We start from the raw sequence: 84,616 nt of genomic DNA on the forward strand, positions 1-84,616 counted from the left end.
TTTACAATAGCGCAGTTATAAAGTTCGGGGTGAAATGACAAACCATACAATGCCGAAAAGCCGCCAAAACCACCGCCAAAAATGGCTATCTTTTTAGGATTAGCTATTTTATTGGCAATTAGCCAGTGTACGCCATCGGTAATATCATTCTGTATTTTGCCGCCTACCTGTTTAAAGCCCGCATTACGGAAAGCCTTGCCATAACCGGTTGAGCCACGGTAATTCACCAAAAAAACAGCGTAACCCCGATTGGCCAAAAATTGCACCTCGGCATTATAATCCCATGAATTGCGGCTCCAGGGGCCATTATGCGGCATTATAACTACCGGCAAATTGTTTTTCTCTTTTCCTTGCGGCACGGTTAGGTAGCCGTTTATTAAAAGGCCATCCCTGGCTTTAAATGATATAGGCTGTACATCGCACAATTCGGCGGCGCTTATTTCGGGGTTGGTATCGGCAAGTTTGGTTAGCTTATCGCCAATACATTCATATAAATAATACGACCCCGGGTTTTTATCAGTATAGGTGCTTATTATAAACTTATTCTCTGCGCTGTCGCGGTCAACAATGTCAATTTCGTTACCTTTTAATTTAGCTGTAAGGCTTTTATAAATTTGCTCAACATCAGCATTTAAAAAATGCTTTTGCGGTTTTGCTTCTTCCCAGGCGGCAAGCTCAAGGCGGCGTTTATTTCTTGAATAGGCTACATCCAAAATATCGGCTTTATTGCTGGCATAAACTACTTTTTCATCCCCGGCATTTTCAGCATTAATTTCAACTACCGCGGTTTTATCACGGTTAACGTTTGATAGCGCGTAGAAATAGTTTTTATTTCCTGTAAATGCTATGGGCTCTACCCTGTCTTTAAAGTTGTTTTTTATAATTGGCTTAAATGCTGCTTTATCATTAGGGCGGTAAAGTATGGTTTCGTTTACCCCATCGCTCATTTTAACTAAACGGATGCGCCCGTCAGGGTCAGGGTACCACTTGGTAACATTGCCGGGGTTTATCATATAGGGTTTAAGATCGCCGGTTTTAATATTTAACCGGTATATATCAAAATTACCCGGGTCGCGCTTGTTCATTGATATGGTGATCACATCTGGCTGCTGGCGGTTACGGTTTATGATACGGATCCTTACCTTTTTTAAGCTGAGCAAATTTTTTAATTTATGCGTAGCAACATCAAGCGCAAATAATTTGTAAACATCATCGGCAATAATATCCTGCGAAAAAATTAATTTGTTGTTGTAGGTCCATGAGTAATCGCGTACCGAGTAGTCTTGGAACGAGGTAGCCATTTGCTCCACACCGGTAGCTAACGACTTGATATATATATTTTGCTTATCTTTATAAGACCTTAAATAGGATATATATTTGCCATCGGGCGATATTTTAAAGAAGCTTTTCTCGGGTGTTTTAAAAAACGCACTTACAGGAATTTGTCTTACACTGTTTTGTTCACAGGCGCAAAGCAAAGCTATAAAGCATATTAAGAGAAATGATCTTAAACGATCTGTACTGAACATAGCATAATTTATAATCAAGGTCAAATTAGGTATTTTAATTAAGCAAGGTGCCAATGTCACTACAATTTTACCCTGTTAATACGTTATATAAATCTATTGACCGTTTGCTAAATATATAAAAAGAATGAGGTTTTTGTATACGATAATACCAGTATTTTTCGCATTTGCTGCACCGGCTTTAGCACAAAGTAATGAATTGCAATTAGCCCGGCAATACACGCAAAATGGCGAACAGCAAAAAGCGCTTGATATTTACCAAAAGCTGTATAAACAAGATAACGAAACCTACTACCAGCAATATCTGAACAGCCTTATCAGCATTAAGAAATTTGATGAGGCAGAAAGCATAACCAAAAAAATGATACGCAAGCACCCCGGTGTTAGTGAGTATATGGTAGCGCTGGGTTCGGTATATACGCAACAAGGCAATAATGCCAAAGCCGATGCATTGTATAATGACCTGATAAAAAACCTGCCTGCCGACCAAAACGAGATTGCCTCACTGGCTTCGCAGTTTTACCAGAACGCCAATGCAGATTATGCCATAAAGATATTTATGCAGGGCCGTAAAATTTTAAATAACGACGCCCTGTTTTCTTTTGAGCTGATAAACCTGTACCGCTACAAGCGCGATAAAGTTGCACTTACCGAAGAATACCTGAATTTTTTACCCGCTAACCCTGTCTTTTTAAATCAGGCAGAAAACATGCTGTCTACACTTTATGAGGGGACTGAAGATTACGATATGCTGAAAACAGCCCTGCTAAAAAGAATTCAGAAGGACCCGCAGCAGATTGTTTTTGTAGATATGCTTACCTGGCAGTTTTTGCAGCAAAAGCAGTTTGACCAGGCCCTTAACCAGGCCCTTGCATTAAGCCGCAGGCAAAATAATGATGCGGCAAATGTATTTGACCTATGCCGTACCCTTGTATCAAATGAAGCTTATGATGCGGCCATTCGCGGGTATGAATATGTTGTTAGCAAGGGGAAAGACAACCCTTATTATGTATCGGCAAAAATTGAACTGATCAATACCGAAAACTCCAAGGTAACATCGGGCAAATACACACAGGCCGATCTGCTAATTCTGGAAGGCGATTATATTGCTTTACTGGATGAATTTGGCCGTAACCAAAGTACCGTTTTTGCCATGCAGAAGCTGGCCAACCTGCAGGCCTTTAAACTGCACAAATTAAAAGAGGCGCAAACCCTGCTTGAAAGCGCTGTTGCCATCCCTAATGTAAGGCCAACCCTGTTAGCCTCCTGTAAGATTGACCTTGCTGATATAAGCCTGCTGAATAACCAGCCCTGGGATGCCACCTTATTATATAGCCAGGTAGAAAAAAGCAACCCCAACACAGCTATTGGCCAGGAGGCGCTTTTGCGAAATGCCAAACTGGCCTACTACACCGGCGATTTTAACTGGGCGCGCAGGCAGCTTGATATCCTTAAAGCCGCCACAACGCAACTGATAGCTAATGATGCGTTAAACCTGTCGTTATTAATATCTGATAACCTGGCTGTTGATAGCAGCGCGAGCGCGTTAAAAGTATACGCCCGCGCAGATCTGCTGATATTTGCCGGCCAAACAGATAAAGCCCTGCTCACCCTGGATAGTATTGATAAGAAGTTCCCCGGTAACCCTTTAGTGGCAGATATTTTAATGGCTAAGGCGAGGATCCTGATCCAGCAAAAAGATTTCCCCAACGCGGTTGTTCTGTTAAAGCAAATAGTTAAAGACCATGCTTATGACCTTTGGGCCGATGATGCCGTTTACATGTTAGGCGATATTTACGAAACCAAACTAAGCGACAGCAACACGGCTAAAACCTATTTCCAAAAAATTATTACCGATTACCCAAGCAGCCTGTGGCTTAATACCGCCCGCAAACGTTTCAGATTATTAAGGGGAGATAAGAATGAGGCGAGTTAGTTAATTGTTGTGAATTCGGCTGTTAATTTTTATCCCCGGGAATAATTGATGAAGTCTAATCTTAATGAGTGCAATCCAATGAAAATCGTACTTTTGCGCCATGATTGTATATAACGATACTGTGATATTAGATGATGCCATTGAACAGGAATGGCTGGAATGGATGAAAACCGTTCACATCCCGGCTATTATGGCAACCGGCTGCTTTAGCTCATACCGGATACTTAATATTATTGACTCACCTAATGATGGCGTTACCTATTGTGTACAGTACAATGCTGATACCCAGGAAAGCTTTAACAATTTCTTTACCCATCATTTGTTTCACTTTCAAAACCTGCACCAGGAGCGTTTTGCAGAACGTTTTGTATTGTTTAACACTTTAATGAAAACTGTAGAATAATGAAGGTTATTGAAACGCTTATTCCCGGTGTAATGATCATTGAACCTAAGGTATTTACTGATGACCGGGGATATTTTTACGAAAGCTACAGTAAAGCGAAACTGCTTGAAGCCGGTATCGATGCCGATTTTGTGCAGGACAATCAATCGCTGTCACAAAAAGGCACCGTAAGGGGTTTACATGCCCAAGCCCATCCGTTTGCGCAGGGCAAATTGGTACGCGTGCTGCAGGGCAGCGTTATGGATGTTGCTGTTGACGCGCGTGTTGGTTCGTCAACTTACGGCAGGCACGTTTCTGTTGAATTAACCGGCACCAATAATTTACAATTGTGGATACCCCCCGGATGTTTGCATGGCTTTGTTACTTTAGAGGATAATACTATTTTCATTTATAAAGTGACCAACTATTACGATAAAGCATCAGAAACAGGTGCTTTGTGGAATGACCCCGAATTGGCCATTGGCTGGGGCATTGATGAAAGGGACGCGCTGCTCTCAGCCAAAGACCAGGAACTACCTGATTTTAAATCATTTAAAAGCCCGTTCACTTACTAAAAATAGCTTAAAAAATTTAAAGCGGTTTAACCAGGGTTAAGCCGCTTTTTTATTTGGTTGCAATTAGGTAAATAGTGGTTAATCAGTACAATATTTCGTAGCTGGATAATTTTCTACTCCAATTAGTTTTAAGAGAAATTCATGTTAATTATTTGTTAAAAACACGGTAACTTTCCTATTACAGCTTCCGTATACAAATAAGGCTGGCCAGCTAAAATTCATTTTATGTAACAAAATTAAACTAACATTCACATTCTCATGAAAAAAAATTTATTATTAAAAACCGGCTTCGCAGCCGTGTTACTGGCCTCAGTATTGTTTGCATGTACCAAAAACAACCAAACTGCTGATGTAAAACCAGAGGTAAAAAACGAAGTATCAGCCCAGGTCTTAAAAAATATTGCAGACCTTGGTTTTAGCACTGCTGATGTAAGAAAAGTTGCTGATGGTTACCTGGTAGAGGGGGACATTGTTTTAACAGATGAAAACTTAACTGACGCAAGCACCAGCCCTAACCTGCGCATTGCCGAAACAGAACAATACCGAACCACTAACCTGGTGAAAAGCTTACCAAGAACGGTTACTGTTTCTGTATCAAACCTGCCTACAGTATATGCTACCGCTACTGCAAATGCAGTTGCCCGTTACAATGCGCTTAACTTAACCCTTAAGTTTCAGATTGTAAGCGCCAGGGGAGATATCCAGGTAGTAGGATTTAACCAGGGCCCAAGCGGTGGTTATATAACCCTGGGTTCTTCGGGCTTCCCAACAAAATCAGGCAACCCATACAAACAAATACAGATGAATACCAATGAAGCTGCATACGGTACCAACCCGAATGTTGGCTACTTAACATCAGTTTTACAACATGAAATGGGCCATTGTATTGGTTTCCGCCATACCGATTATTTTAACCGTGCTTTCAGCTGTGGTGGCGCTGCAACAAATGAAGGTGCATCAAATATAGGTGCCATACTTATTCCCGGCACGCCGTCAACTGCTGATTCAGGATCATTCATGTTAGCGTGCTCAAACGGCACCGACCGCACTTTCAACACAAACGACCAGGTTGCGTTAAACTATTTATACTAATTTAACAGCATTGCTTTTAAGTATATAAGTAATTATTTTTACAATAAGGGGGAGTATAGCGCTCCCCCTTATTTTTGTGTCGTTTCTATTTATGATTAAACATCTCACCTGCTTTGCGCTGTTCTTATTATGCTTCCACCATACCCGGGCGCAAAAAGCTAATGATGATAAATTAATTGCTAAAACATACGCTAACCTTCCGGCACCGCTTAACAAACAGCAGGATACTTTACATTACTACCTGGTAAAATTTAACCATCCTCCTAACCAAAATTTACGCGTTTTAAAAAGGGTATCATACAACTACTACATCATAGCATCGCATGATAGTGTTATTGCCGGAAAGAATATCCTCAGCGTTGCGCCCTCAAACAGTTTATGGAAAGCCGATGATGGCCTGGTGCAACTGGGCCAAAAGCATCCCAATGCTGCAAAGCTTATTAGCATTGTTGTTAAACAGCAAAGCCCTGCTTTGCTTAACCAGATAAAGAACAGCGGCAGTATTACCGGTACAGCAGGCAATGTAATTACTGTTAAGGTTACCTTGAAACAACTCCCCGCTTTATTGGCGCATCCGGATATTGTTTTTGCAAGCACAGTACGCCAGGCACATGAAGAGCTGGTGATTAACGATATTGACCTCGGCTCAAATAATATCTCGGCTATTGCCGATAATTATCCCGGCATTAATGGCGCGGGTATAAACGTAAGTGTTAAAGAAGAAAAGTATGATCAGGATGATCTTGACCTGCTTGCCCGCTCATTTGTTTCTGTATCGCCGCCTGCCCAGCTATCCGGGCACGCTACTATTATGGCAACCCTTATTGGCGGCAATGGCAATTCATTTATCAGGGGACTTGGATCTGCCCCGGCAGTTAAATTTACCCCGTCGGATTTTGCAAGGCTGCTGCCTGATACCATTACCGCTTTTAAAACCTACCAGATAAGTGTTCAAAATCATTCGTACGGAACCGGGATAGAAAACTTTTACGGTATCGAAGCCGAGGCTTACGACAAGCAGGTGTATGAAATGGATTCGTTAATACACGTGTTTTCATCAGGTAATATTGGTACTACAACACCCACAACAGGATTGTATACTGGCATTGCAAACAGTGCCAACTTATCGGGCACGTTTAAGCAGGCTAAAAATGTACTGGTTGTTGGCGGTACGGGCCGCACCAATATCCCCGAGGCGCTTAGCTCGGCAGGGCCGGCTTATGATGGCCGCATTAAACCAGAAATTGTTGCCGATGGCGAAGACGGAACATCAGGCGCAGCCGCGCTTGCAACAGGCACGGTGGCACTATTGCAACAGGCCTATAAAAAACAGTTTAACAAATTACCATCCGCAGCACTAATAAAAAGTATTCTCATAAATTCCGCGGATGATATCGGCACCCTTGCCGTTGACCACAAAACAGGCTACGGTAAATTGAACGCCCTTGAAGCACTAAGAACAATTAATGATGCCCGCTTTAAAACCGGCACCCTCGCCAATAAACAACAAACTACTTATACTATCACCGTTCCGCAAAACTGCCGGGAACTAAAAGTTTCATTAGCCTGGAATGATGTACCAGCCGCGCTTAATGCCCCTTTAGCGCTTATTAATGACCTTGACCTGTACATTACCACTCCATCAGGCCAAATGTTGCTGCCGTGGGCGCTAAGCAGTTACCCATCTGCTGACTCTTTATTAAAACCAGCTGTAAGGCACCGCGATTCGCTAAATAATACGGAGCAGGTAACCCTGCAAGATCCACCGGCGGGTATTTATACCGTCCACATATCAGCTAATAAAGTAACAGCCGCTTCGCAGCCTTTTTATGTGGCCTACCAAGCCCGGCTTGCCGATCAGTTTGAATGGACATCCCCATTGGGCAATAACAAAATTTTTGCTGCCGGGGATAATTACCTGCACTGGCAAAATACTTACAATGCTACCACCGGCAATTTAAGCATCAGTTATGATCATGGTATTACCTGGGCAAAAATCGCTGATGTAAACCTGCATGATAATTTTTATGCATGGACAGCTCCGGGCGCTTTTACACCTGCAATGCTAAAGATGGTCATTAACGGTACAGACCATATCAGCAAGGAATTTATTATTTCAAAGCCGCTTAACCTAAACGTTGGCTATAACTGTACTGATGGCACACTGTTACACTGGAACCCGCAACCGGGAGCTACAGGATATACTATCTATACCATAAAGGATAATATTTTGCAACGGCTTACCACATCGGCAGATACCTCTGTTATTATACCCGCGCAAATGCAATCATCAAAATATTTTGCGGTAAGTGCACAGGGCAACGGCTTTGAAGGGGTAAAAAGTTTTACTATCGATGTTACCCTCCAGGGTGTTGGCTGTTATGTACAAACGCTGCTGGCCAGCGTTGCTGATAATAATAACATAGCACTTAACCTCACATTAGGAAGCGTGCTAAACCTCAGATCCATCACCTGGGAAAAACTAACCGGCACCAATTCATATACCACCTTAGGAAGCGCAAACATCAGCGCAAATATGCTGGCTTACAGCTTTACAGATGCTGATCCTAAAAAGGGGATAAATTATTACAGGGCTAAACTTACTACAGCAGACAATAAAATAATATACTCTGACCTCGCAAGCGCCACTCTTTTACAAGGCAACGAGTTTACCTTATTCCCCAACCCGGTTACTACACAGCTAACCATACTAACCGGGGAGCAAAAAGATTTTGAGATTAAGTTTTATAATTCTGCCGGCAAATTAAGTTCGAGCCAAACATTTAATGGGCTGCAAAACAATATCCCTATAAACCTAATACCGGGCGCCTATGTGTGCGCGATAACACTTCACGGTAAGGTAATTTTTACAAAAAAAATCATAAAGGTGTTGTAACAACAAAGCCCTTTTAACACTCTTATGACAGATTTTAACATAAATTAACATAATCACCAGTTGATTACTAAGAATTTAGTTATAAATTGCAGCACCATAAATCCTTATATGAAATTCACTTTTACCTTACTGGCTTTTTTCTGCCTGTTATCTTTTACAACATTTGCCCAAACTTCTAACCCTGGTAAAGGACCTAATTTAGTTAAGGGTTTTATTATTGATAGTGCATCAAATGTTAAGCTGTCAAATGCTTCTGTCAGCGTATTAAGAGCAAAAGACTCAACGTTGGTTAAATTTACCCGTGCAACAACTACCGGAGGCTTTACTGTAAATAATATTGGTACAGGTAAATTTATTTTGCTGGTTACCTACCCCGCGTATGCCGACTATGTGGAAGATTTCACTTTAGATTCGGCTAAAACGCAACGCAGCTTTGGCAATATCGATCTGCAATTAAAATCAAGGTTATTAAATACCGTATTGGTTACCGGTCGTGTGGCTGCTATCAAAATAAAAGGCGATACAACTGAATATAATGCAAAAGCTTTTACCATAGAGCCTAACTCAAAGGTAGAAGACCTGTTAAAACAGTTGCCCGGCATACAGGTTGATAAGGATGGTAAAATTACTGCCCAGGGCCAAACAGTAAGTAAAGTATTGGTTGATGGCGAAGAGTTTTTTGGTGATGACCCAACGCTGGTTACCAAAAACATTCGTGGCGATATGGTAGATAAGGTACAACTTTATGATAAAAAAAGCGATCAGGCTACCTTTACCGGTATTGATGACGGGCAAAAGACCAAAACCATTAACATTAAACTAAAAGAAGATAAAAAGAACGGCTACTTTGGTAAAGTTGACGCCGGTGTTGGTACCGATGGTTTTTATCAGGGGCAGGGATTATTCAATAAGTTCAAGGGCAAGAAGAAAATGTCGGCCTATGGTACTATAGGTAATACAGGTAAAACAGGCCTGGGCTGGAATGATAACAGCAAATTGGGCACAAGCGATGCTGGCCAGTTTAGTGACGACGGTGGTTTTTATTTTAGTAACGGCGGCGATAATGGCCTCGACTCTTTTAGCGGCCAATATAACGGTGAGGGGCTCCCTATTGCGCGTACGGGCGGTTTGCATTATGATGATAAATGGAAGAACGATAAATATACCTTAAACACCAATTACAAAATAGGCTCGTTAGAGGTTGACGGAACGCGTAATACCATACAGCAGCAAAACCTGCCTAACAATTTAATTAACAGCGTTACCGACCAAACTTTTAACAATTACATGTTCAGGCAAAAGCTTGATGTGACGTATACCATTAAGCTGGATACTACATCAACCTTAAAAATATCTGCAGATGGTACTTTAAAAAACAGCACTACCAATAGCACTAACCTGGCTACCAGCAGAAGAGAAGATGGCAGCTTGATAAATGTTAACAATCGTAATTTAACTAATGATGTAGATCAGCAATTGTTTAATGCATCTGCTTTCTACACCAAAAAATTAAAGAAAACCGGTCGTACTTTCTCATGGAATGTAACTACCGGTATTACTGATAGTAAGGCACATGGCTTTTTAAAATCAAAGCTTGATCTGTATGACGAACAAGGCCAGCTTGATAGCAGCCAGGTAGTTGATCAGTTAAAAACCGATAATACTAAAACTACAAAGTTTAACAGTACCTTAACTTATACCGAGCCTATTACTAAAGCGTTTGCAATGGTTTTAAGCTACGGCATCAGCCTAAACAATAGTAATGCCGATAGAAGATCATACGATCAATCGGCCCCGGGTGTGTATAATATCCTTAATGATTCGTTAAGTAACCACTACCTTTTCAACCAAACATCAAACCAGGGAGGGCTTAACTTTAATTACAAAAAAGGTAAAAGCTTATTACGTTTTGGTACAAAGGTAGCTAACGTAAACTTTAAACAGATTGATGAGATCTCGGGGATGTCGGCCAAACGTGATTTTACCAACTGGAACCCGCAGGTTAATTACCAATACAAAATTTCAACCTACGGTTCATTAAACGTTGGTTATAACGGTAACCAAACCCAACCCACTATTGATCAGTTACAACCTATAAGGGTAAATACCGATCCGTTAAACATTGTGGTAGGTAACCCCAACCTTAAACCCTCTTTCAGAAACTCATTTAATTTATGGTATAACATGTACAAGGTTATCAGCGACCAGTCTATGTATATATCCGGTAACTATAGCTATACTACAAACCCAATAGTTAATAACACCGTTACAGATCCTATTTTGGCTAAAAGCGTTACACAAGCACTCAACCTGCCTAATGAAAAACCAGCTAATTACAACGTATACATTAACATGAACCGCAAGTTAGGCAGGACCGGCTTAAATGTCGGGACAAATTTAAGCACTAATGGTAATATTTATTACAGCATGATAAACAGTGCGCTTAACAGAACAAAATCATACACTTATTCGGGTCAGTTATCTTTATCAAAATATAAAGAGAAAAAATATCAGATCTATATTAATGCCGGTCCAACTTACACCGTAGGGCAATCATCATTACAACCAACTATCAACAACAACGGCCGCGGCTTTAATGGCGATTATTATATAAATGTTTTCCTGCCCGGCAAATTCCAGATCACCAGTGATGGCCAGTACGAGTATAAAGCCGCTACACAATCTTTTGATACAGATTTCCGTCAAACAATTATTAATGCCAGTATAACTAAATCCTTTTTCAAGGCCGATGCTGTTAAGCTAACTTTAAGAGGGAATGATTTATTGAACCAAAATTCGGGCTTTAGCCGCAGCGCATCAAGCAACCTGATAACACAAAGTAGATACACAACCATAAGAAGGTACTTTATGTTATCAGTAGTATGGGATTTTAGCGGAATGGGCGGCGGGGCACCGGCAAAAAAATAAGTTTATATTTAAACATCAAAAGAAATTACACTAATGAAAAAGTATATAATAATAGTAATAAGCCTGTTTAGCAGCAGCCTTTTATTTGCACAGAACGCGCATTTTACCACATCGGGTACTATTGAGTATGAGAAAAAGGTGAATATGTATGGCGTTATAAAAAAAGCCATAAACAAGGATAACGAAACCTGGTACGCTCCGGCTTTTGAAAATTATAAAAAGAACCAGCCTCAGTTTAAAATACTTAAAAGCACGTTAACCTTTGGTAATAACAAAACGCTGTACAGCCCAATTATAGACGATGCACCGGCATCAAACAGCTGGTTTAGCGATATGCCATTGGCGCAGCAAATAAATACCGTTTATACCGATTTAAGCAACAGTTTTAGCATTACCAATAAAAAGGTATTTGATGAAACGTTTTTGGTGAAGGACACCGCCCGCAAAATAAACTGGAAAATAACCAACGAAACCCGCGAAATTGCAGGTTACATGTGCCGCCGTGCAAATGCCATAGTAATGGACTCCATTTATGTGGTAGCTTTTTATACCGATGAAATACCATTGCCCGGTGGCCCCGAATCATTTACCGGCTTACCGGGGATGATACTGGGTGTAGCGCTTCCGCATGATAATGTTACCTGGTTTGCAACCAAAGTTACCGATGCTGTAGTGCCCGAAACTGCTTTAAAAGTACCGGTAAAAGGTAAGGTGGTAACTTACGCCAGCTTAAAAACAACTCTAACCAATGTGATGAAAGACTGGGGCGAATACGGCAAAAAGTTCTTTAGTATTTTTCTTTTATAAGTAAAAATTCAAAACATTTGTAACAGGTTGACATTTGCCGGGGTCATGCTGAGCTTGTCGAAGGACGTGCGCAAAGGCCTACCCCGCAATGTGGTTCGACAAGCTCACCATGACCCATATACATATAACTAAATATGTCATGGCGAGTTTTAAAATCCGCGGCCTCTGAAGGGAAAGTAACATTTGTCGGGGTCATCCTGAGCTTGTCGAAGGACGTGCGTAAAGGCCCTACCCCGCAATGTGGTTCGACAAGCTCACCATGCCCCAATAACTAAATATGTCATTGCGAGGCTTACGCGGAGGTCGTGTAGTGGAAAGCCGTGGCAATCTCGTAGCGGGACAAGCGAATATGCATTGGCTACGAGATTATTAATGAGTTTGATTTTTCCTTTATGGAATTAATGAGCTCCCTACGGTCGGTTGTCCACGTCGCTACGCTCCTCGCAATGACACGGTTATATACATAGAGGTTAAATTAAATGTCATGTGTAGCGATAGCACGGCATCTTTGCAGGTTAAGCGGAGATACAAGGTTACGCTGCACCTCTCATCCCCCGGCAATGAGCATAGTTGTTTTTAACTATGCTTGTTTTCTATACATCTTCGTTACCACGAAATCGTTAAAAAATGTGCCCTCCTCAATAACCTGATAGCCATAATTATTAAATTGCTTTGCTACATCAGGTAAACGCCATGATTCTACACCGCATAATACCTTAAAAAATAACAGCATGCTTTTTAGCAGTATGTATTGCCACCACTTACCGGATAGCTGAAAATCGGTATTCAGCCACAGTCCGCCGGGTTTTAGCATAGCGTGGATATGGGCAAATAGGGGGTGCATATTTCCTTCGGTGAAATTATCAAACAGGAATGAGGTGATGATAACATCCTGCTGGTTTAGCTCAACCTGCTGAACAGGCTTATTGATGAAGTTTACCTGATTATCGCCAACGTTTCTTTTCCGGGATAATGCCGTCATCTTTGCAGAGATCTCTACATAGGTGATGTTTAAGCCCGAAGGGTGCAGTTTAGTTATCTCCTCTAATATCCAACCCGTGCCGCCGCCTATAATTAGCACATTCGAATTTGGGGGTATCTGCGGTAGCAAATAAACCTGTGCTTGTATTAACGCCCGGCCAAAAACCAACCGCGACAGGCTGTCATAAAATGATGCGGAGTTATCATAGTTGCCGCCCATTATTTAAACAAAAACCCTACAACAACCAAAACAACGTACTGTAATATAAGTACCCCATCTAAGTAAAAAAAGTAGTAATATTCGTTCTTTTCCCACTTAGACCGAAATATTAACCACCCTGTAAGGATTGCTGTAAGTGTAAGCGCAAAAAAATCGGTATTAAAGCCATTGTTCTTGAACAGAAACAGTAAAACCACGAAGCCTGCAAGTAAGAACTGGCAAAATAAGTAGGCATTTTTTTCGCCCCAGGCTACCGGAATGGTTTTTAAGCCGGATTGCTTATCCTGAAAAAGATCGCGGATATCAAATGGAACGGTAAGGGCGCCTATCAGTAAAAAACGTTTGGCAATCATTATCGTAATATTACGGGTAGAAATATCAGACAAATGCTGGTCCTGTGCTTCTAATACCGGCAGCAGTACGCAGCTTAAAGTCCACACTAAAGTAATGAGGAAAGGTTTTAACCCGGGAATATTACGTAAGCCAAATTTATGATCGCCAATGGAAAATAAAGGCAAGCCATAACCAAAGGACAGGATGGATAGGAATATCAGCAGGATCCTTGACTCCATTGACAGCAAAAAGAATAGTGGAATAAGGGATAGCAGGGATACAATAGTAAAGGTTACCATGAGCCTGTAATGCGAAAAAAACCAACGGACACGTTTGTAAGAAGACCTCTCGGGGTGTTTAGGCTTACTTAGTAATATGCTGAAATTATATATGCCTAATGTGGAAGTAAATAGCAGCCCTGTTACTGCAGGTATGGGTTTAACATCAATTAAATGAAATGTTACCAGTGCTTGTGCAACCGCGCATAAAGCCATGAATATGTTACTGAAAAGCAAAAAATCAAATGCAGACCGGAATGCTTTCTTCATGAGTTGGTATACGGGTAACATATAACTATACTATATTAATTCAAAAACATCAGCCGGTAGTACTTATAATTGATTGTTATTTACCCGCAGGTAAATGGCTGTTCACATTAGGCTTTTAACGATGGATCTGATGCGGCTTTAAGTGTAAATATCGTAATCTCCGGCAATATTCCAACCCTGCCGGCAAAACCTGCAAAGCCATAACCTACGTTCACATAAATTTGCTGATTGCCCTCGCGGTATAAACCGGCCCATTCAGAGTACACATATTCTATAGGGCTCCATTGAAATTCTTTTGTTCGTACGCCAAACTGCATACCATGTGTGTGGCCGGCGAATACCGCATCTATCTGCGGATATTTGGGTAACACTTCTGCACGCCAATGAGAGGGGTCATGCGATAGCAGTAGCTTTACAGGCAGGTCATCGGTGTTTTTAACCGCCTTATCCATGCGGCCATATTTGGGGAAACGGCTCATTTCGCCCCAGTTACCTATACCTAACAGGCCAATTTCTTCTCCATCCACCTTTAAACGGCGGTGTTCATCTACCAGCAGGTCCCAGCCCATATTTTTATGGCATTTAATTAAACCTTCGTGGTTCTGTACCTTAATGGCGGGGCTTGGCCATTTACCATAATCGCCATAATCATGATTGCCTAAAATAGAAAAAACACCTAAGGGAGCTTTTACGTTGCTGAAAATGTCCTGATACCCTCTCATTTCCCATGCGGAGTCATTCACAAGGTCGCCGGTAAAAAATACCAGATCGGGTTTTTCTTTAAGCAGCATTTCCACGCCACCTTTTACAGCGGTTTTGTTGTAAAAACTACCGGAATGGATATCTGAGATCTGCCCAACCCTCATGCCATCAAAAGCTTTTGGCAAATTAGGCAAGTAAAGGTCAACATATTTTACATGATAATCATACAGCCCTTTAGCCATGCTCAGCTTTATAGCAGCCAGTGGAACAACACCCGCAAGCAGGCCGGCCTTCATCAAAAATTCAGAACGTGGTATAGCATCGGGCTTAGTTTGCGCCTGAGCAGGCAGGGGGGTAACAGGTTGTTTATTTTTCCTTGTAAGATATATTATGCCCCGCCTTATATCGTCTATGAAAATAACAAACAGAAAACTCAGCTTAAATAGGAACGTAAGAGCAAACCCAAATAGGAATCCGGCACGTGTACCTGCTCCCAATTTAGAATATATCCCTAATAACAGGGCAGTAATAAAAAATGCAGCACTAAGCCAATAGACAATTAAAAACCATCTTGTATGGGTAAAAACTCTTTTTTTTAAACCGGCCTGTATTCCTTTTAAGATATAAAAATCGGCGGCTAAAAGTATTACTATAATCAGGAAGATATTAAGGAGGTGGCCCTGCATGTAGTATAATTAAGAGCTGTAAATATACGTTTAGTAGCGTTCGTCATCAAGGTCAACATCATCATCGTCTGGTTCCAGGTTAAACAAACTGTTGAACATATCTGAAAATGCAAAGCCGTTATCCAGGAAACCTTTGTTTAATTGAGAGAACTCGGCCAGGCCATGCAGTATAAATTCCATCAGCAATAATTGCTGGTTTTCGCTTAAACGCGGATGGAATTTTTTAACCAGGTCCTTTAAGCCGGGTACGGCGTTCAATAGTTTTTTATACTCCTGTATGGGCAGGTCATCTACCAATGCTAAGCTGTTGCCATCACTAAACCAGTTAATGATCTCGGCATATGGGTTTGGTGCTTTTCCTTTTTTAGATTTCTCCGGATCAGGGAAAAATTGCAGTAACAAGGTTTTGATGGCTTTACCTATCAGGATGTTGGCCACTTTGCCTGGTCCTTCCAGTTCACCTTCATAAACCAGTTCAATTTTACCGGTAATAGCGGGGATAACGCCTAAAAAGTCTGATATACGCACAAACGTTGATGCCTCGCCATTGATGATCATGCGCCTCTCTGCATTACTGATGAGGTTTTCAAATGCTGATATAGTTAAACGTGCCGATACGCCCGACTTTTTGTCGATATACTCGGAGTTACGTGCTTCAAAAGCTATTTGTTCCACCAGGTCTTTCACCAAACCATCAGCTTCAACAGTGGTGCGCTGTTCTGGTGTAAGCATAGCTTCCTGCTGGGTTATTTTACGTGATATTTCAACCGTACGAGGGTAGTGTGTTAAGATCTGGCTTTCTATACGGTCTTTAAGAGGTGTTACTATTGATCCACGGTTGGTATAATCTTCTGGGTTGGCTGTAAATACAAATTGCAGATCTAATGGTAAACGCAATTTAAACCCACGGATCTGGATATCTCTTTCCTGCAAAATATTAAATAACGAAACCTGGATGCGTGCCTGCAGATCGGGCAGCTCATTAATAACAAAGATCCCTCTGTGCGCACGTGGTATAAGGCCAAAGTGGATAACCCGTTCATCAGAATAGGTCAGTTTCATGGTGGCAGCTTTTATGGGGTCAACATCGCCTATTAAATCGGCAACGGTAACATCAGGGGTGGCCAGTTTTTCGGTATAGCGTTCACTGCGGTGTACCCAGGCAATAGGGGTATCATCGCCCTTGGTTTCAATTTCGCTGTGGCCAAACCACGAGATAGGGTTCAACGGATCATCAAAAAGTTCTGATCCTGCAATATATGGTATATACTCATCAAGCAAATTTACCAGCAAGCGGGCAATACGTGTTTTTGCCTGGCCGCGTAAGCCCAGCAGCAATATATTATGGCGAGACAGGATAGCGGTTTGCAGATCGGGGATAACGGTATCCTCAAAACCAACAATGCCTTCAAACCCGCCTTCTTTATTTTTTAGCTGTGTTATCAGGTTGGCCCTTAACTCATCCTTAACCGACCGGCTTATATAGCCCGTTTCTTTTAGCTGGCCAAGTGTTTTTATATCTAATACTTTAGTCATTGTGTTATTAGTCATTAAGTCATTGTTTTTACGGGGCTTTTAATCTGCATATCTGCACATATTCACATCCGCATATTTATCTTACCGTCTTCCTTCTGTTTTTAGCGTAGTCCTCAAAAATATATTCCCCTAAATTATTTAGCGAGCTGTAAAAAGCTTTGCCGCCGTTGGTTTCGGTAAATTTACGCACAAACTGCTGCAAGTAAGGGTCTTTCGCTATCATAAATGTGGTGATAGGGATTTTAAGCCTTTTGCATTGTGCGGCCATATTAAGCGTTTTGTTCACAACCTTACGGTCAAGACCAATACTGTTCTTATAATACTTGGTGCCTTCTTTTAAGCAGGTAGGCTTACCATCGGTTATCATAAATATTTGCTTGTTATGTGTTTTTCGCCTGCGCAGTATATCAGCTGCCAGTTCCAAACCCGCATAGGTATTGGTATGGTAGGGGCCAACTTGCAGGTAAGGCAGGTCTTGCAGGGTTATTGGCCATGCATCGTTACCAAAAACAACAATATCCAAAGTATCTTTAGGGTATTTGGTGCGGATCAGTTCGGCCAGCGCCATCGCTACTTTTTTAGCGGGGGTTATCCTGTCCTCGCCATATAAGATCATGGAGTGTGATACATCTATCATCAGCACAGTAGAGGTGAGGGTTTTATAATCCATTTCCTCTACTTCCAGGTCGCGCTCGGTCATCATAAAATCGCCAATGCCGTGGTTAACCTGCGCATTGTGGATAGATTGTGTCATGTCTATCTGATCAAGGCTGTCGCCAAACTCAAACTCACGGCGTTCGGCATTTTTTTCATCGCCCTGCCCGCTTTGCGGAGAACGGTGATTGCCTTTTCCTGATTTTTTGAGCTTACCAAAGATCTCCTCTAATGCCGACTGGCGGATGCTTTGCTCTGTTTTAGCGGTGATGGTTATTTCGCCGCTTTGCTTATTCTCATCCAGGTAGCCTTTTTGCTTTAGCTCATCAATAAAATCGCCCATGCCATATTCGTCATTGGTGATGTTGTATTGTTTATCTAACTCATTAAGCCACGCTAAAGCCTCCCCGGCGTCGCCGGCGGTATAGTTCAATAATTCCAGGAATAATTTTAGTAATTCTTCAAATCCGCCTTTGGGAATTTGATTGGGTTTAAACTGTGAAAATCCAAAACCGCGCATGTTGTACCCTTTCTTAGTATAAAGTAACGGATTATTTAAATGAATAGTTTGAAAACGTGCTATTTAAAAGCAATTGTTAACTAAGCATGACAATAGCCATAACCAAACCAGAATTTGTTAAGGAGTATACAGTTTAACCTACGCTGATGCTTTTTTTGATGTTATTGATCTCGTCGCGATTGTAAACCGGGTTGGCCCCGCGCTTAGTAGTAACAAAAGCACCAATGGCACAGGCATCATTTAACAACCTTTGCATAGGCTTATTAGCTACAATGCCTGCAATAAAACTTGCAAGGAAGGCATCGCCGGCACCAACAGTATCTTCAACATTAACGCAAAAACCGGGATGCTCAAAAAATTCATAATCATGCCAGATAATAGCACCGTTTTCGCCGCGGGTTACACAAATAGTTTTGGTATGGTATTTTTTCCTAAACTCGGTTATCTTTTCTTTCAGATCGCTGCTACCGCCGCCAATAAGCAGGTTTGCTTCCTCTTCGTTCATTTTCACTACACTGGCCCTTGCTGCAAGGGTTTCAATAGTTGCTAATGTATAAAATGGCGGGCGCAGGTTTACATCAAATATTTTAACGGCATCTGTTTCGTTAAGCAGATTTAGTAAAGTATCATGTGTTACCTTATCACGGCTGGCCAGGCTGCCAAAAACTATCGTGGATGCATTTTTAGCGCTCTCAATCAGGTTGGCATCCAAAACAATATTATCCCATGAAATATGTTCAGGGAAAATATAGCTTGCTTGTCCCGCTGCATCTAACTTAACTTTTACTTCGCAGGTAGCCAGTTTCTCGTCTTGCTGAATAAGGGTGCTGTACAGGCCGTTATCCTTTAAAAATGTTTTCAACTCCTCGCCGGATGCATCATTACCAATACGGCTGGCAAATAAAACATCAACATGTTGCTGCACTAAGTGCCTTGCTACATTCATAGGGGCTCCGCCGGCTTTTTTTTCTTTGCCAATTACATCCCATAAAACTTCGCCGAAACATAAAACCTGTTTTTTCATAAAGGAACGGTAAAGATGCAAAGCTAAATAGGATTTATGGTATTAATGTGTTAAAATAAAAATAACTGTTGCTATTTTAACATGCTGATTAGGTAACAAGGGGTTAAAATTAGATACAAATGATAAAAGTTTTAGGCTTATTGGTCAAATTCTTTAAAATCCGGGTCATGCAAATCGTTATATTAGCACATGAAAAAGCTTATTCTCACTTGTTTATTGTTTCTGATATGCTGCCTTACCTACGCGCAGGACAAGCAGGCAATTATTAAATTAATGACCGACCAGCAAACCGCCTGGAGCAATGGTAATGTTGAAGGATTTATGCAAGGCTACTGGAAATCGGACTCCCTGATGTTTATTGGCAAACGCGGGCCTGCCTATGGTTGGCAAACTACATTAAACAATTACAAGAAAACATACCCTGATAAAGCCGCCATGGGCAAGCTTACTTTCAGGATTGATAAAGTTGAATTATTAGGTAAGCAGGATGCTTTTGTTATGGGCGCCTGGAGCCTTGCGCGTGAAAAGGATAGTCCCGGCGGCTATTTTACCCTTTGGTTCAGGAAGATAAACGGAGAGTGGAAGATAGTTTGCGACCATACGAGTTAAATATTGCTCATAGCGGCCGGAGGCCTTATAATAGTCATCACTCGGCTGGAGCCGAGCGATGGCGGACGAACACAAATGCCGTCTCTCGCCTCTTGGCGAGTGACGATTATTAAGCGGCGTCTCGCCGCAGTGTGCAGGTAATATATTGTTTGTATCGGCCGGAGGCCTTATAATAGTTATCACCCGGCTGGAGCCGAGCGATGGTGGAACACAAATGCCGTCGCTCGCCTCTTGGCGAGTGACGATTATTAGGCGGCGTCTCGCCGCAGTGTGCAATTAATATTGTTTTTTGAAGCGGCCGGAGGCCTTATAATAGTGCTCACCCGGCTGGAGCCGAGCGAGTGTATAAAAATTAATTAATAGGGTTTCCCGGCTGCCAGTTCTTTCTCAGCCCATTTTACGGCCAGTTTTTCGCGGTATTTGGCATAGTTTTGTTTGAAAGCCATTTTTAGCAAGCTATCAACCCCGCCTTTTATAGCCAGGTTGTATAAACTGGCTGCTTTGCGGGTAATGGAGGCATCCCAGGCACGTAAGCTTAATGAGTACGAGCCATCAATATATTTCATCCAGTGCCAGTAACCGGTTGGCATAAACAGGGTATCGCCATGCTCTAAAAATACTTCGGTGCCTTCAACACCTTCAAGGGCAGGGAATTTTTTTGTGTCGGGGTTTAATACATCATAATCTTCCAGCGCATAGGTAGCGTTAGGGATGCAGTATAAACGGCGTTTCCACTTATTCTCGAATAATATGACATGCTTGCGGCCGCCAAAATGGGTATGAAATATATGCGGCAGATCAATATCGTAATGCAAGAACGTAACAGAATTGGAGCCACCGAAGAACATGGAGGGCATACTTTCTAAAAAGCCACCCATCAGGTCTTTAGGGAAAACAATATCATCCAGTAACTGGGGGGCTTGCTTAAATATATTAAAGAAAAAAATGCGCAGTTCGGTAGGGGTTGATTTGATCAGGTCTATATATTCGTCAAAGGGCATTTCTGCAGCTGATGAATTGATAGGTTTTGACGGATCGGCTTTTGAATTATCGTACAGTGGTACTACCTTTTTGCCAACCACCTGCTTTAAGTATTCAGGTGTCCATTTATCGCGGGCCGGCCAGCTTTTGGTAAGGCCCTTTATCACCAGCGGGCGGCGGGGTTTCAGGTAATTTTCCTTAAAATCCTCGGCACTGATATTCTCAACAGTATCAATAGGGCGCAATATAAAGCTCATATCTTGACAAATCGGGTTATAAATAATTACTATTAGGACGTAAGTATTACCCGAAAGTTATCAAAATAACAAAATAAAAATGCACTACCTGTTAAAAATAAGTTAAAAATATGTGAAACTATTGCGGCTTGCCTGCTGCCAGCGCTTCATGGGCACGCTTTATGGCCAGTTTTTCTTTCCAATCCATATAGCGGTTTTTGAAGTTCTTTTTCATGATGTCATCAAATTTGCGTTGTATGGTTAAGTTATACAGGCTTTTAGCTTTAATGCCCCATGAACTGTCCCAGGCGCGTAATGATATAGAGAACGAGCCATCCAGATATTTCATCCAGTGCCAGTAACCGGTAGGCATAAACAAGGTTTCGCCATGCTCTAAAATTGCTTCCTGCCCTTCAATACCACTCAGGGCCGGGAATTTGTTAAAGTCGGGGTTTTCAAGGTCGTAATCTTCCAGCGCATAAGTTGCAAAGGGAATGCAGTATAGCCGTTCGCTCCATTTCTGTTCAAACAGTATCACATGTTTACGGCCATTAAAATGGGTATGAAAGATGTGCGCAAGATCAATATCATAATGCAGGAAAGTAACGGAACCCTGCCCGCCAAAAAACATATTGGGGTACTTATCCAGAAAACCACCCATCAGGTCGGTAGGTGAGCGGTAATCATCCAGCAGTTTTGGAGCATGCTTTATGGGGTCGAAAAGAAAAATGCGCAGGTCTGTCGGGCCTTTTTGTATCAGGTCTATATAATCGCCAAACTTCATTTCGGCAGCCGATGCATTTATCGGTTTTGATGGATCGGCTTTTGAACTATCATATAATGGTACAACCCGTTCGCCCACCGTTTCTTTAAGGTAATCAAACGTCCATTTTTGTAATGCGGGCCAGGTTTCGGTAGCCTTGTTAATAATAAGGGGTTTGCGGGGCTTTAAATAATTATTAATAAAATCAGTTTTACTGATGTTGTCAACTCTGTCAATGGGGGTTAATGACAAACTCATGTTTATATTAATTTAACACGCAAAAATAATTAATTAAGATATTTAATTATCCTTTAGGCATTATTCTGATGTTTTTTTGACAAAAACAGTTGCAGTGAGCAGTTCCCGGTTTGCAGTGAGCAGCTTGCAGTACGCAAATAAAATTGCTAACCGCTCACTGCAAACTGCCTACTGCAAACTGTAATTAAAAGAATAAAGCGGATGCGATATTATCGGCATATAGCTTACCATGGGGTGTAAGCGCTATGATATTGCCGGTTTGGGTAATGCTGCCATCATCAAAATAATGCCTGGCCGCTTTTAACAATTCATGTGATGAACCTGCTGCAATGGCATCCAGTTTATCCAGATCTATGCCCCATTTGGTGCGCAGGGCTGTCATAATATATTCGTTCAGACGGTTCTCTTCTGTTAATACTTCCGTTTCGGCAGGTATGGTATCTTCGGTTATAGCCTTTATGTATTTGGCATTATTGGCCACATTCCATTGCCGGGTATCGCCATTAAAAGAGTGTGCGGATGGGCCAATGCCCAGGTATTTTACGCCTTTCCAATAATTGGAGTTGTGGCGGGAGTAATGGCCCGGTTTGCAAAAGTTTGAGATCTCGTATTGCTCAAAGCCGTTAGTTTGCATAGCATCAAGCATTATATTGAATTGCCCGGCGCTTTGCTGATCGCTCATGGGCGGCTGTTTCTTTTTGCTGATAAAGGTAGCCAGTGCGGTTTGCGGTTCAACCGTCATGGAATAGGCAGATATATGAGGGATGCCCAGCTCAAATGCCGTATTTAGGTTATGCTTCCATTTAACATCAGTAAGCAGGGGGTAACCATAAATCAGATCAACGGTGATGTTCTCGAAACCGATATCCTGCGCGCGTTTTACCGATGCCTCGGCCTCGCTACTGCGGTGCACACGGTTCATCCACGCTAAATCCTCATCAAAAAAGGATTGGATACCAATGCTGAAACGGTTTACAGGTGTTTGGCGTAAGGCTTTCAGTTTGTGATGGTCCAGGTCATCGGGATTAGCTTCCAGTGTTATTTCGGCATCCGCGGCTACGGTGTGCAGCTCGGTAATGGTATTGATAAGCTGGTAGATCTCATCTGCCGAGAGTACCGAAGGGGTGCCGCCGCCAAAATAGATGGTCTCAATAGTTTCGTTATTTAAATACCGTTTTTGCAGATGGATCTCTTTTAAAAGGGCCTGCACCATCTCGTCCTTATACTTAGGCGATGTGCTGAAATGGAAATCGCAGTAATGGCAGGCTTGCTTGCAAAAAGGGATATGAAGATAAATTCCGGCCATGTTTTAAATATTCAGTACCTGTTTAAAGCTGTACGCCAATAATTGCAAAGGTAAACGCAATTATGAGTTTCTTCAGATATGCAGATAAAGATTATCCATTCTACCGAAATGATGCCTTTAATTCTTTTGAAGCTTAATCATTTTGTCGGCCATTCGCTTTCCCATTTCGTTTGCCGACGGGCTGTCAAAATGTGTTTGGTCGCCTTTATCAACGAGGCCTTCTGATGATGCAACTGCTGTAACTTTTACCGTGGCAGGTAGCCGGGCAAGTTCATGGTTTATATATTGATAGTCTGCACGGTATCTGCCAAGCTCACCAACTACAAAAGGAAGATCCGGTTTTTTTGTAAGTTCCCTTACCCTTTCAATAAGTGCTGTTAATTGATTGAGATGGGTTTTTGATTGCTCAGCAGTACTGTTTGCTTCACCCTGATGCCAGATCACGCCTTTAATTACGCCAAATTTCATAGCCTCTTTTATCCGGATAACTGCATCATCGTAAGGATGTGTGTTGGTAGCTTTATCATACCCTCCGGGTTCCCATGCGTCAATTGCTGTACCTCCTACCGCACAGGGGATCAATCCGATTTTACTTTTTGGATCCGTTTCGGCCATCCGGATCCCGAACATCATTCCCGGGCCTACACCAACTATTTTAGGCTTATCAAAATGAAGCGGATTTTTAGCAGTTACCCATTGGTTCTGTTTATCGAGCATATAAAGATTAGGGTTCCCCTGATTTTTAAACTCGTCGCTTATAACGCCTCTGCCAGCCATGTTAGATTGCCCTATCAGAATGTACAAATGAAAATTAGGGTCGGGCTTGTCCTGGGCAGATACAAAAAGACACACAAACATTAATGAAATGATAAGAGATAATTGGCGACGCATCTGAAATAAACGTTAATTTTTGCTTGGTAAGCAACCAAATATACCATTAAATGAATGTTTGGGCTTTGGTTATTAAAGTAAATTTAACGAAACCAGGTTTAGCACCACGGGAGTTGCAGGAAGAAAATGCTTTTTGTTCTCCCTTTGATGATTGAAAAAGCATAATTTCGTTATAACCTGCCAATTAACCTTTTATAAAGTATACCGATGAAAAGAGTTGTAAAATATTTGATTTATTTAATCACGCTCATTATACCATTTTTTGCCATTAGTCAGGTTAAGCCCGTTAAGGAAGATCTCAAAGAAAAGGCGGCTAAACGCGAAGAATTTTCTTACAGGATGAACATGACCATTAAGCGGCTCACCGGTAATTCGGTAGCTCCGGTTTTTACTGATGATTTTGTTTTGGCGGATGTTAATATCAACCTGAAAAACCCAAGACGCTTTTACAATTTTAGCGGTGATCTTTCAGGCAGGTTCATTGAGGTGATGACGCTCATTAGTGAGGATAATCCGCAGGTTAATGTTAAACAAATTGTTAACCAACTGCTTACCTATCAAAAGAAAGACGGCAGGTTTGGAAGCGACTCCCTGAAATTTACGGCCGACCAGATTGGCCCGGAACATATGGCGCTGCTTTGGGGCAACGGCAGGTTGTTAGTAGGATTGATGACCTATTACGATCATTACCAGGACCCCGCGGTGTTAAAAGCCGCCCGCAGGCTGGGCGATTTTTTCTTAAATACTTATCAGGCCTGTGCTGAGCCGGCAGTGGTGAAAAAACTGGATGGACTTGGCGCCACCGGAATTATTTGCTTTACACAGTATGTAGAAGGACTGGTGATGCTTTCAAAAGCTGCCAATGACCCCGCGTACGCTTCGGCTGCGGCAAAAATATATACCGTAATGCCCGAAAGGGGCGTACAGCATTCGCATGGTTATTTAACTACCCTGCGGGGCGTGTTGTACCTGTATGAATATAACCATGATGCCAAACACCTCAACTATGTTAAAAAAGCCTATGATGATTTAGTGCAGTCGAAAGATTACAATACCCTGGGCAGCGTTAACGAGTATTTTGGGGCGAAAAACGAAAGGGATGAAGGCTGCTCAACTGCCGATTTTGTGCGCCTGAGCCTGGAGCTTTATCGGTTATCGCATGATGAATCTTATCTGGAAAAGGGAGAATTCGCATTGCTGAACGCGCTGTATTTTAACCAGTATTATACCGGCGATTTCGGTCACCACCTGCTTAGTGAATCGGGCTCAAAGCCCGATTATTTGCACACCGCCTGGTGGTGCTGCAGCATGCATGGCTTGAGGGCGATGTATGAGGTGAGAGACCGGTTTTTACTGAGTGAAGAAAAAGGCGTACGTAAACTGAACCTGTATTTGGAGACAAATTATAGGGATGCCGATTGCGATATCTCTATAAGGAAAGGCGGGTTTATGGCGGGCATGCATTCTTACAATATCAGTATCAATAAATGGCCGGGTAATGATTCCTTAAGCCTGCGGATCCCCAATTGGGCAGAGGCTGCAACGCTAAAAGTGAACGGAGCAGCAGTTGCAATTAAACCGGGCAGCAAATACATCACCCTAAAAAATACTGTAAAACAAGGCGATATTATAACAATCGGGTTTAAGTATGCTATACAAGTTAAAACCAATACGGGGTTGACCGCATTAAATAAGATCACTACAAATGTAAAGGGCAACCTGTTATATGGCCCGTATTTGCTTGCTGTTGATGATAAAATAGACCCCACCTTTACGGCGGAGCCCAATGCTAATATCATTTATAGAAAAACCATTCAGAATGCCTCGCAGATAATTAAAGGGACAGACAGCTACTTGACAGCTTTTTATAAACATGGCGGGTATCCTTCGTATATGAGGACTATCATCCGGCCCGTATCGGCACTTACCTTTGACCGGCATGGCTATATGCTTTTCACCTTTGATTTTGCACCTGATGATACCGGTTCTCTTAAACAGGATAACTCCATGACCGAACCCTGGAAAGGAAAATAGGGATGGTGGTATTAAGTTTTATGGTATATAATTCTAATTAATTGAATAGGCATTTAATCAATTATGATTAACCTTTATGTTTCCTCATGGTTATTAAATTATTATTAAAACTCCCCTTTTGTTAAAATGGAGGAGGCGAAACTTTGAAATTCTTATTGATATAGTAACGTAAGCACATATTTAGGTTAACCGGGCGGGTATATTTTCGCTTCACACTAAATACAAAAATACTTATGTTACATTTTTTACGAAATTCAACGGTTATCCTGTTGTTTTTAATGTTTTGCCTTGGGCGAACGACAGCTTTGGCACAAACGTCACAAGCCGGTATTAAGGGTACTGTAACCGACGAAAAAAAAGAAACAATACCAGGCGCTACCGTGCAGGTGCGTAACGAGTCTACCGGTTTTACAACAACCACGGTTACCAATCCAAAAGGCGAGTATACTTTTAAGCAATTGCCATTAGGCGGGCCATATACCGTTAATGTAAGCTTTATGGGTTACGGTACACAAAAAAGAAGCGGTTACACACTTAATTTAAGTGACGTGCTTCGCCTTGATATTCAAATGAAGGCGGCAACAAATGACCTGAATGTGGTGGAAATTAATGCATCAAGCATGCAGAATAACATCCCCAATTTAGGCGCATCAACATCTGTCAATTCAAGAAATATCAGCAAACTGCCGGTAAACGGAAGAAACTTTACCTCGCTGATAGATCTTTCTCCGCTAAGCAGGGGCGGTAGTATCTCTGGTCAGCTGGCTACATCTACCAACTTTACCATTGATGGTATGACCGCTAAGAACGCTACTTTTGGCGGTACAGCAGGTACAGGTGCACCTTATTCAATTTCTATTGAAGCGGTTAGGGAATTTAAGGTAGTAACTAACCAGTATGATGTTACTTATGGCCGCAGCGGCGGTGGTACTATTAACACGGCAACCAAATCTGGTACAAATACATTATCAGGTAGTGCGTTTGCATTTGTAAGGGCCGATGAATTGTCATCTCCTTACGATACCCGTGGTAATAAGCGTAATGTTCCTTTCTCTACCTATCAGTACGGTTTCTCATTAGGTGGCCCAATTGTAAAAGATAAGGCGCACTTTTTTGTAGCATATGATCACCAGCGCGATGCAAGGCCTTTGCAAATAGCAGATATACAAACTGTGGCTGATGAGCAACGTTACGCTGTAACACAGGCTACCTTAGATACTTACTTAGGTATTGCCCGCAGTAAATACGGCGTTGCCAGCTCACCCCAAATTGGCTCGTTCGATAAAAAGGAAAATACAACAGCGCTTTATGCTCGTGTAGATTTTCAGTTGAACAGTAAGAATTTACTAACCGTAAGCAATAACTACATATATGATTTGAACAACCAAAACATTGGCGATAATACAGCCATTAATTTGTACGAAGTTTATGGCAGCAGCAGAAACAAAAGTAACAGTACTTTAGCAACACTGCGTTCTACCCTGTCGCCACATTTAACAAACGAGTTAAAGGTGCAGCAATTGTCGGCATCGGTAGAAAGTATCCAGGGTGCTCAGCTTCCTGCAAATAATGCTACTATTCCGCGTGCAATTGTAGAAAGGGTGCAATCAACTGTTGATGGTAAAAACGTGTTTACCTCAATTCAGTTAGGCGGCCAGCGTTATGCGCCGGAGTATTTCTTTAGCGATGTATCGCAATTAACAAATAACTTGTACTACAATACCGATAAGATCAACTTTACATTTGGTACCGACCTGATGTACACCCACATGAACTCGAGGTATGGCAGCGAAGTGAACGGCCGTTTCTATTTCACCGGTATGGATAACTTTAATAATCTTACCCCGTACCGTTACGCCCGTGAAATTCCATTAGTGGCGGATCCAAGTGTTAAGCAAAACTTTATTAACACAGGTTTATACGCGCAGATGCAAACCAAATTAGCGCCGGGATTGGAAATGATGGCAGGTGTAAGGGCCGATTATACCAATTATCTTGATAAGCCAAACTTTAACCAGATAGTATATGATGACCTGGGCCTTAAAACAGATCATTCATTAAATACTTTCCAAATTCAGCCAAGGGTACAATTTACCTGGGACATCGGCGAAAGACAAAAAGACATCATCCGTTTAGGTGGTGGTATGTTTGGATCAGATATCCTGAACTATACCATGATCAATAACATGGTTTTTGATGGTACAAAATTAGCCGCGGTAGATATTACCCGTGCGGCTACGGGGCCAAACCTGGTGCCAAACCCTAACTTCCCGGCTTACCGTAAAGATCCTTTAACATCTCCGGGTGCCGAATTATTTAATATACCCGGCGTTTCCCGTTTATCAACCATTAACCTGAACAGGGAAAATGTAAGGATCCCGGTAGTATACAAAGCTAACTTCTCTTACAACCGTTTTATTACCGAGCGTTTAAGATTAGGGGTGAGCGCTTACTTAAGCTTAGCCAGAAATAACTACATGTACACTGATGCTAACATGGTAGATCAGCCTTACTTTAGGTTATCAAACGAAGATAACCGTGGCGTATATGTTCCGGCTAATACGATCAGCACAACCAATGGTGCTGCCGACTGGACAAAAGGCCGTAAAACAGAACGTGTAGGCCGTGTGCTTGCCTTAAACAGCGATGGTAAGGTAAACCAATATGCTTTTGTATTTGATGGTACCTTCAGGTATTTTAAAGATGGCGAAGTATCTTTCAGCTACACCTATAACGATAGTAAGGATAATACTTCTTACAACGGTAACGTAGCTAATACGGCAACTTTAGCATTGCCTGTAAAAGATGACCCGCGCGACCTGAGCAAAATGACAGCTTCTGATAACCAGTTCAGGAACAAGATTATTGTTTACGGAACCTTGCCAACCTTTTATGGTGTTAGTGTTGGTGTAAGATACTCAGGTATTGGTGGTACCAGGTATTCATTAATAGTAGCGGGTAACGTAAACGGCGACTTTGTAGCCTCAAATGACCTTGCTTACGTGTTTGACCCTAATAATACAAGTGTGCCGCAGGCAACACGTAATGGTATCCAGGCAATATTGGATAACCCTAACGCAAGCAAAAGCCTTAAAGATTATGTGCGTAAAAGCATTGGTAAAGTGGCAGAAAGAAACGGCGGTATCAATGGTTTTTATGGCCAGTGGGATATCCGCATAGCTAAGCGCTTTATAACCTTCACCAAAAAACAATACATTGAATTTTCAGGTGATCTGTTTAACGTGGCCAACTTGCTAAACAAAAACAAAGGTGTAATTAAAACTATGGGTAACCAAAGTATCTACTCTTTAACCGGCTTTAACGCGGCTACAACCAATTACAATTACACTGTTAACGCAAATACGGGTGTGATAACGCCAACAGGCAATCCTTACCAGTTTCAGTTAGGTTTACGTTACGGTTTTTAATTTCTATAATATCAATATGATAAAATATTTCATAACGATCATGCTGTGCCTTGCCCTTACCGGGGTTAAGGCACAGTCTGTTACGGCAACTGCACCAAAGAACCTGCAATCGCCGCAGGTTGATAAAAATGGCGGGGTAACTTTTAGGTTTATGGCGCCAAATGCTAAAAAAGTAATGCTGATAATGGATGATGCCAAACCAAGGCCAATGGTAAAAGATACCGGCGGAGTTTGGAGCTATACAGAAACTTTTGCGCCGGATATTTACCGTTATACCTTTTCTGTTGATGGCACTGTATTACCAGATCCTAATAACCCTTACATTAAACCGCTTTTTAAGCGGGCGCTGGGCCAGAGTTTGGCACACGTACCCGGTTCACAAGACCTAAGCTGGGAGCTGAACGATGTGCCGCATGGTGTATTAAGTCAGCATTTTTTCAGGTCGAAGTTAATTGGCGATCAGCGTGATATGCGGGTTTACACACCACCCGGCTATGATCCCAAAAGGAAAGAGCCTTACCCGGTTTTATACCTTTTCCATGGCCTTACTGACGAAACCAGCGCATGGGTTACCGCGGGCCGCGAAAACATCATTATGGATAACCTGATAGCCCAGGGAAAAGCCAAACCCATGATAATTGTAAATACACTGGGTTATGGGGCACCAGAAATGTTTGACCCTGCTACCGGGGTAAGGAGCAAGGAGGCTTATAAAAAGAATGAGGAGCTGTTTATCGCTGCTTTACTAAAAGAGGTTATCCCGATGGTTGAGGGGCTTTATAATACAGGTAAAACTAAAAACTACAGGGCTGTTGCAGGCCTTTCAATGGGCGGCGGGCAGTCGTTAGATGCGGGTTTAAATAACCCCGATGTGTTTAATTACGTGGGCGTGTTTAGTCCGGCGGTTATTTTGCTTGATCCGGATTATACTAAGGCATTCCCCAATTTGGATGAATCTATAAACAAAAAACTAAAGCTGGTATGGATAGCTATTGGTAAAGATGATTACCTGGCGCCATCTGTTAGAAAGTATATAGACTGGCTTCACACAAAGAATATTAAATTTGATTATAAGGAAACCGAAGGCGTGCACAGTTACCAGGTATGGCGCAGGTACCTTACTGAGTTTGCACCGTTACTATTCAAAAACTAATACCAATATGAAATATATTTTAACAATGAGCTTATTCAGCCTGGCGCTTACTGCATCGGCACAGCAAAAATTAGATGTGCAGGGCCATAGGGGTGGCCGCGCGTTAATGCCCGAAAATTCGATTGAAGCCATGATCCATGCGGTTGACCTGGGTGTAAAGACCCTGGAGCTTGATTGCGTTATTTCAAAAGATAATAAGGTGGTAGTATCGCATGATACCTACATGTCTGCAGATTTTATGCTGAAGCCGAATGGCAGCCCTATTAGCAAAGCAGAAGAAAAAGGACTATTGATCTATAACATGCCTTATGACACGGTGAGGAGTTATGATGGCGGCACAAAGCCCCACCCACAATTTCCAGATCAAAAGAAGCTGAAAACCTATAAGCCCCTGCTGTCCGAACTGATTGATAGTGTAGAGCATTATGTAAAAGCGCATCACTTAAAGCCGGTTTATTACAATATGGAAATTAAAAGCGCCCCATCCGGAGATGGTATTGCTCATCCGGCGCCCGATGCTTTTGTTAAATTGGTAATGGATGTATTGAAAGCAAAAAAAGTAACCAAAAGAGTTACCATTCAGTCGTTTGATGTAAGGCCTTTACAAGAACTGCACAAAAGCTATCCTAAGCAGGTGTTATCATACCTGATTTCTAACAAAGATAGTTTTGCAGATAACATTAAAAAGCTGGGCTTTACACCGCAGGTTATTAGTCCTTATTACACCATGATAGATAACAACTTTGTTGAGCAGGCGCACCAGAGCAAAGTGCAGGTATTGCCATGGACGGTTAATGATGAAGCCGCAATGAAGAAAGTGGCCGAACTGAAAGTTGACGGTATAATTTCTGATTATCCCGATAGACTGGTTACCCTGTTTGGCAGCTATCAAAAAAACTAACAATCATAACGAAGGGATATTTATCCTATCGTAATTACCGAATATCGTTGCCATGCCTCCCAGAAAGCATGGCAGCGATATTTTTTTATATGCACTTAATATTGTGCAGGGTATAGTTACTTTTTCTTTAGGCTTATTTTTTACTAAAAGGATAGAAGCCAAGGTGTAGGGCCTAAGCTACTGCCCGATGAATACTGATTATAAGGGCAATAAGTTCCTGTTTTTCTGTAGATATTGCATAAATGATGTGGTAGGTAAACGATGGTTTTTTAAGCTTTTTATATCTGCATTATATCCAACGTAGTTGTTCCACTCCTGTGCATTTGCAAAACCAGGATGTGTGCCTCTCTTAATAGCTTCTGCTTCGCTAACACAATCCACATTGATCTTTTTTCCTGTTACCTTAGTGATTTGTTCAGCAATTTCAACAATAGTAAGTTCATCACCGGCAAGGTCTATTATGTGCCTATCAAATTTGGCCACATTATTAAACGCGGCGGCAGCAAATGTCCCGGTATCTTCTACAGCTATTAGCTGTAATTTTGACGCTGGTTTCCAGGCAACAGCTATTTGAGCATTTACAAGGTTTGGAAACATAAAAGATACTTTGGGGGCTATAAAATTATCCATGAAAAAGACGGGCCTTAATATTGTCCAATGTTTAAAACTTGCGTTTCTGATGGTTTCTTCGGCATATTGCTTATCTAACCAGTATTTTTTGTTCCATCTGTTAGTATCCCAATCAGGAAAGCTTTCATGATTGCCGGTTTGGTTAACAGACGCATGAACAACATGACGAATACCGGTTTTTAAAGCAGCGGCTACAAGCGTATCTGCATGCCTGCGTTCGGAGTTGGTCCCGTTATCCATTCCCTGAACAGAAAACAGCCCATATACACCTGCCATAGCCGCTTCAATTGACGTAATATCATCCATATCGGCAATTACCACTTCTGCCCCCGCGTTTTCCAGTTCATCTGCAGCTTTGGAATGTTTTGAAGATTGACGAACGATTACCCGTACACTATTTCCGTTCTTTAACAAAGCCGCCGCAACAGCGCCTCCCTGTGACCCGGTGGCCCCGGTTACCAGGATAATATTTTCTTTTTTAAACATTACTATCTTTTATATCTTTTTCGGTTGTTTTTGAGTTGCAGGTATCAACTGCGCGATCTGCCCAAAGGTCTGTCAACCCATATAAAAGGCGAATGATATAAAACAAGAAATCGGCTTGATCTAAATCAATCCGGTTTCTTGTTTGGGATAGAATGGAATTTATTTAATGAGCAATTGCTTACGTACCCTGCTAAATGTTTCTGGCGTAAGGCCCAGATAAGAAGCCAGCATATTTTGCGGAAAACGATGGATAAATTGTGGACTGTTTTCCATCAGGAAAAGAAGTTTCTCCTCGGCGCTATAGCTAATGGTCATCTCAATTCTTTTTTGTGAAGCGATATAACTTTTTTCATCTAAAATTTGCCCCAGTTTTGCAAACAGTTGCGATTGATTTCTTAAGCTGGTCAGCTTTTCGTTTGTAGAAACCAGCAGGTCGCAATCTTCCAAAGCCTCAATGTTATATCTTGAAGGCGTGAGGGACAAAAAACTTTCGCGGTCACTCATCCACCACTCCTCAATCCCGAAACGTACAATATGTTCTATCCCTTTTTCATCAATGGTATATTGGCGCATGGCTCCCTTCGCAATAAATGCCATGTACCTGCATATACTGCCTTCATGCAGTAAAAACTGCCTTTTTTTAACCTTTTTAATACTGAAAGCCTCTTCAAAAAAACTGAATTCCTCATCAGAGATAGTGGAAAAAGTAACCTTATTAATGTATGCTCTAAGCAGGTTGTACATTTGTTAAAATTTATCTTTTATAGGAATAGTGCCGCTGAATGTAAGCATTATCAAAAAAACATTCATTAGCCATTCTGTAAAGATAATCATTAACTAAATCATCAAACCGGCTTGATCTAGATCAAGCCGATTTCTTAATACAGATCATCTTTTCCGCTGGTCCGTTTATCTAATTTTGTGCATTAAATAAAACGATTTATGAAAAAGACATTTGGAATTATAGGGGCTGGCAATATAGCAAAAGCCATTGCAGGGCATTTATTAAAAGCGGGGCATTCGGTGATATTAAGCAGCCGCAAAGCCCCATCTTTATTGGAAGATACCATTGCCTCATTAGGTGACGGTGCAATTGCCGGTACCCCTGCCGAAGCCGCGCAAGCCGATATTGTTGTGCTGGCTATGCCGTGGTCACAATTATCAACCCTTACACCTTTAACCAACTGGACTGACCGTGTAGTTATTGATGCAACTAATCATTTTATCACTTCTGATTTCCAGTTGGCAGATTTAGGTGGCCGTGCTTCAAGCGAAGTAGTGGCCGATCATATTCCGGGAGCACGTTTGGTAAAAGCATTCAATACCCTTTATTTTAAAGTATTGGAAGCAAATCCGCAGGAAACAATAGGGAAGCGGGTAATATTTATTTCTGGCGATCATACCAATGCTAAAACAGAAGTAAGCACCACTATTGAAACCCTGGGCTTTAGCGTTGTAGATCTGGGGACACTGGCTGTTGGCGGGAAATTGCAACAAGCAAAAGGGCCGCTTGCCGCTTTAAACCTTATCAGGAAATCTTAAAAGTTTTTTCTAAAGCATCCCCGCGGGGATGCTTTAGTTTGTTGACTAAATTAATAAATGCGAATTCGTTTTTGCACCGGGCCTTTTCTTGAATTCAGTAGGGTTCATCCCCCGGTATTTTTTAAATATACGGTTCAGGTGGCTTTTGTCTGTAAAGCCAAACTCGTCGGCAATTTCGGTAATGCGCATGTTGCTTTGCATGAGCCTGTTTTCAATCAGTTTAAGTTTATAATTTAAAATATACTGCTGCAAGGTTTCATTGGCATGCTTTTTAAAATAGCTGCCCAAATAGGTTTCGGCAATGCCAAAGTGCCGGCTTATTTGCTGAGCCCTTAGCTTATCGGGATAGTAAATATTAGCCTGCACATATTGCAAAATAGCAACCGCTTTTTCTTCGCTTGTTTCATCTATTTTTTCGGGAAACGCCTGGCTAATGTTCCGGGCTATAACCACAAGCAGGGTGTTTACCAATTGGGCTATCAATTCTTTATGATACAGGTCATGATGCAAATGCTCGCCTATGAGCATTCCCATTAAGTGGGTTACTGATCTTTTGTCGGCCTCACTTTTTAAGATACAACCTGGTTCATGGCGTGCATTTTGCAATATCAATTCCAGGCGCTGTATCAGTTCATCTTCCTTTTTAGATGCTTTTACAAAAATGTTGTTAAAACGGATAAAGAAAAATTGTGTAGGGGCTTTTATCTTGAAGACATGGGTATCATTAGGCGCCACCAAAAATAAATTACCGGGCCTGTAGTCAAACTCAATCTCGTTAATACACTGCCTGCCGGTACCGGCAACAATATATATCAGCTCAAAAAAAGTATGCGTATGAAGGCCCCGTGGGCATACATCCATAAACTCTTTTAATACCAACTCAAATGGTTCGCGTAAATGATCCTTAACCATGCTGTAAAAGTACAACATAATCATGTATAAATACAACAATCAATGCTGCGTTTTTCCTGAACTTTGATCAATCAAAAACATAAAAAATGAAAGCACTTATTTTAGAAAGCACTAATACCCCATACATATTAAAAGAAATTGAAAAGCCGGTGGCGGGTAAAGGCCAGGTATTAGTTAAAATTAAAGCCAGTGGTGTAAATCCGCTCGATCTGAAGATTAAACAAGGGCAGGCCGCACATGCCCGTGTAAGTTTACCCGCCATATTGGGCATTGACATGGCCGGCGTAGTTGAAGCTGTTGGGGAAGATGTTACCACCTTTAAAACAGGTGATGAAGTATACGGGATGACCGGCGGTATTGCCGGGGTGCAGGGCTCCCTTGCGGAATATGCTGCTGTAGATGCCGACTTGTTAGCGCTAAAGCCCCATAATTTGAATATGCGGCAGGCGGCCGCTATACCCTTAGCGTTTATTTCCGCATGGGAGGGTTTGGTTGACAGGGCAAACACAGGTGAAGGCAAAACAGTATTAATACATGGTGGTGCCGGTGGAGTAGGGCATATAGCTGTACAATTGGCTAAGGCCAGGGGTGCACAGGTATTTGCCACGGTTGATCCCGGTAAAAATGAGTTAATGCATCAGTATGGTGCAACACCAATAAACTATAAAACATTATCAGTTACAGATTATACCGAAGAGCACACTGCCGGTGCAGGCTTTGATATTATTTTTGATGCCGTAGGCGGTACAACGCTTGATGATTCTTTTAAAGCAGTAAAACAATATACGGGGCATGTTTTGAGCATACTGGGCTGGGGTACGCATAATTTGGCGCCGCTATCATTTCATGGGGCTACCTATTCTGGGGTGTTTACATTATATCCCTTAATCTCTGGCAAGGGGAGGTCTCACCACGGAGATATACTGCGGGAAGCAACAAAACTGATTGAAGCCGGAAAAATAACCCCGCTGGTTGATGGCAGGCATTATACACTGGAAACCATAGATAAAGCATATCAGTCGCAAGAGCAGCGGGTGGCTACCGGTAAGGTGATCATTGATATAGACGGGGTTTAAAATAATTTACAATAGCATAAAAAACATTGCGTTTTTGACCGGATAGAATGGCCCTGAAAATTAATTTGTCAATTTAATAAGGTAAATTTGCTGCCGCCCGATGTATGCCGGGTTATGATATATAATGCGCTGGTTTATTTGTTTTTGCTTTATTGTTTTTGCCCAATGCTTTGCAGCCTATGCACAACAGGATTCTGTGGTTACAACTACTACCGATAGCGTTCCTGTAAGGGCACGGGTAAGAGGGCCCCTGCCTTTTCTTGATTCGGTAGCCCATGCTGCAGCCATGCAACAGAAATATGTATCAGACTCGCTGAGCATGATCTATATTGTTAAGCCTGATCCGCTAAGAACTAATATGTTTGTTGACAGTATTTTAAAAGCCGATGCATACAAAGGCACACAATATTTAGATCTGTCATCATCCCGTTCAAAAAAAATACAGGGTTATGGGCATGTACGTCCCTCTCGTGATCCCTGGGTTATTGCCATTATTATAGGGCTGCTGCTATTTTCAGCGGCAATCAATATTGCTGCAACAAAAGATATGAGCAATATTTTCCAGTCGTTTTATAATAAGCGCTCCATGTTGCAGGCAGGCAAGGAAGATAGCCCGATAAACGTATGGACGTTTATTGGCTTATTTTTATTATTTGGGTTCACATTTGGTATATTTTTATACCTGCTTACCACCGGGTTTTATAAAGTTTATTACACTATAAGCGGTTTCCAGCTTTTTATGACGCTGTCTCTCGTCATTATTATGCTTTTCGCTACAAAATTTTTAGTGCTTAAATTTTTAGGGTTTATATTTGATATTAATAAGCTGGTAAATGAATATATATCAGCACTTTCGCTCACTTATTTTAATATAACATTTGTTTTTTTGCCTGTAGCGCTATGTTTTAGTTTAATAGCCGATAAATACATATCTTATTTATTGGCTATAACACTGTTGCTGGTGGTGATAATTTTTGTTTGGCAATACCTGAGAAGTAGTGTGAGTATCATTTCTAATTTTCGATTTCATAAATTTTATTTATTTGTCTATCTTTGTGCCCTCGAAATTTGCCCCATATTAATACTGATTAAGGCACTGAATATAGGATTTAGGTAGTTTACACGTATAAGCATTGGAAGATAGAAAGAAAAAGGTTAAGAGTATTTTAGTTACTCTGCCAAAACCTGAGAACGATAAAAATCCCTACGCTGAGCTGGCTAAAAAGCTTAATTTGAAAATTGACTTCAGGTCATTTATTCACGTGGAAGGCGTACCAGCAAAGGATTTCCGTAAGGAAAAGATCAATCTGGCCGACTTTACGGCAGTGATTTTTACCAGTCGTAATTCTGCAGATCATTTCTTTAGGATTTGCGAAGAGATGCGTTTTGAAGTACCGGTTGAAATGAAATATTTCTGCCTTTCAGAAACCATTGCTTTGTATCTGCAAAAATATATTCAGTATCGTAAAAGAAAGATATTTTTTGGCAAACAAACCGCTGCCGACCTGGCCGAGGTGCTGAAAAAACATAACAACGAAAAATTCCTTTACCCATGTTCTGACGTTGCTGCCGAAGAAACTCAAAAGTTTTTGCTGGATAACGGTTATGACTTTACTCCCGCAGTATTGTTTAGGACCGTTTGCAGTGACCTGAGTGACCTGGCAGAAGTATTTTATGATGTTATAGCATTCTTTAGCCCATCAAGTATACAATCACTATATCAAAACTTTCCTGATTTTAAACAAAATAATACCCGTATTGCGGCATTTGGAGCTACCACTCATAAAGCGGTTTTACAGGCAGGTTTAATACTGGATATCCCGGCACCAACCCCAGCTGCGCCATCAATGACAATGGCTATAGATCAGTATGTTAAGCAAGTTAATAAATAATTAGGCCGCACTTGCGCACTACCCTTGCAACTTTTATTTGAATTTTAACGTATAAAGTTCAAGTAAAGTTAATATATTTATCAATGAAGAAACTTTTTAAAGTTTTGCTTACTTTCTAATATATTGTATTTTCTCTATTTTTAACCAAAAATGCTTTTTTTCTATAAGGAAAAACATTTTTTGCTTTGAGGTGGACTAAAATTAATATATTCGGGGGTGCATTGTGTTATAAATATTAGGTTGATAACATATTTACTGATTTTGTATACGAAATGAAGAAAGTTTACTTTTTAATAATAGTTTTGGCTGGTGCTGCTTTATCGGGATGTGGTATTGGTGGCGGCGGTACTAAAGGCGAAGTAACGGGCGTAAAAGGCCATGGCTCATTCAGGGCCACGGTTCCTTTAAATATGGTTTATATTAAAGGCGGTACGTTTTTAATGGGCCAAACAGATCAGGATGTTACATTTGCTCAAACCTCTCAGGTTAAGCAGGTTACAGTTGCCCCGTTCTTTATGGACGAAACCGAAATTTCAAACACCAAGTACAAACAGTTTGTATTTTGGGTGCGTGATTCCATTGCTATCAGCAACTATCTTAACGATCAAAAATATTACATGCAGCCCAAAAAAGGCGCACCGAATGATCCTTCAGGTAAAAAATTTATTAACTGGAGCTATGTAGATAAGAACCCAGTTTTTAGCAGGAAAGGGAAAAATGCCGGTGCAAACGCTCAAAAACTGCAAGGGCTATATTACCAGGGTGATGACCGGGTTTTTGACCGTAACGAGATTGATGTGCGTTTGTTAAAATACAATTACGCGTTATTTACCTACCGCGATGCTTCAAACTATCGTAACGATAAAACTAAAAAACGTTCAGACTTTATATTGCGTGATACCGTAACCGTTTACCCTGATACTTTGGTTTGGTTAAATGATTTCTCATACGCGGCCAATGAGCCAATGGTTGAGGGCTATTTCTCTCACCCGGCATATCGTAATTATCCTGTTGTTGGTGTAAACTGGCGCCAGGCAAGGGCATTCACCGTTTGGCGCACCCGTTTAAGTGATGCTTACAAACATTCACGCGGGCAAGAGGGCAACCTGCCTTTTGCGTTACCTAATGATGCTGAATTTGAATATGCTGCACGTGGCGGCAGGGTAGGTACTGATTACCCATGGGGTGGCCCGTACATAAAAAATGCAAAAGGCTGCCTGCTGGCTAACTTTAAACCCGGTCGTGGTAACTATACTGACGATGGCGGTGCATATACGGTGAACGTAAAATCATATTTTCCAAACGATTTTGGTTTGTATAATATGGCAGGTAACGTAGCCGAGTGGACATCATCAGCTTATGACGAGTCTGCTTCAACATTCGTTCATGATTTATCTCCTACCTTTGATTATGAAGCTAAGGCCAGTGATCCTGAAGTGCTTAAGCGTAAAGTAGTACGCGGCGGTTCATGGAAAGATATTGGTTACTTCCTTCAGAATTCTACCCGTACCTTTGAATACCAGGACACATCAAAATCGTACATCGGTTTCCGTTGTGTAACGCACTATCTTGGTCGTGATATCAAGGACAAACGCTAATCAAACAAAAACTAATTATAAAATTATTATTTACTAAAATTTATGGCTGGGAAGAAAAAAGCTTACGGAATCGCTAATGTAGTGTCGTGGGGAGCTACCGTGGTTATTATAGGATTATTGTTTAAAATTCAACACTGGCCTTATGGCGGTACGTTTATTTCTATAGGTTTAATTGCAGAAGCCGGATTGTTTTTCATATTAGGATTTCAGAGGGAAGATAAAGACGTAGACTGGGTGCGTGTGTATCCTGAGCTGAATGAAGACTTTGCAGGCGAATTGCCAAAAACATCTGCCAGACAAGTTACTTCGGGCGATGGTTTTTCAAATACAGCCGCATTAGACAAAATGTTAGCTGACGCTAAAATTGGTCCGGAACTTATTGGCAGCCTTGGCGAAGGTTTAAGAACTTTTGGTGATAAGGTTAACGCTATATCAAAAGTTACTGACGCAGGCGAAGCAACTATCGCTTTTACAAACAAAGTAAAATCGGCAAGTGCAAGCTATGATAATTTAAGCGCTGCTTTTGATAAGGCATCAGTTAATTTAGCTGAAATGGCTAATACCAATATCGATTCAAAAGCATATCATGATCAGGTAACCAACCTGGCTAAAAACCTGTCGTCGTTAAACGCGGTTTATGAGTTGGAGTTACAGGATTCAAGTGCGCATTTAAAAGCGATGAACAGTTTTTATAAAAACTTATCATTAACCATGAACAACTTTAATGAATCATTAGATGATTCAAGGCAGTTTAAAGATGAAGTTGGCCGTTTAGCTAAAAACCTTGCATCGTTAAACGCTGTTTATGGCAACATGTTAACAGCAATGAACCAACCCCGGGGTTAATAAACAATATTTAATCAAACTGAATTAGAATAAATATACAGAATGGCCGGAGGTAAAGAAACCCCAAGACAGCGAATGATAGGTATACTATACCTGGTACTATTAGGCCTTATTGCCTTGAATGTACCTGATAGCTTGCTTGATTCGTTTAAAAATATTACAAGAAGTTTAGATGCATCGCGAACTAATGTAACTACCAGCTTAAAAACAACATACTCTGCTTTTGAAGCCACTAAGCTTAAAGAGCAGCCCGAAAAAGCAGGTAAGCTATTGGCACAAGCTAAAGAAGCAACTAAGGTGGCGGATGAACTTAACAATTATGTAGAGGAGCTGAAGCAGGAAATGATCAAAAAAGGAGGAGGCATAAACCCTGATATTGATGATGTTGACGCAAGGGAAAGCCTTGATATCTCATCAGAAGTAATGATCAATGGTAAAAAAGCCGATGTTTTAAAAGAAAAAATAGAAGCTACCAAGGCTAAATTATTACAGCTATTGGGTAAGGATGCACAGGGAGTGAATTTTTCATTGAATGCAACGGATCTTCCGCCACGCCCGGGTTATACAAAAAAGACATGGCAGGAAGCGTATTTTGGTGAAGGCATACCTTTGGGTGCAGCTTTAACCACCCTTGCCAAGATCCAGGCTGATACCAAGAACGCCGAGAATGAGGTGGTAAAAAGAATATTAGGTAAGGTTGATGTTGCACAGGTTACTTTAAATCAATTTAAAGCGGTTGCAGTTGCCCCAAGCAGTTATATACTTGCCGGGCAGCAATACAAGGCAGAGGTTTATTTAACAGCATATGACGCGCATTCAAATCCAAACATTTCAATTGGTGGTTCAAATATCCCAACTTCAAACGGTGTTGGTACATATACAGTAACTACAAGTGGCGAAGGTTTACGCACCTGGACAGGTACATTATCTGTAAAGCAGGTTGATGGGCCGCCAAAAACATACCCCATTAGCGGTAGTTACATGGTTGCTAAACCATCGGCAGTAGTATCGCCAGATAAAATGAATGTTTTGTATATTGGTGTACCAAACCCGCTTTCAGTATCGGCACCGGGTGTGCCAAAAGAAAGCTTAAAGGTTAGTATATCCGGTGGTTCAATAACAGGTTCTGCGGGGCATTATACCGCAAATGTAAGTTCTTTAGGTATAGCAAGAGTTACAGTATCTGGCGACAAAGGGATGGTTTTAGGAACATCAGAGTTTCGTGTAAAACGTATACCAGATCCTAAAGCACAGTTTGCCGGCAAAAGCGGCGGCAAAACCAGCGCGGCCAACATACGGGCACAAGACAGGATTTTTGCCAGACTGGAAAATTTTGAGTTTGATGCTAAGTTTAATGTTACAAGGTTTACGTTACTAATTGTAAAACCGCGCCAGGATGTTGTTACATATTCAACAACCGGCGGCGAATTATCATCGGCTATGCGTTCAGCAATGAATAGCGTAACCCCTGGTACAACTGTTGTATTTCAGGATATAATTGCTGTAGGCCCGGATGGCACACAGCGCGGACTTGACCCGATAGTATTATCGGCTAATTAAAATTATATGAAAACAAGACTTTTAATCATCGTACTTTGCCTGGCTTGCAGTGCTTCTTTTGCACAAAAGAAAAAAGCAACCACTAAAAAGCCGGTTAAAAAAACTACCGTTGCAAAGCCTAAGGCTGGTGGCGGTACTCCAAATACCGGTGCTCCAAGCACGGTTACTTCGGCAGGCACTACCGCACAGCAAACCACGCTTGATACGGGTAAAAAAGCCAAGCCTTTTGACAGGCCATTAGACGGTTATTATAAAAAGAACAACATTTTAAGTGCCAAGGTTACACCTTATGCCAATTTGCGCGAAGCCGATGTAAGCTTTGCTAAACGTGTATGGCGCGAAATTGACCTGCGCGAAAAGATGAACCAGTATTTGGCTTCGCCTAAACAAAGGCTTATTGATGTGTTGTTAGCGGCTATTGATGCCGGAGAATTAACCGCATATGACCCAACAGCATCAAAAGATGACCCTAATGGCGATTCCTTTTCTAAACCGATAGGCGCAGCACAGGCCCGCAGTAAAATGGCCGATAGCAGCGTGGTTGACAGGTTTGATAAAGACGGTAACAAAATAGGATCAGAGGTACGTGCAGGTGAATTTAACCCGGATAGTGTTATTAAATTCCGCATAAAAGAAGATTGGGTATTTGACAAACAACGTTCAATTTTTGAGCCACGCATTATAGGCATTGCACCGCTTGTTAAACCTAAAGCTGCCGGCCTTGACCTTGATTATCAGCCGGCCTTCTGGATCTATTTTCCTGAAGCACGCCCTATTTTAGCAACAAAAGAGGCAGTAAGCCGCAACAACGATGCAACAGGCTTAAGTTTTGATGATGTTTTTGTAAAGCGCTTATTCAGAAGCTATATTGTTAAGCAATCAAACGACAAAGATGAACGTATCCGCGATTATGCCCAGGGTATTGATAAACTGTACGAATCTGAAAAGGTGAATAAATCGCTTATGGAATACGAGTTTAACTTGTGGAAATACAGCGAATAATTTAAAATTAGCTCTTTCAAAATATAATAAAGCCCCATTTGCTTAGCAGGTGGGGTTTTTTGTTTTATATAGGAAAGCTGCCGCTCAACTCCATGTGTTCGGAAAATGTATTTACACCAAGACTCCTTCCTTGGGGAGGGTGCGGCTGCCTGTGAAGTGGCGGGTAGGGGTTATTACGCCAATGCCTATCTCATAAACCCCTCCCTGCACCCTCCCGTTGGGAGGGAATCGCACATTGCCACCGCTTTTTTGTCTTCCGAACATCACTCGGCTGGAGCCAAGCGACTGCGTGAGTTTTACTTTATGATGATGCCACGGTTCGGCTACTGCAAACCAGTTACATCGCTCACCGCTGGGTTAAAATATTGGGTAATTGCTTTTGCTTGTTTAAGATTTACAACTTCCTGTAATTCGGTTTCGGTAGCTTCGCGGATCTTTTTGACAGATTTGAAATATTTAAGCAGTTTTTCTGCGGTAGTTTTGCCAATTCCTTCTATCAGTTCCAGTTCTGTAGCTAAGGTGCCTTTATCGCGTTTTTTGCGGTGAAAGGTAATGCCAAAACGGTGCGCTTCGTCACGCAGTTGTTGGATCACTTTAAGGGTTTCTGACCGCTTATCTAAATACATCGGATACTGATCGCCGGGATAGTAGAGCTCTTCCAGGCGTTTGGCTATGCCAATAACGGTAACCTGTTTATCAATACCCAAGAGCTTTAAACTCTTCATGGCTGATGATAGCTGCCCCTTACCGCCATCAATAATAATAAGTTGGGGTAAGTCCGAACCTTCATCCAGCATACGCCTGTAGCGCCGGAAAACAGCTTCTTCCATTGTGGCAAAATCATCCGGGCCTACAACCGTTTTCACGTTAAAGTGCCGGTAATCTTTTTTAGAAGGCTTGCCATCCCTAAATACAACAATGGCCGATACCGGGTATTTACCCTGGAAGTTAGAGTTATCAAAACACTCAATGTGGCGCGGCAACTGGTTAAGGCGCAGATCTTTCATCATCAGCGTAAGCAAACGTTCGGTGCGTATCTCGGGGTTCAGCTTCTCGTATTGGTCTATCTTTTCTTTTTTAAAGAACATCACATTCTTTTGCGACAGATCAAGCAGTTTGCGCTTTTCGCCCAGTTTAGGCACGGTGAATTTTATTGATGAATCCTCCACATCAATGTTAAAGGGTACAATTATCTCTTTAGAGTGGCTGTCATACCTGGTCCTGAATTCGGTAATAGCGATGGTTAAAAGCTCCTCATCGGTCTCGTCAAGCCGCTTCTTTAGCTCAATGGTTTGCGTTTGGGTAATGGTGCCATTCATCACTTTCAGGAAATTAACAAAGGCGTATTTTTCTTCGGATGCAATGCTGAACACATCCACATCTGTAATAGAAGAATTTACAACGGTTGATTTGCTTTGGTAATTTTCCAGCAGGTCCTGTTTTCTTTTCAGGCGGTGCGCCTGCTCAAAATTCAGCTCGCTTACTGCTTTTTCCAGGTCGCTTTTAAGATTACGTACCACAGTGCCTATCTTGCCACTCAGTATATCCTTTATCTCATTAATGCTGTTATTATAGTCGGCCTCCGATTGGTAATCCTGGCAGGGGCCTTTGCAATTGCCTAACTGATATTCAAGGCATACTTTAAATTTACCCTTCTCTATGTTTTGCCGGGTTAGCTGCAAGTTGCAGGTACGCAGGGGATAGGTTTCCTTTATCAGCCCTAAAATAGTGTGCATCATACTTACAGAGGCATACGGGCCAAGATATTTTGAGCCATCTTTTATAATGCGGCGTGTCCAGTAAATACGGGGGTAGTTCTCGTTCTTGATGATGATCCATGGGTAGGTCTTATCATCCTTCAGCATCACATTATAGCGCGGCTGGTATTTTTTGATCATGCTGTTTTCCAGCAGCCAGGCATCTACCTCGGTATCAACTATAGTAAAGGTTATGTTGCGGATCTTTGATACCAACACCCTTGTTTTGGCATTGATCTGTATATCCTTATTAAAGTAAGAGCCAACACGGTTACGCAGGTCCTTAGCCTTACCAATATATATCAGTTCTTTCTCGCTATCCCAGTACTGGTATACCCCGGGTTTATGCGGAATATTTTTTAAAGCCTCCCTGTAATCAAATTTCTCCATACCCCTGGTCCCCTGAAGGGGAAACATTTTATTATTTATTCAACCTCCCATCTTAATTCCCCCTTTAGGGGGTTAGGGGGCTAAAAATCTAACTTTTTCTCTACCTCATTTGTCCCTTTTTGCTGCTGACTGTAGGCACCGCAATCCAAAGTAATGCTCACGCCTGATTTCGGCGGAACAAAGTCGACATTCTTTTTAATACCAAGGGACGTGTTGGCGTAAACACGTTTCATATAGCCCGCAAATATGGGTAGGGCTGTATTTGCACCTTCACCTAAACGGGTAGAGCGGAAGTGAATGTCCCGATCCTCGCAGCCGGTCCATATACCTGTAACCAATTGCGGTGTTATACCTATGAACCAGCCATCAGAGTTATCGTTTGTTGTACCTGTTTTGCCACCAATAGGGTTCATAATATGATAATCCCTGCGCAGGCGGTAGCCGGTACCTTCGTCAATTACACCTTTAAGCATATAGGTCATTACATAAGCGGTTTCCGGGTTAAGGGCCTGCACTACTTTTGGCGAGTTATTATATAATACGTTTCCGTTCTTATCCTCAATGCGTAACAGGTAAGTAGGTTCAGTCCATAAACCTTCATTGGCAAATGCCGAGTAAGCGCCGGTCATATCAAATACCGATGCATCAAATGTGCCCAGGCAGATAGACGGTACTTCGGGTACAGGGCTTGTTACACCCATTTTCTTGATAAGATCCATTACAGGTTTAGGCTTAACCTCGTTCATTACATAGGCCGTAACCCAGTTTTGTGAACGCGCCAATGCCGTACGGAGGGTAATTACACCCGGTACTGTTTCACTTGGTGATGAACGTGGCGACCATACCTGGTTGTCATAGCTTATGGTAATAGGCTCATTAGCTACTTGCATGCAGGGCGAAAATCCGTTCTCTACCGCTACCGCGTAAGTAAACGGTTTAGCGGTTGAACCCACCTGCCTTGTACCCATTTTTACCTGGTCATATTTAAAATGCTCAAAGTTAGTGCCGCCAACCCATGCTTTAATATAACCGGTTGTTGGATCCATGCTCATCAGGGCATTGCGCAGCATCATTTTGCAATATACTATGGAGTCGATAGGCCTCATTACCGTATCAATATCGCCATGCCAGGTAAACAGGTTCATTTTAACAGGTTTGTTAAAATCCTCCTTTATCTCCTCGTCAGACTTGCCTATTTGTTTCAGGTAAATGTAACGATCAGACCGGTGCATGCCTTTATCCAGCAGGCTTTTAAAAGTTGGTATGGTTTTCCAAAGACTAATACCTTTCCAGTGTGAATTAAACTGGCCTTGTAGTTTCTTCATATACTCCTGCTGCGCCTCTTCGGCGTATTGCTGCATGGTGGCATCAATTGTGGTATATATTTTCAGCCCGTCGCGGTCAAGGTCATAAGGGGTAACGCCATCCGGTTTTAATATGGCTTTATCAACCAGTAATTTTTGAACCTCTTTCTTTAATACAGCCCTGAAATAGGTTGCCATACCATCATTATGGTCTATAGGCCTAAAATGTAAGCCAAGTGGTTTTTGTTTGTATTCATCGGCCTGGCCGGCACTTAAAAAGCCTTCTTCATCCATCCGGCGCAAAACAAAGTTGCGGCGTCTTAAAGCGTTCTCGGGGTGGTTGATCGGGCTGTAAATGCCGGGGCCGTTTATCATCCCCACTAATAATGCGGCCTGGTCTGGTGTGAGCCTGTCTGGCGTGGTGTTAAAATAGGTACGTGATGCCGAACTGATGCCCCAAGTGTTATAAGCGCCAAAATCAACCGTATTAAAATAGAGTGTTAAAATTTCTTCTTTGGTGTAATTGCGTTCCAGTTTTACCGCTGTAATCCATTCCTGTAATTTTTGAATGATACGTTTGAACGGGTTGTGTGACCGTTCTGAAAATAAGTTAAGCGCCAATTGCTGGGTAATGGTACTGCCACCTTGCTTTTTACCTACCAGGTTGTACAACACTATACTGAATGTACGCTGGAAATCAATACCTGAGTGCTGGTAAAAGCGGGTATCCTCAGTAGCTATAAGGGCATTAACCACATTGGGCGATAGTTGCCTGTAGGTAACGCTGGTACGGTTTTTAACATAGTACTTGCCAATTACCTGCTTATCGCTTGATATTACCTCTGATGCCTGATCGCTTTTAGGGTTTTCCAATTCGCGGAAAGAGGGCAGCGGGCCAAAGATCTGGAAGGCAATGAGCAATATCATTATTATAAAAAAGGCAAAACCGGCAATAACAAGGCGCCATATGTACCAATTGTAGCGTTTAATATCGTATTTTGAAATTTTTGCGATCATGTGTTAGTAGTTTGCTTGATAGTAGTCAATATAACTATCCAATAATTTTTTGTCGGCTAATTTATCCAGATTTTCCTGTGTTATTATAAAAAAGCTGTATTTATCCTTTGGTGTTTTCATAATATCAGGCATCAGCGGAATAATTGCCCGGGCGTAGTCCTTTACATTCTCCAAACTGGTAAAGCGGCCAACATATATGAGCTGATTATCCGGCCCTGCATTTTTTAGCTGGTGGCTTATGTCTTTTCCCTGGTATTGAACCCTGTTGAACTGACCGATACCAAAACGTGACGAAGCCAGATTAGTTGTACCTGTGCTTACATTTATCACAAAATAGTAACGTGTGCTATCGCGCATATTGAAAATTTTGGATATTACTTTTGCAGGGGCGGGAGCAGGCTTAACCACTTCGGCCGCTGCCGGCTGCTTATCAGTTACTGCAGGTGTTAACGGTTGTGCTGTCAACGGCTGATTTGCAGGTTTTACAGGCGGAACCGGCTTTTTCTCCGGCGCGCGAACATCAGCCACAACCTGATGTGTACCGGTAAACGGAACACGGTATTCGGTTTGCTGTTTATCAACTATTGGCAGGGTAAATTCTACATCGCTGGCATTCTTATCAGTTAATACAATGGCACGTGCAGCCAGTTCGGCCAGGTTGGTGTTAATATACGTAAGGTGCTGGTTTACCAGCGGCGTTATTAGTTTATCATCGGGGTATTTGCTTACAATCTGCTCCAGATCGTTTTTAAACGGCGGCAGGTTTTCCTGGTGCCCTGCGGCAAATGCACGCAAATATAAAAGCTGTGTGGCAAACCGGTTGTTTGGGTATTGTTTCAGCAAATCATCGACCGCAGTAATAACCTGCTGATATTGCCTGGTAGCATATAGATCATACACCTTATTATACAGGCCGCTAAATTCTGTATCCTCATCATTCAACCGCTTGCTGTAATCGGGGTCAAGTATGATTTTAGCGAATGGTGTTTCGGGGTATTGTTTTAACAGCAGGTCTTTGTATCTATCAGATTGGGCAATATTACTCTCGCTATACAAACGGTACAGGTTATAATATAACGACGGTTTATTGGAGCTTTCAGGGAACCGGGTCAATATTAATTCATACGTGGCAATGGCTTCCTTTTTATCATCAAGCACATCCCGGTAAAAGTTGGCCATATCTAAATAAGCATTATATACCCGCAGGTTTGATTGTGCCAGCAAGGGAGGGGTAAGGGGCAGGTTTTGTACAATATCCTGCCGGTAACTACCTGCATCCACTTTAGCAGTGCTTCTTTGCATCGGATCCGCAACGGCATCCGGATCTGTATTTTGTGCCGTGTTTAAAGTATTGGTAGTAATATCACTGCTGGCACGGTTGCTTCTGCGCCAGTTATCTTCCAGTTTACGGTTACCCCATATCCGCTTAAAGCTTGTAAAGCCCTGGCTTATGGCAGTTGTATTATAAAAATAAAACTTACCACCGGTAGGCGTGCTTGCCTGCGGTGCGGCCGGGTCATTAAATAAAGGGTCATTCAATGCATTTGCAGTAGTTGTGGCAACGGCCTGCTGCTGCAAAGTATTGCGGTTAACCATTTCGTCAATCCGCTGGTTGCGGGTTGGTTCATCAAGTGCGGCCAGCATTTGCAGCGTATCCTCCCGACTGATGATCTGTAGCCTGTCTGCCAGTAACTGCAGGTTGTCTGCTTTCTTTTGTATAGTTACAAAACCAGGGTAATTAGGCGATAAGTTCATCAACGTGCTATCGTAATAGTTTTTAGCACTTGTATAGTCGGCTTTATTTTTAAAATAGATATCTGCCAGCCTTAAGTAGGACAAGCCTTTTTGATTTTGATTTTTTACACTACTGCCTGCCGATTGCTTGTAGCTTTTAATAGCATTGTCAATATCCTTATCGGCATATTGCAGCATCGCTATCTGGTAATAGATCTGATCAGTGAATTCTTTGTTGTTTGAATTTTTCAGCAATGACCTTAAACGGGCAATGCGACTTATTTTCACCCCGTTTTGATTATCCTCAACCCTTATACGATTTAAGTTAGCATTAAAGGCCATCTCAAACGAGGCGTTACTTTTTACTATTCGGCTGTAACTAAGAACGGCGTCCCCCGGTTTTTGGTTAAGCTCTTGTAACTGGCCCAGTATAAACGTCAAGCGAAGTTCCTGTATCTTGTTACTGCTATGTTCAATTGCCTGTTTGGCCATTTCCTCACCATCGGCATAATCTTGTGTATTAATATCATACTGTAGTTTGGTGGCATAAACATCTGCAGTAATTTTCTTTTTAGGGTTGAGGTTTTGCAGGGCACTGTCAAGAGAAGCTTTAGCCTCGTTCTGCTTTTTAAGGTATAGCAGCGAGCGGGCCTTCCAAACTAATGCTTCCTGCTTTAGTTCGGTATTATCACTAAATGACCTGGTAACATAGCTAAAGTATTCTACCGCGTCAAAATAGTTGCCCTGTAAAAAGTTAGCCTTGCCCAATACCAGGTAAGCATCACCTATATAATGGCTCTGTTCTTTTATGGCTATAATATTATTTGCTTTTTGTTTAACTAATTGCAGGTCCTTATCGGGTTCGGCGGTTTGGGCGGTAGTGTCGCGGTAAACGCTTAGTATCTCATTATAATCGTCAACATAACTTGCAGCATAGCTGGCCTGCTTTTCTTTCAATATTTCATTGGCATTAAACAGGATATTGTATTTGGCAGTGAGGTTTTGCAGGCCACGGTTAACCGCGCTCTTTTTTTCGAGAGAGCAGCCGGCAATAATAGTTACCAGTGCAAACAGAATAATTTGCTTTGATCGTAAAAAGGTAGAAATTCGCCTCAAAGGTTTATAATTATATGTTGTGTATTTATATGCTAAGCGAGATCGAACCTGTTTGATGTGCTAACGGTTGTCGGTTCACCACCTTTTCTATTTTGTCAGGAAAAGACTTATTGAGCCATTTATAGTAATTATATCTTAATCGGGTAACTTCTTTTAAACGCTCAATAACAGGTTGTTTTAGCCAATACTGAATATACAGCATTTCTTCTTCATTCTGTTTTATAAAATTTACAACTTTTTCCATAATATTAATCTATTAAGTAGGCGTGTTTAGCAATGAATTTGTCGTTATGGCGCTTACAAATCAGGTATTATTAAAGCAATGGCTAATTTACTAAATAGTATGCAATAGGATTAATAAATTTGCGGATGCCAGAAAATGAAGAAAATGAAACCAAAGAGACAGGCAAGGAAATAAACGCTTATGCCAAATACACCGGCCTTGCCTTCCAAATGCTTGTTATTATAGGCGTGTTCGCGTTTGCCGGTTATAAAATTGACGAGGCCGCCCAGCACGATACCAAATGGGTAACGGCAGCACTGTCATTAGCCGGGGTATTAATATCATTATACATTGTTATCAGATCTGTAAAAAATTGAAAATCCAATCCGCCATTATTTCCTTAGGAATATTTGTACTCCTTTTAGCTATCCCGCCGGCATATTTAATATTTGCTGATAAGCCCAACTTTTTGGTGCCGCATTTTTGGGTAATGTTTGCTTTTATTACCGGCCTTACCATGTTGGTTGTTGTTGCCTTATTGGTAACCCAAAAAATAAACCCCGAGAAGTATGCCCAAACATTTTTGGCCACTACTACTTTTAAAATACTTGCATGCCTTGCTTTTTTAGTGGTTTTTATCCTCAAAACGAAGGTTGATAAAGTGGTTTTTACGGGCAATTTCTTTTACTTATATTTCTTAAATACAGCCTTTGAAGTTTACGTTTTGTTGCGTAACTTGCGCAACCAAAATTTGAAGTAAAAAACTTTATTTAGATGTATAACAGCTCGATTTTGAAATCAAAAATTTTTACACTTTTACGAATTTGTGCCGTTTTTTTAACGCTGACGGTATTTTCAATACCAGCTTTTTCGCAAGAAGAGCATGCTGAAGGCGCTGAAAAGAAGTTTGAGCCAAGCGAAGTGATCTTAGAGCACATTGCCGATTCGCATTCATTGCATATTATCGGAAATACTTCTATTCCGCTGCCTGTGGTATTATATACCGACAAAGGCTTTGAAGTTTTTTCGGCCGGGCATTTTGAACATGGCCATGCAGACTATACCGGTAAATATTATACCTATAGGTTGGTTAATGATAAAATAAATATTGTTGGCGAAAATAATACTTTATCAGAAAGCGCTAACATAGCAAAATGGAACAGCAGTTTAATTGACTTCTCTATTACCCGCAACGTGGTTAGCATGTGGATGGGTATTATCGTTCTGTTAATTATCTTCCTGAGTGTTTCATCAGCATACAAAAAACGGGCAGGCAAAACGCCAAAGGGTTTCCAGTCATTTATGGAGCCTATAATCCTTTTTGTAAGGGATGATATTGCCCGCCCAAACATTGGTTACAAATACCAGCGCTTTATGCCGTTATTGTTAACCGTGTTCTTTTTTATATGGATCAATAACCTTATCGGTTTAATCCCTTTCTTTCCGGGTGGTGCAAACTTAACAGGTAATATTGCGGTAACGCTGGTACTGTCAGTTATCACTTTATTAGTGGTTAACTTAAATGGTAACAAACATTACTGGAAACACATTTTTATCCCTGCTGATGTTCCGGTTTGGATTTGGCCGCTATGGTGGGTTATTGAGCTGGTAGGTATCATTTCAAGGCCTTTCGCATTAATGATACGTTTGTTCGCTAACATTACAGCAGGGCACATTATTGTATTAAGCTTAATATCCTTAATATTTGTGTTCAAGTCTGTTGCTATAGCGCCGGTATCAGTTGCTTTTGTGGTGTTTATGGATGTATTGGAATTGCTGGTAGCAGCATTGCAGGCATTTATCTTTACGCTGTTAACCGCTTTATTTATCGGTACAGCTATTGAAGAGCACCACCACTAATATTTGTAAATAATTATATAATATATATTCACTTTAAATTTAAAACAATGGTTGGAAGTATCGCTGCACTTGGTGCAGGTTTAGCAGTAATCGGAGCCGGTATCGGTATCGGTCAAATTGGTGGTAAAGCCGTAGAAGGTATTGCCCGTCAGCCAGAAGCTGCTGCAAAAATCCAAACTGCCATGATCATCGCTGCCGCTCTTGTTGAGGGTGCTGCTTTGTTCGGTGTGGTAGTATCATTCCTGGGCTTGAAATAATCCAACCCCGGAGATTAAATCTTTTAACCGTACCCTGTTGCGATTGGCAACAGGTGCGGTTATTGAAAAATTGAATTATAAACATTTGTTATCTATATAGAAAATGAATCCATTAGTAACCCCAGAGATTGGTTTAGTATTTTGGACCACAGTATCATTCTTAGTACTGTTTTTCCTGCTTGCTAAATTTGCATGGAAGCCTATTATGGGCGCTATTGACGATCGTGAACGCTTTATTGAAGATTCACTTTCAAAAGCTGAAGCCGCTAATGAAGAGATGGCCCGCCTGATAAGCGAAAACGAAAGCCTGCTTAAACAAGCACGTGCCGAGCGCGATATTATATTGCAGGAAGCTAAAAAGGTTAAAGACCAGATCATAGGCGAAGCCAAGGATGCTGCACACAAAGAAGGTGCACGCCAGATTGAACTTGCACGTGTTGAAATTAACAACCAGAAAGCTATTGCTATGGCTGATGTTAAAAACCAGGTTGCAACATTATCATTAGAAATTGCTGAAAAGGTTTTACGCAAGCAATTTGAAGACAGCAGCAAACAGGATGCATTAGTAGCCGATTTGCTTAAAGAAGTTAAATTGTAATAAGAGAGTAGTGAATGGAGAATGGAGAGTAGTTAAACCACTCACCGCTCACAATTCACCACTCACCATAACTAAGATATGTCAGAAGTAACAGTAGCATTAAGATACGCAAAAGCACTAATTGACCTTGCCCAAGAGCAAAACTCCCTTGAAAAGGTTAAGGATGATATGAGCTTGTTTTTGCACACTTTAAAAGCCAACCCCGAACTTAAGGCGGTTTTAAGTAACCCTATAGTATCGCACATTAAAAAGGTGAATATACTGGCCGATGTTTTTGGCACTAAGGTAGACAAGGTTACTATCCTGTTTTTTAATATTATGGTGAATAAAGGCCGTGGCGAAGTGTTATATACAACCGCCCAGGAATTTATTGGCCTGTATGATATTAAAAACCATATTACCAATGCTAAGGTAACATCAGCAGCTCCGCTTTCTGAAGCTAATAAAAAGAAGATGCTTGATGACGTGCAGCAGGCAATTGGCGGTACAGTTAAACTGGAAGCCAAGGTTGATCCTTCGCTGATTGGTGGCTTTGTACTTACAGTTGGCGACAGGCAGGTTGATACCAGCATAGCCACCAGCCTTAAACGATTGAAAAAAGATCTTGCACGCGTTGCAGTCAAATAATATTTAATATAAAAACTCTAAAATAATCTCAAAAAATGGTAGAGGTAAGACCAGACGAAGTATCAGCAATTTTGCGTCAGCAGTTAGCCGGCTTCAAGTCAGAATCTGAATTAGAAGAAGTGGGTACCGTACTCCAGGTGGGTGATGGTATTGCACGTGTTTACGGTTTAACTAAAGTGCAATCAGGTGAGCTGGTTGAATTTGATAACGGTTTACAGGGTATCGTACTAAACCTTGAAGAAGATAACGTGGGTGTGGTATTGTTAGGTAGGTCTGACGATATTAAGGAAGGCGACAACGTTAAACGTACTAACCGTATCGCATCTATTAACGTAGGTGAAGGTATGCTTGGCCGTGTTGTTGATACTTTAGGTAACCCTATTGATGGTAAAGGCCCAATTACAGGCCAAACTTATGAAATGCCTTTAGAGCGTAAAGCTCCGGGTGTTATTTACCGCCAGCCGGTAACTGAACCATTACAAACTGGTATTAAGGCTATTGATGCCATGATCCCAATTGGTCGTGGCCAGCGTGAGTTGGTAATTGGTGACAGACAAACAGGTAAAACTGCGGTTTGTATCGATACCATCATCAACCAGAAAGAATTTTATGATGCCGGCCAGCCGGTTATCTGTATATATGTAGCTTGTGGCCAAAAGGCTTCAACTGTTGCAAACATTGTACGCACATTAGAAGAGAACGGTGCTATGCCTTACTCTATTATTGTTGCGGCTAACGCATCAGACTCTGCTACAATGCAATTTTTCTCTCCGTTTGCAGGTGCTGCAATTGGCGAGTACTTCCGTGATACCGGTCGCCCGGCATTGATCGTTTATGATGATCTTTCAAAACAGGCGGTTGCTTACCGTGAGGTATCTTTATTACTTCGTCGCCCACCGGGCCGTGAGGCTTATCCGGGTGACGTGTTTTATCTGCACAGCCGTTTATTAGAGCGTGCCGCTAAAATAAATGCTAACGACAATATTGCCCAGGCAATGAACGATTTGCCAGAGTCTATTAGAGGTATTGTAAAAGGTGGTGGTTCATTAACAGCATTGCCAATTATTGAAACACAGGCAGGTGACGTATCAGCATATATCCCAACCAACGTAATTTCAATTACCGATGGCCAGATATTCCTGGAGTCGAACTTGTTCCTTGCTGGTATCCGTCCCGCAATTAACGTAGGTATCTCGGTATCACGTGTGGGTGGTAACGCGCAGATCAAATCAATGAAAAAGGTTGCTGGTACATTAAAGCTTGACCAGGCTCAATACCGCGAGCTGGAAGCTTTCTCTAAATTCGGTTCGGATTTAGATGCATCAACCAAAAACGTAATTGACAAAGGTGCACGTAACGTGGAGATCTTGAAACAAGGTCAGTACTCACCGGTATCGGTAGAAAAACAGGTAGCTATTATTTACCTGGGTACTAAAAACCTGATGCGTAGCGTACCGGTTAACAAGATCAGAGAATTTGAAGCAGAATATACCAGCCAGTTAGAGCTGCGCCACCCTGAAGTGCTGGCCGCCCTTAAAGCAGGTAAATTTGATGACCAGTTAACAGGCGTACTGGAAACAGTAGCTAAAGAACTGGCAGGAAGATATTAATTAATGTGCAGATATGCTGATGTGCAAATGTGCAGATTAGCGTATCTCCCTCAATTAATTAGTTAATTTAAAAACTCGTGTGGTACTGCAATTTGCATATCTGCACATTTGAAATTTGCACATCTTAAAGAATGGCTAATTTAAAAGAAGTAAGAAACAGGATAGCATCCGTAAGCTCAACACAGCAGATAACCAAGGCCATGAAAATGGTTTCGGCAGCTAAGTTGAAAAGGGCTACCAATGCTATTATACAATTACGCCCTTATGCTAACAAGTTGAAAGATCTGTTAGCTAACCTATCGGCAAGCTTAGAGGATGGTGCATCGCCATACCTGCAACAGCGCGAACCGGTACGTGTATTGGTAGTTGTTGTATCATCAAACCGTGGTTTGGCAGGTGCTTTTAATGCCAACGTTATTAAAACCGCCAACAACCTGATAGCTGAAAAATACAGTGAGCAGTTAAGGGCCGGCAATGTATCTATCGTTGCTATCGGTAAAAAAAGCCAGGAGTTTTTTCAGCGCCGTAAGTACAATGTTATTGGTAACAATAACGACCTGTACCTTAACCTGAACTTTATTAACGCTTCAAAAATTACCGAATCGATAATGAAGGGCTTTATTGACGGCGATTATGATCGTGTTGAACTGGTGTACAACCATTTCCGTAACGCGGCCATTCAGTACCAGGTAGCCGAGCAATTATTACCTGTTCCATTGCCGGAAGCTAAGCCTAAGGAAGAGCTGAAAACAAAGGATGCTGTTACTGAAACACAGGTTAACTACATATTGGAACCATCACAGGAAGAAATTGTAGAGCAACTGATCCCTAAGAATATTAAAATACAGTTATACCGTGCCGTTTTAGATTCAAACGCATCTGAACATGGCGCACGTATGACAGCGATGGATAAGGCAACCGAAAATGCCGGTGACCTGTTGAAAGCTTTGAAACTTTCATACAACCAGGCCCGCCAGGCAGCCATCACTACCGAGCTTACCGAAATTGTAAGCGGTGCGGCAGCATTGAGTAGTTAATTAACCTGAGCTTGTCTAAGAAATAAAAAAGGCTCTCCATTTTGGAGAGCCTTTTTTGTTTACTTATTTAAACAGCGCGTCATTGCGAGTTTTAAAATCCAGCGGCCTCTGAAGGGGGAAATGACATTTGCTGGGTCATCCTGAGCTTGTCGAAGGACGTGCGCAAAGGCCCCCCGCAATGCTTCGACAAGCTCAGCATGACCCAATTAACTAAATATGTCATAGGTAGGAGTGTAACTACGAAGCAATCTCCGATAGAAAAGTCGCCGCAAACATGTCGGGGATTGCCACGCTATCGCTCGCAATGGCATACTATGTGGTTATCGTTATCAATTCTCCGCTATTTCCTTTATTTTAACCATTGCTTTCGGCCATACATCCGATAGGAATTTTTTAAACTCTTCGGGAATTTCGTCTCCGCTAAGGTCAACCTCAAGCAGGGTTTTGTTGCCAATTTTTATCAGCGTATAATTCTCGTATGAACCTGCACAAGCTTTGGCACCCGGGGTATCATAGGTTTCTTTGCCATCAACTATTTCTCCTAACGCTTTTATCGATAAGAATTCATTGGGCACACTTTTTTCAATGACACCAAACATGCCTGCTCCCTTGTTATCAAGAAACTGCGCTTTGCTGCCTTGTTTCCAATCGGTTATAGCATGCGATCCTGCACAAAAAACATCTGTCCACTTCGGATAGTTTTCATCTGTGAAAAGCGTGTCCCAAACCTTTTCGCGCGGAGCATTAATTTCGGTTTTAAATGTTGCGTATTCCATAATCTTAGTTTTTATATAAAGTTGAATATCATTTCTATAATTTACTGGGTGTGAATGCGACAAATTCAATGGTATAATGTGACAAGTATTTTTACTTCAAATATTGCACCATGTTGGTGTATAGTATAACAAGTGTGCAGAAGATGAGACGAGTGATGGATATGTGCAATTTCCTTATAACTGGAGGGGGCTATAAGACAGGCATTTAAAGATATGGAATTAATTGTTAATAAATACTTTCCGTCATACTTGCATTTGTATAAGTACTTATATAAATTGCATTATGAATTTGTATCAAAGTTTAGGATACCTGGTTTTAGGAAGCCGCTTAAGGCGGATGAGTGAAACCTTTTTGGCCGAAATAAACCGCATTTATCAAAATGAAGGCATTGACTTTGATGCCAGCTGGTTCCCTGTGTTTTATCTGCTCTCAAAAAACGATTCTCTATCTATAAAGGAACTGAGTGAACAAACCGAGGTGTCGCATCCGGCGGCAAGTCAGCTTATTACTAATTTAAAGAGCCGTAAACTGGTAGAAACCACTGTTAGCATAGATGATGGCCGTAAGCAACTGGTGCAATTCACTGATAAAGGCCGTGCGCTGTTAAGCCAGATCCTACCCGTTTGGGATGCTATTAGCAGCAGTATGACGGAGCTTTCAGAAAGTGAACCTGCTATAACTAAACTATTACCCGCTATATCGGCATTAGAGGATACATTCCGCGCTTACAACCTTGCCGGTAAGGTGGGCGATAAACTTAACCGTATACCTCATGAATAATTTCAATTACGGTATTGACCATCTTACTATTGGCATTTGCCTGGATATTGCAGCAGGCAAAATAAAAGGGATCATTAACCATGCTGCCGCTGCCGGTATTAATACGTCATGGCGGGAGGTAGAAAAAATAGTGCATGCGCAAAAGCCCGTTTATGGTATCAATACCGGTTTCGGTCCGCTGTGCGATACAAGGATCTCTGAAAAAGACACCAGCCTGCTGCAAAGCAATATCCTGAAAAGTCATAGTGTTGGCGTGGGGAAACCCATTCCGCAGGAAATAGCCAGGCTAATGCTGATAACCAAAGTACATGCTTTGGCACAAGGTTACTCGGGCATTGCCCCGCAAACTTTAGACCGTATTATTTGGCATATTGATAATAATATTATCCCGGTAGTGCCCGAAAAAGGTTCTGTAGGTGCATCGGGAGACCTGGCGCCGCTTGCGCATTTGTTTTTGCCATTGATTGGTTTAGGCGAAGTGTTTGTTGAGGATGAGAAACATGCGGCGGGGGAAATCTTAAAAGAAAACAACTTACAACCACTGATATTGGGGCCTAAAGAAGGGCTTGCACTTATTAACGGTACACAGTTTATACTGGCGTTTGCTATAAAAGCGGTAGAGCGTTTAAATAATGCCTTAAATGTTGCAGACTTGGTTGGCGCTATGTCGCTGGAGGGCCTTATGGGCTCTGCAAGGCCTTTTGATGCAAGGCTGCACGCCATACGCCCCTACAAAGGCACAAAGCATGTAGCAAAACGATTAGCCGCCCTGTTGGATGATTCTAAGATAGGCTGCTCACATATTGATTGCGGCAGGGTACAGGATCCTTATTCCCTGCGTTGTATGCCGCAGGTGCATGGCGCGTCTCGTAATGCCTGGCTGCATCTAAAAGAGCTTACCGAAATAGAGCTGAATTCTGTTACTGATAATCCTATAATTTTTAATGCCGATGATACCATAAGCGGCGGTAACTTTCATGGGCAGCCATTAGCCCTGCCTTTAGATTATGCCACTGTAGCCGCTGCCGAGCTAGGCAACATTGCCGACCGCCGCTGTTACCTCATGAGCGAAGGCCGTTACGGGTTACCGAAACTGTTAACGGATGATGCCGGGTTAAACTCCGGGTTAATGATACCGCAGTACACTACAGCCGCTTTGGTAACCGAGAATAAAACCATGTGTTTTCCGGCAAGTGCCGATAGCGTGCCCACTTCATTAGGGCAGGAAGATCATGTATCTATGGGCTCCATCAGCGGGCGCAAACTACACATGGTGCTGGAGAATATTGAGTATATACAAGCTATTGAATTGCTTTATGCAGCACAGGCGCTTAATTTTAGAAGGCCGTTACAAAGCACCCCGGTTATTGAGGCCTGCCACCAGCTGGTTAGGCAGCATGTTCCCTTTATAAAAGAGGATCGCATTTTTGCGGAGGACATTAACGCCCTACATCAATTAATTATAAGCGGAGAGTTTCAATCGGTGGCAACTGAGGCCGCTCAAAAACATAACATCAATCTGAATGACGATGACGAATTCGGAATTTATTAAAACATACGCCAGCCACCCGGTGTACAAAGCGCCGGTTGGTAACCAACTGCACGCTAAAAGCTGGCAAACAGAAGCGCCGCTGCGCATGCTCCTTAATAATCTTGATGGGCAGGTTGCCGAAAACCCCGATGAGTTGGTGGTTTACGGCGGTATAGGGCAGGCAGCGCGCAACCCGGAATCGTTAAGGAAGATCATAGAATTGTTGCTGGAGCTGGATGAAGATCATTCACTGTTGGTGCAGTCGGGTAAGCCGGTGGGTATTATCCGCAGTCACCCGCAGGCGCCGAGGGTTTTGATAGCTAACAGTAACCTGGTACCTGCATGGGCAACCTGGGAACATTTTAATAAACTGCGGGCAGATGGATTGATGATGTACGGCCAAATGACCGCTGGGAGCTGGATCTATATTGGTACGCAAGGCATTCTGCAAGGCACCTATGAAACTTTTGTAGAAGCGGGCCGCCAGCATTTTAATGCCGATTTAACGGGCAAGCTGATAGTAAGTGCAGGGTTAGGTGGTATGGGTGGCGCGCAACCATTGGCCGCTACCATGGCAGGCGCCGTTTTTTTAGGTGCCGATGTGGATGTAACACGCATCCAAAAACGATTGGACAGTAAATACATAGATAGGTTAACCCATTCTTATGACGAGGCGATAGTATGGGTAAAAGAGGCTATGGCTAAAGGTGAAACTTTATCTGTAGGCCTGGTAAGCGATGCCGGCGATATGCTGGAAAGGTTGATTGCAGACGGCATTGTGCCCGATATGGTAACCGACCAAACTTCGGCACATGACCCTTTGAACGGGTACATACCGAACGGATTAACATTACAACAAGCAGCCGGTCTGCGTAAAGCGGATGCCGAAGAATATAAACGCCTTTCATTAAAAAGTATGGCGCGGCACGTTGGCTTTATGCTGCAACTGCAAAAGCTGGGTTCTGTAACATTTGATTATGGCAATAACCTGCGGGAATTTGCCAAACAGGGCGGCGAACAAAACGCTTATGATTTCCCCGGCTTTACACCGGCTTTTATCCGCCCTTTGTTTTGCGAGGGGAAGGGGCCATTCAGGTGGGTTGCCCTATCCGGCGATCCTGAAGATATTTACACAACAGACCGGGCGCTGATGGAAGCTTTCCCGGAAAATAAACCACTCATCAACTGGTTGGAGAAAGCACAAAAACAGATCGCTTTTCAGGGATTACCTGCCCGTATCTGCTGGTTAGGCATGGGCGAACGTGAAAAAGCAGGATTGATATTTAATGAGCTGGTAGCAAGCGGCAAAGTAAAAGCGCCAATTGTAATCGGTCGCGATCATTTGGATTGCGGCTCGGTAGCATCGCCAAACAGAGAAACCGAATCCATGAAAGATGGCTCAGACGCGGTATCAGACTGGCCATTGCTAAACCTAATGGCGAATACATCGGGCGGTGCAACATGGGTATCATTCCATCATGGTGGCGGGGTAGGTATGGGATATTCTCAACATGCCGGTATGGTAGTAGTAGCCGATGGCACCGAACGCGCCGCTATCTGCCTGAAACGGGTGCTGCATAACGATCCTGCAATGGGCATCTTCCGCCATACCGATGCCGGATATGACAAGGCAAGTGAATGGGCAGATAGGTTTGGGTTGAAGGTTTGGTAGTTCGGTTGGTGAGTGGAGAATGGTTGATTGGAGAATAGTTGGAAAGCGACTTAGTAAATGACCCGTCATTGCGAGTTTTAAAATCCGGGGCCTCTGAAGGGGAAATGACATTTGCTGGGGTCATCCTGAGCTTGTCGAAGGACGTGCGCAAAGGCCCGCCCGCGATGCTTCGACAAGCTCAGCATGACCCAGCGCTTATAATAAACAATATATGGAAAAACTAATAGGTCCGTTCACGCAAATTATTCCCTTAACAGGTCTGCCGTTAAAAGGCGCCTTAAAGGATGAACAATTACACATTATCCCGCAAGGTGGTGTGTTGGTTGGAGATGGACTAATATTAGCCGTTGGTGATTTTGAAGAAATAAGAAAAGCTAATCCCCGGGTACAGATAGAAGAAATTGAGGGCGGGCAAGTGCTATTGCCCGGTTTTATAGATTGTCATACACATATTTGTTTTGCCGGTAACCGGGCAAAAGATTATGCCCTGCGTATTGCGGGTAAAACATATTTAGAAATAGCCCAATCAGGCGGCGGGATCTGGGATACAGTGACCCAAACACGAGCCGCTGATGAAAATACTTTAATTAATTTGTTGATGCAACGAGCCAACAGGCACCTTGCCGAAGGGGTAACTACCATAGAGGTTAAAAGTGGTTATGGCCTGAGTTTGGAAGAGGAGTTAAAGCAGTTGCGGGCTATCCGGGCAGCATCAACCCAAACTAAGGCACATTTGGTTTCTACCTGCCTTGCCGCTCACATGGTGCCAAAGGATTTTATTGGATCGCAACAGGAATATTTGGATAATGTGGTTAACGAACTGCTGCCGGTAATTAAAAAAGAAAACCTTACTAACCGCATAGATATTTTCATTGAACAAAGCGCTTTTAGTGCAGATAATGCTTTAGTTTATCTTAATAAGGCCAAACGAATGGGTTTTGATGTTACTATTCATGCCGACCAGTTTACTCCCAGTGGCAGTGTGGTTGCAGTAATAGCCGGTGCGGTATCTGCCGATCATTTGGAAACATCCGGCGAAGCCGAAATAAGATTATTAGCCAATTCAAATACCGTTGCTGTAACCTTGCCGGGTGCATCATTAGGTTTAGGGATGCCATATGCACCTGCACGGAAATTGCTTGATGCCGGCGCATGCCTCGCTATTGCCAGCGATTGGAACCCCGGCTCGGCCCCAATGGGCGATCTGCTGATGGAGGTTGCTGTAATGAGTGCCGCCGAAAAATTGTGCGCTGCTGAGGTGTTTGCCGGGTTAACATATCGCGCGGCGGCGGCTTTAAAAATAAATAACCGTGGTATATTAGCACAGGGAATGCTGGCAGATATGCAGGCTTATCCATGCGCCGATTACCGCGAAATATTATACTATCAGGGGAAGATGAAGCCAAGCCGTGTTTGGGTTGGCGGCAATTACTAAGTGGGGGCAGTACGATTCCTTCCTTGGGGAAGGAGGAGGTAGGGGTTTATTAAACTTTATAAGTTACCGGCTGGGGAACCCCTCCCTGCCAATGCACCATCCAATACGCCCCTCCCGTGGGGAGGGAATAAAAGACTAATAAACCATTGATTCAATAACCAATGACAAAACTAATAGAATGTGTACCCAATTTTAGCGAAGGTGTAAACCCGGCTATTATTAAACAGATCACCGGCGAAATTGAAACGGTTGAAGGTGTAAGACTTTTAAATGTTGACCCCGGTAAGGCAACAAACCGCACCGTGGTAACTTTTGTTGGTGAACCTGAAAAGGTGATTGAGGCGGCGTTTTTAGCCATTAAAAAAGCAGGTGAGCTGATTGATATGAGCAAGCACAAAGGCGAGCACCCAAGAATGGGCGCAACCGATGTTTGTCCGCTTATACCGATAGCCAATATTACAATGGAGGAAACGGCTGAGTATGCAAGGCAGTTAGCTAAGCGTGTGGGTGAGGAATTGCGCATCCCGGCTTATTTATATGAATATGCACAGGCTGATAAAAGCCGCAGCAACCTTTCCATTATCAGGGCGGGTGAGTATGAAGGTTTTTTCAAAAAGATAAAATTACCGCAATGGGCACCAGATTTTGGCCCTGCAGAAAACGATGTTAAGCGGGGAGCAACCGTAATTGGCGCACGCGATTTTTTGATAGCTTATAACGTAAACCTCAACACCACATCAACCCGCAGGGCAAATGCCATTGCTTTTGATGTACGCGAGGCAGGCCGCGTAATGCGTGAAGGCGACCCGGTAACCGGTAAGATAATTACTGATGAAAATGGTAAACCAAAGTCTATCTCCGGTTCATTAAAAAGTGTGAAGGCTATTGGATGGTATATTGAAGAGTACGGCATCGCCCAAATCTCCATGAATTTAACCAACATTGAGGTTACGCCTATTCATGTGGCGTTTGATGAGGTTTGTACAAAAGCTGCCGAGCGTGGCATCCGTGTAACAGGAAGTGAACTGGTAGGATTGATCCCATTGAAAGCCATGCTGGATGCCGGTAAATATTTCCTGCGGAAGCAACAGCGGTCAGTAGGGGTAAGTGATAGTGAGTTGATCAGGATCGCTATTAAATCAATGGGGCTGGATGAATTGGGCTCCTTCAACCCACGTGAACGGATCATTGAATATTTATTGCAGGATGCGAATGCAGGCAAATTAGCAGGTATGACCCTCACCGCTTTTGCAGATGAAACCGCGAGTGAAAGCCCTGCACCGGGCGGCGGTTCAATATCTGCCTATATGGGAGCATTAGGGGCGTCGCTGGCTACGATGGTGGCTAACTTGTCATCCCACAAAAAAGGGTGGGATAGCCGGTGGGAGGAATTTAGCAACTGGGCGGAGAAGGGCCAGGCCTACAAAGATGAGCTGCTAAAATTAGTAGACCTTGATACTGCCGCTTTTAATAAGATCATGGAAGCATTCAGTTTGCCAAAATCAAACGATGAAGAAAAATCTGCCCGGGATAAAGCCATACAGGATGCAACCCGTTATGCAATAGAGATTCCTTTTAAGGTAATGGAGACTTCCCTTGAAAGCTTAACACTGATAAAAGCTATGGTAGAGACCGGTAACCCCAATTCTGTAACGGATGCAGGTGTTGCAGCCCTTTGCGCACGATCTGCCGTATTAGGCGCTTTTATGAATGTGAAGATCAATGCGTCGGGCTATAAGGATAAGGTTTTTGTTGATGATGTTATCAGCAAGGGAACGGAGATAGAAAAACAAACGATTGCTTTAGAGGAAGAGATAATAGCATTAGTGAATAGCAAGATAAGTTTGTAATCTATCCTTGTTATATTTGCCTCATGCTGATATCTGAACCCGCCCTTCGTGCTTTTACCCAAAATATTTTTATAGCAATGGGCTGCAGCCAGGCCCATGCTGCATTAGCGGCTGATGTATTGCTAAAATCAGATCTGCGGGGAATTGACTCGCACGGGGTGGCGCGTTTAAGCGGTTATACGCGGCTTTGGGAAAAACAGCGCATCAATACCAATCCCGATATTAAGATTGTTCACGAAACAGCTACCACAGCTACTGTTGATGGCGATGCGGGCCTGGGCCTGGTAGTTGCGCCCTTTGCTATGCAAATAGCGATAGAAAAGGCAGAAAAATATGGCTCGGGATGGGTATCAGTACGTAACTCCAACCATTTTGGCATTGCGGGATACCATTCGCTAATGGCGGTTGAAAAAGATATGATAGGCTTTGCCATGACTAATGCGAGCCCGCTGGTTGCGCCTACTTTTTCAAATGAACGCTTACTGGGTACCAACCCCATGTGCTATGCATTCCCGGCAGGTAAGTATCCCCCGGTAATTATTGATATGGCTACATCCGCGGCAGCGAACGGTAAGCTTGAAATAGCCCAGCGCAGTGGTAAGCAAGTGCCCGAAGGCTGGATACAGGATAAACAAGGTAATTACACTACCGATCCGCATGCTTTAAAAACAGGTGGGGCATTATTGCCCCTCGGTAGCGACAGGGAGCATGGCAGCCACAAAGGGTTTGGCTTAAGCGCAACGGTCGATATACTTTCCGGCGTTTTGTCGGGTGCCAATTATGGCCCCTGGGTGCCGCCTTTTGTAGCGTTCCTTGAACCGCCGGTTAACCCGCCGGGGAAGGGTTTGGGGCATTTTGTAGGCGCAATGCGGGTAGACGGTTTTCGCCCTGCGGATGAGTTTAAGGCTGATATGGATAACTGGATAAGCCGTTTCAAATCATCAACCACTATTGATCCTGCCCAAAAAGTGATCATTCCCGGCGAACCGGAACTTGAAGCAGAAACCGATAGAATAAAGAACGGCATCCCGCTGGTGGATGCCGTTGTAAACGATTTGAATGAATTGGCTGTAAAGTTTAAAATTGAGCCCCTATCATTTAGTTTTTAATGTAATTGTAGCTGGTTTTAAACCCTCGGCTGTAGCGGTAAAAGTAATATCACCGGGTGTTTCGCGGCCCTTTATTATAGCAAGCGCCAGGCCGTTAAAAGCCTTCCTGTTATCTGCCCTAAAGCTATCGTGACTAACCGGATCGCCATTATCTACCGACACCAGGCTCCCTCCGGCAACTGCAAATTTGACCCTGTTATCTGCATTTGGCACAATGTTACCGGCCTTGTCTAATATTCGTACGGTGATAAATGACAGGTCTTTACTACCAGCATTAATAATTTTTCTATCGGCAATAAGTTCAATTTTAGCAGGGGCGCCCGCGGTATGGATCTCCTTTGTTAAAACTACCGTGCCGTTTTTGCGGGAAACCGCCTTAATAGTTCCCGGTTCAAATTTTAAGCGCCACATTACGTGCAGGTCGTCGCCGGTTTTATTTTTTACACCCATTGATTTTCCGTTCAGAAACAGCTCCACTTCATCAGCATTATTATAGTAGGCCCACACGTCAACGGTTTTGCCGGGCTCCCAGTTCCAGTGCGGAAATAGGTGCAGCACCGGTTTGTTTGTCCACTCGCTTTGGTACATGTAGTAAACATCTTTAGGGAAACCCGCCAGATCAATAATTCCAAAATAGGAACTGCGCGATGGCCATTTGTAAGGGGTTGGTTCACCTAAGTAATCAAAGCCCGTCCATATATACATCCCGGATAGGAAATCAAACTTTTTCATCACCTTCCAGGTCTCTTCATGGGTTGAACCCCAGTAGGCCGATACATTATCATAAGCCGAAACGGTATTATCGGGGTTGCCTTTAAAGTCTTTGGTATCCCATGAGGGTGGCCACCTGCGGATGCTATCTGATGGCATATCATAATGCCCCCTTGTTTGCAATGCTGAATTAGTTTCAGTAGCTATAAATTTTTTACCCGGATAACGTTTATGAAAAGATTCATAATCCTGATGATGATAATTATAACCTATCAGGTCAAGAGCGCCGGAGGCGATGAGATTATTATGCGTTTGCGGTTCATTATTTGCCGCGGTAATTGGGCGTGTAGTATCTAAATTATGCACTATGCCTGCCAGTTCACGGGCAATGTTCCTGCCGGAGGTATCTGTTTTGCTGAACTGCTCAACAATTTCGTTGCCAATGCTCCAAATAAAAACTGATGGATGGTTACGGTCGCGCAGTAATTGATCCTCCAGGTCGCGCTTGTGCCACTCATCCCAGTAAAGGTGATAATCGTATTTATTCTTTTGCATCTTCCACATATCAAAAGCTTCGTCCATTACAATAAAGCCCATCTTGTCGCAAAGGTCAAGCAACTCAGGCGCAGGCGGGTTGTGTGATGTACGGATGCCATTACAACCCATTGCCTTTAAAATTTGCAGCTGGCGTTCCAAAGCACGGGTATTAACGGCAGCTCCCAGGCTCCCCAGATCATGGTGATCACAAACACCTAATATTTTTAAGGGCTCTCCGTTCAGCAGGAAGCCTTTATCAGCATCAAACTCAAAATAACGGATGCCCAAAGGCGTGGTATACTCATCCACTTTATTTGTTCCTATAAATACCTGTGTAACCACCTTGTACAGATATGGCCTGTTCACCAACCAAAGGTTTGGCTTTACTACTTTAAGCTTATTACTTAACGTAGCAGTGGTATCAGCCCATTGTTGGGCAGAAGGAACACCACCACCAGTAGAAACAATTTTATTTTCGGCATCATAAATTAGCACCTGGGTACGGTAATGTGCATGAGCAGGGTTTTTAACTTTTACATCTATAGCTACAGTTGCAGAATCGGCGTTTACTTTGGGTGTTGTTACGTATGTTCCCCAATGGTCAATTGCAGTTTTGTTTGTAGTAACCAGCCATACATTACGGTAAATGCCCGAACCCGAATACCAGCGTGAATTGGGCTGTTCCTGATTGTTTACTTTAACAGCGATCACATTTGTTCCGCCAAAATTTAAATAAGGGGTTAACTCATATCGGAAAGAGATATATCCGTTGGGCCTGAAACCTAAATGGTGCCCGTTTATCCAAACATCGCTATGCTGGTAAACGCCATCAAAATCAATATAAACCAATTTGTTTTTTGATGCGGCCGGTACGGTAAATGTTTTACGATACCAACCAATTCCACCCGGTAAAGCACCGCCCTCTTGCGTGGCAGGGTTATCTTTGTTGAATTCACCCTCTACGCTCCAATCGTGCGGCAGGTTGAGGGTTCGCCAGCTTTTATCATTTGCCGTTTTCTTTTCGGCAGATGCAACATTGCCTAAATGGAATTTCCAGCCTTTGTCAAAATCAGCAACCGTCCTGCTTGTTTGTTGTGCATAAAGCGTTAAAGACGAGAAAATAACAACCATAAAAGCGATAACTTTTATGGAGAGTTTGTGTAAAGATGAATTCATTTGGTAAGCAATTGGCCAAAAAGTAATTAAATTGACATATTAAAGTTACGCGGATATATTAATAAACCAAATGGGTGGCGCTTTCGTTTATACGTACAATATGAACATACAAAAAATAACATTTGGCAGCGGTTGCTTTTGGTGCACCGAAGCAATATTTCAGACAGTTAAGGGCGTAAAAAAAGTAGAATCGGGCTATATGGGTGGCACTACTAAAAACCCTACCTATGCGGATATATGCAATGGTGATACCGGCCATGCAGAAGTGATTGGTTTGGAATATGATGCCGATGAAGTGACATTTGAAGAACTATTGCTGATATTTTTTAAAACCCACGATGCTACTTCTTTAAACAGGCAGGGCAATGATGTGGGCACACAGTACCGGTCGGTAATTTTTTATTATACCGATGAGCAACGGGCGAAAACCGAAGCCATGATAGCAAGGTTTACCCAAGAAAAAGTATTTGATAAACCTATTGTTACCGAAGTTAGCCCTGCGGCTGAATTCTACAAGGCCGAAGATTATCACCAAAATTATTTTAACGATAACCCATCTAAGTCTTATTGCGCTTTTGTGATACAGCCTAAATTAAATAAGTTTGCCAAAGAGTTCACCGAAAAAATAAAGCCTGAGCTTTTATAAAAGGTGTTTTTTATGGAGATATGAAAAAACTATGGCTTAGCCTGCTGGCATGTTCCTTATTGTTTGGCGCCTGCTCAACAGTTAAAAAAACAGACAGCACATCCATTACTAACGGTGGCAAAGTATGGTCGTCACTTTGGCAGCAACGTGCGGCAGAGTATAAAGCACTGTGTTTTCAAGCTTATAATTTAGCAAAGCTGCGCTTGGATGAGGCCATTAAGCAACCCGGCGCAAAACCGCTTGCCGTAGTTACTGATATTGACGAAACCGTTTTAGATAATAGTCCGTATGATGCCATGCGGGCCATTAATAACCAGGATTATGATCCTAAAACCTGGAAGTTGTGGACTGCCAAAGCACAGGCAGATACCGTTCCCGGCGCACCGGCATTTTTTAAATACGCGGCATCAAAAGGGGTAACTGTATTTTATATTACCAACCGTGATGAAGACGAACGGGCTGCAACGCTTAAAAACCTGCAACTATACAGTTTGCCCAATGCCGATGATGCGCACTTGTTTTTAAGACAAGCATCGTCAAGTAAAGAGAGCCGCCGGCAGCAGGTACTTAAAACACACAATATTGTTTTGCTTTGCGGCGATAACCTGCCCGATTTTGACCTGCTTTATGACAACCACCCTAACGAGCAAAACCGGGAGGCCGTTACCCAGCAGCTAAAGAAAGAATTTGGCAGCCGTTACATTGTTATCCCCAACCCATCATACGGCGATTTTGAAGGCGCTGTGTTTAATAACAACTACAAGCTTACCAACGCGCAAAAAGATTCGGTAATACGGTCAAAGGTGAAGATAGATAAGCAGTGGGCTGTATTAAGTTTATGTTAAGCGGTGTGTTTTACTCAAAGCATTATGTAATTTTGGGTACAACGCTATCTAAATGAAACGTAAACTTATACTTTGCACAGCTGCTTTAGCAGTAACATTCCAATCATTTTCGCAAACCCCCGGTAAAATTGAAAAAACGGGCCAGGTATTACTGCCTAACGGCTGGAAACTAAACCCGGCAGGGCGGTCTTTACCACTTGGCGATCTGCCTTTGAACATGCAGTTATCTTCATCGGGCAAGTTCTTGGCTGTAACCAATAATGGCCAAAGCACTCAATCAGTCCAACTAATTGATCCGCGCAGCGAGAAACTGCTGGATGAAAAAGTACTGGGCAAATCATGGTACGGCATTGCGTTTAGTAAAGACGAAAGCAAACTTTATGCATCCGGCGGAAATGATAACGTGATCCTCACTTTCAATATTACCGATAATAAACTGGGCAAGCCCGATACTATTAAACTGGGCAAGCCCTGGCCAAATAAAGTAGGGCCAACAGGTATAGCTGTAAATAAGGCCAATACGCGCTTATATAACGTAACTAAAGAGGATAGCACCCTTTACATTATTGAGCCCGATAAGCGCAGTATTCTTAGCAAAGTAAAGCTTAGTGCCGAAGCTTATAGCTGTGTTTTATCGCCCGATGAAAAAACCGTTTACATTTCTTTATGGGGAGGAGATAAGGTAGCCTTTTATAATACCGAAACACAAAAGATTAGCAGTATTAATACGGGCAGCCATCCTAACGAGTTATTGCTGAACAAAAAAGGCACCCTGCTTTTTGTTGCTAACGCTAATGATAACTCGGTATCTATTATTAATACGGCTACCCATAAAACTATCGAAACGGTATCAACCGCATTATATCCTACAAAGTTAAGCGGGTCAACTACTAATGGGTTCGCGCTATCAGCAAACGAAAAAACGCTTTACATTGCCAATGCTGATAACAATTGCCTGGCTGTATTTGATGTATCAAAGCCCGGCAGCAGCCAAAGCCGCGGTTTTATTCCGGTAGGCTGGTACCCAACAAACGTTAAAATGCTGGGCAACAAAATACTGGTAAGCAATGGCAAAGGCTTTACTTCAATGGCTAACCCGCAGGGCCCGCAGCCGGTTAAAAAAGCAGATAACAGCGGTTACCAAAAAGGTGCTATAAATAGCCGCGAGCAATATATTGGCGGCCTGTTTAAAGGAACATTATCTTTTATAGATGTACCCAATGATATAAAGCTGAAAGCATATACCAAACAGGTTTACGCCAATACACCCTTCACCAATAAAATAACAGCACTGGCGCCGGGCGAAGCGGGCAACCCTATCCCACGTAAAAAGGGCGATGTATCTCCCATTAAGCATGTATTTTACATTATTAAAGAAAACCGCACCTATGACCAGGTAATGGGCGATGTGGCTGCGGGCAATGGTGATACTTCTTTATGCATATTTGGTAAAAAAGTTACTCCAAACCTTCATGCAATAGCCAATGAGTTTGTTTTGCTGGATAACTTTTATGTAGATGCCGAAGTAAGTGCCGATGGCCATAACTGGAGCATGGCTGCATATGCTACAGATTTTGTTGAGAAAACCTGGCCTACCAGTTACGGCGGCCGTGGGGGCACTTATGATTTTGAAGGCACCCGTAAGGCAGCCTATCCGCGAGATGGCTTTATTTGGGATTACTGTAAAAGGGCAGGCGTAACTTACCGTACTTACGGCGAATTTGCTGAGGGGGGAGCCAAACCATCAACCAGTCTTAAATCTTTAGAGGGTCATTACTGCAAGCAGGCACCCGGGTTTGATATGAATATTAAAGACATTACCCGTGTAGAGATCTGGGCGCATGATTTTGATTCGCTTTTAACAAAAAATGCGGTTCCGCAGTTTAATACCATCCGCTTATCAAATGACCATACCAGCGGGCAGCGCAAGGGAGCCATTACGCCTATAGCCGCAGTGGCAGATAATGATTTGGCTGTTGGCCAGTTTATTGAACACCTATCTAACAGCCCTATCTGGAAAGAATCTGTAGTGTTTGTGTTAGAAGATGATGCCCAAAACGGCCCCGACCATGTTGACGCGCACCGTTCGCCGGTGTTTGTTGCCGGCCCTTATGTTAAGCGCAATGCAGTTATAAACAGTATGTACTCTACATCTGGCGTACTGCGCACTATCGAGCTTATTTTGGGCTTACCGCCAATGAGCCAGTATGATGCGGCTGCTATGCCTTTATACGAGTGTTTTACAGCAAAACCTAATCTTTCTCCATATATTGCCAAGGCGGCACAAGTTAACCTGGAGCAACGTAATGTTGCGGTTAACGAAAGCAGCAAGCGTTCTGAATCTTTTAACTTAGCAAAAGAAGATTCCGCGCCAGACCTTGACTTGAACGAGGTGGTTTGGAAATCTGTTAAAGGGGAAAATTCCATTATGCCTGCACCAAAACGGAGCGCATTTGTTATTTTAGAGAAGAAAAAGAAACAGGATGATGATTGATTTGTTGATATCCTTTAAAACCATCACATAGAATGACGATTCTCGAAAACGAATTCCTTAAAGTAGCTATTGCCGCTAAGGGCGCCCAGCTTTCATCATTTTACAATAAACAAACCGGTACCGAGCAGCTTTGGCAGGCAAATGCCAGCGTTTGGCCCTGGCATGCACCCAATCTTTTCCCTATTGTTGGCCAGTTAAGTAATGATGAGTTATTGGTTGATGGTAAAACATACCCCATGAAAAGACATGGTTTTGCGCGCCAGTCTGAGTTTATTTTGTTGGAGGGTGATGATGCACACGCATCGTTTTCTTTGCCAAATTGCGAAAAAACGCTGGAGGTTTATCCTTATAAATTCGATTTTCAGGTAATGTACACCTTGATAGAGAACGCGTTACGGGTAACTTATAAATTGATTAATCGCGATAAAAAAACGGTTTACTTTTCTGTAGGCGGCCACCCGGCATTTAATGTGCCTTTTCATTCAGGTGAAAATTACGAGGACTATTACATTGAATTTGAAACAAACGAAAATCTAGAAACCCATTTACTTACCGCCGATGGGGTTTTTAATGGAGAAACCCACACCGTATCAACGCCCAACAAAAAATTGCCTTTAACCCGCGATATGTTTGCTGCCGATGCACTGGTATTTAAAAATTTAACATCGCGGATGGTGACCATCAGGAGCATCAGGCATGACGAGACGTTATCGGTTGAGTTCCCGCATTTTAATTACCTGGGGCTTTGGGCCAAACCCGGCGCCGATTTTGTATGCATTGAACCATGGCTGGGCTGCGCCGATAGTACAGGCGATAAAAAAGATATTAAGCATAAAGAGAACATTCAGAAAGTAGTTACAGGGCATGTTTTTGAGGCCTCTTTTTTTATAAGTATTTAAAAAAGACGTTGATTTATTTATCGTACAAAAAAAAGGGCTCCTGTTCAGGAGCCCTTTTTTTTGTACTTATTGATGTTATTTTTTTAAAAATTTCTAATTTCCTTTAAATTTTATCCTTTTTTTCTTCCTTTAACACAGGGTGATCAAACGTGGAAAGTTCTTTGTGGTTGCCCATTAATTGGTCAAATATTACCACCTCGTTAATACCTTTTTTTAACCAAACGGCAGGCACGTACAAAGTTTGCTGCGGGCCAATGTTCCAGTATTTGCCCAGGTTGTGCCCGTTCACAAAAACAAAGCCTTTGCCATAACCGTGCATATCCAGATAGGTATCGCCGGTGCCACGTAATGAGAAGGTGCCCCGATATAATGCAGGTTGCAGCTCCTCTTCATTTTGCGCGGGCAAATATTTAAACCCGGCTGTTGTAGTGAACGGGAACTGGTACATTTTCCAGCCGGTGAGTTCCTGGCCGTTTAGCGTTACCTGTTCGGTTATGCCCTGGCGGTTATCAGTTAAGTATGGGCCATAGTTGATGCGGCCATTATTCTCTACTAAAATATCAAGTACACTATTGGCCGTTGGGCTGTTGAGTTGTAGGGAGTCCTGTTTTAACCTTCTATCCAGCACACTTATGAGTTTGCCGTTCAGATAAACGGTTGCATAATCACGCAATTCTTTGATCTTTAGCAAACCGCTGGCCGCATCTTTTAAGGTAGTGCGATAAAGTACAAAACCATACCCCTGGTCCAAATCTTCAAAGCTCATTGGTTTTTCGGCCTCTATAGGTTTACCTAAGTTGCTGAACAGGTTAGCCGTTCCTGATATTTTTATTACCTCTAATGCGTAGGTGCGTTTTTTCTTTTCAGGCACTTCGGGCAGTGTTACGCCTGCTGGCAAATGTTTGGCAATAACCGCCCTTAGCTTGTAAAATTTGGGGGTTGGGTTACCGGCTTCGTCTAATGGCGCATCATAATCATAGCTGGATGTTTGCGGAGCATATGCCTCGTTTTTGTTCATGTTGGCGCCGTTCATAAAATCGCGGGTGGTACCGCCATGAAACATATACATGTTGATAGAAATGCCCGCCGACAAAACCTCATCCAACTTCTTAGCATCCTGATCGGCATTGCTGCCGCCGTGTGGTTTGCCCCAGTTATCAAACCAACCGGGATACCATTCGGCTATATAATAAGGGCCTTTACCGTTATGATATTTATTAATAAGCTCTTTTACTTTAACCGGATTGTCCTCGCCGTTAACGGCAGGCAGGTAGCCCGGCAAATAACCCGCAGGCATTTGGGTTGGCCCATCGCAGGTAAACAGTAAGCCATCAAACCCGGCCTCACGGAAGATCTTTTGGTTAAGGTCCAGGTATTCTTTGTCGTTACTGTACGAGCCGTATTCGTTCTCTAACTGCACCATTAAAATATTGCCGCCGTGGTTTACCTGTAAAGGTGCCAGCTGCTTGCCTACTTCCATCATGTAATTGCGGTAAGCGTTTACAAAAGCGGCGTCTTTACTGCGTACCTTAAGATTTTTGTCTTTTAACAACCACCACGGGTAGCCGCCAAATTCCCATTCGGCACATACGTAGGGGCTTGGGCGCATTACCACCCACAGGCCTTCTTCTTTGGCTATGCGCACAAATTCGGCAATGTCATTATTGCCTGTAAAATCATACTTGCCCTGCACCGGCTCATGGGCGTTCCAAAAAACGTAGGTGGCAATGGTGTTTAAGCCCATTGCTTTGGCCATTTTCATGCGTTCGCGCCAATATTCGCGCGGGATGCGGGTATAGTGCATTTCGCCGGAGATCATTTGCAGCGGTTTCCCGTCAAGCAAAAAATCGTTATCACCAAAAGCAAATGTATGGTTTACAGTTTGGGCATTGCCAGCCGTAAGTACACCGAAAAATAAAACACAGTAAACTAATAACCTTTTAAGCATATCTCTTTCACAATTAAAATAATCCCAGCTGCCCTTTGTCGTCTATCTCAATATCATCCGGGTTGGTTATCTCAAAATCAATTTTCTTTTTTTGTAATTCTGTAGATTGGCCCGGTGAATCTGCAGATTGCTGCTCTGTTGATTCCACAGATTGCTCCGGTGGCTTTACAGATGCTGTTGGTTCAACTGGTTTATCTTCAACGGATGGATCACCTGTTAATTGTGACGTTACTGCAGGTGCAGCGTCAGTTACTTGTTTATCTTCGCCTGTGAGGGTTATTTCTGTATCTTCTATGGTATCAGGTGCCGGGTCTGGTACATCTTCGGCATCGTCATGTTCGGCTATCAGTTCAACACTTTTTACCTGGTGAACAGAGAGGCGGTTACCCATAGCCTTCATGCCTTTAATATCAATCAGGTCGGTAAGGTTTAGCTCTGCCATTTCAGATACTAAAGCTTTTCCTTTCAACTGCTCTATTTTAACAACCGCTTGTGCCGCGCCTGATATCAATACCAGTTTTGAGCCCGGCTCTTCGCTGATAATGCTGGTTTGCCTGCCTATAACGGTGTTCTCAAACACAAAGCGCTTAACCATGTAGTTTTTTGATTTGCCATCGTAATGCACTACCGAGAAAACTTTAGCCGGATCATATTTTTCTATCAGGATCATCTTATCATCAAAGTGATTGTTAAGATCAAAACTGGTTAGTTCATATAAGCCATTGCTCAGAACATTTAATATGCGGTCGTCGCCATCAAATTCGCCCAGGTATTTACCACGACTATCAGCATTTAACCGTTTTAAGATGTCATCATACCAAATTTTACGACCGGCCAATGTAGAGATCCCTTTGCTTTTCAGGATCACCTTTTTAACCGGGTACTTGGTAACCATGTTACCTATAGAGTTACGGCCTTTTATAGCCAATGCCGCAAAATCTTCATCGAAGTTTAGCTTTTTAAGCTTTGCATGAGGTTTCAATTGAACGGTCACAATCTCGGCCTCGCCGTTAGGGTTTGCGGTGAAATAAAGCATCTTTGAGCCTTTGCTGCCCTTGGTAAGGTCATATTCCTTATCGCGGGTAACACCTGTTACCGAGAAACGCTTGATATAGCTTACACCGCTTTGCCCGTCTTTATAGATCATGTTATAAACGGTGCGCTCATCGTTTTTCTTGAATACGGCAACGTGCTCAATATCCTTTCCAACAAAAACCTTATCCTGCACTTTGGTCACAATAAACCGGCCATCGCCCCGGAAAACAATAATCTCATCAATATCAGAGCAATCGCAAACAAACTCGTCCTTTTTTAAGCCCGAGCCTATGAAACCATCTTCGCGGTTCACATATAGTTTAACATTGGCCAATGCTACCTGCGAGGCCTCAACCCTGTCAAATGTGCGCAGTTCTGTTTTGCGCTCGCGGCCCTTGCCATACTTCTCTTTCAGTTTATCAAACCAGGCAATGGTGTAATCGGTAAGGTGCTTTAAGTGATTTTTAACCGTTTTAATTTCAGCTTCAAGCGTTTTGATCTGCTCGTCCGTTTTCTTTACATCAAAACGGGTAATGCTGCTCATTGGTTTATCAATCAGCTTCTTGTAATCATCGGGCAGTATGGTACGATAAAACTGCGGAAAGAACGGCTCAAACAAGCGGTTCAGCACGGTCAATACCCCCTCAAAATCTGATGAACTTTCATAGTCGGGGTGTTTGTACATCCCCTCCTGTATAAATATTTTTAAGAGCGAACTGAAGAAGATCTTCTCCATTAACTCTTTCAGCCTTATTTCCAGTTCCTGTTTAAGCAGCTCTTTGGTAAAGAACGTGCTTTCGGTAAGCATATCGTTCACACTCATAAAGCGCGGCTTATCGCTCTGTATTACGCAGGTATTAGGCGATATGGATACTTCGCAATCGGTAAAGGCGTAAAGCGCGTCTATAGTAACATCGGGCGAAATTCCCGGTGCCAGGTGGATCACTATTTCCACATTCTGCGCCGTATTATCCTCTATCTTTTTTATTTTGATCTTACCCTTATCATTGGCAGATATTACACTGTCAATAAGCCCGCCGGTAGTGGTGGTGAAAGGGATCTCGGTAATGGTAAGCGTTTTTTTATCGCGCTCAACAATTTTGGCCCGCACCCTTACTTTGCCTCCGCGCTGGCCTTCATTATAAGCGGATGCATCAGCCATGCCGCCGGTAGGGAAATCGGGCAGTAAGTTCGGCCTGTCGCCTTTTAATACAGCAACGGACGCATCTAACAATTCAATAAAATTGTGTGGTAATATCTTTGTAGCCAAACCCACGGCAATACCTTCGGCGCCTTGTGCCAGCAGTAAAGGGAACTTAACAGGCAGGGTTATCGGCTCGCGGTTACGGCCATCATAACTGGCCTGCCAAACGGTGGTATCAGGGTTAAAAACAACATCAAGCGCGAATTTAGATAAACGCGCCTCAATGTAACGCGGTGCTGCCGCAGAATCGCCTGTTACCGGGTCGCCCCAGTTTCCCTGGCAATCTATCAGCAGGTTTTTCTGGCCTATCTGCACCATGGCATCGCCAATAGAAGCATCACCATGGGGGTGATATTTCATGGTATTGCCAATTACGTTGGCGGCCTTGTTAAAGCGCCCGTCGTCCATCTCTTTAAGCGAGTGCAGGATACGGCGCTGTACAGGCTTTAAACCATCATTTATGTGCGGAACAGCGCGGTCAAGTATTACATACGATGCATAGTCCAGAAACCAGTTCTCGTACAGTCCGTCAAGAGTAGTAATTTTTTGAAGCTTGGTGTCTTCTGTATTGTTAGGAATATCAGGATTGCTTAGATCTTCGCTCATTCGTTAGCTAAAAAATTATGGATTGGTAAAGATAAGAAATGTGCAGATATGTGAACGTGGAGAAGAGGGGATTTTATACACAAAATTGATGTTTTAACAGTATATTTATCTTACACTTAATCCTCACAACAATGAAAAGAATTCACCTGCTATTTCTGGCGCCATTGTTAATGGCTGCCTGCCAATCTAAACCCACTACAGAAACAGTTGCTGCCAGTGCCGACTCTGCCTTAAAGCTGCCTTATACTTTAAAGAAGGAGCGTGTATGGGAAATGAATACCGACGGGCATAATTTGCAAACGGCATTGAATGCTATTAAAGCATTTGAAAAGAATGATACCACTGCCATGAAAGACCTGATTGCCGATAGCATACAGGTATACTATGAAGGCGGTGAATTTAAAGGTAAACGTGCAGATTTTTTAAAGGCGATTAAACAGGAAATGGATATGTATAAAAACCTGCAAATCGATATGGAAGATTGGGAGTCTGTTATCAGCAAAGATAAAAGTGAAGAATGGGTAGGTATGTGGTATAAGCAAAAGTGGCAAAATGATAAAGGCAAAACCGATTCACTTCAAGTTTATAACGATGTTCAATTAAAAGGTGGTAAACTGGTAAGGTGGGTAGACTATAGCCGCCATTACACACCAGCAAAATAAAAAACGGAGCCCGCTAACAACGGGCTTTTTTATTCCCTCAGTTTTTTCTGTTCGCGTAACATCATGCCGTAATCCATCCGCCTGACTGCCGCATTAATTGTATTGGCTATGCGATTGGCACGGGTTTGCTCTGTTTTGGCGTCGTTTATCCATTTGATAAAATAGCCCTGGTGTGATTTGGCAAGGCCGATAAAAAACTCAAACGCCTCGGGCTGTTCAAAATCAAAACACTCCTGCAGGTCTTCGGGTATCTCAACTTTATAGTCAGCATCAAACTCCAGCCTTACCCGCAGCATCGCGCCTCTGCCTTTGCGGATAGCTTTACGGATCTCTTCTCTCAGTGCCATAATAAATTTGCCTTCACCCATAGGCATTAGAGCCATGCCGGCAACGGCATACTCATCCAGCCAGCCCCGCACCCTGAACGATTTTTTATTGCCGGGCTTAATTTCCTGAGCTATATCGGCAGGGATTTCAATGTATGTCCAGCCCGTTTTTTCACCCTGATCGCCAAACTGCAAAATGATGGTATTGTAATTAACCATGTCCAAATATAAAGCATAGAAAAGGCAAATGTTAAATGTTTGTTAAATACGGTTTTTTAACATTTGAAACTGTAACTATTTGGAAACCGGCAGCATCTTATAGCTATACAACTTAAATTATAAACCTCAAATTATTATACCATGAAAACTTTAAAATCAATTATGCTGGGTTTAGTTTTATTAACTGTTTGCGGAGCCGCAAAGGCAAATTTTATTCCCAAACCAGAAAATCTTACCAAAACTTATGCGGTTAACACTTACGTTAACGCGATGACCCGGGGCAAATTAGATGGCTTTAATGATGTACTTGACCAATCGGTGAAATTTAGCATGCTGCGTGGAAAAGATATACTATGCTTTGATAAAACGCAAATGGTTGATTTTATGAAGAAAATAAAAAACATACAGCAAACATGCACCACCAGTACCCATGTAGTTGAAAACAGTAATGATGTTGTAGTTGTACGTGTAGATATGAAATTTGAAGACTTTGTACGCAGTAATTATGTAACTGTTGCCAACACCGGTAACGGCTGGAAGATCACCAACGTTCACAGTGTTTTTAAATAAGATTTTTTAGTTAGTTAGTTTAGTGTTGAGTGGAGGGTCCCGGGGTTAAGCCGGGACCTTTTTTATTTTACAAGCGGCTGTAATACAGCCTGCCATTTATCATAACCTTTGCTGTTAAGATGCAGCAGATCGGTTTCAAACAGGGAAGAATCTGGCTGTGTAGTTGCTGGATTAAGAATAACCGTTGCCAGATCAATATAATGTCCTTGTTTTTTACCAGTTAAAAAAGCTTTTACTTTTTTGTTTGCGATGCTCATTTCAGAGAAATACTTTGCCCGGCTGGGGCTTGGTTTAACTGCCATAAAATAGATCTCGGCCTTTGGTAGTTTAGCCTGCAGCATAGCCCAAAGCTTTACAAACTCATCGCCAACAAAAGCACCGCTTTTACCCGCTGCTATGTCATTTTCGCCGGCATATATGAATACTTTGCGCGGCTGGTAAGGGAAAAGGATGTAAGGTGTATAATAATCAACCAACTGCTCAAGCGTGCAGCCCCCAACACCCCGCCTGATGATAGGCTGACTGCTGAACCGCTGTTCAAGATCTGTCCATTTACGGATAGATGAACTGCCAATGAACAGGATGCCATTTTTGGCTGGCATATGCAGGCTGTCCTGCTTTTTAAAATCCCTTATCTCATTATCAAACGGAAAACCTTGTTGTGCGTGGGCGGAGATGCCTGCTGTAGCTAAAACAAAAAGTAGTAAGATCTTTATTCTCATGTAGATTGTGTTAATCTTTCTTCAAAAAACATAAACGGCATAAGGCTTTGTATACCATCAATCACCCAAACCGGGCCGTTAATGCAGTATAACAATACCCTTAACGGGCTGTTTTGTCTTTTTTCGCATTCGGCCATTACCTGCAGGCATGAGCCGCATGATGTAACCGGCTTTAAAATAGGAAAATCATTTGTATGAGCGGTTACCGCCATACTAACAATAGGGTCATCGGCATGGTTGGCACCCCAGTGAAACAAGGCCACCCGCTCTGCACATAAACCGGATGGATAAGCCACATTCTCCTGGTTACTTGCATGCAGTATTTTACCGCTTTTAAGCAACAATGCTGCCCCAACCCTAAATTTTGAATAGGGTGAATGTGATGTTGCTAAAGCTTTTTTCGCTTCGAGGCATAAGTTATGGTCCTGTGAGTTCAGTTCGCTAACAGTGTCGTATTCCTTAAATGCTATTTTTATTTCGTGTTCCGTCATTTTTATAGCCCTTCAAAAAAGAAGGGGATACAAGATAAGGCTTATTTTTTAAAAAACAAACTACACTGCAACCGGCAAAGCAACGCTGTCAATATCCTCGGCAACTAAGGGGTTAATGCTTTCATCGTCTTTCTCAACACGTAAATTATTTACAATGTGCTGCTGGCGGGTTGGCGTATTCTTACCCATAAAATATTCAAGCAGGGCCTTAATATTGGCGTCCTTCAGAAACACCGGGTCAAGGCGGATGTCCTTGCCAATGAACAAGCCAAATTCGTCCGGCGAGATCTCACCCAAACCCTTAAAGCGGGTAATCTCGGGTTTTACACCCAGTTTGGCAATGGCGTTGCGGCGCTCTTCGTCGCTGTAGCAATAAATGGTTTCCTTTTTATTACGCACCCTAAACAGTGGTGTTTGCAAGATAGACACATGCCCCGCCTTTACCAGATCAGGGAAAAACTGTAAAAAGAAGGTCATGAGCAGTAAGCGGATGTGCATACCATCCACATCGGCATCGGTAGCAATTACAATATTGTTATAACGTAAAGCATCAATCCCGTCCTCAATGTTCAGGGCATGCTGCAGCAAATTAAATTCTTCGTTTTCGTATACTACCTTTTTAGTAAGCCCGAAACAGTTCAATGGCTTGCCCTTTAAGCTGAACACCGCCTGCGTTTGCACATCGCGCGATTTGGTGATAGATCCGCTTGCCGAATCACCCTCGGTAATGAATAGGGTGGTTTCCTGCTTGCGTTCGTGGTTATCATCAAAGTGCAGTTTGCAATCGCGCAGCTTGCGGTTGTGTAGAGATGCTTTTTTGGCACGGTCATTAGCCAGTTTTTTAATACCGGCAATATCCTTGCGTTCACGTTCAGATTGTAAGATCCTTTTTAACAGGGCATCAGCGGTAGCGGGGTTTTTATGGAGGTAGTTATCCAGTTCCTTCTTCAGGAAATCATTAATAAACCCACGTACCGATGGCCCATCCGGACCAATATTTTGCGAACCCAGCTTGGTTTTGGTTTGCGACTCAAATACCGGCTCCTGCACTTTTATAGCAATTGCAGCTACAATAGATGCACGCACATCGGAGGCGTCAAATTCTTTCTTATAAAACTCACGGATGGTTTTTACAACCGCCTCGCGGAAAGCTGCCTGGTGGGTACCGCCCTGTGTGGTATGCTGCCCATTCACAAAGGAGTAGTATTCTTCGCCGTATGATTGCCCGTGTGTCATGGCTAACTCTATATCTTCTCCTTTCAGATGGATGATTGGGTAACGCAGGTTCTCGGCATCGGCATTACGGGCAAGCAGGTCATACAGGCCCCGTTCCGATAAATATTTTTGTCCGTTAAAGTTTAATGTAAGGCCCGAGTTAAGGAAAACATAGTTCCATATCATGTTCTCAACAAACTCAGGGATAAAGCGGTAATGGCGGAAAATGGTTTCGTCGGGCAAAAAGTTAATGGCAGTACCGTTGCGTTGCGATGTTTCCTTTTCCGGCTCATCCCTTACCAATTCGCCTTTTTCAAACTCGGCAATTTTAGTGCGGCCGTCACGGTATGATTGTACAGTAAACGAGCTGGAAAGCGCGTTTACCGCCTTTGTACCCACCCCATTCAAGCCTACCGATTTTTGGAAGGCCTTGCTATCATACTTACCACCTGTGTTTATTTTTGAAACACAATCAATAACCTTTCCTAACGGGATGCCACGGCCATAATCCCTTACAGAAACTTTATGATCGCTCATGCTCACCTCAATAGTTTTGCCCGCGCCCATCACAAATTCATCAATAGAGTTATCAATGATCTCTTTTAGCAAAACGTATACACCATCGTCATAGGCAGAACCATCACCCAGCTTACCAATATACATACCGGGGCGTAAGCGAATATGCTCTTTCCAATCAAGCGAACGGATACTGTCGTCATTATAATTTATATTCTCTGCCATGTTTCAATCAAAAATTAGGGTGCGGAATGCCCCTGTTGCAAAAATAAAGTTCCCTCACTTAAATTGGTATTTAAATGTGTTAACTTATTAACATTTGTAGGCCTATGGTTTAAATTTTATGCAATTGCTGGCCCTGTCCATGTTCTTAAAAAATTCGGGGCCTTTTTCATTAGCAAAGCAAATTGCCAGTATGGTACCTGTCTGGTCTTTCTGCAGGGTTATCAGTAATGCGTATTTGTAATGTTTGGTAACCGGCAGGTCAAGCAGGTTTAAAAGGTATGATTTGCCGGCATCAGCATTGTAACGTGCCAGGATCCGGTCTGGTATATTACGTGCAGTAAAATCACGCCCACCCGTAAAAGCCGCGGCATGTGCAGTTCCGTATCCTAAATAAAGCGAATCGGGGTTGGCTTGCCTGGTGTCATTATTATTTAATGATCGTTCATAACTGGCATAATTCTCTTTTTGAGATTTCACCTGGAACCATATTTCAAACTCCTTGCCCGGTAGTTCCATACCGTAGTCAAAAGAGTAATCTTCATTATCGGGTGCTTTTATTTCTTTAAATCCCTCGGGGAAAGTGAACGAAACGTTTGCCTTTGCGGTGGTTTGTTGAAAATATTTTAGTTGAGGGCTAATAACAGGAGTTTTTTTAACCAGAGTTACCAGCTTTTTTTTAGCCGGATGCTTTTTCACCTGCGCAAAAACAGGAGTAATACAAAACAACAATATCCACGTAAGTAATATTTGTTTAATTTGCTTCAAAATAGTTTTATTAAAAAGGGTAGTAGAAAAAATCAATGACCGAATTTAAATGTTTTTAAATGCTAAATAAAATTTAATTATAATATAAATAAAAAAATAAACAATTAGGTAATAATTAAATAATGGGTACAATACCAAAACTTAACCGTTTATCTCACTATAATCGTAAGCCCGGTGATAGGCATAGTATTCAGGATTTATGGAGAAAACGTTTAAATCATCTTCTTAAAATATTTTAAAAAGTATTTTATAATTACAATTAACTTTACTAAGTTTGTTTCAATGATGGAATCTGGATCATTAGATAAGCGTTTTAGTTTTTCCCCGAAGGGGGATTTAATTTTTTATAGTTTAATTGGTTCTAAATCCTCGCTTCGGCGGGGATTTTTTGTATCCAGACATTTTTAAGCTTAACACATACATTTATAATACTTTATGGCAAGATTAAATTTATTGGAAGAGACGCGATACGAGAAGCTACCAGTAAGCGTTTACCACGACCAGCAAACGGCCTCACTGGCGGTAGCCGGGCGTATAGCGGCGCTGATCCGTGCGCGGCAGGCAGAAGGGCGGCCGGCGGTGCTGGGGCTGGCAACCGGGGTAACCCCGGTAAAGGTTTATGCCGAGCTGGTGCGGCAGCACCGCGAGGAAGGGCTGTCCTTTAAAGGGG

Annotated in this window: 68 protein-coding genes and 1 pseudogene; 41 read left to right on the top strand and 28 right to left on the bottom strand. The window is 42.5% G+C overall.

Features of this window, described 5'->3' with window-relative positions:
• The coding region (locus WC743_RS20970) for a prolyl oligopeptidase family serine peptidase (RefSeq protein ID WP_373015246.1) at nucleotides 1-1,553 on the bottom strand (1,553 nt) is incomplete at its 3' end.
• Between the two features lie 100 nt (nucleotides 1,554-1,653).
• Between WC743_RS20970 and WC743_RS20975 the strand changes: the two genes are divergently transcribed.
• The 7 genes from WC743_RS20975 to WC743_RS21005 all read left to right on the top strand — a co-directional run bounded on the left by WC743_RS20975 (nucleotide 1,654) and on the right by WC743_RS21005 (nucleotide 12,142).
• On the top strand, nucleotides 1,654-3,462 hold the full coding sequence (locus tag WC743_RS20975; protein ID WP_373015248.1) for a tetratricopeptide repeat protein: 1,809 nt from the start codon (nucleotides 1,654-1,656) through the stop codon (nucleotides 3,460-3,462).
• Nucleotides 3,463-3,562: 100 nt separating this feature from the next.
• Nucleotides 3,563-3,865, top strand: a complete 303-nt coding sequence (locus WC743_RS20980) for a DUF4286 family protein (protein ID WP_373015250.1) — start codon at nucleotides 3,563-3,565, stop codon at nucleotides 3,863-3,865.
• Nucleotides 3,865-4,419: a dTDP-4-dehydrorhamnose 3,5-epimerase gene (gene rfbC / locus WC743_RS20985; protein WP_373015252.1), complete on the top strand. Its 555-nt coding sequence runs from the start codon at nucleotides 3,865-3,867 to the stop codon at nucleotides 4,417-4,419. Before WC743_RS20980 ends, rfbC begins: the two co-directional genes overlap by 1 nt.
• A 258-nt stretch (nucleotides 4,420-4,677) precedes the next feature.
• On the top strand, nucleotides 4,678-5,511 hold the full coding sequence (locus WC743_RS20990) for a M57 family metalloprotease (RefSeq protein WP_373015254.1): 834 nt from the start codon (nucleotides 4,678-4,680) through the stop codon (nucleotides 5,509-5,511).
• Between the two features lie 91 nt (nucleotides 5,512-5,602).
• Nucleotides 5,603-8,407 (top strand): S8 family serine peptidase, encoded by a 2,805-nt coding sequence (locus WC743_RS20995; RefSeq protein WP_373015256.1) that lies wholly within the window; start codon nucleotides 5,603-5,605, stop codon nucleotides 8,405-8,407.
• 108 nt (nucleotides 8,408-8,515) lie between these two features.
• Entirely contained in the window at nucleotides 8,516-11,335 is a 2,820-nt protein-coding gene (locus tag WC743_RS21000; protein ID WP_373015257.1) for an outer membrane beta-barrel protein, read from the top strand.
• A gap of 33 nt (nucleotides 11,336-11,368) precedes the next feature.
• Nucleotides 11,369-12,142: a GLPGLI family protein gene (locus WC743_RS21005; protein WP_373015258.1), complete on the top strand. Its 774-nt coding sequence runs from the start codon at nucleotides 11,369-11,371 to the stop codon at nucleotides 12,140-12,142.
• A 580-nt stretch (nucleotides 12,143-12,722) separates the two neighbouring features.
• On the opposite strand, the gene WC743_RS21010 is transcribed toward WC743_RS21005, so the two are convergent.
• The 6 genes from WC743_RS21010 to WC743_RS21035 form a co-directional block, all read right to left on the bottom strand.
• Nucleotides 12,723-13,343, bottom strand: a complete 621-nt coding sequence (locus WC743_RS21010; RefSeq protein ID WP_373015260.1) for a class I SAM-dependent methyltransferase — start codon at nucleotides 13,341-13,343, stop codon at nucleotides 12,723-12,725.
• Nucleotides 13,343-14,224, bottom strand: a complete 882-nt coding sequence (locus WC743_RS21015) for a hypothetical protein (protein ID WP_373015262.1) — start codon at nucleotides 14,222-14,224, stop codon at nucleotides 13,343-13,345. Before WC743_RS21015 ends, WC743_RS21010 begins: the two co-directional genes overlap by 1 nt.
• Nucleotides 14,225-14,331: 107 nt before the next feature.
• Nucleotides 14,332-15,612: a metallophosphoesterase gene (locus tag WC743_RS21020; protein WP_373015264.1), complete on the bottom strand. Its 1,281-nt coding sequence runs from the start codon at nucleotides 15,610-15,612 to the stop codon at nucleotides 14,332-14,334.
• Between the two features lie 30 nt (nucleotides 15,613-15,642).
• Nucleotides 15,643-17,148, bottom strand: coding sequence for a sigma 54-interacting transcriptional regulator (locus WC743_RS21025; protein WP_373015266.1), 1,506 nt, complete (start codon nucleotides 17,146-17,148; stop codon nucleotides 15,643-15,645).
• Between the two features lie 76 nt (nucleotides 17,149-17,224).
• The gene (locus WC743_RS21030) at nucleotides 17,225-18,322 is read right to left on the bottom strand and encodes a VWA domain-containing protein (protein ID WP_373015268.1); all 1,098 of its coding nucleotides are present in this window, start codon (nucleotides 18,320-18,322) and stop codon (nucleotides 17,225-17,227) included.
• A 133-nt stretch (nucleotides 18,323-18,455) separates the two neighbouring features.
• Entirely contained in the window at nucleotides 18,456-19,346 is an 891-nt protein-coding gene (locus WC743_RS21035) for a carbohydrate kinase (RefSeq protein WP_373015270.1), read from the bottom strand.
• Nucleotides 19,347-19,535: 189 nt separating this feature from the next.
• On the opposite strand from WC743_RS21035, the gene WC743_RS21040 reads away from it, so the two are divergent.
• The gene (locus tag WC743_RS21040) at nucleotides 19,536-19,955 is read left to right on the top strand and encodes a DUF4440 domain-containing protein (protein WP_373015272.1); all 420 of its coding nucleotides are present in this window, start codon (nucleotides 19,536-19,538) and stop codon (nucleotides 19,953-19,955) included.
• A gap of 356 nt (nucleotides 19,956-20,311) precedes the next feature.
• Here the strand turns inward: WC743_RS21040 and WC743_RS21045 are convergent, their stop codons facing one another.
• The 4 genes from WC743_RS21045 to WC743_RS21060 form a co-directional block, all read right to left on the bottom strand.
• Nucleotides 20,312-21,193 (bottom strand): cupin-like domain-containing protein, encoded by an 882-nt coding sequence (locus tag WC743_RS21045; RefSeq protein WP_373015274.1) that lies wholly within the window; start codon nucleotides 21,191-21,193, stop codon nucleotides 20,312-20,314.
• Nucleotides 21,194-21,311: 118 nt separating this feature from the next.
• Nucleotides 21,312-22,193 (bottom strand): cupin-like domain-containing protein, encoded by an 882-nt coding sequence (locus WC743_RS21050; RefSeq protein WP_373015276.1) that lies wholly within the window; start codon nucleotides 22,191-22,193, stop codon nucleotides 21,312-21,314.
• A 184-nt stretch (nucleotides 22,194-22,377) separates the two neighbouring features.
• A complete protein-coding gene (gene hemW / locus WC743_RS21055) occupies nucleotides 22,378-23,499 on the bottom strand; it encodes a radical SAM family heme chaperone HemW (protein ID WP_373015278.1) in 1,122 nt (373 codons plus the stop codon).
• 117 nt (nucleotides 23,500-23,616) lie between these two features.
• Nucleotides 23,617-24,357, bottom strand: a complete 741-nt coding sequence (locus WC743_RS21060; RefSeq protein ID WP_373015280.1) for a sialate O-acetylesterase — start codon at nucleotides 24,355-24,357, stop codon at nucleotides 23,617-23,619.
• A 240-nt stretch (nucleotides 24,358-24,597) separates the two neighbouring features.
• On the opposite strand from WC743_RS21060, the gene WC743_RS21065 reads away from it, so the two are divergent.
• From WC743_RS21065 to WC743_RS21080, 4 genes are all read left to right on the top strand, one after another.
• Nucleotides 24,598-26,424: a beta-L-arabinofuranosidase domain-containing protein gene (locus WC743_RS21065; protein ID WP_373015282.1), complete on the top strand. Its 1,827-nt coding sequence runs from the start codon at nucleotides 24,598-24,600 to the stop codon at nucleotides 26,422-26,424.
• 233 nt (nucleotides 26,425-26,657) lie between these two features.
• The gene (locus WC743_RS21070; RefSeq protein ID WP_373015284.1) at nucleotides 26,658-29,852 is read left to right on the top strand and encodes a carboxypeptidase regulatory-like domain-containing protein; all 3,195 of its coding nucleotides are present in this window, start codon (nucleotides 26,658-26,660) and stop codon (nucleotides 29,850-29,852) included.
• A gap of 16 nt (nucleotides 29,853-29,868) precedes the next feature.
• Complete coding sequence (locus WC743_RS21075) at nucleotides 29,869-31,005, top strand: esterase (RefSeq protein ID WP_373015286.1); 1,137 nt, start codon at nucleotides 29,869-29,871, stop codon at nucleotides 31,003-31,005.
• A 7-nt stretch (nucleotides 31,006-31,012) separates the two neighbouring features.
• Nucleotides 31,013-31,906, top strand: a complete 894-nt coding sequence (locus tag WC743_RS21080) for a glycerophosphodiester phosphodiesterase family protein (protein WP_373015287.1) — start codon at nucleotides 31,013-31,015, stop codon at nucleotides 31,904-31,906.
• A gap of 198 nt (nucleotides 31,907-32,104) precedes the next feature.
• Here the strand turns inward: WC743_RS21080 and WC743_RS21085 are convergent, their stop codons facing one another.
• Nucleotides 32,105-33,022, bottom strand: a complete 918-nt coding sequence (locus WC743_RS21085) for an NmrA/HSCARG family protein (protein WP_373015289.1) — start codon at nucleotides 33,020-33,022, stop codon at nucleotides 32,105-32,107.
• A gap of 159 nt (nucleotides 33,023-33,181) precedes the next feature.
• Nucleotides 33,182-33,766, bottom strand: a complete 585-nt coding sequence (locus tag WC743_RS21090; protein ID WP_373015291.1) for a Crp/Fnr family transcriptional regulator — start codon at nucleotides 33,764-33,766, stop codon at nucleotides 33,182-33,184.
• 198 nt (nucleotides 33,767-33,964) lie between these two features.
• On the opposite strand from WC743_RS21090, the gene WC743_RS21095 reads away from it, so the two are divergent.
• Complete coding sequence (locus tag WC743_RS21095) at nucleotides 33,965-34,564, top strand: NADPH-dependent F420 reductase (RefSeq protein ID WP_373015293.1); 600 nt, start codon at nucleotides 33,965-33,967, stop codon at nucleotides 34,562-34,564.
• 45 nt (nucleotides 34,565-34,609) lie between these two features.
• On the opposite strand, the gene WC743_RS21100 is transcribed toward WC743_RS21095, so the two are convergent.
• Entirely contained in the window at nucleotides 34,610-35,476 is an 867-nt protein-coding gene (locus tag WC743_RS21100) for an AraC family transcriptional regulator (RefSeq protein ID WP_373015295.1), read from the bottom strand.
• A gap of 86 nt (nucleotides 35,477-35,562) precedes the next feature.
• Here WC743_RS21100 and WC743_RS21105 point away from each other — a divergent pair, with 86 nt between their 5' ends.
• The 7 genes from WC743_RS21105 to gldN all read left to right on the top strand — a co-directional run bounded on the left by WC743_RS21105 (nucleotide 35,563) and on the right by gldN (nucleotide 43,450).
• Complete coding sequence (locus tag WC743_RS21105; RefSeq protein WP_373015297.1) at nucleotides 35,563-36,552, top strand: zinc-dependent alcohol dehydrogenase family protein; 990 nt, start codon at nucleotides 35,563-35,565, stop codon at nucleotides 36,550-36,552.
• Nucleotides 36,553-36,676: 124 nt separating this feature from the next.
• A complete protein-coding gene (locus tag WC743_RS21110; protein ID WP_373015299.1) occupies nucleotides 36,677-37,669 on the top strand; it encodes a DUF4271 domain-containing protein in 993 nt (330 codons plus the stop codon).
• A gap of 16 nt (nucleotides 37,670-37,685) precedes the next feature.
• Complete coding sequence (locus WC743_RS21115; RefSeq protein WP_373015301.1) at nucleotides 37,686-38,444, top strand: uroporphyrinogen-III synthase; 759 nt, start codon at nucleotides 37,686-37,688, stop codon at nucleotides 38,442-38,444.
• Between the two features lie 272 nt (nucleotides 38,445-38,716).
• A complete protein-coding gene (locus WC743_RS21120) occupies nucleotides 38,717-40,042 on the top strand; it encodes an SUMF1/EgtB/PvdO family nonheme iron enzyme (RefSeq protein WP_373015303.1) in 1,326 nt (441 codons plus the stop codon).
• A 42-nt stretch (nucleotides 40,043-40,084) separates the two neighbouring features.
• Nucleotides 40,085-40,888 (top strand): gliding motility protein GldL, encoded by an 804-nt coding sequence (gldL, locus tag WC743_RS21125; RefSeq protein WP_373015305.1) that lies wholly within the window; start codon nucleotides 40,085-40,087, stop codon nucleotides 40,886-40,888.
• A gap of 42 nt (nucleotides 40,889-40,930) precedes the next feature.
• Nucleotides 40,931-42,448, top strand: coding sequence for a gliding motility protein GldM (gldM, locus tag WC743_RS21130; protein WP_373015307.1), 1,518 nt, complete (start codon nucleotides 40,931-40,933; stop codon nucleotides 42,446-42,448).
• A 6-nt stretch (nucleotides 42,449-42,454) separates the two neighbouring features.
• On the top strand, nucleotides 42,455-43,450 hold the full coding sequence (gene gldN / locus WC743_RS21135; protein WP_373015309.1) for a gliding motility protein GldN: 996 nt from the start codon (nucleotides 42,455-42,457) through the stop codon (nucleotides 43,448-43,450).
• A gap of 111 nt (nucleotides 43,451-43,561) precedes the next feature.
• On the opposite strand, the gene WC743_RS21140 is transcribed toward gldN, so the two are convergent.
• The 5 genes from WC743_RS21140 to WC743_RS21160 all read right to left on the bottom strand — a co-directional run bounded on the left by WC743_RS21140 (nucleotide 43,562) and on the right by WC743_RS21160 (nucleotide 51,012).
• Nucleotides 43,562-43,714 (bottom strand): hypothetical protein, encoded by a 153-nt coding sequence (locus WC743_RS21140; RefSeq protein ID WP_373015311.1) that lies wholly within the window; start codon nucleotides 43,712-43,714, stop codon nucleotides 43,562-43,564.
• Nucleotides 43,715-43,773: 59 nt separating this feature from the next.
• Nucleotides 43,774-45,597, bottom strand: coding sequence for an excinuclease ABC subunit UvrC (gene uvrC, locus WC743_RS21145; protein WP_373015370.1), 1,824 nt, complete (start codon nucleotides 45,595-45,597; stop codon nucleotides 43,774-43,776).
• Nucleotides 45,598-45,677: 80 nt separating this feature from the next.
• Nucleotides 45,678-47,918, bottom strand: a complete 2,241-nt coding sequence (locus tag WC743_RS21150; RefSeq protein ID WP_373015313.1) for a transglycosylase domain-containing protein — start codon at nucleotides 47,916-47,918, stop codon at nucleotides 45,678-45,680.
• 3 nt (nucleotides 47,919-47,921) lie between these two features.
• Entirely contained in the window at nucleotides 47,922-50,768 is a 2,847-nt protein-coding gene (locus WC743_RS21155; RefSeq protein ID WP_373015315.1) for a tetratricopeptide repeat protein, read from the bottom strand.
• Nucleotides 50,769-50,793: 25 nt separating this feature from the next.
• On the bottom strand, nucleotides 50,794-51,012 hold the full coding sequence (locus tag WC743_RS21160; protein ID WP_373015316.1) for a hypothetical protein: 219 nt from the start codon (nucleotides 51,010-51,012) through the stop codon (nucleotides 50,794-50,796).
• 125 nt (nucleotides 51,013-51,137) lie between these two features.
• Between WC743_RS21160 and WC743_RS21165 the strand changes: the two genes are divergently transcribed.
• From WC743_RS21165 to atpG, 8 genes are all read left to right on the top strand, one after another.
• Nucleotides 51,138-51,368 (top strand): AtpZ/AtpI family protein, encoded by a 231-nt coding sequence (locus WC743_RS21165; protein WP_373015318.1) that lies wholly within the window; start codon nucleotides 51,138-51,140, stop codon nucleotides 51,366-51,368.
• A complete protein-coding gene (locus tag WC743_RS21170) occupies nucleotides 51,365-51,751 on the top strand; it encodes a hypothetical protein (RefSeq protein ID WP_373015319.1) in 387 nt (128 codons plus the stop codon). The genes WC743_RS21165 and WC743_RS21170 overlap by 4 nt, the downstream gene beginning before the upstream one ends.
• Nucleotides 51,752-51,783: 32 nt before the next feature.
• Nucleotides 51,784-52,851 (top strand): F0F1 ATP synthase subunit A, encoded by a 1,068-nt coding sequence (atpB, locus tag WC743_RS21175; protein ID WP_373015321.1) that lies wholly within the window; start codon nucleotides 51,784-51,786, stop codon nucleotides 52,849-52,851.
• A gap of 47 nt (nucleotides 52,852-52,898) precedes the next feature.
• Nucleotides 52,899-53,108, top strand: a complete 210-nt coding sequence (gene atpE / locus WC743_RS21180) for an ATP synthase F0 subunit C (protein ID WP_373015323.1) — start codon at nucleotides 52,899-52,901, stop codon at nucleotides 53,106-53,108.
• A 103-nt stretch (nucleotides 53,109-53,211) separates the two neighbouring features.
• Nucleotides 53,212-53,706 (top strand): F0F1 ATP synthase subunit B, encoded by a 495-nt coding sequence (atpF, locus tag WC743_RS21185; RefSeq protein ID WP_373015324.1) that lies wholly within the window; start codon nucleotides 53,212-53,214, stop codon nucleotides 53,704-53,706.
• A 78-nt stretch (nucleotides 53,707-53,784) separates the two neighbouring features.
• Nucleotides 53,785-54,333, top strand: coding sequence for an ATP synthase F1 subunit delta (gene atpH / locus WC743_RS21190; protein WP_373015326.1), 549 nt, complete (start codon nucleotides 53,785-53,787; stop codon nucleotides 54,331-54,333).
• A gap of 35 nt (nucleotides 54,334-54,368) precedes the next feature.
• Nucleotides 54,369-55,943: a F0F1 ATP synthase subunit alpha gene (atpA, locus tag WC743_RS21195; RefSeq protein WP_373015327.1), complete on the top strand. Its 1,575-nt coding sequence runs from the start codon at nucleotides 54,369-54,371 to the stop codon at nucleotides 55,941-55,943.
• A gap of 131 nt (nucleotides 55,944-56,074) precedes the next feature.
• Nucleotides 56,075-56,980, top strand: coding sequence for an ATP synthase F1 subunit gamma (gene atpG / locus WC743_RS21200; protein WP_373015329.1), 906 nt, complete (start codon nucleotides 56,075-56,077; stop codon nucleotides 56,978-56,980).
• Between the two features lie 329 nt (nucleotides 56,981-57,309).
• Here the strand turns inward: atpG and WC743_RS21205 are convergent, their stop codons facing one another.
• Complete coding sequence (locus WC743_RS21205) at nucleotides 57,310-57,756, bottom strand: SRPBCC domain-containing protein (RefSeq protein ID WP_373015331.1); 447 nt, start codon at nucleotides 57,754-57,756, stop codon at nucleotides 57,310-57,312.
• 283 nt (nucleotides 57,757-58,039) lie between these two features.
• On the opposite strand from WC743_RS21205, the gene WC743_RS21210 reads away from it, so the two are divergent.
• The 6 genes from WC743_RS21210 to WC743_RS21235 all read left to right on the top strand — a co-directional run bounded on the left by WC743_RS21210 (nucleotide 58,040) and on the right by WC743_RS21235 (nucleotide 66,134).
• Entirely contained in the window at nucleotides 58,040-58,537 is a 498-nt protein-coding gene (locus WC743_RS21210; protein ID WP_373015333.1) for a MarR family winged helix-turn-helix transcriptional regulator, read from the top strand.
• Entirely contained in the window at nucleotides 58,530-60,089 is a 1,560-nt protein-coding gene (gene hutH / locus WC743_RS21215; RefSeq protein ID WP_373015334.1) for a histidine ammonia-lyase, read from the top strand. Before WC743_RS21210 ends, hutH begins: the two co-directional genes overlap by 8 nt.
• Nucleotides 60,067-61,740: a urocanate hydratase gene (gene hutU, locus WC743_RS21220; protein WP_373015336.1), complete on the top strand. Its 1,674-nt coding sequence runs from the start codon at nucleotides 60,067-60,069 to the stop codon at nucleotides 61,738-61,740. The genes hutH and hutU overlap by 23 nt, the downstream gene beginning before the upstream one ends.
• A 211-nt stretch (nucleotides 61,741-61,951) precedes the next feature.
• Complete coding sequence (hutI, locus tag WC743_RS21225; protein WP_373015338.1) at nucleotides 61,952-63,175, top strand: imidazolonepropionase; 1,224 nt, start codon at nucleotides 61,952-61,954, stop codon at nucleotides 63,173-63,175.
• A gap of 161 nt (nucleotides 63,176-63,336) precedes the next feature.
• Entirely contained in the window at nucleotides 63,337-65,025 is a 1,689-nt protein-coding gene (ftcD, locus tag WC743_RS21230) for a glutamate formimidoyltransferase (protein ID WP_373015340.1), read from the top strand.
• A 23-nt stretch (nucleotides 65,026-65,048) separates the two neighbouring features.
• The gene (locus WC743_RS21235) at nucleotides 65,049-66,134 is read left to right on the top strand and encodes an Ldh family oxidoreductase (protein ID WP_373015342.1); all 1,086 of its coding nucleotides are present in this window, start codon (nucleotides 65,049-65,051) and stop codon (nucleotides 66,132-66,134) included.
• Here WC743_RS21235 and galB read toward each other — a convergent pair.
• Nucleotides 66,120-68,558: a beta-galactosidase GalB gene (galB, locus tag WC743_RS21240; RefSeq protein WP_373015343.1), complete on the bottom strand. Its 2,439-nt coding sequence runs from the start codon at nucleotides 68,556-68,558 to the stop codon at nucleotides 66,120-66,122. The two genes, WC743_RS21235 and galB, sit on opposite strands and share 15 nt — an antisense overlap.
• A gap of 100 nt (nucleotides 68,559-68,658) precedes the next feature.
• Between galB and msrA the strand changes: the two genes are divergently transcribed.
• The 4 genes from msrA to WC743_RS21260 are packed head-to-tail and all read left to right on the top strand — an operon-like array spanning nucleotide 68,659 to nucleotide 73,442.
• The gene (gene msrA, locus WC743_RS21245; RefSeq protein ID WP_373015345.1) at nucleotides 68,659-69,204 is read left to right on the top strand and encodes a peptide-methionine (S)-S-oxide reductase MsrA; all 546 of its coding nucleotides are present in this window, start codon (nucleotides 68,659-68,661) and stop codon (nucleotides 69,202-69,204) included.
• Between the two features lie 20 nt (nucleotides 69,205-69,224).
• Entirely contained in the window at nucleotides 69,225-70,049 is an 825-nt protein-coding gene (locus WC743_RS21250; RefSeq protein WP_373015347.1) for a 5'-nucleotidase, lipoprotein e(P4) family, read from the top strand.
• 52 nt (nucleotides 70,050-70,101) lie between these two features.
• Nucleotides 70,102-72,543 carry a bifunctional YncE family protein/alkaline phosphatase family protein gene (locus WC743_RS21255; protein WP_373015349.1) on the top strand — a complete coding sequence of 814 codons (2,442 nt, stop codon included), beginning with the start codon at nucleotides 70,102-70,104 and terminating at the stop codon, nucleotides 72,541-72,543.
• Nucleotides 72,544-72,575: 32 nt separating this feature from the next.
• Complete coding sequence (locus WC743_RS21260) at nucleotides 72,576-73,442, top strand: aldose 1-epimerase family protein (protein WP_373015351.1); 867 nt, start codon at nucleotides 72,576-72,578, stop codon at nucleotides 73,440-73,442.
• Between the two features lie 103 nt (nucleotides 73,443-73,545).
• On the opposite strand, the gene WC743_RS21265 is transcribed toward WC743_RS21260, so the two are convergent.
• Together WC743_RS21265 and WC743_RS21270 are read right to left on the bottom strand one after the other, a co-directional pair.
• Complete coding sequence (locus WC743_RS21265) at nucleotides 73,546-75,390, bottom strand: glycoside hydrolase family 35 protein (RefSeq protein ID WP_373015353.1); 1,845 nt, start codon at nucleotides 75,388-75,390, stop codon at nucleotides 73,546-73,548.
• A gap of 13 nt (nucleotides 75,391-75,403) precedes the next feature.
• A complete protein-coding gene (locus WC743_RS21270; protein WP_373015355.1) occupies nucleotides 75,404-78,235 on the bottom strand; it encodes a DNA gyrase/topoisomerase IV subunit A in 2,832 nt (943 codons plus the stop codon).
• Nucleotides 78,236-78,366: 131 nt separating this feature from the next.
• On the opposite strand from WC743_RS21270, the gene WC743_RS21275 reads away from it, so the two are divergent.
• The gene (locus tag WC743_RS21275) at nucleotides 78,367-78,897 is read left to right on the top strand and encodes a hypothetical protein (RefSeq protein WP_373015357.1); all 531 of its coding nucleotides are present in this window, start codon (nucleotides 78,367-78,369) and stop codon (nucleotides 78,895-78,897) included.
• A gap of 29 nt (nucleotides 78,898-78,926) precedes the next feature.
• Here the strand turns inward: WC743_RS21275 and WC743_RS21280 are convergent, their stop codons facing one another.
• A complete protein-coding gene (locus WC743_RS21280; RefSeq protein ID WP_373015359.1) occupies nucleotides 78,927-79,442 on the bottom strand; it encodes a DUF1905 domain-containing protein in 516 nt (171 codons plus the stop codon).
• Between the two features lie 141 nt (nucleotides 79,443-79,583).
• Between WC743_RS21280 and WC743_RS21285 the strand changes: the two genes are divergently transcribed.
• Entirely contained in the window at nucleotides 79,584-80,012 is a 429-nt protein-coding gene (locus tag WC743_RS21285; RefSeq protein ID WP_373015361.1) for a nuclear transport factor 2 family protein, read from the top strand.
• 62 nt (nucleotides 80,013-80,074) lie between these two features.
• On the opposite strand, the gene WC743_RS21290 is transcribed toward WC743_RS21285, so the two are convergent.
• The 4 genes from WC743_RS21290 to WC743_RS21305 form a co-directional block, all read right to left on the bottom strand.
• The gene (locus tag WC743_RS21290) at nucleotides 80,075-80,734 is read right to left on the bottom strand and encodes a GDSL-type esterase/lipase family protein (RefSeq protein ID WP_373015363.1); all 660 of its coding nucleotides are present in this window, start codon (nucleotides 80,732-80,734) and stop codon (nucleotides 80,075-80,077) included.
• Nucleotides 80,731-81,225, bottom strand: a complete 495-nt coding sequence (locus WC743_RS21295; protein WP_373015365.1) for a cytidine deaminase — start codon at nucleotides 81,223-81,225, stop codon at nucleotides 80,731-80,733. Before WC743_RS21295 ends, WC743_RS21290 begins: the two co-directional genes overlap by 4 nt.
• A gap of 60 nt (nucleotides 81,226-81,285) precedes the next feature.
• Entirely contained in the window at nucleotides 81,286-83,181 is a 1,896-nt protein-coding gene (locus tag WC743_RS21300; protein ID WP_373015367.1) for a DNA topoisomerase IV subunit B, read from the bottom strand.
• Between the two features lie 102 nt (nucleotides 83,182-83,283).
• Nucleotides 83,284-83,946 (bottom strand): hypothetical protein, encoded by a 663-nt coding sequence (locus WC743_RS21305; RefSeq protein ID WP_373015369.1) that lies wholly within the window; start codon nucleotides 83,944-83,946, stop codon nucleotides 83,284-83,286.
• 435 nt (nucleotides 83,947-84,381) lie between these two features.
• Between WC743_RS21305 and WC743_RS21310 the strand changes: the two are divergent.
• Nucleotides 84,382-84,616, top strand: a pseudogene (locus tag WC743_RS21310) (glucosamine-6-phosphate deaminase); the annotation flags it as partial.

The sequence above is a fragment of the Mucilaginibacter sp. genome (genome assembly GCF_041660805.1).
GTDB lineage: Bacteria > Bacteroidota > Bacteroidia > Sphingobacteriales > Sphingobacteriaceae > Mucilaginibacter.

Coding starts and splice junctions, on each gene's coding strand:
- WC743_RS20975 (WP_373015248.1), top strand. CDS start 1,654: ATGAGGTTTTTGTATACGATAATACCAGTATTTTTCGCATTTGCTGCA.
- WC743_RS20980 (WP_373015250.1), top strand. CDS start 3,563: ATGATTGTATATAACGATACTGTGATATTAGATGATGCCATTGAACAG.
- rfbC (WP_373015252.1), top strand. CDS start 3,865: ATGAAGGTTATTGAAACGCTTATTCCCGGTGTAATGATCATTGAACCT.
- WC743_RS20990 (WP_373015254.1), top strand. CDS start 4,678: ATGAAAAAAAATTTATTATTAAAAACCGGCTTCGCAGCCGTGTTACTG.
- WC743_RS20995 (WP_373015256.1), top strand. CDS start 5,603: ATGATTAAACATCTCACCTGCTTTGCGCTGTTCTTATTATGCTTCCAC.
- WC743_RS21000 (WP_373015257.1), top strand. CDS start 8,516: ATGAAATTCACTTTTACCTTACTGGCTTTTTTCTGCCTGTTATCTTTT.
- WC743_RS21005 (WP_373015258.1), top strand. CDS start 11,369: ATGAAAAAGTATATAATAATAGTAATAAGCCTGTTTAGCAGCAGCCTT.
- WC743_RS21010 (WP_373015260.1), bottom strand. CDS start 13,343: ATGGGCGGCAACTATGATAACTCCGCATCATTTTATGACAGCCTGTCG.
- WC743_RS21015 (WP_373015262.1), bottom strand. CDS start 14,224: ATGAAGAAAGCATTCCGGTCTGCATTTGATTTTTTGCTTTTCAGTAAC.
- WC743_RS21020 (WP_373015264.1), bottom strand. CDS start 15,612: ATGCAGGGCCACCTCCTTAATATCTTCCTGATTATAGTAATACTTTTA.
- WC743_RS21025 (WP_373015266.1), bottom strand. CDS start 17,148: ATGACTAAAGTATTAGATATAAAAACACTTGGCCAGCTAAAAGAAACG.
- WC743_RS21030 (WP_373015268.1), bottom strand. CDS start 18,322: ATGCGCGGTTTTGGATTTTCACAGTTTAAACCCAATCAAATTCCCAAA.
- WC743_RS21035 (WP_373015270.1), bottom strand. CDS start 19,346: ATGAAAAAACAGGTTTTATGTTTCGGCGAAGTTTTATGGGATGTAATT.
- WC743_RS21040 (WP_373015272.1), top strand. CDS start 19,536: ATGAAAAAGCTTATTCTCACTTGTTTATTGTTTCTGATATGCTGCCTT.
- WC743_RS21045 (WP_373015274.1), bottom strand. CDS start 21,193: ATGAGCTTTATATTGCGCCCTATTGATACTGTTGAGAATATCAGTGCC.
- WC743_RS21050 (WP_373015276.1), bottom strand. CDS start 22,193: ATGAGTTTGTCATTAACCCCCATTGACAGAGTTGACAACATCAGTAAA.
- hemW (WP_373015278.1), bottom strand. CDS start 23,499: ATGGCCGGAATTTATCTTCATATCCCTTTTTGCAAGCAAGCCTGCCAT.
- WC743_RS21060 (WP_373015280.1), bottom strand. CDS start 24,357: ATGTTTGTGTGTCTTTTTGTATCTGCCCAGGACAAGCCCGACCCTAAT.
- WC743_RS21065 (WP_373015282.1), top strand. CDS start 24,598: ATGAAAAGAGTTGTAAAATATTTGATTTATTTAATCACGCTCATTATA.
- WC743_RS21070 (WP_373015284.1), top strand. CDS start 26,658: ATGTTACATTTTTTACGAAATTCAACGGTTATCCTGTTGTTTTTAATG.
- WC743_RS21075 (WP_373015286.1), top strand. CDS start 29,869: ATGATAAAATATTTCATAACGATCATGCTGTGCCTTGCCCTTACCGGG.
- WC743_RS21080 (WP_373015287.1), top strand. CDS start 31,013: ATGAAATATATTTTAACAATGAGCTTATTCAGCCTGGCGCTTACTGCA.
- WC743_RS21085 (WP_373015289.1), bottom strand. CDS start 33,022: ATGTTTAAAAAAGAAAATATTATCCTGGTAACCGGGGCCACCGGGTCA.
- WC743_RS21090 (WP_373015291.1), bottom strand. CDS start 33,766: ATGTACAACCTGCTTAGAGCATACATTAATAAGGTTACTTTTTCCACT.
- WC743_RS21095 (WP_373015293.1), top strand. CDS start 33,965: ATGAAAAAGACATTTGGAATTATAGGGGCTGGCAATATAGCAAAAGCC.
- WC743_RS21100 (WP_373015295.1), bottom strand. CDS start 35,476: ATGGTTAAGGATCATTTACGCGAACCATTTGAGTTGGTATTAAAAGAG.
- WC743_RS21105 (WP_373015297.1), top strand. CDS start 35,563: ATGAAAGCACTTATTTTAGAAAGCACTAATACCCCATACATATTAAAA.
- WC743_RS21110 (WP_373015299.1), top strand. CDS start 36,677: ATGCGCTGGTTTATTTGTTTTTGCTTTATTGTTTTTGCCCAATGCTTT.
- WC743_RS21120 (WP_373015303.1), top strand. CDS start 38,717: ATGAAGAAAGTTTACTTTTTAATAATAGTTTTGGCTGGTGCTGCTTTA.
- gldL (WP_373015305.1), top strand. CDS start 40,085: ATGGCTGGGAAGAAAAAAGCTTACGGAATCGCTAATGTAGTGTCGTGG.
- gldM (WP_373015307.1), top strand. CDS start 40,931: ATGGCCGGAGGTAAAGAAACCCCAAGACAGCGAATGATAGGTATACTA.
- gldN (WP_373015309.1), top strand. CDS start 42,455: ATGAAAACAAGACTTTTAATCATCGTACTTTGCCTGGCTTGCAGTGCT.
- WC743_RS21140 (WP_373015311.1), bottom strand. CDS start 43,714: ATGTTCGGAAGACAAAAAAGCGGTGGCAATGTGCGATTCCCTCCCAAC.
- uvrC (WP_373015370.1), bottom strand. CDS start 45,597: ATGGAGAAATTTGATTACAGGGAGGCTTTAAAAAATATTCCGCATAAA.
- WC743_RS21150 (WP_373015313.1), bottom strand. CDS start 47,918: ATGATCGCAAAAATTTCAAAATACGATATTAAACGCTACAATTGGTAC.
- WC743_RS21160 (WP_373015316.1), bottom strand. CDS start 51,012: ATGGAAAAAGTTGTAAATTTTATAAAACAGAATGAAGAAGAAATGCTG.
- WC743_RS21165 (WP_373015318.1), top strand. CDS start 51,138: ATGCCAGAAAATGAAGAAAATGAAACCAAAGAGACAGGCAAGGAAATA.
- atpE (WP_373015323.1), top strand. CDS start 52,899: ATGGTTGGAAGTATCGCTGCACTTGGTGCAGGTTTAGCAGTAATCGGA.
- atpF (WP_373015324.1), top strand. CDS start 53,212: ATGAATCCATTAGTAACCCCAGAGATTGGTTTAGTATTTTGGACCACA.
- atpH (WP_373015326.1), top strand. CDS start 53,785: ATGTCAGAAGTAACAGTAGCATTAAGATACGCAAAAGCACTAATTGAC.
- atpA (WP_373015327.1), top strand. CDS start 54,369: ATGGTAGAGGTAAGACCAGACGAAGTATCAGCAATTTTGCGTCAGCAG.
- atpG (WP_373015329.1), top strand. CDS start 56,075: ATGGCTAATTTAAAAGAAGTAAGAAACAGGATAGCATCCGTAAGCTCA.
- WC743_RS21205 (WP_373015331.1), bottom strand. CDS start 57,756: ATGGAATACGCAACATTTAAAACCGAAATTAATGCTCCGCGCGAAAAG.
- WC743_RS21210 (WP_373015333.1), top strand. CDS start 58,040: ATGAATTTGTATCAAAGTTTAGGATACCTGGTTTTAGGAAGCCGCTTA.
- hutH (WP_373015334.1), top strand. CDS start 58,530: ATGAATAATTTCAATTACGGTATTGACCATCTTACTATTGGCATTTGC.
- hutU (WP_373015336.1), top strand. CDS start 60,067: ATGACGAATTCGGAATTTATTAAAACATACGCCAGCCACCCGGTGTAC.
- hutI (WP_373015338.1), top strand. CDS start 61,952: ATGGAAAAACTAATAGGTCCGTTCACGCAAATTATTCCCTTAACAGGT.
- ftcD (WP_373015340.1), top strand. CDS start 63,337: ATGACAAAACTAATAGAATGTGTACCCAATTTTAGCGAAGGTGTAAAC.
- WC743_RS21235 (WP_373015342.1), top strand. CDS start 65,049: ATGCTGATATCTGAACCCGCCCTTCGTGCTTTTACCCAAAATATTTTT.
- galB (WP_373015343.1), bottom strand. CDS start 68,558: ATGAATTCATCTTTACACAAACTCTCCATAAAAGTTATCGCTTTTATG.
- msrA (WP_373015345.1), top strand. CDS start 68,659: ATGAACATACAAAAAATAACATTTGGCAGCGGTTGCTTTTGGTGCACC.
- WC743_RS21250 (WP_373015347.1), top strand. CDS start 69,225: ATGAAAAAACTATGGCTTAGCCTGCTGGCATGTTCCTTATTGTTTGGC.
- WC743_RS21255 (WP_373015349.1), top strand. CDS start 70,102: ATGAAACGTAAACTTATACTTTGCACAGCTGCTTTAGCAGTAACATTC.
- WC743_RS21260 (WP_373015351.1), top strand. CDS start 72,576: ATGACGATTCTCGAAAACGAATTCCTTAAAGTAGCTATTGCCGCTAAG.
- WC743_RS21265 (WP_373015353.1), bottom strand. CDS start 75,390: ATGCTTAAAAGGTTATTAGTTTACTGTGTTTTATTTTTCGGTGTACTT.
- WC743_RS21270 (WP_373015355.1), bottom strand. CDS start 78,235: ATGAGCGAAGATCTAAGCAATCCTGATATTCCTAACAATACAGAAGAC.
- WC743_RS21275 (WP_373015357.1), top strand. CDS start 78,367: ATGAAAAGAATTCACCTGCTATTTCTGGCGCCATTGTTAATGGCTGCC.
- WC743_RS21280 (WP_373015359.1), bottom strand. CDS start 79,442: ATGGTTAATTACAATACCATCATTTTGCAGTTTGGCGATCAGGGTGAA.
- WC743_RS21285 (WP_373015361.1), top strand. CDS start 79,584: ATGAAAACTTTAAAATCAATTATGCTGGGTTTAGTTTTATTAACTGTT.
- WC743_RS21290 (WP_373015363.1), bottom strand. CDS start 80,734: ATGAGAATAAAGATCTTACTACTTTTTGTTTTAGCTACAGCAGGCATC.
- WC743_RS21295 (WP_373015365.1), bottom strand. CDS start 81,225: ATGACGGAACACGAAATAAAAATAGCATTTAAGGAATACGACACTGTT.
- WC743_RS21300 (WP_373015367.1), bottom strand. CDS start 83,181: ATGGCAGAGAATATAAATTATAATGACGACAGTATCCGTTCGCTTGAT.